The 104195-nt window shown below is 62.5% G+C and carries 83 protein-coding genes, 1 tRNA gene, 1 other RNA gene and 1 pseudogene (1 of these 86 only partly in view); 38 read left to right on the top strand and 48 right to left on the bottom strand.

Annotated features, from left to right (window positions below):
* From CW354_RS13105 to CW354_RS13075, 5 genes and pseudogenes are all read right to left on the bottom strand, one after another.
* Window positions 1-274, bottom strand: a pseudogene (locus CW354_RS13105) (phosphogluconate dehydratase); the annotation flags it as partial.
* 22 nt (window positions 275-296) lie between these two features.
* Window positions 297-998: a 6-phosphogluconolactonase gene (gene pgl / locus CW354_RS13100; RefSeq protein ID WP_104828002.1), complete on the bottom strand. Its 702-nt coding sequence runs from the start codon at window positions 996-998 to the stop codon at window positions 297-299.
* A gap of 1 nt (window position 999) precedes the next feature.
* Complete coding sequence (gene zwf, locus CW354_RS13095; protein ID WP_104830547.1) at window positions 1000-2478, bottom strand: glucose-6-phosphate dehydrogenase; 1479 nt, start codon at window positions 2476-2478, stop codon at window positions 1000-1002.
* Between the two features lie 1379 nt (window positions 2479-3857).
* Window positions 3858-3935 (bottom strand) — tRNA-Asp (locus CW354_RS13080).
* Between the two features lie 235 nt (window positions 3936-4170).
* Window positions 4171-4863, bottom strand: coding sequence for a VPLPA-CTERM sorting domain-containing protein (locus tag CW354_RS13075; protein WP_104830544.1), 693 nt, complete (start codon window positions 4861-4863; stop codon window positions 4171-4173).
* A gap of 121 nt (window positions 4864-4984) precedes the next feature.
* Here CW354_RS13075 and CW354_RS13070 point away from each other — a divergent pair, with 121 nt between their 5' ends.
* From CW354_RS13070 to CW354_RS13045, 6 genes are all read left to right on the top strand, one after another.
* The gene (locus CW354_RS13070; protein ID WP_104830543.1) at window positions 4985-5740 is read left to right on the top strand and encodes an alpha/beta hydrolase; all 756 of its coding nucleotides are present in this window, start codon (window positions 4985-4987) and stop codon (window positions 5738-5740) included.
* A 152-nt stretch (window positions 5741-5892) separates the two neighbouring features.
* Window positions 5893-6279 (top strand): BlaI/MecI/CopY family transcriptional regulator, encoded by a 387-nt coding sequence (locus CW354_RS13065; RefSeq protein ID WP_133162308.1) that lies wholly within the window; start codon window positions 5893-5895, stop codon window positions 6277-6279.
* Complete coding sequence (locus tag CW354_RS13060; RefSeq protein ID WP_104830541.1) at window positions 6276-8585, top strand: M23/M56 family metallopeptidase; 2310 nt, start codon at window positions 6276-6278, stop codon at window positions 8583-8585. The genes CW354_RS13065 and CW354_RS13060 overlap by 4 nt, the downstream gene beginning before the upstream one ends.
* Before the next feature lie 202 nt (window positions 8586-8787).
* The gene (locus CW354_RS13055; protein ID WP_104830540.1) at window positions 8788-11886 is read left to right on the top strand and encodes an efflux RND transporter permease subunit; all 3099 of its coding nucleotides are present in this window, start codon (window positions 8788-8790) and stop codon (window positions 11884-11886) included.
* Between the two features lie 13 nt (window positions 11887-11899).
* Window positions 11900-13021: an efflux RND transporter periplasmic adaptor subunit gene (locus tag CW354_RS13050; protein WP_104830539.1), complete on the top strand. Its 1122-nt coding sequence runs from the start codon at window positions 11900-11902 to the stop codon at window positions 13019-13021.
* 360 nt (window positions 13022-13381) lie between these two features.
* Window positions 13382-14008 (top strand): peroxiredoxin, encoded by a 627-nt coding sequence (locus CW354_RS13045; RefSeq protein ID WP_104830538.1) that lies wholly within the window; start codon window positions 13382-13384, stop codon window positions 14006-14008.
* Window positions 14009-14069: 61 nt separating this feature from the next.
* On the opposite strand, the gene CW354_RS13040 is transcribed toward CW354_RS13045, so the two are convergent.
* The 5 genes from CW354_RS13040 to CW354_RS13020 form a co-directional block, all read right to left on the bottom strand.
* Window positions 14070-14360 carry an HPr family phosphocarrier protein gene (locus tag CW354_RS13040; RefSeq protein WP_207764792.1) on the bottom strand — a complete coding sequence of 97 codons (291 nt, stop codon included), beginning with the start codon at window positions 14358-14360 and terminating at the stop codon, window positions 14070-14072.
* Between the two features lie 2 nt (window positions 14361-14362).
* Entirely contained in the window at window positions 14363-14773 is a 411-nt protein-coding gene (locus tag CW354_RS13035) for a PTS sugar transporter subunit IIA (RefSeq protein ID WP_104830537.1), read from the bottom strand.
* 75 nt (window positions 14774-14848) lie between these two features.
* Window positions 14849-16570 (bottom strand): ATP-binding protein, encoded by a 1722-nt coding sequence (locus CW354_RS13030; protein ID WP_104830536.1) that lies wholly within the window; start codon window positions 16568-16570, stop codon window positions 14849-14851.
* Between the two features lie 3 nt (window positions 16571-16573).
* Window positions 16574-17272: a response regulator transcription factor gene (locus tag CW354_RS13025; protein WP_104830535.1), complete on the bottom strand. Its 699-nt coding sequence runs from the start codon at window positions 17270-17272 to the stop codon at window positions 16574-16576.
* Window positions 17273-17375: 103 nt separating this feature from the next.
* Entirely contained in the window at window positions 17376-17732 is a 357-nt protein-coding gene (locus tag CW354_RS13020; RefSeq protein ID WP_104830534.1) for a 4a-hydroxytetrahydrobiopterin dehydratase, read from the bottom strand.
* A 128-nt stretch (window positions 17733-17860) separates the two neighbouring features.
* Here CW354_RS13020 and CW354_RS13015 point away from each other — a divergent pair, with 128 nt between their 5' ends.
* A complete protein-coding gene (locus tag CW354_RS13015) occupies window positions 17861-20095 on the top strand; it encodes a TonB-dependent receptor family protein (RefSeq protein WP_104830533.1) in 2235 nt (744 codons plus the stop codon).
* Here CW354_RS13015 and CW354_RS13010 read toward each other — a convergent pair.
* Window positions 20084-22210: a penicillin acylase family protein gene (locus CW354_RS13010; protein ID WP_165793695.1), complete on the bottom strand. Its 2127-nt coding sequence runs from the start codon at window positions 22208-22210 to the stop codon at window positions 20084-20086. The two genes, CW354_RS13015 and CW354_RS13010, sit on opposite strands and share 12 nt — an antisense overlap.
* Before the next feature lie 463 nt (window positions 22211-22673).
* On the bottom strand, window positions 22674-24221 hold the full coding sequence (locus CW354_RS13005) for a sodium-dependent transporter (RefSeq protein ID WP_104830531.1): 1548 nt from the start codon (window positions 24219-24221) through the stop codon (window positions 22674-22676).
* Between the two features lie 159 nt (window positions 24222-24380).
* On the opposite strand from CW354_RS13005, the gene CW354_RS13000 reads away from it, so the two are divergent.
* Complete coding sequence (locus CW354_RS13000; RefSeq protein ID WP_104830530.1) at window positions 24381-24749, top strand: Hpt domain-containing protein; 369 nt, start codon at window positions 24381-24383, stop codon at window positions 24747-24749.
* 52 nt (window positions 24750-24801) lie between these two features.
* On the opposite strand, the gene rodA is transcribed toward CW354_RS13000, so the two are convergent.
* The 8 genes from rodA to miaA all read right to left on the bottom strand — a co-directional run bounded on the left by rodA (window position 24802) and on the right by miaA (window position 33062).
* Window positions 24802-25917: a rod shape-determining protein RodA gene (gene rodA / locus CW354_RS12995; RefSeq protein ID WP_207764791.1), complete on the bottom strand. Its 1116-nt coding sequence runs from the start codon at window positions 25915-25917 to the stop codon at window positions 24802-24804.
* Window positions 25918-25957: 40 nt separating this feature from the next.
* Window positions 25958-27901 carry a penicillin-binding protein 2 gene (gene mrdA / locus CW354_RS12990; protein WP_104830528.1) on the bottom strand — a complete coding sequence of 648 codons (1944 nt, stop codon included), beginning with the start codon at window positions 27899-27901 and terminating at the stop codon, window positions 25958-25960.
* A 3-nt stretch (window positions 27902-27904) separates the two neighbouring features.
* Window positions 27905-28417, bottom strand: coding sequence for a rod shape-determining protein MreD (locus tag CW354_RS12985; protein WP_104830527.1), 513 nt, complete (start codon window positions 28415-28417; stop codon window positions 27905-27907).
* Window positions 28418-28420: 3 nt separating this feature from the next.
* Window positions 28421-29356, bottom strand: coding sequence for a rod shape-determining protein MreC (gene mreC / locus CW354_RS12980; protein ID WP_104830526.1), 936 nt, complete (start codon window positions 29354-29356; stop codon window positions 28421-28423).
* A 69-nt stretch (window positions 29357-29425) separates the two neighbouring features.
* Window positions 29426-30466, bottom strand: coding sequence for a rod shape-determining protein (locus tag CW354_RS12975; RefSeq protein WP_104830525.1), 1041 nt, complete (start codon window positions 30464-30466; stop codon window positions 29426-29428).
* 160 nt (window positions 30467-30626) lie between these two features.
* Window positions 30627-31394 carry a TVP38/TMEM64 family protein gene (locus CW354_RS12970; RefSeq protein ID WP_104830524.1) on the bottom strand — a complete coding sequence of 256 codons (768 nt, stop codon included), beginning with the start codon at window positions 31392-31394 and terminating at the stop codon, window positions 30627-30629.
* A gap of 214 nt (window positions 31395-31608) precedes the next feature.
* Window positions 31609-32073: a YybH family protein gene (locus CW354_RS12965; RefSeq protein ID WP_133162307.1), complete on the bottom strand. Its 465-nt coding sequence runs from the start codon at window positions 32071-32073 to the stop codon at window positions 31609-31611.
* 53 nt (window positions 32074-32126) lie between these two features.
* Window positions 32127-33062, bottom strand: a complete 936-nt coding sequence (miaA, locus tag CW354_RS12960) for a tRNA (adenosine(37)-N6)-dimethylallyltransferase MiaA (protein WP_104830522.1) — start codon at window positions 33060-33062, stop codon at window positions 32127-32129.
* Between the two features lie 18 nt (window positions 33063-33080).
* Between miaA and serB the strand changes: the two genes are divergently transcribed.
* Window positions 33081-33959: a phosphoserine phosphatase SerB gene (gene serB / locus CW354_RS12955; protein ID WP_104830521.1), complete on the top strand. Its 879-nt coding sequence runs from the start codon at window positions 33081-33083 to the stop codon at window positions 33957-33959.
* Between the two features lie 4 nt (window positions 33960-33963).
* Here the strand turns inward: serB and CW354_RS12950 are convergent, their stop codons facing one another.
* The 3 genes from CW354_RS12950 to hflK all read right to left on the bottom strand — a co-directional run bounded on the left by CW354_RS12950 (window position 33964) and on the right by hflK (window position 37531).
* Window positions 33964-35361: a Do family serine endopeptidase gene (locus CW354_RS12950; protein ID WP_104830520.1), complete on the bottom strand. Its 1398-nt coding sequence runs from the start codon at window positions 35359-35361 to the stop codon at window positions 33964-33966.
* A gap of 119 nt (window positions 35362-35480) precedes the next feature.
* Window positions 35481-36356 carry a protease modulator HflC gene (hflC, locus tag CW354_RS12945; RefSeq protein WP_104830519.1) on the bottom strand — a complete coding sequence of 292 codons (876 nt, stop codon included), beginning with the start codon at window positions 36354-36356 and terminating at the stop codon, window positions 35481-35483.
* On the bottom strand, window positions 36356-37531 hold the full coding sequence (gene hflK, locus CW354_RS12940) for an FtsH protease activity modulator HflK (protein WP_104830518.1): 1176 nt from the start codon (window positions 37529-37531) through the stop codon (window positions 36356-36358). The genes hflC and hflK overlap by 1 nt, the downstream gene beginning before the upstream one ends.
* Window positions 37532-37683: 152 nt before the next feature.
* Here hflK and CW354_RS12935 point away from each other — a divergent pair, with 152 nt between their 5' ends.
* The gene (locus tag CW354_RS12935; RefSeq protein ID WP_207764790.1) at window positions 37684-38823 is read left to right on the top strand and encodes an Mrp/NBP35 family ATP-binding protein; all 1140 of its coding nucleotides are present in this window, start codon (window positions 37684-37686) and stop codon (window positions 38821-38823) included.
* On the opposite strand, the gene CW354_RS12930 is transcribed toward CW354_RS12935, so the two are convergent.
* From CW354_RS12930 to CW354_RS12910, 5 genes are all read right to left on the bottom strand, one after another.
* Window positions 38820-40046, bottom strand: a complete 1227-nt coding sequence (locus CW354_RS12930; RefSeq protein WP_104830517.1) for a YybH family protein — start codon at window positions 40044-40046, stop codon at window positions 38820-38822. The genes CW354_RS12935 and CW354_RS12930 overlap by 4 nt on opposite strands.
* A gap of 152 nt (window positions 40047-40198) precedes the next feature.
* Window positions 40199-40732 (bottom strand): dihydrofolate reductase, encoded by a 534-nt coding sequence (locus CW354_RS12925; RefSeq protein ID WP_165793694.1) that lies wholly within the window; start codon window positions 40730-40732, stop codon window positions 40199-40201.
* Window positions 40729-41214 (bottom strand): GNAT family N-acetyltransferase, encoded by a 486-nt coding sequence (locus CW354_RS12920; RefSeq protein WP_104830516.1) that lies wholly within the window; start codon window positions 41212-41214, stop codon window positions 40729-40731. The genes CW354_RS12925 and CW354_RS12920 overlap by 4 nt, the downstream gene beginning before the upstream one ends.
* Window positions 41211-42005 carry a thymidylate synthase gene (locus CW354_RS12915; RefSeq protein ID WP_104830515.1) on the bottom strand — a complete coding sequence of 265 codons (795 nt, stop codon included), beginning with the start codon at window positions 42003-42005 and terminating at the stop codon, window positions 41211-41213. Before CW354_RS12915 ends, CW354_RS12920 begins: the two co-directional genes overlap by 4 nt.
* A 154-nt stretch (window positions 42006-42159) precedes the next feature.
* Window positions 42160-42417, bottom strand: a complete 258-nt coding sequence (locus CW354_RS12910; protein ID WP_104830514.1) for a helix-turn-helix domain-containing protein — start codon at window positions 42415-42417, stop codon at window positions 42160-42162.
* Window positions 42418-42522: 105 nt separating this feature from the next.
* Between CW354_RS12910 and ssrA the strand changes: the two genes are divergently transcribed.
* The 5 genes from ssrA (at window position 42523) to CW354_RS12885 (ending at window position 45659) form a co-directional block, all read left to right on the top strand.
* Window positions 42523-42887: a transfer-messenger RNA gene (gene ssrA / locus CW354_RS12905) on the top strand.
* A gap of 118 nt (window positions 42888-43005) precedes the next feature.
* Entirely contained in the window at window positions 43006-43515 is a 510-nt protein-coding gene (locus CW354_RS12900) for a ClpXP protease specificity-enhancing factor SspB (protein ID WP_207764789.1), read from the top strand.
* Window positions 43516-43620: 105 nt separating this feature from the next.
* Window positions 43621-45012, top strand: a complete 1392-nt coding sequence (fumC, locus tag CW354_RS12895) for a class II fumarate hydratase (protein ID WP_104830512.1) — start codon at window positions 43621-43623, stop codon at window positions 45010-45012.
* Between the two features lie 132 nt (window positions 45013-45144).
* On the top strand, window positions 45145-45363 hold the full coding sequence (locus CW354_RS12890) for a hypothetical protein (RefSeq protein ID WP_104830511.1): 219 nt from the start codon (window positions 45145-45147) through the stop codon (window positions 45361-45363).
* A gap of 77 nt (window positions 45364-45440) precedes the next feature.
* Window positions 45441-45659: a ribbon-helix-helix domain-containing protein gene (locus tag CW354_RS12885; protein WP_104830510.1), complete on the top strand. Its 219-nt coding sequence runs from the start codon at window positions 45441-45443 to the stop codon at window positions 45657-45659.
* A 398-nt stretch (window positions 45660-46057) separates the two neighbouring features.
* Here the strand turns inward: CW354_RS12885 and glnE are convergent, their stop codons facing one another.
* Entirely contained in the window at window positions 46058-48877 is a 2820-nt protein-coding gene (gene glnE / locus CW354_RS12880; protein WP_104830509.1) for a GlnE family protein, read from the bottom strand.
* A gap of 137 nt (window positions 48878-49014) precedes the next feature.
* On the opposite strand from glnE, the gene CW354_RS12875 reads away from it, so the two are divergent.
* Window positions 49015-50649 (top strand): chloride channel protein, encoded by a 1635-nt coding sequence (locus CW354_RS12875; RefSeq protein ID WP_104830508.1) that lies wholly within the window; start codon window positions 49015-49017, stop codon window positions 50647-50649.
* Between the two features lie 5 nt (window positions 50650-50654).
* On the opposite strand, the gene CW354_RS12870 is transcribed toward CW354_RS12875, so the two are convergent.
* Window positions 50655-51374, bottom strand: a complete 720-nt coding sequence (locus CW354_RS12870) for a squalene/phytoene synthase family protein (RefSeq protein ID WP_133162306.1) — start codon at window positions 51372-51374, stop codon at window positions 50655-50657.
* Between the two features lie 154 nt (window positions 51375-51528).
* On the opposite strand from CW354_RS12870, the gene CW354_RS12865 reads away from it, so the two are divergent.
* Window positions 51529-52128, top strand: a complete 600-nt coding sequence (locus CW354_RS12865; RefSeq protein WP_104830506.1) for a superoxide dismutase — start codon at window positions 51529-51531, stop codon at window positions 52126-52128.
* An 82-nt stretch (window positions 52129-52210) separates the two neighbouring features.
* On the opposite strand, the gene secF is transcribed toward CW354_RS12865, so the two are convergent.
* From secF to yajC, 3 genes are read right to left on the bottom strand one after another with little or no spacing between them, the layout of a single operon-like run.
* Window positions 52211-53176, bottom strand: a complete 966-nt coding sequence (gene secF, locus CW354_RS12860) for a protein translocase subunit SecF (RefSeq protein WP_104830505.1) — start codon at window positions 53174-53176, stop codon at window positions 52211-52213.
* A gap of 11 nt (window positions 53177-53187) precedes the next feature.
* Window positions 53188-54822: a protein translocase subunit SecD gene (gene secD, locus CW354_RS12855; RefSeq protein WP_104830504.1), complete on the bottom strand. Its 1635-nt coding sequence runs from the start codon at window positions 54820-54822 to the stop codon at window positions 53188-53190.
* 39 nt (window positions 54823-54861) lie between these two features.
* Window positions 54862-55218, bottom strand: a complete 357-nt coding sequence (gene yajC / locus CW354_RS12850; protein WP_104830503.1) for a preprotein translocase subunit YajC — start codon at window positions 55216-55218, stop codon at window positions 54862-54864.
* Window positions 55219-55677: 459 nt separating this feature from the next.
* Between yajC and CW354_RS12845 the strand changes: the two genes are divergently transcribed.
* The 4 genes from CW354_RS12845 to CW354_RS12830 all read left to right on the top strand — a co-directional run bounded on the left by CW354_RS12845 (window position 55678) and on the right by CW354_RS12830 (window position 59137).
* Window positions 55678-56289: a TetR/AcrR family transcriptional regulator gene (locus CW354_RS12845; RefSeq protein WP_104830502.1), complete on the top strand. Its 612-nt coding sequence runs from the start codon at window positions 55678-55680 to the stop codon at window positions 56287-56289.
* Window positions 56290-56299: 10 nt separating this feature from the next.
* On the top strand, window positions 56300-57076 hold the full coding sequence (locus CW354_RS12840) for a lysophospholipid acyltransferase family protein (RefSeq protein ID WP_104830501.1): 777 nt from the start codon (window positions 56300-56302) through the stop codon (window positions 57074-57076).
* The gene (locus tag CW354_RS12835; RefSeq protein WP_133162305.1) at window positions 57073-58437 is read left to right on the top strand and encodes an MFS transporter; all 1365 of its coding nucleotides are present in this window, start codon (window positions 57073-57075) and stop codon (window positions 58435-58437) included. The genes CW354_RS12840 and CW354_RS12835 overlap by 4 nt, the downstream gene beginning before the upstream one ends.
* Window positions 58438-58624: 187 nt before the next feature.
* On the top strand, window positions 58625-59137 hold the full coding sequence (locus CW354_RS12830; protein WP_104830499.1) for a hypothetical protein: 513 nt from the start codon (window positions 58625-58627) through the stop codon (window positions 59135-59137).
* A 448-nt stretch (window positions 59138-59585) separates the two neighbouring features.
* Here CW354_RS12830 and CW354_RS12825 read toward each other — a convergent pair whose 3' ends face one another.
* Window positions 59586-60899: a UDP-glucose dehydrogenase family protein gene (locus CW354_RS12825; protein WP_104830498.1), complete on the bottom strand. Its 1314-nt coding sequence runs from the start codon at window positions 60897-60899 to the stop codon at window positions 59586-59588.
* Between the two features lie 91 nt (window positions 60900-60990).
* Window positions 60991-62466, bottom strand: coding sequence for an undecaprenyl-phosphate glucose phosphotransferase (locus tag CW354_RS12820; RefSeq protein WP_104830497.1), 1476 nt, complete (start codon window positions 62464-62466; stop codon window positions 60991-60993).
* Between the two features lie 144 nt (window positions 62467-62610).
* On the opposite strand from CW354_RS12820, the gene CW354_RS12815 reads away from it, so the two are divergent.
* Both CW354_RS12815 and cysQ read left to right on the top strand, forming a co-directional pair.
* Complete coding sequence (locus CW354_RS12815) at window positions 62611-62835, top strand: hypothetical protein (protein ID WP_104830496.1); 225 nt, start codon at window positions 62611-62613, stop codon at window positions 62833-62835.
* A gap of 207 nt (window positions 62836-63042) precedes the next feature.
* The gene (gene cysQ / locus CW354_RS12810; protein ID WP_104830495.1) at window positions 63043-63840 is read left to right on the top strand and encodes a 3'(2'),5'-bisphosphate nucleotidase CysQ; all 798 of its coding nucleotides are present in this window, start codon (window positions 63043-63045) and stop codon (window positions 63838-63840) included.
* Here the strand turns inward: cysQ and CW354_RS12805 are convergent.
* Window positions 63837-65474: a hypothetical protein gene (locus tag CW354_RS12805; RefSeq protein WP_104830494.1), complete on the bottom strand. Its 1638-nt coding sequence runs from the start codon at window positions 65472-65474 to the stop codon at window positions 63837-63839. The genes cysQ and CW354_RS12805 overlap by 4 nt on opposite strands.
* A 351-nt stretch (window positions 65475-65825) precedes the next feature.
* Between CW354_RS12805 and CW354_RS12800 the strand changes: the two genes are divergently transcribed.
* Both CW354_RS12800 and queG read left to right on the top strand, forming a co-directional pair.
* A complete protein-coding gene (locus tag CW354_RS12800) occupies window positions 65826-66509 on the top strand; it encodes a glutathione S-transferase family protein (RefSeq protein WP_104830493.1) in 684 nt (227 codons plus the stop codon).
* The gene (gene queG, locus CW354_RS12795; RefSeq protein ID WP_104830492.1) at window positions 66509-67633 is read left to right on the top strand and encodes a tRNA epoxyqueuosine(34) reductase QueG; all 1125 of its coding nucleotides are present in this window, start codon (window positions 66509-66511) and stop codon (window positions 67631-67633) included. The genes CW354_RS12800 and queG overlap by 1 nt, the downstream gene beginning before the upstream one ends.
* Here the strand turns inward: queG and CW354_RS12790 are convergent.
* From CW354_RS12790 to CW354_RS12770, 5 genes are all read right to left on the bottom strand, one after another.
* Window positions 67630-70695 (bottom strand): Ig-like domain-containing protein, encoded by a 3066-nt coding sequence (locus CW354_RS12790; RefSeq protein ID WP_104830491.1) that lies wholly within the window; start codon window positions 70693-70695, stop codon window positions 67630-67632. The genes queG and CW354_RS12790 overlap by 4 nt on opposite strands.
* A 287-nt stretch (window positions 70696-70982) precedes the next feature.
* On the bottom strand, window positions 70983-72179 hold the full coding sequence (locus CW354_RS12785; protein WP_104830490.1) for a glycosyltransferase family 2 protein: 1197 nt from the start codon (window positions 72177-72179) through the stop codon (window positions 70983-70985).
* Window positions 72176-74356 carry an AAA family ATPase gene (locus CW354_RS12780; protein WP_104830489.1) on the bottom strand — a complete coding sequence of 727 codons (2181 nt, stop codon included), beginning with the start codon at window positions 74354-74356 and terminating at the stop codon, window positions 72176-72178. The genes CW354_RS12785 and CW354_RS12780 overlap by 4 nt, the downstream gene beginning before the upstream one ends.
* A gap of 68 nt (window positions 74357-74424) precedes the next feature.
* Entirely contained in the window at window positions 74425-76848 is a 2424-nt protein-coding gene (locus CW354_RS12775) for a tetratricopeptide repeat protein (RefSeq protein ID WP_165793693.1), read from the bottom strand.
* Between the two features lie 70 nt (window positions 76849-76918).
* On the bottom strand, window positions 76919-78139 hold the full coding sequence (locus tag CW354_RS12770; protein WP_165793692.1) for a WecB/TagA/CpsF family glycosyltransferase: 1221 nt from the start codon (window positions 78137-78139) through the stop codon (window positions 76919-76921).
* Window positions 78140-78624: 485 nt separating this feature from the next.
* On the opposite strand from CW354_RS12770, the gene xrtD reads away from it, so the two are divergent.
* The 6 genes from xrtD (at window position 78625) to CW354_RS12740 (ending at window position 89056) form a co-directional block, all read left to right on the top strand.
* Window positions 78625-80253, top strand: a complete 1629-nt coding sequence (xrtD, locus tag CW354_RS12765) for a VPLPA-CTERM-specific exosortase XrtD (protein WP_104830486.1) — start codon at window positions 78625-78627, stop codon at window positions 80251-80253.
* Between the two features lie 297 nt (window positions 80254-80550).
* Window positions 80551-82191, top strand: a complete 1641-nt coding sequence (locus CW354_RS12760) for a hypothetical protein (RefSeq protein ID WP_104830485.1) — start codon at window positions 80551-80553, stop codon at window positions 82189-82191.
* A 35-nt stretch (window positions 82192-82226) separates the two neighbouring features.
* Window positions 82227-83123 (top strand): CpsD/CapB family tyrosine-protein kinase, encoded by an 897-nt coding sequence (locus tag CW354_RS12755; protein ID WP_104830484.1) that lies wholly within the window; start codon window positions 82227-82229, stop codon window positions 83121-83123.
* 209 nt (window positions 83124-83332) lie between these two features.
* Window positions 83333-84409 (top strand): efflux RND transporter periplasmic adaptor subunit, encoded by a 1077-nt coding sequence (locus CW354_RS12750; protein WP_133162304.1) that lies wholly within the window; start codon window positions 83333-83335, stop codon window positions 84407-84409.
* On the top strand, window positions 84406-87690 hold the full coding sequence (locus CW354_RS12745; RefSeq protein WP_104830482.1) for an efflux RND transporter permease subunit: 3285 nt from the start codon (window positions 84406-84408) through the stop codon (window positions 87688-87690). Before CW354_RS12750 ends, CW354_RS12745 begins: the two co-directional genes overlap by 4 nt.
* 220 nt (window positions 87691-87910) lie before the next feature.
* Window positions 87911-89056: a glycine cleavage T C-terminal barrel domain-containing protein gene (locus tag CW354_RS12740; protein WP_104830481.1), complete on the top strand. Its 1146-nt coding sequence runs from the start codon at window positions 87911-87913 to the stop codon at window positions 89054-89056.
* A gap of 12 nt (window positions 89057-89068) precedes the next feature.
* Here the strand turns inward: CW354_RS12740 and CW354_RS12735 are convergent, their stop codons facing one another.
* Entirely contained in the window at window positions 89069-90076 is a 1008-nt protein-coding gene (locus CW354_RS12735) for a LysM peptidoglycan-binding domain-containing protein (RefSeq protein WP_104830480.1), read from the bottom strand.
* A gap of 102 nt (window positions 90077-90178) precedes the next feature.
* On the opposite strand from CW354_RS12735, the gene CW354_RS12730 reads away from it, so the two are divergent.
* Window positions 90179-90733, top strand: coding sequence for an LOG family protein (locus CW354_RS12730; protein WP_104830479.1), 555 nt, complete (start codon window positions 90179-90181; stop codon window positions 90731-90733).
* A gap of 206 nt (window positions 90734-90939) precedes the next feature.
* Here the strand turns inward: CW354_RS12730 and gltX are convergent, their stop codons facing one another.
* The gene (gene gltX / locus CW354_RS12725; protein ID WP_104830478.1) at window positions 90940-92268 is read right to left on the bottom strand and encodes a glutamate--tRNA ligase; all 1329 of its coding nucleotides are present in this window, start codon (window positions 92266-92268) and stop codon (window positions 90940-90942) included.
* Window positions 92269-92420: 152 nt separating this feature from the next.
* Here gltX and CW354_RS12720 point away from each other — a divergent pair, with 152 nt between their 5' ends.
* Entirely contained in the window at window positions 92421-93113 is a 693-nt protein-coding gene (locus CW354_RS12720) for a VPLPA-CTERM sorting domain-containing protein (protein WP_133162303.1), read from the top strand.
* A gap of 52 nt (window positions 93114-93165) precedes the next feature.
* Here CW354_RS12720 and CW354_RS12715 read toward each other — a convergent pair whose 3' ends face one another.
* Window positions 93166-94017 (bottom strand): alpha/beta fold hydrolase, encoded by an 852-nt coding sequence (locus CW354_RS12715; protein WP_165793691.1) that lies wholly within the window; start codon window positions 94015-94017, stop codon window positions 93166-93168.
* 238 nt (window positions 94018-94255) lie between these two features.
* Between CW354_RS12715 and CW354_RS12710 the strand changes: the two genes are divergently transcribed.
* Window positions 94256-96643 (top strand): TonB-dependent receptor plug domain-containing protein, encoded by a 2388-nt coding sequence (locus CW354_RS12710; protein WP_104830475.1) that lies wholly within the window; start codon window positions 94256-94258, stop codon window positions 96641-96643.
* 13 nt (window positions 96644-96656) lie between these two features.
* A complete protein-coding gene (locus tag CW354_RS12705) occupies window positions 96657-97913 on the top strand; it encodes an aminotransferase class V-fold PLP-dependent enzyme (protein ID WP_104830474.1) in 1257 nt (418 codons plus the stop codon).
* 317 nt (window positions 97914-98230) lie between these two features.
* Here the strand turns inward: CW354_RS12705 and CW354_RS12700 are convergent, their stop codons facing one another.
* Genes CW354_RS12700 through CW354_RS12690 form a run of 3 tightly spaced genes read right to left on the bottom strand, consistent with a single transcriptional unit; the run spans window position 98231 to window position 101708 of the window.
* Window positions 98231-99901 carry an NAD+ synthase gene (locus CW354_RS12700; RefSeq protein WP_243396400.1) on the bottom strand — a complete coding sequence of 557 codons (1671 nt, stop codon included), beginning with the start codon at window positions 99899-99901 and terminating at the stop codon, window positions 98231-98233.
* Between the two features lie 44 nt (window positions 99902-99945).
* Window positions 99946-100320: a metallopeptidase family protein gene (locus CW354_RS12695; RefSeq protein WP_104830473.1), complete on the bottom strand. Its 375-nt coding sequence runs from the start codon at window positions 100318-100320 to the stop codon at window positions 99946-99948.
* Window positions 100317-101708, bottom strand: coding sequence for a serine hydrolase domain-containing protein (locus CW354_RS12690; RefSeq protein WP_133162301.1), 1392 nt, complete (start codon window positions 101706-101708; stop codon window positions 100317-100319). The genes CW354_RS12695 and CW354_RS12690 overlap by 4 nt, the downstream gene beginning before the upstream one ends.
* Window positions 101709-101834: 126 nt before the next feature.
* Here CW354_RS12690 and CW354_RS12685 point away from each other — a divergent pair, with 126 nt between their 5' ends.
* Together CW354_RS12685 and CW354_RS12680 are read left to right on the top strand one after the other, a co-directional pair.
* Window positions 101835-102539, top strand: a complete 705-nt coding sequence (locus CW354_RS12685) for a CoA transferase subunit A (protein ID WP_104830471.1) — start codon at window positions 101835-101837, stop codon at window positions 102537-102539.
* The gene (locus tag CW354_RS12680) at window positions 102539-103177 is read left to right on the top strand and encodes a 3-oxoacid CoA-transferase subunit B (RefSeq protein WP_104830470.1); all 639 of its coding nucleotides are present in this window, start codon (window positions 102539-102541) and stop codon (window positions 103175-103177) included. Before CW354_RS12685 ends, CW354_RS12680 begins: the two co-directional genes overlap by 1 nt.
* Before the next feature lie 7 nt (window positions 103178-103184).
* On the opposite strand, the gene CW354_RS12675 is transcribed toward CW354_RS12680, so the two are convergent.
* A complete protein-coding gene (locus CW354_RS12675; RefSeq protein WP_104830469.1) occupies window positions 103185-103892 on the bottom strand; it encodes a winged helix-turn-helix transcriptional regulator in 708 nt (235 codons plus the stop codon).
* A gap of 201 nt (window positions 103893-104093) precedes the next feature.
* Here CW354_RS12675 and CW354_RS12670 point away from each other — a divergent pair, with 201 nt between their 5' ends.
* On the top strand, window positions 104094-104195 hold the 5' end (the start) of the coding sequence (locus CW354_RS12670) for a hypothetical protein (RefSeq protein WP_104830468.1). Its footprint extends 180 nt past the window's final position; the window shows 102 of its 282 coding nt (coding positions 1-102); its start codon is at window positions 104094-104096; the stop codon falls past the right edge of the window.

Raw genomic sequence — 104195 nt, 5'->3', positions numbered from 1 at the left:
CGGGATAGGCCCCGAGCGGCTGATGCGCGGAAAGCATGTCGTTATAAGCGGTGACGATGGCGATGTTCGGCCCGCCGCCTTTCGCAAGCGCGCGTTTTTCATCGGCCCCGCAGGCCGCGGCGGCGTGCGCAAGGTTTCCACACGATACGTGCGAGCGATGCGGGCCTTCCGAGGCGGCCGCGCGCATCTGTTTCAGATACGCCTCGCGCGTCTTCCGGCTTTTCTCGCGCACGCGGTCCGTCACCCGCGCCAGAACGTCATTCAGTTTCGCCACAGAAACTCCTTCGCCAAGCCCTTCACGGGGCCCAGCATACAGACAAATCGGGCCGCATGCGGATAATCGCGCGAACAGGCATGTCTTCGACCGGCCCGGCTTTTAACGCCTGCTCGAATACGCTTCGCTTTTCCACGCCCGTCATCAATAAACAGATATAATGCGCTTCGCTAACCGCGCCGAGTGTCAGCGTCATGCGATCGAGATGCTCTCCGGTCACGGCGCTTTTTTGCGCTTTCACCGCCGCAAGGCGCACGCCGCCGGCGTCAAGCGCACGACCGAGGCCCTGCGCATGAGGAAACCACGACGCCGTATGCCCGTCCGGCCCCATGCCGAGCACGACCACATCGAAAGATCCTTTCACTGTTTCATAGCGGGCTTCCGCCGCGGCCAAGCCTTCCGCCGGGGTCGGCGCATCGGACCACATCCCCACAAAGCGAACATCCGCGGCCCTGTTTTGTTGCAGCTTGGCGCACACGAAACTTTCATTCGAGCCCTCTTCGCCCGGCGCGACCCAGCGTTCATCCACCAAGGCCGCCGTCACGTTCGCCCAATCGAGATCGCGTTTCGACAAAGCCTCGTAAAGGCCCGCCGGCGTCGACCCGCCGGAAAGCGCCATCGCCGCCCCGCCCCGCTCTTCGAGCGCCCGGCGCAAGCGGTCTGCAACATCACCGGCAAGTTGCTCCGCCATGTCATCGCGCGAGGCAAAGTCGATCCGTTTCACCTCAGACGCCCTCGAACCATTCGCGCCCGTCCCGGTCGAGCATCATCGCCGCCTGAGCCGGGCCTTCCGTTCCGGCAGCGTATGCGTAAGCCGGCGTGCCGTCGGCCTCCCACGCCTCAAGAATGCCGTCGACCCAGCGCCACGCCGCCTCGACTTCGTCGCGCCGCATGAAAAGCGCGAGATCGCCGCGCACCACCGCCATCAAGAGCCGCTCATAAGCGTCCGGATAGCGCGCCTTGAATGCGTCGGCGTAAGAAAGGTTCAACGGCACATAGCGAAGACGCATGCCGCCCGGCCCGGGATCCTTGGTCACCAGCAACAACCGCACGCCCTCATCGGGCTGCAACCGGATGACCATGCGCGTCGGCGGCAAGGGCCCGCCGTCATTGATGAGCGCGTGGGCGACTTCCTTGAACTGAATGATAATCTCCGAACGCCGGTCTTTCATGCGTTTGCCGGTGCGCAGGTAAATCGGCATGCCCTTCCAGCGCCAGTTGTCGATATTGGCTTTGATGGCGACGAAGGTTTCGGTCGTGCTTTCAGCGCCCAACTCTTCGGCGTAACCCGGCGCCACTTCGCTGTCCGCGGCGCCCTTGCCGTACTGGCCGCGCACCGTTGTCTGGCGCGCATTGTCTTTCGTGATCGGCCGCAGCGCGCGCAACACCTTGATCTTTTCATCGCGCAGCGTGTCCGGCGAAAGGTCGAGCGGCGGCTCCATGGCGACGAGACATAAAAGCTGCAACAGATGGTTCTGCACCATGTCGCGCAGAGCCCCGGCCTTGTCGTAATAGCTGGCCCGCCCGCCCGCGCCGATGGATTCAGCCACCGTGATCTCGATATGATCGATGGCGTTGGCGTTCCACACCGGCTCGAAGAGCGAGTTCATGAAACGCAGCACGATCAGGTTCTGCACCGTCTCCTTGCCCAGATAATGATCGATGCGGAAAATCGACTCTTCCTCGAAGACCGCGCCCACCGCCTCGTTGATGGCGTGCGCGCTTTGAAGATCCGTGCCGATGGGCTTTTCAAGAACGATGCGCGCGCCGGGCGACTTCAATCCCGCCGCATCGATATTGGCGCTGACGGCGCCGTAAAGGCCGGGCGCGAGCGCGAGATAAAACACCCGCTGCTTGTCTTCTCCGCCGGAGAGCAGGTCTTTCAGCCGGGCCCAGCCCTCGCCGCCCTCTTTGACCGCGTCAAGCTCCGCATAATAAAGCTGGCTTGCGAAAGCCGCCCATTCGCTGTCGTCGATGATCTCATCGGGATGGAATTTGCGGAAACTTTCGATCGCCAGCTTGCGGAACGCGTCATCATCCATGGCCGTGCGCGATACGCCGACGATTTTCGATTCCGCCGGAATCTGGTTGTCGCGCCAGCGGTGAAACAACGCCGGAATGAGCTTGCGCAAAGACAGATCGCCCGCCGCCCCGAACACAACAAGATCGAAAGCGGTCACCGGAATGAAGTGCGAACGCTCCAAGGCAATATCAGTTTTCTCTTTCACTTACTTAGGACCCAAATCTGTAGATTTCTAAACTGGCTCAGTTCTTCGAAAAGCTGCTTCTATTGCGTATAAAAGTCAAACAGGCTTTTACCTTCTGGCATATGACTGCAGGCGCCGGCGAAACCGTTTAAGGGAAAGGCCTCCGGAACACTATAGTAATGACCGGATCAATCCATATCCGACATGGCCCGGCCAGCCCGCATCAACCATCACAGGCATGAGCCGGCGATCTATTCGAAGTATTGTCGAGTTCAGCGCAAGAACAACGCTGCTGTCGTTAGCGAATATAACGAAAATATCAGAGAATCTTAAACTTCGAATGAAGCGCCGGCGCCCCTTAGCCGCGGTCCCAGAGACAATCGCCTCAACTTGGGCGCATGACCTGTGCAGACCGCGACCAATGTCGGCGATAGCCCGCACCCTTGCGACAGTCGGAATCAAAACCAGCCTGAAAAGCTGCTGCGTAGATATTTTTAGTTCCGGCTTGAATTGGGCTCCATGCCGGACATTCGTTTCCCCACGCATTCGCAATGGCGCTATGAAGCCTTTGCGCCCGGCGATAATTGAGTTCGCTTTCAAACAGACCCGTGACCGCCGCCGCTGAATGTTCGCCTATGCTCGCGCCGTTGCTCTTGTTGGAATGGCCGGTGGCTTACTGATTTGTTCAATTCAATTAATATGAGTAATGATATTGTTTTCCGATAGGTTTTTATTCATCACTCACAAGACTATAGAGCCCTCATCATGAACGCGCGGCGGATAACCGATCCATGGACATCACCGGACGTCACGCGATGGCCCACCTTGAAGGGCAGCGCCCCGCTTCCGGTTAGCCTGGCCTACTTACGCCACGCATTTGTTGCAGACATCGCTAGCCTAAACGCCCGAGAAGCGCGTTGCCGTCTTCAGGCTGCGCGGCGCGCCGCCGGCGGGCCCGGGCGTTTGGATGCGGGGCCTGTCAAAGCGCGCAAACAAAGAAGACCAACAGGACGCGCAAGACATCCGCAAAGATCGCCTTGCAAATCCGCCGTGAAACTGAAAGCCGGAAATCCTCCAGCCGGGTGACGCAATATCGTGCGGCGCTTCATCTTTGTCGATCATCACGAATTTGACGGCTCAGTCATAAGCAGACAGGACGCCCAACCAGCGAACAGCGATTTCCGCCGCCACACTCGATAGCAGCCGGTTCTTTGAGACTGCCGACACCGCCGCTGACCGTGACTCCGCCCCGCCAGATGGCCGACAAGCGAACAACAGGAAGAGCCTTTCTCACGGACAAGGTTGGAGCAAGCCGCGGAAATGAGCCTGAATTTAACGGAATAGGAAAAGCGGTCGGAGCCAAGTAATTGATTTACTGGCGCGAGTGACGGGACTTGAACCCGCGACCTCCGGCGTGACAGGCCGGCGCTCTAACCAAACTGAGCTACACCCGCAAAGCTTGCCCGCAAGACATGCGCCGACGGTCAAGACGGGGCGGTTTAAGTCAGCCGCACGGCCCCGTCAAGCCGGAAATGCAAGTCTGCACGGGGGTTTCATCGCCGCCCCTTAAGCGGCGGAGAGGCTCGCCGGAATTTCCACAGAAACGGCGCCGGCGGGGCCCATAAAAAAGCGCGAGAGCCCTGACCGGCCCTCGCGCCCTTTGATCGCATGAAGTGAAGCGCCGGCGCTTTAAGCGCGGGCGGATTTGCGCTTTTTGCGGCCGAAGAAACCGACGCCCGCAAGCCCCGACAGGAAGATCGGCAGCGCCGCCGGCAGCGGCACTTCCGAGACGCCCTCGTCGCCCGTCACCTGCACCGCATAGCCGGTCGCGCCGCCATGATCTTCGCGCAGGACCTGAAGGAAGTGAGAGCCCGCCGTCAGATTGCCGATATTCAAGATCAGCTCACCCAGAGACGCGCCGCCGGGATGCAGCTCGCCGCCGAGATAAACGCCGTCGAGCCAGACGAAGATGCCGTTGTCGACGCCGAAATTGGCGACGACATTGCTGAGGCCGGTCGCGCCCGCGTCGATTTCATAGATGATCGCAGTTTCGGTTTCGACCGCCCAGGTCGAGGGAATCGCTTCCGGCGCCGCGCCCCAAGTCCCGCCTGGAGAGGACGGCGTCGAGAGCCACGCGCCGAGGGCGGCGGCCGCCGCGCTCAGATCCGGCTCCGGCGCGGGATCGATGTTCGGATCGTCAGACGTGCCGGCGTCCGGGAAAAGCGCCGACGTGCCGTTAAGGCTGCCGCCGATGCCGTCATTGTAATAACCTGCAGTCGAATTATCGATCAGCGTGATCGCCGCCGACGCCTGTGACATCGCTGCGATCGAAAAAAGACCTGCCGTCGCCAGAGCGGCGGTTGCCTTCGTCAAGTTGCGCATAAGAACAAGTCCCCCTTAATTTAAACGCGCCTCCGCCTTGGAGGCCGCCGCAGATCGGCGTGCATTAACCATACGCCAAATGCTGCAGCGCGTCGAGCCGATTTAAAGGAAGATCCCCATCATGAGCGCGCCCGCCCCCGCTTCCCATTTCGACGGCCCTCACGGTCGTCTCGCTTTTCGCCGCCGGTCCGGCGCGTCAGCCGGCGAACCCGGCATTGTCTGGCTCGGCGGCTTTCGCTCCGACATGCTCGGGACCAAGGCCGAGTTCCTCTACCAGTGGGCGGCGGATCGGGGCCGTCCATTCCTGCGCTTTGATTATTCCGGCCATGGCGAATCCGACGGCGCCTTCGAGGACGGATCGATCGGCGCGTGGTTCGAGGACGCCCTGGCGGCCTTCGATAATCTGACCGAAGGCCCGCAAATTCTCGTCGGCTCCTCCATGGGCGGCTGGATCGCCGCGCTGTTGGCGCTGAAGCGGCCGGAGCGCGTCGCCGCCATCGTCTTCATCGCCCCGGCCCCGGATTTCACCGAAAGGCTGATGTGGCCGTCTTTCACCGAGGAGCAGCGCCGGACGATCATGGAGGAAGGGCGCCTCGAGCAGCCTTCCGATTATTCCGACGAGCCGGAAGTGATCACGGCGAAGCTGATCGAGGACGGGCGCAAACATCTCCTCATGACCGGCTCTGTGCCCATTCGCGTTCCCGTGCGCATCCTGCAGGGCATGCGCGACGACGCCGTGCCTTACGCCCACGCCCTCGCCTTCGCCGAGATGCTGGAGAGCGCTGATGTGGAGATCTTGATGACGCCCCATGGCGACCACCGGCTCTCGACCGAGGCCGATCTCGAGCGCCTCGCCGCCGTGCTTTCTTCTCTTTAGCCTTCTCCATTCGCCGCAGCCCGGTTTCGGTTCGTCGCAGAATCCCGCCGCAAGCCTTGAAACGCCTTGCGACAAGTGTCGCAAAGAGGTAGGATGGCCACAAATGTCGCAGGGGGCGTCTGCGCGTCCCCGCATCAGTGCTGGACGCCGTCATGACCGACCTTAAAGGGACCGACCCGACCAAACCGGAACTCGCCATCCTGAAACTCCTGTGGCGCTCGAAAGAGATGAACGCGCGGGAAATCCACCGCGATATCGAACAGGATTTCGGCTGGTCCTACTCCACCGTGCGCACGGTTCTCGAACGCATGGCGGACAAGGGGCTGATTTCCAAAACCCCGGCGGACGGCGTCAACATTTACGAACCCCAGGTCGGCAAGGTCGCGCTTTTGTCGCGCATGATCGCCGATTTTTCCAAACGCGTTCTCGAACTCGACACGACGCCCGCAGCGGCGTTTTTCGCCGATTCGAAACTCCTCAGCGAAGACGAAATCGAAGAACTCGAAGACGTCCTCAGAAAAACGGAGAAGGAACAATGAGCGCCTTGATCGAACCGTTTTTCTACTGCCTTCTGGCGTCGATAGTTTGGGCACCGATCATTTTCATCGCCGCCGCGCAAATCGCAGGCCCGGCGAAAAGCCCCGCCGGCGCCCGGCCCCTGGCCGGGCTTGTCTGGCCGGCGGCGCTCGTCCTCGCAGCCCTGCCCGTTCTCATCGCGCCGGTCGCCGCCGCGTTCGGCTTCTCCTTACGCGCGCCCGCGCCCCTGCCCCCGATGGCGGAGATCGCCACGCCCGCTACTATGATCCAGCCGGCGCTTGATGAAACCGTTATTTATACGAGACCCGCGGCGCCGTCCCTCGCGGATATCCTGCGCCTTGCAGCGGTCATTTATTTCTACAGCTTTGTGATGTTTTTCATCCTGGCGGCGGTGCGCCATGTCTGGTTCGCCTATCGCCTCAACTACGCCCTGCCGGCGGACGAACCGAAGCTTGTCGATGCGCTCGAAGGCTGGCGCAAGCGCATCGGCGTCAAACGCGCCCCGCGTTACGTGTTCTCTCATATCGTTTCAAGCGTTTGCGTTTACGGCTATTTCCGCCCGGTCGTCGTCATGCCTTACAATCTTCTCGACCGGGTTTCGATCGAAGATGCGGCGCTCATGGGGGCGCATGAAATGGCGCATGTGAAGCGCGGCGACGTGGCCCTCTTTGCGCTTTGCTCGGTTGTGAAGGCGGTTTTCTGGTTTAACCCGTTCATGCACCGCATCTGCGCGCGCGCAACGCTCGCCGCGGAGCAAGGCGCCGATGCGCTGGTGCTGGCGCGCGGCGTCGACCGGCGCCAATACGCCCAATGTTTCGTGCAGGGCCTGCGTCTCGCCGCCGGCGCGCGCAATGGTTTCGCCGGCGAACTCATTCCGTCCTTCACGCCGTTCGACAAACGCTCGCGCCGCGAACGTCTCGACGCCATCCTGACGGGCGCGCCGGAAAAACCGCTTTTGAGCGCCGCCGGCAAACTCGGCCTCGCCGCCAGCGCCGCGGCCGCCGCAGGGCTCGCCTTCGCCCAGGCCGCCTTCGCGGTCTCGCCGCCCGAACCGCGCCAGGCGCTGACCGTTGCGCCGGTCGACGGCGAGATCACGGCGAAATTCGGCGTAAAGAGAAAACTTTTCGGGGAAGAGCTCCCCGCCCATAACGGCGTCGACGTCAAAGCCGCGCGCGGCGAACCGGTGCGCGCCGCCGGCGACGGCAAAGTGATCGACGCCACCGACCGCTATCACGGCAAGGACTCCTGGGGCAAAGTCGTCGTCATCGATCACGGCCACGGCCTCGTCACCCGCTATGCGCATCTCGATAGCTATGTGGTGCGCAAAGGCGAGCGCATCGACGCCGGAGACGTCATCGGCGCCGTGGGCTCCACCGGCAAGACAACCGGCCCGCATCTTCACTTTGAAGTCATCGCCGATGGCGAAATGGTGGACCCCATGCCGGTCCTCGCGCCGACTGCCGCGCCGCGCCCGCTGATGCCGTCCGCTCCGGAAGCGAACGCGCCCTCCGCGCCCGCAGCGCCGCTGAAACCGGAAGCGCAAACCAGGAGAACCCGCAGCGTCATGCTGTCGCCGGTCGGCGAATATCGACTCGAAATCGATGGCGAAAACGGCGCCGACATCGAGTTTGACGAGAAGAAAACCCGCAAGCTGGCCGACAAACTGGCGCGCCTTGAAGAGCGCATGTTTGAACAGTTCGGGAAGGTCGACGCCTTCAAGGATCTCGAAGGCATGACGTTCCGTTTCAATGATTTTGAGCTTGACGGTTTCGACGGCGCCGATGAACTGACTGACATGCTCAACGGCAAAACGCTGAACCTGAAAGACGTTGCCGATCTGGAAATCTCTTTTCCGGACATGACGCGCGCCTTCGCCGAAGCGCGTCTCAGCGAAGAGGAGATGGAAGACATTCGCCGCCAGCGCGAAGACGCCATAGCAAGCGCCGCCGACGCGATCGAGCTGGCGCGCGAGCGTCTGGCCGATACGCGCGAAGCGCGCCGTGACGCTGCGCAGGAAAGGCGCGAGGCCGCGCGCGACCGCGCCGAAGCCAGAAAAGAAATGGAGCGCGACTTGCGCGAGGCCCGCCGTGAACATGAAGCTGACATGAAAGCCTTCAAGCGCGAAGTCGCACGCGCGCGCGCTGAGGCGGAGCGCGAAATAGAACGCGCTTATAGCGAAGAAGAAATGCTCGCCCGGCGCGAAGACGCGATCCGCGACGTCAAGGCCGATCTTGAGCGTGAACTCGCGGAAATCGAACAGCGCCGCAAGGAAATCAAGAAGGCTGCGAAAGACGCCGCCAAGCGTTAACGGCCCTTAAAGAATCCGCCGCCTGAAACCCTATCGCTTCACCGCATCTCTCAGGCGCTTTGTCGATAAGCGGATGCGCCGGCCTTTAAAAAAGGCGAGATTATCAGGAAAAACCGCAGGCCTTTGTAAAGGCTGCGCAGCTCGTCCGCGCGATCATCCGACGCCGACAGACAGGACGATGCTTTCCGGAGGAGCTTGCACAATGGGTCTGACCCGGCTTTGCCTGAAAAACCCCGCTGCGGCTGCGGTCGTGCTCGCCCTCATTACACTGCTCGGCGCGCTCTCGATTTCGCAATTGCCGGTGCAGCTTTTCCCGGCGATCGAACGCCCGCAAATCGGGATATGGACCGGCTGGCGCGCCGCCTCGCCGCGCGAAGTCGAAAGCGAAATCACCGAACCTATCGAACGCGAATTGCGCGGCATGCCCGGCGTCACCGTCATGCAATCCTGGTCGAACCAGGGCGGCGCGTGGATCTCGCTCGAATTCGCCCTCGGCACAGACATGGACAAAGCGTTCTCCGAAGTGAACGCGCGCATGCAGCAGGTGCGCGGCCTGCCCGCCGATGCGGACCGTCCGCGCATCAATAACGGCGGCGGCGGGGACGCCGGCGAAACCCTTATTTACCTGTTCCTGCAACGCCTGCCCGGCGCCGACAATCCCGATATGAAGCTGGGCGATTTCGCCGAACAGCGCATCCTGCCCGAACTTGAAGCCGTGCCCGGCGTCGCCAGCGTCGACATTCAGGCCAATGACGGCGAGCGCATTCTGAAAATAGAATTCGATCCCTTTCTCGCCGCACAACTTGGCGTATCGCTCGACGAAATCGCGCAGAACGTCAATCGCTCCACCGACGTCACCGGCGGCTCGGTCGATATCGGGCGGCGCAACTACACCATGCGGTTTGAGGGCCGTTTCACCGCGGATCAGCTCAGCGAAACCATCCTCGCCTGGCGCGACGGCGCCCCGGTGCGGCTTGGCGATATCGCCGACATCTCCGTCGCCGTGGACCGGCGCAACGAAGAAATCGTCTATCAGAACGGCAACCCGGCGATCGGCATGCGCGTCATGCGCCAGCCCGGCGCCAACACGCTGGAAGCGATCGACGCGCTAACGGCTGTCGTTGACGATTTGAACGCCGGCCTGCTTGCGGAAATGGGCTACTCGATCCAGAAAAGCTTCGACCCGTCGGTCTTTATCAAACGCGCCATTTCGCTTTTGACCGGCAACCTTCTCCTTGGCGTCATGCTTGCGGTCGCCGCCTTGTGGCTGTTCCTGCGCCGCGCCGCGGCCACGCTGGTCATCGCCGCGGCGATCCCGATCTGCCTGATGGCGACGCTTGTGGTGCTCAATCTCTTCGGGCGCTCCATCAATGTGATTTCGCTGGCCGGCCTCGCCTTCGCCACGGGCATGGTGCTGGACGCCGCCATCGTCGTGCTCGAAAATTTCGTGCGCCTGCGCGAGGAAGGCCGCTCACCTTACGAAGCCGCCGAAGCGGCGGTCGGCCAGGTCTTCGGCGCGCTCTTCGCCTCGACGGTGACCACCGTGGCGATCTTTATTCCGATCATGTTCTTCGAGGATGTCGAGGGCCAGCTTTTCGCCGACCTCGCGCTCACCATCGCCATCGCCGTCTCGTTCAGCCTCATTGTCGCCGTGACGCTGTTGCCCACCGGCGCGCGGTTTTTCGTGAAAGGCAAAGCCGCCAAAGAGACGGCGAAGGGAGACCGTCCGCTCTTCGCGCAGCGTCTCGCCGACGCCATCATCCGCCTCACCGCCACCAATAAGCGCCGCCTCGCCATTATCGGATCGCTGACGGCGCTGCCGGTTCTCATCGTTTATCTTCTTTTCCCGCAACTGAATTACCTGCCGCCAGTGAAACGCGACGCCGTCGACGCTTTCATCAGCTTTCCGTCCGGCGCCAGCCCGGACATGGTCCGCACCGAATTCGCCGACGTCGTTGTCGAAAGAATGCAGCCCTATATGGACGGCGAGAAGGAGCCGGCGCTGCGCAATTACTATCTTTTCGCCGGCAATAATGGCGGCAATATCGGCGTCAGGATTCTCGACCAGTCCCGCATCGGCGAGATGGTCGACATTGTGAACAACGAAATTCTGGCGGGCTTTCCGGACACCCGCGCCTTCGGCGCCCAGGGCGATCTTTTCGGCAATTTCGGCGGCCAGGGCTCGATCAACCTGCAGCTCCAGGCGGCGGATTACGCTGCGCTGACGGAAGCGGTGCCCGACGCCATGGGCGTCATTCAGTCGGCCCTGCCGGGCGCGCAGGTCTGGCCCAATCCCGACCCGCAAGTTGTGACGCCGGAATTGCGCCTTGTCCCGAATGACCGGCGCATCGCCGAAGTCGGTCTCACCCGCGACGCCGTCGCCCGCGCCGTGCGTTCGCTCGGCGACGGCCAATGGCTCGGCGAGTTTTTCCACGAAGACGGACGCATCGACGTCATCTTGCAGGCGAAAGACTGGTCGGAGCCCGAATATCTCGACTCGACACCCATTGCGACGCCCTCGGGCGTCGTGGTGCCGCTCGGCGAGCTCGTCACCGTCACGCGCAGCGTCGGCCCGCAGCAGATCCGCCGGCTCGATGCGCGGCGCACGATTTCGCTGGGCATCACGCCGCCGGAAGGCATGGCGCTCGGCCCCGCCGTCGATGCGCTGAAAAAGAATGCGCAAAAGCAGCTCTACGAAATCCTGCCGCCGGGCTCTTCCATCAAATGGGGCGGCGATGCGGATTCGCTGGCGCGGGCGGTCAACAATCTCGGCGCCAACTTTTTCCTCGCCATCTTCATTCTCTTTCTCATCATGGCGGCGCTCTTCAAGTCGGTGAAAGACGCAGGGCTCGTCATCGTCACCCTGCCCATGGCGGCGGTCGGCGGCGTTCTCGCCATCCGCGCCCTCGATCTCGTCAAGACGACGCCGCTCGACCTTCTCGGCATGATCGGCTTCATCATCCTGCTCGGCCTCGTGGTGAACAACGCCATCCTCCTGATGGCGCAGACCCGCGCCTCGGAAAGAGACGGCCGGTCCCGCACGGAAGCGGTGCGCGAAGCGCTGACCCTGCGCATCCGGCCGATCTTCATGTCAACCTCGACGACGCTGATGGGCATGCTGCCGCTGGTGCTCGCGCCCGGCGCCGGCAGCCTCATCTATCGCGGCCTCGCCACCGTCATTGTCGGCGGCATGGCGGTCTCCACCCTTTTCACCCTCGTCCTCTTGCCGGCGCTGATGCAGCTCGGCGCGGAACGCGCGGCCCCCGAAACGCGCGGCCTCGCCCTGCAACCAGCGGAATAAAGGAGCTTTATTCATGAACCGGAAATTGATTTTCGCAGGCGGCGCCGGACTGGCGCTGATCGCAGCGGCAAGCGGCGCCTATCTTTACGGCGGCCATGTGGGCGCTGGCGGCGAGGACGAAAGCGCCGCCGCGGCAGCCCAGCAAGGCCCGCCGCCGGCCCCGGTCGTCGTCGCCAAAGCGGAAACGAGAAACCTCGCGCCGCGCGCCGAAACGCCGGGCGCCGTCGTCTCGACGCGCGACAGCCGCGTCGCCGCCGCGACATCCGGCAAGATCGAGTGGGTCGCCGAGGTCGGCGCTGAAGTCGAAGAAGGCGACGTCATCGCCCGGCTCGAACAGGCGGATGCAAAATTCACGCGCGACGACACGGCGGCGCAGGTGCGGCGTCTGCGCGCCCGCGCCGATTATCTCGACAGTTTCTACCAGCGTTTCGTCGGCCTCGAAGAAGCGGGCGAATCCGAAGCCTCCATGGATGAAATGCGGTCGAACCGGGACGAGGCGATCCAGGCGCTGCGTCAGGCTGAAGTCGCGCTTGAGCGCGCCGAGATCAATCTCAAGCGCACCGAAGTAAAAGCGCCTTTCGCCGGCCGCGTGGTCTCTCAGGAAGCGCAGGCCGGCGAATACGCCAATCCGGGCACGGAGCTTATCCGCCTTGTGGACACGCATCACCTGGAAGTGACGGCGCGCGCGCCAGCAGGCCTCACCCGCAATATCCAGCCGGGCGACAGGATAAGAGTCGCCAACGGCGCCGAAACGCTCGACGCGACCTTGCGCGCCGTCGTGCCCGTCGGGGACGAGCGCTCGCGCATGCTCGAAATCCGCCTCGAACTGCCCGAAACCAACTGGTATATCGGCTCAGCCGTGCGCGTGAACCTGCCGTCGGACGCGGCGCGACGGGTGACGGCGGCGCCGCGCGACGCGCTGGTGTTAAGGGCCGACCGGATCAGCGTTTACGTCGTCGGCGAAGACAAGATCGCGCGGCGCGTCGATGTCGAGCTTGGCGCGGCGGAAGGCGGCTATATCGAAGTGATCGGCGATATCGCGCCCGGAGACGACGTCGTCATTCGCGGCGGAGAGCGCCTGCGCGACGGCCAACCGGTCGTGCTGTCCAGCACAACGGCAAGCCCCTCTGCGTGAGCTGGCGGCGCTCGCGCGCCTGCGACAGATTAGTCGCGCACACAAAACGGGAACGGGACGGCGTATTTCCGTGCGCGCAGATCGCGCCGGCGGGAAAGCCGCCGCACGCTGCGCAGATGCTCTGCGCTGCATTTTAAACCGTTTATCCATGATGCGGCCATGAATTGCGGCGAAGGCTGCAGCGCCTCCCTCGCGCAACTCCGGGCTCAGGCGGCCTATCGAATATTCCAATATTCGTAATTAAGAATATTAACTTGAATTCTCCGTCTCGCACGACGATAACTAAAACAGACTAAACAGCATTTATGCGTTGAAATCAGCTCCGCCTTAAAGGCGGTTGCCATAAGAAAGGAAAAGACAATGGCGCTCAGAATTGGCGACACAGCTCCGGATTTTAAAATTGAAACGACCCAAGGCGAAATTAGCCTGCATGATTGGGCGGGCGATTCATGGGTGTTCTTTTTCAGTCACCCGGCCGACTTCACGCCGGTCTGCACGACGGAAATGGGCCGCACGTCGCAGCTTGCTGATGAGTTCGCCAAACGCAACGTGAAGCCTCTTGGGCTGTCAACGGACACTGTCGAAGAACACAACAAGTGGATCCTCGACGTCAACGACACGCAGAAGACCAATCTACAATTTCCGATCGTCGCCGATCCGGACCTCAAAATCGCAAAGCTCTATGAGATGATCCATCCGTCGGAAAGCGACACGCAGGCGGTCCGCTCCGTCTACATCATCGACCCGAACAAAAAGATCCGGCTAATGATAACCTATCCCATGAGCGTCGGCCGCAATTTCGACGAGATCCTGCGGGTGATCGACGCGCTTCAAACCAGCGACGCCAACAAGATCGCGACGCCGGCGGACTGGACGCCCGGAGACAAGGTGATTATCCCGCCCTCCATCAGCAACGAAGACGCGAAAGGCATGTTCCCGCAAGGCTGGGACGAACTGCGCCCTTACCTGCGCCTGACCAAGGTCTAACGCTTCAGAAAACGCAAGGGCTGCTGCGGCGGCCCTTGCAATTCGCGCAACCGATTTTCCGTCAGTCCTTTTCGCCGAAGCGGTCCTGCACCATCTTGACGATGGCGTCGACGGCTTCCTCAGCCTGCGGACCGGTCGCTGAAATTTCGAGCTTGGCGCCTTTGCTGGCGAGCAGCATCAACAGATCGAGCTGCGAGTCCGCAAGCGCGACGCGCTCATTGTTGCGCACCGTGACTTCCGCGTCGTAGGATTTGGCGAGCGCCGACAGGTAGCGCGACGGGCGGATGTGAAGGCCGAGCTTGTTGCAGACCTCGACGGTCGCGGTCACCGGCTCTTCCTTGTCTTCAGACACGTTTAATCCGCCGCCTCGCCCGAAAGCACCCAGGACGCAACATTGATGTATTTGCGCCCCGCCTCATGCGCGGCCTTCACGGCTTCGGCGAGATCGTCCTCGCCGCGGGCGGACGCCAGCTTGATCAGCATCGGCAGATTGACGCCCGCGACCACCTCGGCGTTCGCTTTTTCCATGACGGAAATCGCGAGGTTCGACGGCGTGCCGCCGAACATGTCCGTGAGGATGATCACGCCTTCGCCAGTGTCGACGGCCTTCGCCGCCTCGAGAATATCCTGCCGGCGCTTTTCCATATCGTCGTCGGGACCGATGGAGACGGCTTTCACCTGCTCCTGCGGTCCGACGACATGTTCAGCGGCGGAAAGGAACTCTTCCGCAAGGCGCCCATGGGTGACGACAACAAGACCGATCATTCTTTTCGCATCCAACTCCTTATGCGCGCCAGTATGGTGCTGGTTTGTTCAACGATGTCTAGGAAAAAACGACGTTTACCGGCCCGGAAGCTCTACAATAAAGCGCGCGCCCTTGCGCTCGCCTTCCGGGCAGTCAGGATCGACCAGGCGGTTTTCGGCGTAAATCCGACCGCCGTGGGAGTTAACAATTTGCCGGGAAATCGCAAGGCCGAGCCCGGAATTATTGCCGAAGGCCGACCCTTGAGGCCGCTTGGTGTAAAAACGGTTGAAAATCGAATCGAGATTGTCCGGCGGGATGCCCGGCCCGTCATCCTCGACGATAATGCGGGCGAGCCCGTTGCGCGCCGTCGCCGGCTCGAGCCGCACGCGCACTTCGCCGCCCTCCGGGCTGAAAGAACGCGCATTATCGATGAGATTGCGGATCACCTGGCTCAGCGCCGTGGGATTGCCGAGCATATAGGCGGGCTGCATGGGCTCGTCGAAAACGACGCGCACGTCGCCATCCTTGGCCGTGTCTGCATAAGTGGCGACGATATCCTTGATCAGCTTGCCGAGATCGATCGCCTCGCGGCTCTCGCGCGCCAGCTCCGCGTCGAGACGCGAGGCGTTTGAAATGTCGGTGATCAGCCGGTCCATGCGCGCCACGTCTTTCTGGATGACGGCGAGCAGTTTCGCCTGCTGCTCCGGCGTCTTGGCGATCTTCAGGGTCTCGGCGGCGCTGCGGATCGAAGTCAGCGGGTTTTTCAATTCGTGGGAGACATCGGCGGCGAAACTTTCAATGGCGTCGATGCGCGCATAGATCGCCTGAGTCATGGATTTCAGGGACCCGGAAAGCTCGCCGATTTCGTCCTTGCGGTTGGTGAAATCGGGAATGCGCGCGCGCCCCGCCGCGGCGATGCCTTCGCGCACCTTGTCGGACGCAATCGCCAGTTGACGAATCGGCTGCGCGATCATGGTCGTCAGGAGAAGCGACGACAGGATCGCCGCCGCCACCGCCCACCCGAAAAACGGAAGGATAGAAAGACGCGCCTCTTCCACAAGCGTGTCGATGCCGCCGCTTTCCGCGGTCACGATGCCGTAGATCGCCTGCACGCGGCGGATCGGCACCGAGACGGAGGCGACAAGCTCGCCCTCCTCGTCTAGGCGCACGGAGGCGGCGCCGCGTTCGGCGGCGAAAGGCGAAGAAGCGAGCGCGGCGTTCAACTCGTCCTCGAGGGACCGGCGCGCCGCTTCGGCGCGATAATCGCGGGAGAAAAACCGCGACAGCCGGCGCCAGATTCCCTCTTCCTCCAGCACTTCCATCAAAGCGCCGCCCTCGTCGAGAGGCGGCAGGCTCTGAGCGACGATTTCGTCCTCGCGCAAGACGACGTCTTCGATGAGCAGCGCATTGGCGTTGGAAACCGGCGGGTCCTGAAAGGTCTGCGGGGCGTTGAAGATCCGCACCCGGCCTTCGAAACTGTCCCAGACGCGGTTGAAAACCTCGCGCACGTCGCGCTGACTTAGAGAGAGCGCGCAAACGGCTTCGCCTTCCTGGCTTTGGATGTCGGCGGCCTCCACCGGCTGGCAAGTGGTTTCGTCGATCGCCACCTGCGCGAGAACATCGGCGATGATCTGCGCCTGGGCGCGCACCCCTTCGAGTTTCGCCTGGATGAGGCCGTCGCGATACTGCGTCAGCGCGAAGGAGCCGAGAAGGAGAATGACAAGGCCGATAAGATTGGCGAGGACAATGGTCAGCGTCAGCCGCGACACCGCCATCGGCGCGCGTCTTCGCCGCGCGATCCCGCCCTCTTCACTCATGCTTTATGAGGCGTCCTTATATTTGTAGCCGACGCCGTATAATGTTTCGATGGAATCGAACTCCTTGTCGACCTGACGGAATTTCTTCCGCACCCGTTTGATGTGGCTGTCGATGGTGCGGTCGTCCACATAGACCTGATCGTCATAGGCCGCATCCATCAGCGCGTCGCGGCTTTTGACGAAACCGGGCCGCTGCGCCAGCGCTTCAAGGATAAGGAATTCCGTCACCGTCAAAACGACCGGCTGGCCTTTCCAGGTGCAGGCGTGGCGCATGGGATCGAGCGTCAGCTCGCCCCGGCGCATGATTTTCTTTTCTTCCTCTTCCGTCGGCGTTTCGCCCGCCTGGTTGCGGCGCAGAACCGCCTTCACCCGTTCGAGCAGGAGGCGCTGGGAAAAAGGCTTCTTGACGTAATCGTCCGCGCCCATGGTGAGGCCTAAAACCTCGTCGATCTCCTCGTCCTTCGAGGTCAGGAAGATCAGCGGCAGGCTGGAGTTCTGGCGGATGCGGCGCAGAAGCTCCATGCCGTCCATGGTCGGCATCTTGATGTCGGAGACCACCATGTCCGGCGGCGTGGCGTTGATAAACTCGAGCGCCGCCGCGCCGTCTTCGAACGTTTTCACCTTATGGCCTTCCGCCTCGAGCGCGATGGACACCGAGGTCAGGATGTTTTCGTCATCATCGACGAGCGCGATAGTCGCCATCTTTCTTCAATCCCCTTGTGAATTCAGCACCTTACTAGATACGCCCGCAGGCGTATAGAAGGCGCGGGCAAGGCGTTTTTGTGTCCGGCGGCGGTTTTTCGGCCTAATCCTGGCCCGCCGCGGCGTCGATGAAGCCCGCCAGCGCCACATCCCGCTCGGAAAGCCCGCCGGCGTCATGGGTCGTCAGCGTGATCTCGACCCGATTATAGACATTGAACCATTCGGGGTGATGATCGGCCTTTTCCGCGGCCAGCGCCACCCGGCACATAAAGCCCCACGCCTCGTTGAAATCGTCAAAGGCGAAGCTCTTTTTCACTGCATCCCGGTCCTCGACCGGGGCCCAGCCGGGACGGTCCTTCAGGAACGCCGCCCGCGCCTCAGGGCTCAGTTTTTCGACCATTCGGGGCCTCCGTTTGCTGGCGTCCCTGCAGGATTTAGGGACGGCAGGGCTCTTTGTCATGCCTTGTTCGCCCCGGGCAAGTCATGGCTGCCTGGAGCGCAATTGACAATCATTATCAGGAAAGCTAGCCGGAGTGATAATCACTCGCAATTGCTGCACCCCTTTCACCTCGTGAGTCCCAGAGAGCCATGTCCAAAAATAGCCTGCGCTGCGTCATCGCCCCCCTCGCCGCCGTCACCGCCCTCGCCTCCTCGGCGGGCGCTGAGGACGCGCCGCTTGTTCAGGTGGCGGCCATCGACGAAATCACCGTGTTCGGCGCCGCCGGCGGGCTCGACGAAGTGCCGGGGGCGATCACCTATCTCGATGCGGAAGAGCTGGCGAAACAGTCCTACACCGACATCCTGCGCACCCTGCGCCGCTCGCCGGGCGTCAATATTCAGGAAGAGGACGGCTACGGCCTCAGGCCCAATATCGGTCTGCGCGGTTCGGGCTCCGACCGGTCGGCGCGCATCATGGTGATGGAGGACGGCGTTCCTATCGCCCCGGCTCCTTACGCAGCGCCTTCCGCCTATTATTTCCCCTATACGGGCCGCATCAACGCTATCGAAATCACCAAGGGCACGGGCGCCGTCAAATACGGACCGCGCACGACCGGCGGCGCGATCAATCTTTATTCAACGCCGATCCCGGATGAATTCGCCGCAGAGGCGCAACTCTATTTCGGCTCCGATGACGGCCGGCGTCTTCACGCATGGACGGGCGGGCGCGGCGATCTCGGCCCATTCGAAGCCGGCTTTCTTGTCGAAACCTTCCAATATGAAACCGATGGCTTTAAGCGCCTCGACGCCGGCGGGGACACCGGCTTCGACATTTCCGATTATGTCGTGAAAGCGGGCCTCTATACAAAAGACGGCGCCGCTGTGCCGCAAAGCCTCGAGTTCAAATATCAGCGTTCGGATGAAACCTCGAACGAGACCTATCTCGGCCTCACGCGCGCTGACTTTTCGGCCAATCCGCGCCGGCGCTATAACGGCTCGCAGAAAGACCAGTTCAACAGCGATCACGAAACCTTCCAACTCAGCTATTATGCAGAGTTCACGCCCGGCCTGACGCTTGACATCATCGCCTACCGGACCGAATTCGCCCGCGACTGGTTCAAGCTGGAGCGGGTCCTCGGCGTGTCCACCTCCGCCATTCTCGCCGACCCCGTCCTTTATGCGGCGGAATTTGAAAACATCCTCGCCCGGCCGGGCTTCACCGGCCCAGACGGCGCCCTCGAAATCCGCCACAATGCACGCGATTATTACGCCAATGGCGTGCAGGGCATTCTCACCTACAAAGCCGCCACCGGCGAGCTCAACCACACATTAGAGGCAAGCCTCAGATGGCACGAAGACGAAGTGGACCGGTTCCAGAATTTCGAATTTTTCCGGGCCGAGAACGCAGAACTTCTGCGCACCAGCGTCGGCGCGCCAGGCTCTGACTCAAACCGGGTGGAAACCGGCGAAGCGCTGGCGGTTTTTCTGCAGGACAATATCGACTGGGGACGCCTGCATGCGACGATCGGCGTTCGCATCGAAGACATCGACCTGACGCGTCTCGATTACGGGCGCTTGGATCCCGAACGGACAGGCGTTGACCTTTCAATTCGCGAAAATTCACTGACAGCTGTGACGCCCGCTTTCGGGATTGTCTATGACGTCACGGACGCGCTTTCGGTCCTCGGCGGCGTCTATCGCGGTTTCGCCCCGCCCTCGCCCGGCAATTCCACATCCAGCGAGGAGAAATCCACCAACTGGGAAGCGGGGCTGCGCTGGGCGCAAAACGGCGTGAGCTTCGAAGCCATCGGCTTCTTCAACGATTATGAAAACCTGCTTGGCACCTGCACCGCCTCCACCGGCGGCGGCTGCGCCATCGGCGATCAATTCGACGGTGGCGACGTGGATGTATACGGGCTTGAACTTACAGTAGGCGCCGACGCGGCGGCCTGGACCGGCGCGCCCTTCGCACTGCCGCTTTCCGCCATTTACACCTACACCCATGGCGAGTTTCAGACCGCGTTTTCGTCAGGTTACGAACCATGGAGCGATGTCAGCGTCGGAGACGAATTGCCTTATCTCGCCGATCATCAATTGTTTCTGACCGCCGGCGTCGAAGGCGACCGCTGGGGCGGCGAACTCGCCATGCTTTATCAGTCGGAACGCAGGACCGTCGCCGGACAGGGCCCCATCGCTGATGGCGAAAAACTCGACGCGCATACGGTCTTTGACCTGTCGGCCTATGTCAGGGTGTTCGACGGCGTCAGCCTGCGCGGCAAGATCGAAAATCTGTTCGACGAAGACTATATCGCCGCACACCAGCCTGCGGGCCTGCGCCCCGGCTTGCCGCGCACCTTCTGGATCGGTCTCGCCCTATCGCTTTAAAGCCGGGTCCAGCGTTTCGCGCATGACGGCCGCAGCTTCAACCTCTTCTTCGGTGAAATGAACCGACCGGAGATCGCCGTCGGCGAAGATCTCCCATTGCGAGCGCACGCCCTCCGGGCGGGCGGCGAAATTGCCGTAAGGCAGGATCGCCCGGGCGGACGGCGTCTCGCCGAACTCGATCGCCGCCACATAGGTGGTGCCGCCGATGAGTTCGAATTCGCCGTCCTCGCCGGGCGCGATCCAGCCGACGCGGAAGGCCCCCATATCGCCGGGCGCGACGCCGACCGGAATATCGACGCCGTCTCGCCGCACCCGCGCCAGCGCGCTCCAGGGAATATCGAGCGCGCCATACGTCTCTTCCATCATGGTCGCCGCCTTTTTGAGCGCCGCGACGGCCGCCTCTTTGTCTGCGATCCCGGCGGCCCAGGTCTCAGGATGATCGAAGGACCAGGGCGCGGCGTAAAAGCCGGGGCCGGGTTTGGCTTCCTGGAGCCAGAAGAAAAACAGGGCCGCGCCTTTGCTCTTCGGATCGACATGACGGTCCCAGGCTTCGAGGGTGGCGGCGGCCCGGTCCATCAGGGTCGAGCCGTCTTCGCGCGCGGCGGCGATGAGATCGGGCAGCACGCTGTCGGGCAGCGTCAGCCGCGTTGTCTGGCTGTAGTCGATCAACTCCTCATAGGTGATGCTGTCGTCGCCCATGAGCATTTCCAGGCCGTTTTGCGGCCGGCTCCTCATTAAGGGCTGAACGAAATCGGCAGGGTAATCGGAAGGGTCGAGAACCGGCGGCAAGGTGCTTGTCCAGGGCGGCTCGTTGGAGTTCTGCAAAAAGCCCGAGGGCGGATTGAAGTATTGCGGCAGTTTTTCAAACTGCACATAGCCTTGCCAGCGCAGATCAGGGTCGGCGCCGTCAAGCCGGCCGCTCCAGAGTTTCGCATCGCCCTTCTTGCGCTTCGGCGCAAGCGCATTGAAGAGGTAATAGATGTTGCCTGCATCGTCCGCATAGATCGTATTGAACATCGGCATTTGCTGTTGCGCCATGGCGGCGCGGAACTCATCAAGCGTCGAGGCTTCCGCCATCGCCCAATATTGACCGCCAAGGTCGAGATGCGCCGGCTCAAAGCCCGCAATGCGCATCACATAGGCCTTGTCGTCCGTAATCCGGAACACGGGGCCGGCGCTGGTGCGGCGCGTGACGATATCGCGCGTCTCCATCGCGCCCTCCGGTCCCCGCACTTTCAGCGAGACCTTTTCCTCGTCAAAGGGTTTGACGCCGTCCATATCGCGATAGCCGCCGTCGACCACATCGAACACGTAAGCATCGGCGCCGTCATAGGTGTTCACCGTATGGGTCCAGCCGAGATGTTCGTTGAAGGCGATGGCGAGAAACGGATTGGCGATCAACGCGACGCCGTAAGCATCGGTCTCGGGCGTTTTGACGTGCATTTCAAAAAACAAGAACAGATCGCTCCAGGGAAGATGCGGATTGGCGAGCAGCATGGCGTCGCCATTTGCAGAGCGCGAAGGCGCGACCGCCCAGGCGTTCGAGCCGGGCGTTTCTTCCTTGTCGCTCCCCTCGTCATCGTCTTTGCGCGGCGGCGCCAGCGCGCCGAAGTCGCCCCGGGTGACGAAGGTGATGTGAATGGCGCGCAACATATGGCCGAGGACGTCGGTCGGCTTCACCGGCAAAACCCGCTTCGCCTCTTCACTGATCGCATCGCCATGTTCTGCGGCGTAATCGTTCACGCCTTTCGCGAAAGCGTTGAGACGCGCTTTTGCTTCGGGCGTTTGCGCCTCGTAAGCGGCGTCGAGCATTTGCGGGCCGCCCAGCGTCCACATCAGCGCGTCGCTTTCGAAATATTGCTCGCCCCAATATTCCGCCGCGCGGCCGCGCCCCTGACCCAAAAGCGTCAGGACGAGATCCGGGCGTCCGCGCATCTGCGCCCAGCCGATGCCGTAAGACGCCGCCTCCACGCTGCCGGCGTCGATATGGGGCACGCCCCATTCGTCCCATGCAATTGCGAGCGAAGACTCGGCGGCCTCGTTCGCAGCCTGATCGGACCGTCCGCAGGCTGCGAGCGCGCAAGCAACGGCGACGATAAAAATTCGTTTGAACATGAGGCCTCCCAAGCGGCGTATTACCAGCGCGCCGATGGGGCGCTTCTTTTTCGTTTTAAAGCGTAAGCCGGTCAAAGGAAAAGGGCCGCTTGCAGTCAAGCGGCCCTTCATCCCTTTCGGGATCGCGATTTCGTCAGCCAACAGGCCTCGAGATCTCGATAAATCCGGCGGTCAAACGGCGTTCGAAGGCTGCTCCGAGACGCGCTCTTTCCACAAAGACCTCACTGGCTTCCTGAAATCACTCGACATCGGACCACCTCCTTTCGTTTGTTGAACCTAACCTGAAGCATGAAGCGCATCGCCGCAAATTGCAAGGGCCGAAAGGTTAACATTCCGGCTCCGGGAAGCGGCGCGCAAAGGGGCGGCCACGCCGCCTTTTCGCCATAAAATCCGTATAAGGACTACCCCCGCCCGAAAAAGCGCGGCCGTTTTTAGCGGCGGCCGCGCCTTCGCTCCACCGCGCTTATTGCGCCGCGTTCACCAGCATCGGGGCGACATAAGGCGCCCAGACCGTCGAATAGGCGATCACGAGAAAAATCCCGACCGGGCAAACCCAGCGAATGAGAAAGCGCCAGCGCTTAAACCAGACTTCGGACTGAAAGCCGATGGCCTCGCGCGCCGTCGAGGTTGAAACGATCCAGCCGGCGAAGACCGCCGTGATGAATCCGGCGATGGGAAGAATGAGGTCTGTCGTGGCGCTCAGGAAATCGAGAAGCACCATGCCTTTGAACAGCTTCATCTCGCCAAGCGGCTGCCATGTGTTCCAGAAGGTCGACTGGTCTTCGCCGTTAAGGCCCGTTTTCGGCACCTGGCTCAGCGCGTTGAGAACGCCGATGGCGAAAGCGGCGAGCCCCAGCCCGCCTGCGGAAAGAATCCGGTTATCGGCTTTCGATTGCTCATCCACCCATTTCGTCGAGGTCTCCAGAAGCGCGATCGAAGACGTGATCGCCGCAAAGAACGCCAGCAGGAAGAAAGCGAGTCCGAAAAGCCCGCCCACCGGCATGCCGTGAAAAGCCAGCGGCAGCGTCTGGAACATCAGCGTCGGACCGCCGCCCGGCGCCAGCCCCATGGCGAAGACGATCGGAAAGATGGCGAGCCCGGCGACGATGCCGACGCCCGTATCGGCGATGGCGACGAGACGCGCCGACCGCGGCAGCTTCTGATCCTCGCGCATGTAAGCGCCATAGGTGATCATCAGCGCGGAGCCGAGCCCGATGGAAAAGAACGCCTGGCCAAGCGCCGCCGAAATCACCGAGCCGTCCTGCAGGCCGTGCAGAAGGCCGCGGCGGACGGCGCCGTCGGCGAGCTCGGTGTCGTAAAGACGCACGCCGAGGAGGAAGTTCAACCCCTGACTGCTGTCGCCGGTCGCGAGGGCATAAATCAGGAGCACGATCAGCAGGACGAAAAAGGCCGGCATCAGATAGGTGACCGCCGTTTCGATGCCGCCTTTGATGCCGCGCATGACGATGAACACGGTGAGCGTCATAAACAGGGCGTGATAAATAATCATCCGAACGGGATCGTTGAGGAGCTCGCCCAGCTTGGCGCTCACCTGCTCGGCCGTGAGGCTTTCAAAAGCCGGCGCGATAATCCCTGCCAGCCCGTGCGCGCCGATGGAGGTGACGAGCCCGCCCCCGATCATCACCACATAGGCGAGAACCCAGCCGGCGATGACCGAATAAAAGGTTAAGATGATGAAGGCCCCGAGCATCCCAGTCCAGGACTGCAGCGCCCACAGCGGCGAGCGGCCCTCGGCTTTGGCGATCTTGACGACGCTGCCCACCACGGACATGCCGCCCCGCCGGCCGATAAAGAGTTCGGCCACCAGCACCGGCAGGCCGATCAGCGCGACGCAGATAATGTAAAAGACGACGAATGCGCCCCCGCCATTCTCCCCGGCGACATAAGGAAAGCGCCAGAGATTGCCGAGGCCGACGGAAGAGCCGATGGCCGCCATGATAAAGGCGGCCCGGGAGGACCAATGGGCGCCTTCGCCCGCAGTGCCTTGCATAGGATTACCCCTCAAAAACTTGATCGCCAAACTGGCGCATTCCGCGATTTTAGACAAATTTTTACGTTTGTTAGCAAATATTGCTCAAGCCTACCGCCGTAGAACGCTAGGAAAAACGGGGCGCAGCGCACTGCTGGGCCTTATTCGGGGACCGGGACATTGACTGAACCGCAGACAGTTGAGTCAGGGCATCTTCAGGTGGATCAGGTTAACAGCCTGGTGTCCGCCGCCGGCGTCGACGGCGCGCGGGCGATTCTCGACGCCTTCCAGCGCTCCACAAACGATCTTCTCGCCTCTTTGACGGAAGGCGTGCGGGGCGGCGCCCTCGACGACGCCAGCCGCGACGCCCATGCGGTGAAGGGCTCGGCGGCGAATGTGGGGGCGCAAACCCTGTCCGAAACCGCCGCGTTGATCGAAAAAGCCTGCAAGGCCGGCGACGCCGCCGCTGCGGCGGGCATGCTGGCCGAGGCGCAATCGATGTTCGATCTTTTCTGCGTGCATTTCGAAGCGCATCTCGAGCAGTTCTAAGCCCGCTCCAGGGCCCAGCCCGAAAATTCAGCCCCAAAATTCAGTCCGACCATCAGCCGAGCGAATCGCCGGACCGGTACATGTCCTGATCGCGATGGACATGGGCGCTCATCACAAAGCCGAAGCCGGCCATAATGGTCAACATGACTGTCCCGCCATAGGACACCAGCGGCAAGGGCACGCCCACCACCGGCGCAAGCCCCATCACCATGCCGGTGTTGATGAGGACATAGAGCGTGAAGGTCGCGACGACGCCGATCGTCGTCAGCCGCGCGAAATGCAGCTTTGTGGACATGGCGATGGAAAGCCCGGTGAAGATGATCGCCAGATAGACGAGCAGGAGCCCGATGGCGCCGACAAAACCGAACTCCTCCCCGAAGATGGTGAAGATGAAATCGGTCTGCATCTCCGGCAGGAATTTCAGCTGGCTCTGGGTGCCTTCCATGAAGCCCTTGCCGTCAAGCCCGCCGGAGCCGAGCGCGATTTTCGACTGCAGCAGGTGATAGCCCTGCCCCAGGGGATCGCGCTCGGGATCGAGGAAGGTCAAGATCCGGTTCACCTGATATTCTTTGAGGATGTCGAAGCGATAGGCGCCGTAGGCGGCGGCGACGCCGCCGAGAACGCCCGCAAGGCCGATCCGCCAGGAAAGACCCGCAACGAAAATGATGATCGCGCCGGTCGCCCCCAACAAAAGCGCGGTGCCGAGATCGGGCTGGATGAAAATCAGGCCCACCGGCGCGCCGACCATCAGCACCGGCGGAATGAGATAAAGAATGTGCGAAACCTGCTCCGCCCTGAGGCCGTGATAGTAGCGCGCAAGCCCCAGCACCAATCCGATCTTCATGGCTTCGGAGGGCTGGAACTGCAGACCGCCGAATTCGATCCAGCGCCGCGCGCCCATATTCACTTCGCCGATGAACGGCGTCAGCGCCAGCGCGATCAGCGCGGCGAAATAAATCGGATAGGCGAGCGCCATCCAATAGCGGATCGGCACCATGGCGATGCCGACCATCAGGCCGAGCGCCGCCACGTACCGCATGCCGTGCTTTAACGCCCAGGGCTCCCAATTGCCTTCCGCAACGGAATAGAGCGTGACGACGCCGGCGCCGGCGATCATCGTCAAGAGGATGATCAACGGCCAGTGAAGCCTCGAGAGTTTGTCTCTCACGCCGCGGCGCCGTCCGGGAAGAATGATCGAGGACATCGGATCAGCTCTCCCTCGGGCTCGGCGCGCGCGCCAGGGTGCGCGGATCGAGCGGCGTGCGCGAAGCGGGATCTTTCTCCGCCACGGCCTTCATGATGTCGCGCGCTTTCGGCCCCGCGGCGCGCGATCCGCCGATCCCGTGTTCGACGACGACAGAGCAGGCGTAACGCGGATTTTCATAAGGCATGTAAGACACAAACAAGGCGTGGTCGCGCCGCGCCCAGGGCAGGTCTTCTGGCTTGTCGAGACCGCGGGCGCGGTCTTCCGCCGTAATCTGATACACCTGACTGGTGCCCGTCTTGCCAGCCATCTGCCAGTCCGGATCTTCGATGCGCGAACGCGCCGCCGTTCCCCATTCATTGGTGACGGCGTTCATGCCGGCGTGCACGACGGAGAGATAATCGTGATCGACATCGATCGGCGCCGCCTCCGGCGCGGGCAGGACGAGATCGCCCACCGCGCGCACAAGCCGCGGGCGCACGGCGCGGCCCGTGGCGACACGCGCCGCCATCACCGCAAGCTGCAGGGGCGTCGATGTCACATAGCCCTGGCCGATGATGCAGGACAGCGTTTCGCCCTGAAACCAGGGCTGCTGCGCCGGATTGCCGGCGAAATATTGCTTTTTCCAGTCGCGGTCGGGAATGACTCCGCGTTGCTGGCCGGAAATGCCGAGTTCGTAAGTCTGGCCGAGGCCGAAATCGCGCGCCGTTTCCGCAAGAAGGTCGATGTCCAGCGTTTTGGCGATTTCGTAAAAATAGACGTCGCATGAATGCTTGATCGCGCCCTTCATGTCGAGCGTGCCGTGGCCGCCGCGTTTCCAGCAATGGAAATAGCGGTTGCCGTACCACACGCGGCCCGGGCAATAGGCGGTCTCGCTCGGTTTCATCCCGGCCCGTTGCGCCGCAATGGCCGAGATCACCTTGAATGTCGAGCCCGGCGGATAAACGCCGGAAAGCGGCTTGTTCAAAAGCGGTTTGTACGGACTTTCATTGAGCTCCTTCCAGAGCTGCGGATCGATGCCGACATTGAAATCGTTCGGATTGAAGGCCGGCGTCGAAGCGAGCACCAGAATGTCGCCGGTGACGACGTCGATAACGACCGCCGCGGCGCTTTGCGGTTCGTCCGGCATGCGCTCGCCCGGCACGGACAGAACCTTCATGGCGTGCGCCTGCAAGTCCGAATCGATGGTCAGCGCCAGCGTCTTGCCCTGAACCGGCGGCACCGCGCTGTCGACCATTTCCTCGATCACGCGGCCATGAGCGTTGATCTTGACGTTCATCGCGCCGGCGGCGCCGCGCAGTTCTTTTTCGTAAGTGCGTTCAAGCCCTTCCCGGCCGACCTTGAAGCCGGGCTGGCGCAGGAGGATGCGCTCGTCGTCGCTTTCCTGCGCGGCGAGGTCGCGCTCGGTCACGGCGCCCACATAGCCGATGACGAAAGCCGCTTCGGCGCCATGCGGATAATCGCGGGTCTCGCCCACATCGGGCAGAACGCCGGCGAGATGCGGCAATTCGAAATTGATCTTTGAAAAATCTTCCCAGGACAAATTGTCGGCGATCTGCACCGGCGTGAAGGCGCCGCGCCGGCGAATCTCGCGCATGATGCGCGCGCGCTTGTCTTCGCTGACGGGCGTGATCTTTGAAATTTTGTCGAGCGCCGCATCAACGTCGCGCGCCTGTTCGGGCACGAGAAGAATGCGGAAATTCTTGCGGTTGGACGCCAGCGGTTCGCCGAAGCGGTCGACGATCTCGCCCCTCAAGGGCGTCAGAATGCGTTTGTTGAACTGGTTGTTCTGCGCAAGGTCGCGATATTTCTGATGCTCCGCGATCTGCAGCTGATAAAGCCGCGCGCCAATGCCCGCGAAAAACAGGCTGACGCCGCCGCCGAGAAGCACCGTCCTGCGGCTGACGATTTCCTGGCGTTCGGGATCGTGAGCGTTGACGCTGACCATCCTCTACGCCTCCACCAGAACGCGGCGGTGCAGCTCGCCGAAAGCGATGCCGAAAAGCGGGTAAATAAGGACCGTCGCCGCAAACTGCAGCAGGAGGTGACGCACGGGCAACAAAACGCCGGACATGAGGCTCATTACAAGCCACAGGATAAGCCCCGCGCCGGCGGAAGCCAATGCAAAACCGAGCCAGACGACCTTCTGCTCGCGCCCGAGGAAATAGGCGCGCTGCGACATCACGATATACTGCGTGACAAGGTAAACGGCGGGCCACAGGCCTAAAGGACCGCCGGTTAACAGGTCCTGTAAAAGACCGATCATGAAAACGCTCAAAGGCGGCAGATAGTCCGGTCCGTAAACCGACCAGAAAAAGACGATCACGAGCGGCAGGATCGGCGTCGGCGCGACGCCTTCAAACAGACGAATGGGCGCGGCGAGAACGAGAACGCCGAGAACGCCGAGCAGGGTCGGCGCGGCTGCTTTAAAGAGCCGGAACAAGGTCTCCGCGCGATACCCCATGGCCTAGCCCTCCGCCGGGGTCTGGCGCCCGTCTTCCTGCGCGGCCTCGGAGGTTTCGTCAGTCTCCGCGGTCGCGCCGTCCGCCGTCACATGATCGATCGCCGGGAACGCATAGTTTATGACGCGCACCATGCGGGTGCGCGCGTAATTGGCGTAAAGGTCGACCGTAATCCCGCCGCGGGTTTCGCCCTTAACCGTGCCCACGGGGAGCCCCCGCGGCAGCGCGCCGCCCGCGCCCGAGGTCAGGACGCGCTGATCGGGTTCCGCCTCCACATCGTCTGCGCTCGCGGTGAAGCTGATCACCGGGTTGGAGCGGGTGTTGCCGACGAGAATGCCTTCGACATCGGCGCCTTCGATATAGACCGGAATGCGGCTTTGAATGTCGGTGAGAAGAAGCACGCGCGACGCGTTGCCGCCCGCCTCGACGATGCGGCCCACAAGGCCGGCGTCGTTCACCACCGCCTGGCCGACCTCGACATTATTGGCGCGGCCGGCGTTGACGATCATCGAGCGCGCGAACGCGTCGTTCGCTTCGCCGATGACGAAAGCGCTGATCGGCTGGGCTTCCGGCGGCGCGGCGTAATTTTGCAGCGCTTCATAGGTGGCGACGGTCTCGCGCAGTTCGAGCGCTTCGTTCATCCACTGGCGCAGTTCGGCGTTTTCTTCGCGCAGCGCCTTGTTCTGCTCCATCACGTTGAAATAGTCGCCGACCGAGCCCATGACGCCGTTGACGTAAGCGACAGGCCCCGCGATCAGCGACAGGACCGGCGACGCCGCGTCCATGACGCCTTCGCGCGCCTTTTTGAAAACCGACGCCTGCGCCGAATAAAGGCTGGAGAGCAAGAGCAGAACGGAGACGAGAATGAGCAAGACAAGGGTGAACCGGGAATGCGCCCTGCGTCCCAGCCCTTCCCGTCTGTCCTGACCCAGATAATCCATGCTTTGCGAACGGTACCGTATTCTACTTTGACGACGCCTTCGTTCGCTCAATCCAAGACGCCAGCGCCTTTAGATCGCGGACGAAAGAACGCCGCGCATTGCTTTCGTGTTTTCCAGCGCCGCGCCCGTGCCGAGCGCCACGCAGGAAAGCGGGTCGTCGGCGACGGAAACCGGCAGGCCGGTCTCATCGCGCAACACCTGATCGAGATTCTTGAGGAGCGCGCCGCCTCCCGTCAACATGATTCCGGTGTCGACGATATCGGCGGCGAGTTCCGGCGGCGTCGCTTCGAGGGCGACTTTCACCGCCTCGATGATCGAGCTTACCGGCTCCGCCAGGGCTTCTGCAACTTGCGCTTCGCCGATTCTGACCTCTTTCGGGACGCCGTGCATCAGATCGCGGCCTTTGATTTGAATTGTCGTGCCCGAGCCTTCGGTCGGGATCATGGCCGAGCCAACCTCTTTCTTGATCCGCTCCGCCGAGGCTTCGCCGATCAGGAGGTTGTACATGCGGCGGATATAGCCGACGACCGCGTCGTCCATCTTGTCGCCGCCGACGCGCACCGAGCGCGAATAGACAATGCCGCCGAGCGACAGGACCGCGACTTCCGTGGTGCCGCCGCCGATATCGACCACCATGGAGCCGGTGGGTTCGGTCACCGGAAGCCCGGCGCCGATCGCGGCGGCCATGGGCTCTTCGATGAGTTCGACCTTGCGGGCGCCGGCGCTGAGCGCCGATTCCTGAATGGCGCGGCGTTCGACAGCCGTGGCGCCGGAGGGCACGCAAACCACGATGCGCGGGCTCGCGAAAGAGCGGCGGTTGTGAACTTTCTTGATGAAATGCTTGATCATCGCCTCGGCGACTTCGAAATCGGCGATGACGCCGTCGCGCATGGGCCGGATCGCCTCGATTTCGCCGGGCGTCCTGCCCAGCATTTCCTTGGCTTCGTTGCCGACGGCGCGCACGATTTTCCGTCCGCCGCGCGATTCAATGGCGACGACCGACGGCTCGTTGAGGACGATCCCCCGGCCTTTGACGTAAACAAGCGTGTTGGCCGTGCCGAGGTCGATGGCCATATCCGCGGAAAGCATGCCGAACAGTGTGGATAGCATTGGGCTGGTCCTATGCGTGGGTGCTGAATGTCACCGACGGTCTTATCCTTAATGCGTTCCTAAATCGTCAACAAAGCCCCGATTTCCGCCTTTTTTGCGGGGCCCTGCAGCATGCGCGGATTCACGCATTAACAGGATTCTCAAGGAGGCGACGGCTTTCTTAATAAACATTTTCACGTCTCCGGAGGCGGCGATAGAGCCAGCGCATGAGCAGAAGAAAGCCCAGCCAGCCGACGATCACCAGGGCGATAAGGCCGAGATTGCGCGGATCGCGGCTTGTGAAGAATGCGAGCACGCTGTCCATTTCCGTCTGAAGCGCATTCGGATCGGGAAAGAGCGCGGACAGGACGGCGATAAAGGCGATTTTCGGGACGATGCCGATCCCCGTCCCGGTCCAGAATTTCCACATGGGGATATGGGCCGCGCCCGCCGCGGCGTTGACCACGATGAAGGGCGCGGACGGCACCACGCGCACAAGGCCCGAGGCGAGAATGCCGTGGCGGCCGATGAAATCCATGGTGCGCTGCACCCTTTCCGCCCCGAAGCGGCGCACCCAACGCCCGCCCAGAAAATGCCCCAGGCCGAAAGTCAGACTGGCGCTCGCCATAGTCGCGATCCAGGAATAAATCGCCCCGTTTCTCGGCCCGAAAACGATCACCGTCGCGGTGATGAGACCAATCTGGGGAAAACCCGTCAGGGCGAGAAACATGAAGATCGACACCACGCCGACCACCGCCCAGCGCGATTCCGCCGCCTCCATGACCAGTTGGCGCAGCTGGCCGTCTTCGTTGAGATCGAGCCATTGCTGGCCGAACACCAGCATCAGCACCACAAAGACGAGGAGGATCACGGAAACCGCCAGCGAGGTCATCGCCTTGGCGTCCATGGAGGTTAAAAAGCGCCCTAAACGGCGCAGGAACTCGACCATACCCTCGCGGTCCCGCTTACGCTGACCCGGCTGTCGCGCTTGTCCGCTGCGATCGCCGTCCGGCGCGCCCGGCTCTTCCGGCCCGGCGCTCAATTGTCCCCGAATAGACCGCCGTCCACCCCCTGGCCGGTCCGATATGCTGCGTGATTTAATAACGTCCGGTCCCCCTAAATGCAATCAGGACGAGCGCCCCTGACCGGCGGCGCGCCACGCCTCAGGGCTTTTTCTCCGCCTCCGGCGCAGGGTTTGTGTTGCCGATATCCGCTACGAATTTCCAGTCGCCGTCCGCTGTCTTGCGCCAGACGGAGACATATTTGCCGTGCTGCTCGACCGGACCGGCATCGCCCTCGGCCGTGTAGACGAAGCGCCCCCAGGTAAAGCCGAAATCGCCGCTCCCGGACGCCATGCCTTCAACCGGCGCCCAGCTTAAATGCGCGCCATCCGGCCATGCTGAAAATCGTTCGATGAGGGCGTCGCGACCGGCATAGGGCTGGACGCCTTCGGGAAACATCCGCACGTCTTCGGCGGCGTAAGCCGCGAACGCCGCCGGGACGCCTTCCGCCTTGGCCATGTCGGCGAAAGCGCGGTCGGCCGCCATCATGTCCTCGACAGGCCCCGCCAGCGCCGGACTGGCGGCGCAGAGCGCGATAAACGCAAAGCCGAAAGCAAATCTTTTCATCGGTTCGATCTCCCATTTCGCATGCAAGCGCGCCCACAGGAGACATCATGGGCCTATCCGGCCCCGGCCGCCAGCCGTTTCCGGATTGCGGCGACAGCGGCCTCGGCGGTTTCGGCGCGCGGCCAGTAAGACGCCTGATTGCGGAACCAGGTGAGCTGGCGCTTGGCGTAGCGCCGCGTGTTCTGCTGCAACAGCGCCAGCGCCTCATCCCGATTGAGCTCGCCTTTCAGGAGCCCGGCGATCTCGGCGACGCCGAGCGCCTTCATCACCGGCAGGGCAGGATCGAGGCCGCGCCCGATCAGCGCGCGCGCCTCTTCGATGGCGCCCTCCTCCAGCATCGCCGCCGCCCGGGCGTCGCAACGCGCATAGAGAACGTCGCGCGGCGGCTCGATGACGATGCGCGCATCGACGCCCTCAATCAGCGGAACCGGCGCTTGCATCTGAAAATGAGAGATCGGCTTGCCCGTTGCGGCGAAAACCTCCCAGGCGCGTTTCAAACGCTGGGCGTCGCCTTCCGGCAGCCGCGCCATGGCCGGGTCCTGCGCGACGACTTCTTCCCGGAACGCCGCCGAACCCAGGTCTCGCCAGCGCGCCTCTGCTTTCTCGCGGATTTCCGGCGGCGCTTCCGGGATGGGCGACAGGCCCTCTTCAAGGGCGCGGAAATAAAGCCCGGTGCCGCCGGCGACGATCGCCGTTCCGCCCTCCTGGCTGATTTCGTCAATCGCCGCAGCGGCGAGCCGCGCCCAGCGCCCGGCGGAACAGCGCTCGGCGCCGTCGAGCACGCCATAGAGCCGGTGCGCCGCCGCGCGCTCGTCCTCAGCGCCGGGCCGCGCCGTCAAAATCCGCAAATCGCGATAAACCTGCATGGCGTCGGCGTTGACGATGGTTGCGCCCGGGGTCCCGCCCAGCGCTTCGGCGAGCGCCAGCGCCGCCGACGACTTGCCCGAGGCGGTCGGCCCTGCAATAAGGACGGTCCTCGCCCGTTTCATGGAGTCGTCCGTACCCGTATGACTTTTGTCATTTCCGTTATCGCCAATCCGGCAAACCCGACCATTACCCCGCCGCTTCTCGACCGCCTGGCCGAAACGGTCAAGGGCGGCGCGCCCGTGACGCTGTCGGAAGGCGCCGCTTACGACATATACGTTCCGGACCTGCCCGAAAATACGGGCGACATCTTCGCCATCGGCCGCGAGGAAAGGGTCGACGTCAATATCGTGCCCGAGCGCAGCCGGCGCAAGAAGCTCCTGATCGCCGACATGGATTCCACGATCATCCAGCAGGAATGCATCGATGAGATCGCGGAATACGCCGGCAAACGCGACGAGATTTCGGCCATCACCGAAAAGGCGATGCGCGGCGAGCTGGATTTCGAAGGCGCGCTCCGGGAGCGCGTCGCCATGCTGAAAGGCCTTTCCGAAAGCGTTCTTCAGGAGACGTTCGACAAGCGCATCACGCTGACGCCGGGCGCGGAAACCCTCGTCAAAACCATGAACGAGGCGGGCGCGGCGACGGCGCTTGTCTCCGGCGGCTTCACCTTTTTCACGTCCCGCGTCGCGGTCGCCGCCGGGTTCCGGCACAATCAGGCCAATGAGCTCCTGGTGAAGGACGGCGAACTCTCGGGCGAGGTGCGCGAACCCATTCTCGGACGCGCCGCAAAAGAGGAAGCGCTGGTGCGCCTGGCGGAAGAAAACGAGATCGATCTCGCCGAAACCATGGCGGTCGGCGACGGCGCCAACGATCTTTCCATGCTGGACCGGTCAGGGCTCGGCGTCGCCTTTCACGCCAAGCCGGCCGTGGCCAAGGCCGCCCGGGCGCGCATCCATTACGGCGACCTCACGGCCCTTTTATACCTGCAAGGGCTGAAGGACGAAGAGTTCGTACGCTGACGAATTACGGCCTTAAAGATTCGTAGAACAGAAGATCGCCGCGCTGGACGTAGATCTGCACCGGCCCGCTGTTGAGATTTTTAAGCTTGCCGAGCTTGTCCACCGCCGCGGAAGGCCGCGTCACGCGCTCCCAGCCGATTTCGAGAATGACGTCGCCCGGCTGCAAAACGATCGCCGCGTCGCTTTCCGGATCGACAGCCGTCACCACGACACCCTGAATAGTCGCCGGCAGACCGTAGGCCTGACGGATTTCCTCGGTCGGCTCCTGCAGCGTCAGCCCCGAGCCCTTGGCCGCATTCGCCGGCAGAACGCCGCCGGCATTCGCCGCCGCCAGCATGCGCGTTTCGCGCCGGTCGATGCGCACCTGAACGGTCATGCGCCGTCCGTCGCGCAGGATTTCCATAGGCACGGTGGCGCCGATGGGCGTGTCGGCGACCTCGCGCGTGAGATCGCGCACGCTCGCTATGTCGCGGCGATTGAATTGGAGGATCACGTCATTGGGCTCAAGCCCGGCGTCGGCGGCGGGACTGTTCGGACGCACCACGGTGACGACCGCGCCTTTGGGCGCGCGCAAATCGAGCGTCGCCGCAAGCTCCGGCGTGACATCGTCAATTGAGACGCCGAGCCAGCCGCGCCGGGTTTCGCCATATTCCAGCAATTGCGTCACGACCGTCTCGGCGAGATCGGCGGGCACGGCGAAACCGACGCCCACGGAGCCGCCAGTCTGGGAATAAATCGCGGTGTTCACGCCGACGACCTTGCCCTGAAGGTCAAACAAAGGACCGCCGGAATTGCCGCGATTAATGGCGGCGTCGGTCTGAATGTAATCGTCATACTGGCCGGAATTGATGTCGCGGTTGCGCGCAGAGACGATGCCGACCGTCACCGTGCCGCCAAGACCGAAAGGATTGCCGATGGCGATCACCCAGTCGCCGACGCGCGCCGCATCGGAATCGCCGAAATTCACATAAGGAAACTTGCCGCCGCCTTCGATCTGCAAAACCGCAAGATCGGTTTCGCGGTCCCGGCCTTTCAAACTCGCGGACAACTCGCGCCCGTCATGCAGCGTCACGGTGATTTCGTCGGCGTTGTCGATGACGTGGTTGTTGGTGACCACGATCCCCGAGGCGTCGATGATGAAGCCGGAGCCGAGGGACACGGCGGGCCGGTCGAATTTGCGTTGCAGCGGCGCCAGCTCGCCGCTCGCCTTGCCGGCGCGCGAACGCTGGGCGGATGAAATGTTCACCACCGCAGGCGTCAGATTCTCTGCAAGATCGGCGAAGCTTTCCGGCGCGCCGCGCGCCGCCGCCGCTTCGATCCCGGACGCGGCAAGCGCGCCCGCTGCGGTCAACCCCGCCAAAAGCCCCCGAAACGCACTCTTGAACGTACCCTTGCGCGCCATAACCGCCTCTATTTTCCCCGAGACAAAACCCTTATCGCAAACAGGTTAACGCAAAGCCGCCCGCCCGCAAACGGTTAGGCGAAACGGCGCGCCTGGGCTCGCCTGCAGGGGCCGGCGCCTTACTGGCGCTGGCCCTGCAAGTTATTGAAGTACCGGAAGAATTCGCTGTTCGGCGAAAGCAGGATTGTGGTTTCGCCGTTCTGCAGCGCCTCTTCATAAGCAAGAAGAGACCGGTAAAAGGCGAAAAATTCGGGATCCTTGCCGTAAGCGGCGGCGAAAATGGCGTTCCGCTCCGCATCGGCCTCGCCGCGAATGGTCTGCGCCTGTTCTTCGGCCTTGGCCTTGATTTCGATCACCTGACGGTCCGCCTGGGCGCGGATCTGGTTCGCCCGCTCGTTGCCTTCGGAGCGATATTGCTGGGCGAGCTGACGGCGCTCGGCGATCATCCGCTGGAACACCGCTTCGGAGTTGGTTTGCGGCAGATCGGCCCTGCGGATTTTGACGTCGATGATTTCAACGCCGAGAGGACGGGCCGAGGTCGTCAACTCTTCCTGAATCTGCGCCATCAATTCGCTGCGCCGTTCGGAAACGATTTCATCCACCGTGACCGAGCCGAGCTCCGCGCGGATCGCATCCTCGAGAATCGAGCCGAGACGGCGTTCGCCGCGCTCTTCATTGCTGACGCGTTGATAAAAGAGCAACGGGTCGGTGATTTTGTAGCGCGCAAAAGCGTCGACGATAAGACGCTCCTGGTTGCGGGCGATAATTTCCGTCGGCTCCTGATCGAGATTGCGGTTGCGCTGGTCAATGAACCGCACATTCTCGATGAAGGGGGCTTTAAACCGCAGCCCCGCCTCCGTGTACTGATTTTTCGGTTCGCCGAAGCGGAACACCAGCGCCGAACGCGTTTCCGGCACGATGAACGCCGAATTGAAAAGAACGAAAAGCAGGATGGCGGCGGCGACGCCAATGAGGGAAAGTGGTAGCTTGCTCATTAGTTGCTCCCTCCTTGTTGTTGCTGGCGGCGCACCTGATCAAGGGGCAGATAGGGCACGACGCCGGAACCGGCGCCCTCCTCCACGATGATCTTGTCCATGTCGCCCAAGACGCGCTCGACGGTTTCCAGATACATGCGCTGGCGCGTGACTTCGGGCGCCTGCGCATATTCGGCATATATCTCGTTGAAACGCGCGGCCTGACCGCGGGCGTCCGCGGTGCGTTCGGCCGCATAGGCGCCCGCTTCCTCCAAGATGCGCTGCGCCTGGCCGCGCGCTTCCGGCACGACCTGGTTGGTGTATTGGCGCGCCTGCTGGATCACCGTCGCCTGGTTCTGTTCGGCCGCCTGCACGTCGCGGAACGCTTCGTTGACCTCATCGGTCGGCGGCTCGGCAAGCGTGAGGTTGACGCGGCTGATCTCGATCCCCGCCTCATAGGCGTCGAGCGCGGTCTGCATGAGCTCCCCGCTCTCCTGCGCAACTTCGGCGCGGCCGTCGGTCTGAACATAATCGAGCGTGTTGCGGCCGACGACTTCGCGCATGGCGGCCTCGCTGATCATGCGGACAAGAATTTCGGGATTGTCGATGTTGAAAAGATATTTTGCGACGCCGGGCAACTCGTCGCCCTCTTCGGCCACGCGCCCGGATTTGATTTTCCATTGCACGACGAAGGCGACGTCGACAATGTTTTTGTCTCCGGTGAGCATCAGACCTTCCGGCATGGCCCCGCCGCGCCGCGCCGGCGTCGCCGGAATCGACATTTCATTCTGGGTTTCGACCGGCGCCTTGCGCACATTCTGGATCGGCGTGGGCAGATGCCAATGCAGCCCCGGCCCGGTGACGTTCTGAAATTTTCCGAAGGTCGTCACGACCGCGAGCTCTTTGGTGTCGACCTGATAAAAGCCGCTGATCATCCAGAGCGCGACAAGCGCGCCGGCAATCAGCCCGCCGGTGGCGCGGGTGAACTGAAAGCCCCCGCCGCCGCGACCGCCGCCGCCGCCGCGGGGAAAGGCGCGTTTCAGGCGCTGGCGCGACGCCTGAAGCAGGTCTTCAAGGTCGGGGGGCTCGCCGCCGCCGCGTCCGCCGCCATTGTTGGGGCCGCCATTGCCTCGGGGCGGCTGGCCCCAGGGGCCGCGGCCGCCGCCGCGATTGCCGGAATTGTCTTGCCAGGGCATTGAAGCCTCTCTCTCGTGAAAATTTTACGCCGCGCGCATTTGTCTGACGCATGCGCCGGTGGAAGAACCTTGCTGGGCCCGTATATATGTTACCGAATCCGCCGGGCGCAACGCGCCTGCGACGCTTTTTTGAAGGATTTCAAAGGCCAAAAGTGACCGACACCCTGATCATGCGCGTCCGAGCGGCGCTTTCCGCCATCAAGGACCCGGCGAGCGGGCGCAATATCGTCGCTTCCGGCGCTGTGCGCGGGCTTTCCGCCGACGAGGACGGCGTCGTGCGCTTCACCCTGGAAGTCCCGGATGGGGACAGGGAGAAGGCGGAAGGCATGCTCGAGGCGGCGAAAAAGGCGGCCGGCGCGGTTTCCGGCGTCGCGCGGGTGAGCGCCGTCGCCACGGCTCACAGCGCAGCCGGGACCGCCGGGGCTCCTTCCACCAGCCCAGCGGGCGGGCGCCATTCCCCGCAGAACACGCAGAGCGCCCATGAGAACCCCTTTGGCCTCAAAAAGGACAAGCCCCGGATCGAGGCCGCAGGCGAAGCGCTCGACGGCGTCAAATCCGTGGTCGTCATCGCTTCGGGCAAAGGCGGGGTCGGCAAATCGACCATCGCCGCCAATCTCGCCGTGGCGCTGGCGAAACAGGGGCTCAAGGTCGGGCTCCTCGACGCCGACATTTACGGGCCGTCCGTGCCCACTCTCTTCGGGATCACTGAAAAGCCGGCGATGCGCGACAACAAGATCGTGCCGCACGAGGCTTATGGCGTGAAGCTGATGTCGATCGGCTTTCTCATCGACCCGGAACAGGCGGTCGCCTGGCGCGGACCCATGGTGATGGGCGCGGTGCGCCAGCTGATCAGCGACGTCGACTGGGGCGATCTCGACATCCTCCTCATCGACACGCCGCCGGGCACCGGCGACACGCATATTTCGCTGATCCAGACCAAGCGCCTGTCGGGCGCGGTGATCGTCTCGACGCCGCAGGAAATGGCGCTCGCCGACATGCGCCGGGGCGTGCACCTGTTCCGCCAGACCGAAACGCCGGTGATCGGCGTCATCGAGAACATGGCGTGGCTCGAAACCCCCGACGGAACGCGGCAATATCTCTTCGGCGAAAGCGGCGCGCGCAAGGCGGCCGAGGCGCTCGGCGCGCCATTCCTCGGCGCGGCGCCGCTTTATCCCGATTTGCGCGAAGCCTCGGACGAAGGCCTGCCGCTCGCTGCGGGAGACCATCCGTCTGCGGAGGTTTTCGGCGCGCTCGCTGAAAAAATCGCGGACGCCGCCCTGAAGAACGATTAGTTCGTCGCCGGATCGGCGCTTGTGTGATCGTGCACGATCCGCCAGGCGCCGCCGTCGCGGCGCATCACCAGCGAAAAGACGCCGCTTGAACTTGCGTCGCTGCCGGCGAGATTGAAACGCCCCGTCGCCACGGCGACGTCGTCGGTGACCATCTTCACATCGATATTATCGAAAGAAAGCCGGCCCAAACCTTCGCCGCCGCCATAGCGTTCGCGATAGCGCTTCAACGTCGCATCCCAGCCCTTGGTGATATTGACGCCGGAAACGAATTTCAGATTGTCGCTTTTCCAGTAGCCGTCCATGAAGCCGTTGAGGTCGCCCTCGTTCCAGGCGGCGGCCTGCGCCATGAGGCTCGCGCGAATGACCTCGCGCGGCGTGCGCAGTTGTTTGTCGGCGTTCGCCGTTTTCTCAGGCGCTTTTTTCTCCGGCTGGGCGGCGGGCGCCGGCTCCGCCGCTGCGGCTTTTTCCGGCGCGGGGTCTTCCGCCGCCGGCGCCGCTGCGGCGGTCTGAGTCACGGGCGTCGCCGCTTTCGGCTCTTCGGGGGCGGCGCCGGTGAGACGGCCCATGGAATCGGGCTGCGCCTCGCCCGGCGTCGTTTCTGCCTGGCTCGCCACAAGCTGGGCCGGTTCGCCGGACGTATTTTCAAGTCCCGGCTGGGCCAAGATCTGGTTCATTTCCTCTTCAAGCGCTTCGGCCTCTTCGCCTTCCTTTTCATTTATGGCGACGAGCGCCGGCTCTTTTTGCTCCGCCGTCATGGGCGCGGGCGACGGAGCCTGCGCCGTTTCGTCGGAGCCGGTTTGTGCTTCAGGAGCGGGCGCGGCAGGCGCCGGCTCGGCCGCACGCGCTGAAGCCGGCTGCACCGGGGTCGCCGGGCGCTTGCTCTCAACGACGTAGTCCGATGAAGGCGCAGCCGCCGTGTCCGCGCGCAGGGCCGGCGCCGGCCCCGAACAGGAGAAACCGGCCGAAGCCAGATTATCGACGAGCTCCTTGGCTTTTTGGGCGCAGAACGCGTCGGAATTGTCGGCGTGATAGGGAACCGAAACATTGTCGGGTCCGCGCGTATAGCGAACGTCGCAGCTTTCGCCGACCTCGCCGGGCGCGATCACTTCGATAATACGCGAATCGCCGCCGCGCGCGCAGGTCGTTTTATTTTCCGCGCCTTGCGCCGCGCCGGCCGCAAAAAACGCCGCGCTGAGCGCAATGATTGAAACCGCCCGTTTCATGATCCCCTCCTCCGTCCTCTCTTCTTGGAAGCGCCGTTTCAGGCGCCGGCGAAAGCTTAACGCAAAAAGCCGCGCCGGCAGGGGCCGTAAGCGCTTGAATGATTAATTTACGCCCCAATCCTTAAACGCCGGGTCGCCAAAATCCCTAAAAATCAGCGCTCTTTGGCCGGGATTCGGCCCTTGCGGTCGAGAATGAAAAATTCGCAAGCATGCTCGTTCCTGTCGTTTTTCGGGCATCCGCCCATGCGGGTCTCCGCCCATTCGCCCGAATCAAGCGCGGGGAACACGACATCGCCTTCGACCTCCGCATCGACGCGCGTCAGGTAAATGCGCTCGGTCTGGCGAAGCAGCTGGGAGAAGATATCCGCCCCGCCGATAATGCTGATCTCGTCAGCGGCGCCTTCGACCGCCGCAATCCGCGCAAGCCTGAGGGCGCCGTCGAGGCTGCGCGCGAGGAAGACGCCTTCCGCGAGGAAATCCGGCGAGCGCGTCACCACGATATTGTCGCGGCCCGGCAGCGCCTTGCCGATGGATTCAAAAGTCTTGCGGCCCATGATCATGGGCTTTCCCAGCGTCGCCGATTTGAACCATTTTAGATCGTCGGAAATCCGCCAGGGCAGCGCGTTGTCGGACCCGATGACGCCGTTGCGCGCCATGGCCACCACCATGGCGAGACGCGCGTTCATGACGCCGCCCCTGCAAGATCGCTGAGCGCGTCGCCCGTCAGGCGATAGACAGTCCATTCATCCATGGGCGCGGCGCCGAGGGATTTGTAAAACGCAATGGACGGCGCGTTCCAGTCGAGAACCGACCATTCAAGGCGCCCGCAATCGTTCTCGACGGCGATGCGCGCCAGTTCGGCGAGGAGCGCCTTGCCCGCCCCGGCGCCGCGGCGATCCTCTTTCACATAGAGGTCTTCGAGATAAATCCCGTGCTTACCGAGAAAGGTCGAGTAATTGAAAAAATACAGCGCGAAGCCGACCGGCGCGCCGTCCTCTTCGGCGATCAGCGCAAAGGCTTTCGGATTGTCGCAGAAGAGCGTGCGAGTCAGATGGTCCGGCGTCGCAACGGCCTCATGGGAAAGTTTTTCATAAGCCGCGAGCTCCCGGATAAAGCCGAGAATAAGCGCTTCGTCGCCTTTGACCGCGTTTCTGATGGAAATGCTCATACCGCCACCGGCGCCTTGATATGGGGCTGTGCCTCATAGTCTTCAAAAGCGATGTCTTCGAAGGCGAAGCCGAAAATGTCTTTGACATTTGGATTAAGAACCAGCTTCGGCAGCTTGCCGGGCTTTCTTGTCAGCTGCTCGCGCGCCTGGTCCTCATGGTTCGCATAAAGATGCGCGTCGCCGAGCGTATGGACGAACTCGCCGGGTTCGAGATTGCAAACTTGCGCGACCATCGCCGTCAGCAAAGCGTAAGAGGCGATGTTGAACGGCACGCCGAGAAAAACATCGCCGGAGCGCTGATAAAGCTGGCAGGAGAGCCGCCCGTCCGCGACGAAAAACTGGAACAGGCAGTGACAGGGCGCCAGCGCCATGCGCTCGAGATCGGCGGGATTCCAGGCGCTCACCACCAGCCGGCGCGAGGCCGGATTGGTTTTAATCTCATCGACGACCCAGCTGATCTGGTCGATGGCGCGCCCGTCCGGCGCCGCCCAGGAGCGCCATTGCCGTCCGTAGACGGGGCCGAGATCGCCCTTCTCATCCGCCCATTCATCCCAGATCGAAACGCCGTGTTCTTTCAAATAGGCGATATTGGTGTCGCCGGCGAGAAACCACAATAATTCGTACACGACGGATTTCACATGCAGCTTCTTGGTGGTGAGGAGCGGAAAGCCGTCGGCGAGATCGAAGCGCATCTGATGGCCGAAGACGGCGCGCGTGCCGACCCCGGTGCGGTCGAGGCGACTGTCGCCCGCCTCCAGAACGCGGGCCAGCAATTCCAGATATTGTTTCATGGCCGTTACCTTCCCGGACAGGATTAGGCGCGTTTCGGGCGATTCGCGCCAGCCGTTTCCGCGAAAGTTTTCCCCATGGCGCGCCAGGCGAGGCGGCGGTTTCGCCGCGCCTCCTCCAAGCGTGCGGGGGCTGAGCCTGCCGCCCCGGCGCCGCTTAGGCGGCCGGCTCGACCGCCTTTTCCTGCTTGTCGATCATGTGAATCTTGCGGTTGGGGCCGTTATAGTCTTCGACCCCTTGGGCGATGGCGTAGCAGGCGAGCCGCACCGAGCGCGGGATCTTCACCTTCTCGCCGTCGCGCTCGCCCTTTTCGTAATACTGGATCATCCGGCGCTTCAGGCCGAGCAGGTTCGCTGCATCCTTTTGGGACAGACCCAGCGTTTTGCGCCACTTCTTGAAATCGCCTGATTCCATCGCCTTCGCCCCGAAGCTCGAGCCCCCGCTCGCTCCTAGCGCACATAATGCATGGATATTACAGAATCTTGACATTTCAGCGCTTTTTCGCGGCTTAAAGCCCGCGCTCTTTAAATTTTCACCCGTCGCGCCTATATTCGAAGGGCCCGCGCAAGCGGGCTATGGCGATAAATGACCCGTGCAATAACCGTATCGGACCCGGGGGCGGTACCCGGCGGCTCCACCAAAACCCCTCTCTCGCGGGAGGCTTTGACGGGGCCGAAATAGGATCGACGAGCGTCTAAAGACGGTGTTTTCGCCCGGTTTGCCTCCGTTATTTGGCTAAAACTGAATAGTTGCCAACGACAACTACTCGGAAGAACTCGCTCTCGCTGCATAACGCGGCTGAGCAGTTCGCTTGACTGAAGTCCTGACGCCCTTCCAAGCGTCAGGCGGGGCCCCCCGGCGCCTGGCAACAGAAGCCGGGGACTTTATTTTTTCCATTCCGCAGCAAAGACGATGCGCCTGACGAAAGCCGGCCTTCTGGCCTCTTGGGCGCAAGCCCGCTACAACTGCGCCAGAAATGGAGACCAGAAGGGCGGACCCCAAGTGAGTGAAGACGTCGAACTCGATTACAACGAGCTCTTTCAGGAGGCCCAGAAAAAGGCCTACCGCTTTCTCATGCGCGACGTTTTAGAGATCGTTGCAGAGCTCGGCGACGCCCCGGGCGAGCATCATTTCTTCATCGAATTCGCCACCGGCGCGCCGGGGGTGGTGATCCCTGACCATCTCAAGGAACAATATCCCGAGCGCATGACCATTGTCCTGCAGCATCAGTTCGAGGGCCTCACCGTCGACGACGACAAGCTGGGCGTGACGCTGTGGTTCAAGGGCAAGGAGGCGCGGCTTGAAGTGCCCTTCAACGCCGTCACCCAGTTCGCCGATCCGAGCGCCCAGTTCGGCGTCAGTTTCGATGCGGCCGCGCCGGTGGAAGAAACGGAAGGCTCAGAACCCGAAGCCGCCGCCGAAGCCGCTGAGGGCGAAGAGGACGGCGCGCCCGAAGAGCACAAGGGCGAAGGCGCGGATATCGTCAGTCTCGATTCCTTCCGGAAGAAATAAGCGCCAGGCGGCCGGCGCCGCGCTTGCCTTGGGGGCGGTCGCGGTTTTAAACCCGGCCCCGAACGATCTTCCCTTCCTTCCGCTCCCGCCGAAAGACCTTGCCCCATGTCCAAGACCCGCACCGAATCCGACAGCTTCGGAAAGCTCAAAGTCCCCGCCGACAAATATTACGGCGCGCAATCGGCGCGCTCGCTGATTAACTTTCCCATCGGCGAAGAGACCATGCCGGCGCCGCTCATCCGCGCCCTCGGCGTCGTCAAGCTTTCCGCCGCGCGCACCAACATGAAGCTGAAATCGATCCCGGCGAAAACCGGCAAGGCGATCGAGAAAGCCGCCCTGGAAGTCGCCGAAGGCAAGCTCAACGACCATTTTCCGCTGTCGGTCTGGCAGACGGGCTCGGGCACCCAGTCGAACATGAATGCGAACGAAGTGATCGCCAACCGCGCCATCGAAATTCTCGGCGGCGAAATCGGCTCGAAAGACCCCGTGCATCCGAACGACCATGTCAATATGAGCCAGTCGTCCAACGACACCTTTCCGACCGCGATGCACATCGCAGCGGCCGAAGAGATCAATCACACGCTGATCCCCGCGCTCGAACATCTGCAAGGCGCCCTCGCCGCGAAACAGAAAGCCTTCGCCAAGATCATCAAGATCGGCCGCACGCACTTACAGGACGCGACGCCGGTGACGCTCGGCCAGGAATTTTCCGGTTATGCGGCCATGGTGAAAAACGGGATCAAGCGCGCCAAGGGCGTGTTGCCGTCGCTCTATGCGCTGGCGCAGGGCGGCACGGCGGTGGGCACCGGCGTCAATTCGAAAAAGGAATTCGCCAAGACCTTCGCCGGAGAAGTCGCGTCCTATACGAAGCTTCCTTTCGTCACCGCGCCCAACAAGTTCGAAGCGCTGGCCACACACGACGCCATGGTGGAAGCCCACGGCGCCTTGAACGAAATCGCGGTGAGCCTCTTCAAGATCGCCAACGACATCCGGCTTCTGGGCTCCGGCCCGCGCTCGGGGCTTGGCGAAATCGCCCTGCCGGAGAACGAGCCCGGCTCCTCGATCATGCCGGGCAAGGTGAACCCGACCCAGTGCGAGGCCATGACCATGGTCTGCGCGCAGGTGATGGGCAACAACACGACGGTGAGCTTCGCCGGCAGCCAGGGCCATTTCGAGCTCAATGTGTTCAAGCCCGTCATCGCCTATGACACGCTGCAATCGATCCGTCTGCTCGCCGACGCGTCCGTCTCCTTCACCAACAAATGCGTCGCCGGCATCGAGGCGAATGAAGAGCGCATCAAGTCGCTGATGCAGCAGTCCTTAATGCTGGTGACGGCGCTCGCCCCGGAAATCGGCTATGACAACGCCACCAAGATCGCCAAGACGGCGCACAAAAACGGGACAACCTTAAGGGAAGAAGCGGTCAATCTCGGCTTTGTTACGCCTGAGGATTACGACCGCATTGTCCGGCCGGAAAACATGATCGGCCCGAAATAAGGCGCGATTCCAGCGGGTTGCCCGTCGCCCCGCAGCGCCCAGGCGTACCGGCCCGGCTGGACCGGTTCTTGCCTTAAGCCCCGGAGAGGCTTTTTCTCGCCTGACGCATTTTGGGACAAGGACGCTAATCTCATGGCCGACAAACCTTCCGACAGCCAGCTCCGGCTTCTGCTCGCGCAGTTCCTGTTCGCGCATAATGTGGACATCGAAACGCTTTACAATGCGCTCGGCGCGGATCTTTCCGCCGCCGACCCCGAAGCGGTCTCCCATATGGCGGGCATCATTGACGGCGTGACCCTCGCCACGGCGAAGATCCGCGCCCACGGCATCGACAACTGGGCCAAGAGCTAGGCCGCACTTTCTTTTCACTTGCAGTTTGAGCCCAAACCGGTTTCCTCACTTCGTTGAGGGAGCCGGTTTTTTTAGCCATGCGCAAGCGATCGATCACGCTGAAAGGCCACCGCACCAGCATCGCGCTCGAAGCCGAATTCTGGGACGCACTCGACGCCTTCGCCGAAGCGGACAAGCGCACCCTGCCCGCTCTGATCAATTCCATCGACAGGGACCGCCTCAAACGGTCGCCGCCGCCGGGGCTCGCCTCGGCGATCCGGGTGTATGTCTTGAAGCGCCTTCAGGCGGGAGAGTAAGCGCCTTTATTGCGGCCTTTAGTGGGAAAATCCGCATGCCGGGCAGGCGGGCGCCGTTCATGATAACACGGAAATAAAAGGCGTGGATAAGTCCGCACGGGTTTTCCGGCGGGGGTAATATGCACTCGATTGTCATCCCGGGCGCGCTGCAGCATGCCAATGCTGCTGCGCAGACCTGGGACCCATTGGCGTTTGCAAAGCGCCGTGTCGTGGGTCCCGCATCTGCGCAGCAATATTTCATATTGCAGCGCGTGCGGGATGACAGCGAGAATGGTGCGAGAAAGCCCGTGGAACAATTTACGCAAATGGCGCCAAACTCGGCTGAAAGCCTTGAAAGACGCCGTTTAAAGAAAAAAGAAAATCCGCTTTATGCAAAATGTTTCACGGGCGGCGCGGCGCTAACTCGCCGCGTGGGACGCGACATTGAGCGAGGGGCGGCCGAGCACGATCTGCGCATAGCTGCGCGTCACTTCGTCCGCATAACCGCGCATCATCGGACGCACCTGGTCGAATTTGTGGACGCCCGCGGCGCGCGCGATGAGCGAGCCGAAGCGGCGGCGCACCGGCGCGCGCAAGGGATCGCTCCAGCCGGAAAGCGCGCGCACAAGCTGCAAGCGCGCCCAGAACGCCCGCGCATTGGCGAGCGCCTGCGCCGTTTCTTCGGGCAGGAGACCGGAGCGGGCCATGGCTTCAAGGGCTTCGCCCGGCGCCTTTTCCTGCACGAAGGGATGGGCCGAGGCGTGCTTGTAGATCAGCGTCGAAACGACCAGCTCAACATCGGCGCGCCCGCCCTCGAGACGGTCGATGTCCCAATCGGACGAGGCTTTTTCGCGGCGCATGCGCTGGGCGCGGGCGCGGTCGAGATCGCGGAAGAGAATGTCGGCGCGGCGCGCGCCGGCGACAGCCCCGCGCAGCGCTTCACGCGCGCATTCAGCCGCCGCGTCTTCGCCTGCAACCACCCGGCCGCGGGCGAGCATGATCTGTTCGTGAGCCACGGCCTCGGACTGCACATAGGTCTTGAAGGCCGCGACTTCAGGCGCGATCGGTCCGCCAACGCCGCCGGGACGGTGGGTCGCGTCAGGCGTAATTGCAAAGACGCCTTCGCCGAGCTCGCCCAACGCTTCGAGATAGCGGTGAACGAAAGCCTCGCCCGCATCGCCGGTTTGCGCGCTGGAAATGAAGCCGACATGCGTGGCGGCGCCGGGCAGATGCGGGCCGTCGGATTCAAAGACATGCATGGCGATCTTGCCGGCGGCGGTTTTTTCCGCGCCGGGCGCCGTCTGGCGCACGATGTCGAAGACATTTTTCAGGGTGCGGACATGAATGTCCTCAAACGCCTCCACGGCGGCGTCGAAGCCGCTGGCGCCCGTGGCCGCGCTATAGGCGATGCGCGCCATCAGATCGCGGCGCCATTCGGAAAGGTCGGCGAGCGCCGTTTTGCCTTTCGCCGGCGGCGGCGTGAAACGGCTCAGCCATTCCTTGCCGCTTTGCGGCGTTTCGGCGCCGGGCGCCTCGAAGAAAAATTCCGCCGCGTCCGCCGACTGAACGAGCGGCGCCACCGCTGCGCCGAAGGACCCGAAAGCGTCCACCAGCCCGTCGCGCTGCGGCGCGTCTTCGCCGACAAGCGCAAAAACGTCATGGCCCTCGCCGGCGACGGTGAGAAGCTCATCGAACAGGCGCACAGCATCATTGGGGTGCTGCGTCTCGCCAAAAGCGGTGAGCAGCCCCGGCGCGCAGGCCGAAAAGCGTTTTTCGCCGGCGCGGCCTTCGGCCCGCTCAGCCCAATTGTCGACGGCGGCGGAAAGGCTCGCGCCATTCAAGAAACCGAGGTCTTCGAGCTTATCGGCGTCGCCTTCGTCGGTCTCGGCGGCGCCCCGGTAAAGCGCGATTTCCGCCTGCGGGCCGGATGCGAAGCGGCGCAGCGTATTCGCGGCGTCGGTGCGCGCGCCCTGTATCGCCGCGTCGAGATCCTTGTAGTCGCAATAGCCGCAAAGCAGCGCCAGCGCGCGCTGTTCGTCCTCGCGCTCAACGCCGGAGACCGCCGCGCCTTTCATCATCTGCAGGCGCGAAACGGCGATATGAGCGAGCTCGTTTCCAGAAACCAGACGGCGCGCCACATCTTTCGCGAGCGTGCGGGAGCTGGCCGCCGTTTCGAAAATCTCCCGCGCCGACGACGTGCGAAACACCGGACGCAGCCCGCCGATCGCGAGACGGCACAGACCGGCGACGCGGCGGAAAGGCCCGCGCGGATCATTGTCGGTCTCTTCGACGAAATTCCGCAGCGCTTCAACGGCGATGGGATTGTCCGTCCACACCATTTGTTCGATGTCTTCGAGAAAGGCGCCGCCCGCCGTGCGGTCGCCCGCGACGATGCGGGCCGACCCAAGCCACATCTTCAACGCATCCGCCTGCGGCCCGCCCGCCGTCGCCTTGACGCGCGCGACGCTGTCGGCGTAGCCGGCGCCGCCGACGCCGGAGCCAAGCGGCGTTTTCAGCGCATAAAGCAGATATTCCCCGGGCTTGCCTTCGAAGGCTTCGCGGATTTCGGCGCCGATGCGCACGAAAATCCGGTCGGCCCCGCGCGCCGTCGGGCCGCCAAAAGCCTTTTCGTCATAGAGGATGATCATGTCGAGCGGCCCGTAGGGCGATAGGTCTTCATGAGCGAAGTCGCTGCCGGCGACGACGAAAACGCCTTTCAGGAAATTGTCGGAATCCTCGACCGTCAGTTCGCCGCGTTTCACCGCCGCGCGCACCAGCCAGCGCAGGCCCGTCTCGACCATGCGCTCGGCGAAATCGACCCGCGCCGCGGTCGCATCCGCAACGCTCCACTGACCGCTCATCTCGGCGATGGCGATCGCCACATCGACACGGTTCTTCAAAGGGGCGAGCGCGGCGTGCAGGGCGTCCGGCCCGCCAACGCCGCGATCGAGCGCTGTCAGATCGCGCGCCGCCTCGGCGAGCACCGGCGAGGCGCCGTCGATCAGCGCGGTCGCCGCCGCATCGGGATGAGTCATGCAAAGTTCAGCGAGACGGCGGGTCGCGCCGAAGACCCGCAGCATCAAAAGCCGGCGGTCGGGCTGGTCCAGCGGCGCGCCGGGATCGCCGCCCATGGCCTCGGCCACCGCCCGGCGCCAGCGCTCAAGCGCCGCCGGCGCCCGTGCGGGATCGATTTTGTCGGCCGTGTTGCTGCATGCTGCTTGCGTCGTCGGCGCCGCCATAGCCTTCCCCGTGCCCAAAAGCTGATAGACTTCAGATCATGCCAAGGCAGGGTGAATGCGACGTTAAGCCATTCATGACATTTAGACTCCGCTGGAAATGCTGATATGAACGCTGTTCCTTAACCTTTCGGCCTGTCATGACGCGGAACGTCGCCCGCATCCTTATCGCCCTGCGCAAGCTGCGCCGCTGGCTGCAGAAGCTCGAAGTCCTGCGCGTGTGGATATGCGCGGTGCTGATCGGCGCCGCCGCCGCTTACGGGGTCATCGGCTTTCGTTACGCCATCGACGCCGTGGCGCAACTCTCCTTCGGCGAGACCGAAGCCAGCATGCTCAGCGGCGCTGTTTCCTTAAGCCATTGGCGGGCCTGGGCCGCGCCGGTGATCGGCGGACTTGCGGTGTCGGCAATCCTTTATCTCGCCGACCGGTTTCAGTGGCTCGCCGACGGGCGCGCGCAAGGGGTCGCCGAAGTGATCGAGGCCCGGGCGGTGGCCGGCGGGCATGTCTCCATGCGGACCGGACTCGCCGCCGCCGCCGTCTCCATCATCTCCCTCGGCGCGGGCGCCAGCGCCGGCCGCGAAGGCCCGGCCGTCCATCTCGGCGCGACCATCGCCTCGCGGATCAACCGCAGGCTCGGCTTCGACGCCAAACAAAGGCGCGCGCTGTTGGGCTGCGGCGCGGCGGCGGCGGTGTCGGCGAGCTTCAACGCGCCGATTGCAGGGGTTCTCTTCGCGCTTGAGGTCATTCTCGGCAATTATGCGCTCTCCGTCTTCGGACCGATCGCCGCGGCGAGCGTTTCCGCCGCCATCGTCACGCGCATTCACCTCGGCGATTTCCCGGCCTTTACGCCGCCGGATTACGGCGTCGCTGCGACAATCGACGTGCCGCTCGCCGCCCTCTTAGGCATTGTCTGCGGCCTTGTCGCTTCCGGGTTTCTTCTGTTTACGGAGAAATTGACCGTCGATCTGCGCGAGATCGCCCAGCGCCACAATATTTCCTATTTGCTGTTGCCCCCCATCGGCGGCGTCATTGTCGGTTTTATCGGGATCTTCTATCCGGAAGTCTTCGGCGTCGGCTATGAGGCGGTGACAAAGGCGCTCAACGGGGAATACGCGTTTCACCTTTTGATCTTGCTTGTTTTGATGAAAGGCGCGGCGACCGCCGTCACGCTATCCTGCCGCTTCGGCGGCGGGGTCTTTTCGCCCGGCCTCGTCATCGGCGCCTTCGCCGGCGCCGCTTTCGGCGCAGGCCTTACCGAGCTTTTTCCCGGCGTCACTGCAAACCCGGCCTATTACGCCATGGTCGGCATGGGCGCAGTGAGCGGCGCCATTCTCGGCGCGCCGATTTCTACGACGCTGATCGTTTTCGAACTCACCGGCGAATACGGCATCACCATTTCGCTGATGGTCGCCGTCGCCATCGCCACGCTGATCACGCAAGCGCTCTGCGGAAAATCCTTTTTCCACTGGCAGCTGTCGCGGCGCGGCTACGACCTTTCCGAAGGCCCGCAAGGCATCATTTTAAAAACCATCAGGGTGCGCGAAGTGATGGAGAAAATGCCGCCGGGCTCGCCTCTGCCATCCGAAGCCGAACGGCTCGAAACGCGCCAGTCGCTGGGCGAAGCCCTCGCCAAGCTGAACGAAGCCGAAGAACACGGCCTGCCTGTGGTCGACGCGGAAGACCGCGAACAAGTGGTCGGCTATCTCTCCCGCGTCAAAGCGCTCGCCGCCTATAACAGGGCGCTGATCGAAGACAATATCGAACACCACACCTGATCCCCTCAGTAATGCGCGAACGCCATCGCGGCGAACAAGCGCAACCGTTTGCGCGCCGGGAACGCCTTGCCGCCGCATACGAGATAAGACGGCGTCAGCGAAAGATGCAGCAAGGCGGGCGATGCTTCCGGCGGCGCGTCAGACAGCGCCGGAGCGGTGTCCTTATAGAGCGCCTTTGCGCGCGCATGGGCTTCGGCCGCAAGGTTGGGCGCGACGCCGCCGCCTTCCCGCGCCAGCGCAAAAGCCGTTCCGGCGCCGGCCGCGGCGCGGGCCAGCGCCGCATCGCCGCCCGCAAGCTTCGCCGCCAGCGCGTCGAAACCGCCTTCCGCAGCCTTCAGCCAGCTTTCGAGCGATGCAAGCGATGAAAATCCCTCGCCGTAAAGGGGGCGGGCCGCCGCGTCGAGTATCGCCTCTATATCCGGAGCATAAACCGGCGCCGCCAAGCCCGATTCGGCGAGCGCCTCGACCACGGGATGGGCCCGGGGGGTTTTGCCGTCCCTGATCTCGTCCAGCGCCTCGCGCCACCATTGCAGCCTGATTTCGCCGAGCGGCGGCTCGCTGACCGCCGAAGGGATGCGGCGCAATTCGATCTGGAAAGCGCACAGCGTCATGAGCGCCGGACGCAAGGGCGGTGCGGCATATTGTGACGCAAGCCAGCGATCCTCGTCGCCGCCCCGAACCAGATCGGAACAATAGGCGTCGGATTGTGTTCGTGAAGCGGTCATAGAGGCGCGTGATAACAGAAACGCCGGGAGTAAAGAAAGCTGGCGGTGCGCGTTCAAGGACCGTTGAAAATACAATCTTGAAAAGTTTATCCGCAAGGCTTGCCGTGCTTCAATCGGCGCTTATTTTGGACCCGAGGCAAGAAGAGGCGTATTAATGGCTATCGAACTACCGGACCTACCCTACAGCATGAGCGCGCTGTCGCCGCATATCTCGAAAAAGACGCTCGAATTCCATCATGACAAGCATCACGCAGCTTATGTCGACAAGACGAACGCCGCGATTAAAGGAACGGCGCTTGACGATGCTTCAATTGAAGAAATTGTCAAAGCGGCTGCGGAGAAAGGCGATCAGGGCCTCTTCAACAACGCCGCGCAGACCTGGAATCACACTTTCTACTGGAACTCCATGGCGCCGAAAGGCGGCGGCAAACCGAAAGGCGACATCGCCGCGGCGATCGACGACGCTTTTGGCGGCTATGACGGCTTTAAGGACGCTTTCTCCGACGCCGGCGCCACGCAATTCGGCTCCGGCTGGGCCTGGCTCGTCGCGAAAGACGGCAAGCTCGAAGTCAGAAAAACCCTGAACGCCGAAACGCCGCTGACTGAAGCGGGCGTCACGCCGCTCCTCACCATGGATGTGTGGGAGCACGCCTATTATCTCGATTATCAAAACAAGCGCCCCGATTACATCGCGACGTTCCTCGACAAGCTCGTCAACTGGGATTTCGCGAACGAGAATCTGTCCAAGGCTTAAAAGCCTGAGCATGCCCAAATGAAAAAGCCGCCGGTTTTTCCGGCGGCTTTTTCATTTCTATCATCCGAGAAGAACGCTCCGGCTAAGCTCCGGCCGGAACGGCTTTCGACCAGTCGCGTTTCACATCCGTCGCCAACAGGAAGGGCGAGGCGACGAAGATCGATGAATAGGTGCCGATGACGACGCCCCAGATCATGGCGAGCGTAAAGCCGCGCAAAACTTCGCCGCCGAAAACCGCAAGCGCGGCAAGCGCAAGCATGGTGGTGCCGGACGTCATGATCGTGCGGCTCAGCGTGTCGTTGATCGAAAGGTCGATAAGCTCCGACAGGGGCTTTTGCTTGAACTTGCGCAAATTCTCTCGCACGCGGTCGTAAACGACGACGGTGTCGTTCATGGAGTAGCCCACAATGGTCAGGATCGCGGCGATAATGGCGAGATTGAACTCAAGCCGCGTCACGGCGAACATGCCGAGCGTGATGATCACGTCATGAACAAGCGCGATGATCGCGCCCATGGAAAACTGCCACTCAAAACGCAGCCAGATATAGATCAGCATCATGCCGATGGCGAGCGCGATGGCGAGCGCGCCTTTCTGAATGAGTTCGCCGGAGACGGTCGGCCCGACGACTTCCCGCTTGCGGAACTCGATGTCGTCGCCGAGCAAGGCCTGAAGCGCGTCCGAAGCCGTCGCCAGCGCTTGCTGCTGCGCCCGTTCGGCGGCGCCGTCGCCGTCGGCGCCGTCAACCTGCTGTTGCGCAATCCGCACGAGCACGGCCTTGTCCGTGCCGGCGAAATCCTGGATCTCCTGAACGTCGATGCTGCCGAGACCGAGATCGTTCATGGCTGTGCGCACTTCGCCGATATCGATCGGCTCCTCATCGGCGACCTCGATGGTGACGCCGCCGCGGAAGTCGACGCCAAAATTAAAGCCCAGTGTAAAAACAGCGCCCAGCGACGCAACGACCAGGAGCGCCGAAAAGGCCAGCGCCGCATAACGCATGCGCGTGAAACCGATATGAGTCTGGTCCGGGATTAATTTAAGCAGCATCGCTTCGACCTTTAGAGTTTCAGTTCTTTCGGCCGCTTCGCCAAAAGATAAGCGCCGGCGAAAAGCCGCGTCAGCACGTAAGCGGTGAAAACGGAGGTGACGACGCCCACGGCCAGCGTGATCGCAAAGCCGCGCACCGGTCCGGCGCCAAGCTGGAACATGATCAGCGCGGCGAGGAAAGTGGTGATGTTGGCGTCGATGATGGCCGAGCGCGCCTTGTCATAGCCGACCTCCGCCGCCTTGATCGGCGGTTTGCCGGCGAGCATTTCTTCGCGAATGCGCTCAAAGATGAGGACGTTGGCGTCGACCGCCATGCCGATGGTCAGGACGATGCCGGCGATGCCCGGCAGAGTGAGGGTCGAGCCCATTAGCGACAACAGGCCGGCGATCAAAATGACATTGGCGATCAGCGCCATATCGGCGTAGACGCCGAAACGGCCATAGCTCAAAATCATATAAATGATCACCGCGGCGAACCCGATGATCAGCGCCTTGGCGCCGGCCTCGACCGAATCCTGGCCGAGCTGGGCGCCGACGGAGCGCTGTTCGATGGTTTCAAGTTCGGCCGGCAGCGCGCCGGAGCGGATCAAGAGCGCAGTCTGCGCTGCTTCCTGCGCCGTAAAATCGCCGGTGATGCGGCCCGACCCGTTGGGGATCGGCGTCTGGATCGTCGGCGCCGAAATGATTTCATTGTCGAGCACGATGGCGAACACCGCGCCGACATTGTTGGTGGTGTAATCGCGGAAACGCCGCGCCCCGCGATTGTCAAACTGGAAATTGATCTGAAAAGCGCCGCCATCACTATTCGGGCTGGCGGAAGCCGTGTTCACCATGTCGCCGGTAATTTCAGGATCTTCGACCAGCACCAGCCCCGGCCCGCCAGTTCCTGCAAGATCGGCGAAAGGCACAAGGATCCGGCCCGGCGGCAGAAGACCCGCCGCCGCGTCGGCGAGGCTCACCGTCTGATCGACGCGGTGAAAGGTCAGCTGGCCGGTGCGGTTGATCAGTCTTTTCAAGGCTTCGGGGTCGTTATCGCCGGGCACCTGAACGACGATACGGTCGACGCCCTGGGGCGCAATCAGAACTTCCTTATTGCCGGCGGGATCGATCCGGCGGCGGACGACCTCAATGGAGTCGCGCACCGCCTCGTCTGAATAAAAGCGTTGCGCCTCCGGCGTCATCTCAACCTCGATGCGCCCCCCGTCCGCCGTCACGGTGTAGCTGCGCATCCCGAGCCCCAGCGCGCCGCCAACCCCGCCGCGGGTCAAGTCGCGCACGCGCTTTTCCGCTTCTTCCGCTTCTGCAGGATCGGCGATCAACAGTGAAATCACGCCGGCCTCGTCGTCATAGGAAAGGCTTTCAATCGAAATCCGGTCGCGGTTCGCCGTGCGGTTTGGACGCATCTCCCGGCGAATGTCGCCCATGGTCGCACGCATCCGGTCGTCAATCACCTTTTTCGTGTCGACGCTGAGGAGAAGGTGCGAGCCGCCCTGAAGATCAAGGCCGAGATTGATCGTTCCTTTCGGCATGAAACCCGGCAAGGCGTTGCGCGTTTCTTCGGAAAGCAGGTTCGGCGCCGCAAACAGCGCGCCGAGCAATACCAGCAACGCGACGCCGGCGGTTTGAAATTTCGAAAACTGAAGCATGGGGTGAGCCCGGCTGCTGCGCGCGGAGCGCGCCTGTTTTTATTTTTTGTCTTTTTTGTCTTCGTCGTTGGCTGGCGGCTGCGGCTTGGTGCGCACGTCAGTGAGAGTCGACTTGACGACTTTCACGGTCACATTGTCAGCGAGCTCGACCATGACCTCCTCGCCTTCAAGCACTTTCGTCACTTTGCCGACAATGCCGCCGGCGGTGACGACCACATCGCCGCGGCGGACATTGGAAACCATTTCCTGATGCTTTTTGCGCGCATTCATTTGCGGCCGGATCAGCAGGAAATAGAAGATGAGAAACATCGCCACGATCGGAAAAAGCGATGTGAAAATGCTTTGCGGGCCACCAGCCGTTTCGGCGGCCTGCGCGTAAGCGGGCGAAATAAACATCGGCAGAAAACTCCCTCGGGAAGCGAAGGCCGGAATGCGAGGAAGATGAGCTGCTTAGCCCGCCCCGCCCGGCGGCAAGTCCGCGGGATATATAGCGATCCACAGTGCGGTTGCAATGCGCCGGGCGAGAAGGCTTCAGGCGGCGATGCCTTTGCGCCACGCCTGACCGCCGGCTCACAGGGGCGCGGGGACTCGTTCCGCCGCTCAAAGGGCGGGCGGAGGCACAAGGGCGCGTCCACACAACCTCCGCCGCACCGGGCTTTATCTCTTTCCCGCCTCTTGAGCCGCCTTTCCCCTTTTCGGGACCGATCCCGTCCAGCCCAAACCGACCGTCCAAATGTGAGTAAGCGCTCACTTGACTAACCTTCCATTCCAGCTTATACGTGAGTGAACGCTCACACCCAGCACGCGCCAGGCCGCCGGGCCCGGCCTGCGGGCTGAAAGACGGAGACGGCGACAATGCTGACGGAAAAGACGGAACAAAGCGGCGTCACCGCCGCCCCGGGAACCACCAAGGCGCGGATCGAACGGGCGGCGCTGAGCCTGTTTTGCGCGCGCGGCGTGGACGCCGTGACGACGCGGGAGATCGCCGCGGCGAGCGGCGTTTCCGAAGGGGCGCTCTACCGCCACTACCCGAGCAAGGATGCGCTGAGCCAGGCCATGTTCTTTGCAATCCACAAGCGCCTTGCCGAGGAGGTCGAAGCCGCCGCCGCGGAGGCCGCGAAGATCGAAGACAAGGCCCGCGCCATTGTCGCCGCCTATGTCCGCATCGCCGACGAAGACTGGACGCTGTTTTCCTATCACCTGCTGACGACGCACCGCTTTCTTCCCTATGCGGACAAGTCTGAAAGTCCGAAAAGCGGCAACCCCGTCGCCATCGTCGAAGGCGTCATTATGGACGCCGTAAAACACGGCGAACTGCCGCAAGGCGACGCCGCCCTGAAGACCGCCGCGGCCCTCGGCGTCGTCCTGCAAACGGCGCTTCATAAAATCTACGGCCGGGTGAAAGGCGCGCTTGGCGCGCATGAAGAGGCCCTCGCCCGCGCCGTTATCGCCGTTTTGAAATCCTGAGAGGTTTGTCATGATTTCCTTGTTACGCTCTTTCCTGTTTCAGGCCGCCTACTGGCTGACCTCGATCTTCTTCGCGCTCGGCGCGATTCCGCTCTTGCTGATCCCCAACCGCAAGCCGCTGATGTTCTGGACCCTCGGCTATACGCGGACCATGTGTTTGTGGATGCGCGTAATCGCCGGCATTCGCATTCGCGTCGCCGGCAAGGAAAAACTGCCCGACGGGCCCTGCATCATCGCCGCCAAACACCAGAGCTGGGGCGACGGCTTTTTGATGTTCTCCCAGTTTTTCGATCTCGCTTTCGTCACCGGCGACCATCTCGAGAATTTTCCGCTGGTCGGCGGCATCCTCAAGAAGATGGGCGCGATCGTGGTGGACAATTGCGGCGGCGCTTATGCGAGAGCGCGCCTCGTCGATAACGATCTTGAAAGGGCGCGGACGCAAAATCGCCGCATCCTGATCTACCCGGAAGGCCATCTCGCGCCGGTGGGGCGTCAATATCGCTATAAAAAAGGCGTCTATCATATGTATGAAGCCTATGGCTGCGCCGTGGCGCCGGTCGCCACCAATCTCGGCCTTCGCTGGCCGCAACAAAGCTGGCGCCTGCGCCCCGGCGAAGCGGTGATCGAATTTCTTGACCCGATCGAGCCGGGCCTGAACAAGGAGACTTTCATGGCCCGGCTTGAAACCGCTGTCGAAGCGCGCTCCATTGCGCTGCTGGGCGAGGAGACGCCCGAAGGCGTCGAAATCGGCGCCCTCCTCCCCGATCCGCGGAGCCAGGCCAGTTGAGCGCCCCTGACACAACAAAACCGTCGAAAACGCCGCTGTTTTTCCGGCGGCGCTTCCTGCCCATGTGGACGGCGCTCTCCTTCGGCGCTTTCGCAGACAACACCCTGCGTCAGGCGCTCCTCATCGGCATCCCCGCGGGCGTCATTTCCGTGCCGTTTTTCCCCGACCCGGACGACGCCATCCCGCTCATCGGCGCGCTTTTGCCGGCGGCGATCCTCATTTTTTCCTCTGTATCCGGACAATTGGCGGACAAATACGAAACCTCGCTGATGTTCCGGCGCACGAAAACCACCGAACTCGTGCTCATGCTGACGGCGGGGGCGGCCTTCGCTTTCGGCTGGGGCGGGCTCGCCATCGCCATGCTGTTCGCCATGGGCGCGCAATCGGCCTTTTTCTCGCCGGTGCGCGTCGCGGCCATGCCGAAATATCTCGCCATGGACGAGCTGGTGCGCGGCAACGGGTTTTGCAATGCGGGCGTCTTCACATTCATTCTCCTCGGCTATGTTTTCGGCGGAACGCTGATCGCCGCGCCGGGCGGCGGCGCCCTTGTCGGCGCGACTCTCGTGCTTGCCTCCTTGACCGGCCTTGCCGCCGCATGGTTCGCGCCTTACGCCGCCGCCAATGCGCCGGATCTGAAACTGAGTTTCAACGGCTTTAAACAAACCGCGCTCATGTTCCGCCATGCCTTTGAAGCCCGCGGCGTTGCGCCGCCGCTTCTCGGCGCCGCCTGTTTCTATTTTCTCTCCACGGCCATCACCGTCGTCATTCCGCTTTACGGGCGGGACGCGCTTCATGCGACGCCGCTGGTCTGGGCGGCGCTTAACGGCTTTTTCGCGATTGGCGCGGGAACCGGCGCGGTAACGGCGGCGAGCTTTGCGAAAGCGCGCTCCGGGCTCGGCGCATCCGCCTTCGCCATCACCGCAGCAGGCGTTTCCTGCATCGCAATCTATATCGTGACGCCGTTCGCTGCGGGAACGCCGGCGGCGCCCATGACGTTGCAGGGACTTTTTTCCTCCGCAGGCGGCGGCGTGCTGGTCGGCGTGCTCATTCTCACCTCCGGTCTCGCCGGCGTTTACATCGCCCCCCTGCAGGCGGCGATGCAGCGCCGGGCGCCGCGCGAGACGCGCGCGCGCATCATGGCCGCCGCCGCCTTCACCTACGCCGCCTTCGCCATCCCTGGCTCTTTGTCGGTGCTCGCCATCACCCGCACCAACGCCGATCCGAGCCTCGCCTTCATCGCTGCGGGGATCACCATGCTCGCCATCGGCGCCGTCATGCTCTATCGCCGGAAAACCCTCCCCGAAGGGCTTTATGACGAAATGCTCGGCGCGCCGGCAGGCGCCGCGGCGCACAGGCCGTAACACAGCCGCGCCGCCGCTTTCCCCGTCCGGGGCCCCGTGATATTCATCTTCTCTTAACCTTCCCGCCGGACCGGACGTTTTTTCGGGCCGCCGCCGGGAACTGAACGGCGGAAGCGCCTGTTTTCCGGAGCCTTTGGCGCATCCGGTTAACGGGACGGCAAGGACGGGACGGTATTTTCCACAGCCTATGGAACTGACCTTCGCCATTATTGCGATCTGCCTCGTCTTCGGATTCATCGCCGCGCTCGCCTCATTCCGGCCCGGCCTCATCCCGGAGATCGGCTCGAGCCTCAGGCAGACGGAAACGGTGAAGAAGTTCTCGCCGAAAAACACCCTGTTCATTATCGGCCCCGGCGCCAATCACCCCGCCTGCAAGATGCAGCGCAGGCTTTTGAAGCCCGCCATCGCGGCGCTGATCCGCGAGGAGGTCTCGGTGATGGAGGTCTATGGCGAGGCGACGCCGCGCCAGAACGGAGAGCCCATGGACTGGCTCGATCCGGCGCTGTTGCGCCATGCGCTGAACGCCGAAGGCGGATTTTTCGTCATCTATGTGGACGAGGAGGGCAAGACGCTGTTCCGCAGCGAGGCGCCCGTGGTGACCTCGGACATTCTCCGCCGCGCGCGCCTCGACATCGACGCGCCGTCGCGCAGCGGCGCGTCGCGCAAAAACGCCATTCTGAAAAAACTCCGCGCCGCCTGAAGCTTCCCTTCCCGGCGCTGCATTTTGCCCGCGCGCCGTGGAACAATTTGCGTAAACCGGATTCCCTTTTTCTTTTAAACGGCGTCTTTCCTGGCTTTCAGCCGAATTTGGCGCCATTTGCGTAAATTGTTCCACGGGGATGCATCCTGTATTTTGCGATCCGCCCTTCTTCGACTCCCCACGCTTGAAGCGTGGGGTCCAGAGGCCGCCAGCAAGCTCCGGCGTAAAAGATGGACGCCACGCTTGAAGCGTGACGAGTCGCAAGAAGAGAATTTGACCTTCTATCGCCGGTTCTGCGAACACGGCTTCGGGCCTTCACGGGGCCACATGCATAATACCCCCGCGGGAAAACCCGTGGATACTTATCCACGCCTTTTACTTCCGTGCTATCATGAACGGCGCCCGCCTGCTCCGGATGCGCAGAACTGCGCGCGCGAGGCGGAGAAGGCTAGGATTTCCTCGGCCGGCCGATGGAGTAATAATCGATCCCGGCTTCCGCCATTTCATCGGGACGATAGATGTTCCTGAGATCGACCATGACCGGCGCCTTCATCAGCGACTTCACCCGTTCAAGATCGAGCGCCCGGAATTCGTCCCATTCGGTGACGATGACGACGACGTCGGCGCCGTCGAGCGTCTTGTAAGGCCCGTCCACATATTCGACGTCTTTTAACAGCCCTTCCGCCTCGCGCATGCCGACGGGATCGAAGGCGCGGACATGCGCGCCCGCCGCCTGCAGCGCCGGCACGATGTCGAGCGAAGGCGCGTCGCGCATATCGTCCGTATTCGGTTTAAATGTCAGACCGAGAACGGCCGCCGTCTTGCCTTCCAGCGCGCCGCCGCAAGCCTCGATGACGCGGGCCGCCATCTTCTTCTTTCGGGCGTCGTTAATCTCGACCACCGCCTCGACGATCTTGGTCGGCGAGTGATGGACCTGCGCCGTGCGCACCAGCGCGAGCGTGTCTTTGGGAAAGCACGAGCCGCCATAGCCCGGCCCCGCATGCAGGAACTTCGGACCGATCCGCCCGTCCAGCCCGATGCCGCGGGCCACTTCCTGAACATTGGCGCCGACTTTTTCGCAAAGATCGGCCATCTCGTTGATGAAAGTGATCTTGGTGGCGAGAAAGGCGTTGGAGGCGTATTTGATAAGCTCCGACGTCGCCCGGTTGGTGAAGACGATCGGCGTTTCGTTGAGATAAAGCGGCCGGTAAAGCTCGCGCATGATTTTTTGCGCGCGCTCGTCCTCGGCGCCGACAATGACGCGGTCGGGACGCTTGAAATCCTCGATCGCCGCCCCTTCGCGCAAGAACTCCGGATTGGAGACGACGGAGAAATCGGCGTCCGGGCGCGCCCTGCGGATGATCTCCTCAACCTCCGTCCCGGTCCCCACCGGCACGGTCGATTTGGTGACGACGACCGTATAGCCGTCCATCACTTCGGCGATTTCCTCAGCCGCCTTATGGACATAGGAAAGATCGGCGAAGCCGTCGCCGCGGCGCGACGGCGTGCCGACCGCGATGAAAACGGCGTCGGCTTTCGGCGTCGACGCGGCGGGATCGAGACTGAAGGAAAGGCGCCCGGCCTTCACATTTTCCGCAACCAGCGCCTCTAGGCCCGGTTCGTAAATCGGGATCTCGCCCTTTTCGAGCTTTTCGATTTTCGAGCGGTCCTTGTCGACGCAAACGACCTCATGGCCGAAATCCGCGAAACAGGCGCCGGAAACAAGCCCGACATAACCGGTGCCGATCATGGTGACGCGCATGGCCGAAATCCTACTGGTAAAATCTCGCGCCTTAAACGGCCCTTCGGCGATAAAGCGCACCGCAAAGACGCATTGCTCTTGGCCCCGCGTCTTAAACGGCGTTTTGCGGAAAAACCACTGCTTTGACGGTCAAAAACAGGATTTTTATATCAAACCAGGGTGACCAGTTATCGACATAGGCGAGGTCGTAGCGCACCCGGTCCTCCATCTGCTCGTTTTCGGAGGTCTCGCCGCGATAGCCGTTCACCTGAGCCCAGCCGGTGATGCCGGGCTTCACCTTGTGGCGGCCGGAATAGTTCTCGATGGCGCGCGCATATTGGTGGTTGTGGGCGAGCGCATGGGGGCGCGGGCCCACAAGCGACATCTCGCCCTTGATGACGTTGAACAGCTGCGGCAGCTCGTCGAGGCTGTAACGCCGCAGGAAACCGCCGAGCGGCGTGATGCGCGCGTCGCCGGCCTTGGCCTGCGTGATCACGTCGCCGTCCTCGGCGACGGTCATGGTGCGGAACTTATACACCTTGAAGACGGCGTTGTTGAAACCGTGGCGCTTTTGCGCAAACAGGATCGGCCCTTTGCCCTGCAGCTTGATGGCGACGGCGATTGCGAGCATCACCGGGGACAAGGCGATCAGCGCAAGCGAGCCCAGGAGGTAATCTTCGAGCGTCTTGATGACGCTGCCCCAGCCTTCGAGCGGGCGCCGGTAAAGCGACAAGACCCGGACGCCGCCGACGCGGGAGATGGCGCCCCCGAGATGGTCGAGCCAGTGAATGTTCGGACAAATGGCGATGGAGACCGGCAGGATCGACAGGCGGCGCACCAGCATCTGCATTTCTTCGGTTGACGCGCGCGGCGTCGCGATGACGACATCGTCGATTTCGCCATGGCGCGCGGCGTGCACGAGATCGTTGAGATCGCCTTTGATGGCGACCCCTTCGCCGACGCCGTCGCCGGCGTCGGCGAGACCGGCGGCGTAAATGCCGTCGACAATGAGCCCCGCAGGCGAGGCTTTTGCATGTTCGGTGAATTTCACCCCGAGCGCCGTCGCGCCGACCACCGCCACGCGGCGCGCAAAGACGCCGCCGTCGCGGCTCATCTTGCGCACGAAGGCGTTCGCCGACAGGCGCACGGCGATCACCGACGACACCGCCGTCACCGACCAGGCGCCGAGCCAGGCGCGCGAGAAATTCTCCGAAATTTTCAGGGCGAATCCGAAAGCCAGAAGTCCGAGCAGGACGAGCGCCCAGCGCGAAACGATGGCGCGGGCCGGATGCTCGGCGCCGGCGGCCTGATCGAAATCGTAATAGCCGTCGCGGCGCATCAGCGCCGTCAGCCCCGTCGCGCCCATTATGCCGGCGGCGGCGTAGTACTGAATGTCGAATTCCGAGCCCAGGTAAAAGACATGATAGACATAGGCGACGAGCACCGCCGTCAGGATGACGACGATAAAATCGACGAACTGCACAATGTCGCCGAACAGCGCGCGCGCCATCGGACCGCGATGGCGAACCCCGTCGCCGGAAAAATTGTCGGCATTGTCAGCGCCGCTGCTGAGGCCCTGCTCCCCCATTCCAGTCTTCGCTCCCAGTCCTCTCAGGCCAGTCCCCAAGGGGCCCTCCTCCGGCTACAGACGGCGCGGAATGAAGCGGCCCGATGTTTGAATGTCAATTAAACAAGAATAGGACTAATTTACGTCAAAAAGGTTACCTGTGCCATGTCGAAACAGTTTGCGTCTTTCTACGTGAGCTGGCGGGACGCCAAGGTGCGCCCGATCGGCCTTTTCGCCGATGAGCGCGATTATGGCCGGGCCGCCGCCGCCGCGCTTCAAACGCGCCTAAACCAGCTCGCCGACGAAGGCTGGATCATCCAGGACGTCCTCGCCGCGCCGGGCCTGACCCCGCGCCAGACCGCCGCCTTCACCATTGTCGCCTTCCGCTGACCCTCCATAGGACGCATATCCGCCTCTAACGCCTCCGGCATAGCGGAAGTTCCCTTCCCTCCCGACAGGGCGGCGCCCGCGTCTGCATTAACAAAGCGAAAGAAACTTCCAGCGCCCATCCGCTCATTCCGGCGATTTGCATTTTCGGCGCAGACCGTGGCAAATCGCCGTTTTGCTTTCCCCCGCCCTTGCCGCCATGGAGCCCTAATGAGCGATCACCATTTTACAGACGAAGCGCTGACCGAAACGCTTTGCGCCCTCGCCCTCAAGGCCGGCGCCGCAGCGATGGAGGTCTACGCCCGCGATTTCGAAACGCAGACCAAGGCGGACGCCTCCCCCGTCACAGAAGCCGACGAGCTTGGCGAAAAAATCATTCTCGACGGGCTTGCGGCGTTCGCGCCGGAGATCCCGGTGCTGGCGGAGGAAAGCGCCTCGGCGGGCAAGATTCCCGACCCGCTGGGCGATGTGTTTTTCCTCGTCGATCCCCTCGACGGCACCAAGGAATTCGTCAAAAAAACCGGCGAGTTTACGGTCAACATCGCGCTTATCGAACACGGCCGGCCGGTTTTCGGCGTCGTCTACGCCCCGGCGGCGAACCGGCTTTATTTCGGCGGACGGGACGGCGCCTGGAAAGGCGAAGTGACCGATTATGTCATCAGCGCACGCGACATCATCCGTGTCCGGACGGCGCCTGAGGAAGGGCTCGTCGCCGTCGCCAGCCGCTCGCACCGCTCGCCTGAGACCGACGCCTATCTTGAAACGCTGAAGGTCAGCGACTTCACCGCCGCCGGCTCGTCGCTGAAATTCTGTCTTGTGGCGGAAGGCGCGGCGGACGTCTATCCGCGTTTCGGGCGCACCATGGAATGGGACACCGGCGCGGGCCAGGCCGTGCTCGAGGCGGCGGGCGGGCGCGTGCTCACCCATCCCGAAGGCGAGCCGCTGACTTACGGCAAGAAGGCGCGCGGCTTCGACAATCCGCATTTCATCGCCTGGGGCGCGCGCTAACGGTAATCGGTCGCTGTCGACGGAAACAGGCCCGCCGGGGCCGGCGCGTCGCGGCGCACCCAGATTTCCCAGAGCGCCGTGCGTTCGACCATCTTGAACTGCGTATAGAGCATCGCTTCGGCGCGGCCTTTGGCTTCCGTGGTTTTCGGATCCATCTCAAGACGCGGCACGAAGACGACGCTCGCCTCATTTGCGGCGGCGGGGCCGTCCGCCCGGCAGTCGCGTTCTTCCGCCAGCACGCAGGCCGTGTCGGCGCCGGTGAGGAAAGCCACATCGAGGCCTTCCGCCGCAATGACGCGCGCGCGCGCCGCCGCCTCGAGCAGCATCGCCGACTGGTCCACCGGCGTCAGGGCGAAAAACGCCCGCGCTTCGGGCGTCGAGAAGCGCCCTTCCTCCACCCATTTCGCAATGGTCGGCCCCCCCGGCTGGACCAGCGCAAGCTCGCTGCGGATGTTTTCCGGCGCCTCTTTCGCGGCCCGGTGCTGCAGGGAGAATTGCCCCGCCGCATGAACGGCGACGGCGCCGGTCCAGAACAGGGTGAGCGCTGCGGCGGTGAGCGCCGTCGCCACGCTCGCCCGGTCATGCTCGCGAAACAGCCCATCGTAAAACGGCGAGGAAACGGAAAAACACGCAAGCGCCGCGGCGAATGCAAAGACCGGCAGCGCGCTGGCGCCGGCGAGTTTCGCGGCGATCAGCCCGGCGACCATCAGCGCCGCAGACGCCGCCCAGTTTTTCCAATGGGCGCCGCCGCCGAAGACGGCGCTTGAAAGAATGACGATCAGCGCGCCATAGGCGGCGCCGCCAAGCCCCACGGCGCTTTCTCCGCCCTTGAACAGCGCATGCAACTCGAGCGCGCCCGGCGCGGCGCCCGCGCGGGCGAGATTAACGCCCGGCGCCATGACTTCCATGAGCCCGGCGGCGAACGCAAAGCCGATGAGCGCGCCGGCGTAGCGCCAGAGGCCTGCGCGGCCGGTGAGAAACGGACACGCCGACAGGAGAATGAATCCGATGAGCGCAAAAGCCGGATGAAGCAGCCACAGGGCGGCGAGCATGAGCCCGGCAAGCGCGCCTTCAAATCGCGCGCGCCCCGGACTGTCGTCGGCGGACGCCGTCAGGAAGCAAAGACCGCAGACAATAAACAGGGCGAGACCGAACTCCGGCGCGCCGGAAAAAGGCGCGGCTATGAAACCGGCGAGCGCAGCTGTTGCGAGTGTCACGAAAACCGCCGGAAAGCGCGTGATGGCGATAAAAGCAAAGGCATAGGCAACGAGCGCTGCGCCAATGGCTTTCGCAACGAGATGCACGCGGCCCGGCGCGTCCACAAAAATATCCGCCGCCATCAACAGCAAAAGATGAAACGGCGCGTCCTGCGCGGCGAGATCGGCTTCGCCCGCCATGACCGCCCGCGCCTCGGCGATGGGGCCGATCATGTCCACGGTCGGCGACAGGCTAAGCAGCGCCGGCGACAACAGGGCCGCCGCCACAAACAGGGACGCCGCGCCGACGGACCACAGAAAAACCCAGCCCGGCTGGCGCCATGAAAAAAGGCGCATGGCCATGGACCGCGCTCTCGGCGCTCCCGCGCGCCATGCAAATTCAGGCTCGATCGTCTCCCCGGCGGCGGTTGTATTCATTTGAGACACCTTTGCTGCCCTCCCGCTGGGCGCGGCCTGCAGGAGACCGGACGCCGGGAAGGACATTGCAAGCGGCCTGCCGATCGCTCGCCTTAAACGGGAATTTCGGAAAAAGAAGGCCCGATTCCGGCTTTGCCCCGCCGGCGGCGCTGCTATGGTCCGGGAGCTGGCTCGAATGGCGGCAAAACCGGCGGAACCAAATGGACAGACGCCCGGAAGCCGCGATAGTCATGCCTCGCCGATCCCGCTTCTTAACGAATGAGCGCCGGAAGCGTATCGGTTTGCTGAAAGGAACGTCTGATGTTCGGCTCCCGCAGCCCTTTGCAACTCAGCCGGGTTAGGCGCTGACGAATGCGCACCCTCTTTCACATGCCCCTCGATCCGGCCTCGCGGGCGATCCGTTTCGCCATGGCGGAAAAAGGACTGCCGGCGCAGCTCGTGGAAAAGCGGCCCTGGGCGGATGAGGACGGAACGCTCGCCGCGGCGAACCCGGCGGGCGCGGTGCCGGTGCTGATCGACGAGCCGCCCACGGGGGGCGAAATCGCCGTCTCGCCCGCAAGCGCCATCATCGAATATCTGGAAGAAGCTTATGAGAGCGGGCCGCTGCTGCCGGCGACGTCGGCGGGGCGGGCGGAGGCGCGCCGGCTTAGCGCCTGGTTTCTCGACAAGTTCGAAGCGGAAGTCAGCGTCTTCACCCTGCGCGAGCGGGTGGACAAAAGGCTGATGCGCCGCGGCCAGCCCGATTACGAACTCCTGAAAGCCGGCGCCGACGCCCTCGCCTGGCATCTCGACTACGCGGCCTGGCTGCTCGACCAGCGTCACTGGCTCGCCGGCGAAAAGATGACCATCGCCGACATCGCCGCCGCCGCGCAATTGTCGGCGCTCGACTATATCGACTTCGTGCCCTGGGAGAAATTTCCGCCGGTGAAGGACTGGTATGCGCGGCTGAAGTCGCGCCCGGCCATGCGCCCGATCCTGCGCGACCGCATCGACGGCCTGCCGCCGCCGGCTCATTACGACAATCCGGATTTTTAATGACAAAGACGGCGGACGATATCGCCGCCCGCATTCGCGCGCTGGCGGGCGAATGCGGGTTTGACGCTGTCGGCTTTACGCCGGCGGCGCTGCCGGACAGTTTTCGCGAAAGGCTGATGCGTTTTCTGGCGCTCGGACGCCATGGCGAGATGGGCTGGCTCGAAGCGCGGGCCGGCGAACGCGCGCATCCGCAGTCTCTCTGGAAAGACGCGAAGTCCGTGATCATGCTCGGCATGAATTACGGGCCGGACCACGACCCGATGGCGGCGCTCGAACAAAAATCCAGCGGCGTTCTTTCCGTTTACGCCCATAACCGCGATTATCACGACCTCGTCAAAAAACGCCTGAAGCGCGCCGCCCGCGCGCTCGCCGAAGAAACCGGCGCGGAGGTCAAGGTCTTTGTCGATACGGCGCCGGTGATGGAAAAACCGCTTGCCGCGCGCGCCGGGATCGGCTGGCAGGGAAAGCACACCAATCTCGTTTCCCGCGAGTTCGGATCATGGCTGTTTCTCGGCGCGATTTTCACGACGCTGGAGCTCGCCCCCGACGAGGCCGAACGCGATCATTGCGGCACCTGCCGCAACTGCCTCGACATCTGTCCGACAAACGCGTTCCCCGCGCCCTATCAGCTCGATGCGACGCGCTGCATTTCTTATCTCACGATCGAGCATCAAGGCCCGATCCCGCGCGAGTTGAGGAAGGCCATGGGCAACCGCATCTATGGCTGCGACGATTGCCTCGCTGTTTGTCCGTGGAACAAATTCGCGCAAAGGGCCCGCGAAAGCGCGTTTCACGCGAGGGAAGATTTAAGCCGGCCCTTGTTGAGCGAGCTCGCCGGCCTCGACGACGCGGCGTTCCGGACGAAATTCTCCGGCTCGCCGGTGAAACGCACGGGCCGCAACCGCTTTGTGCGCAATGTGCTGATCGCGATCGGCAATTCCGGCGATGAACGCCTCTCCGATTGCGCGGAGACGCTCATTGAGGATGAAAGTCCGCTGGTGCGCGGTGCTGCGGTCTGGGCGCTCGCGCAATTACGCCCCGGTGATATTGAAGACTTGCGCGCGCGTTATCACGCGCAGGAAGACGACGCGGAAGTCAGGGCCGAATGGGAAGCCGCCGGTTAGACTTCGATGGTGACGTGGCCCTTGTCGAACTGGCCATTATTGTCTTCAACCCAGTACCAGAATTCGTCCGTGCCTGAAAAATTCGGATCCGGCGCATAGGTCACCGTGTTGTCGTCGTTCAAAAACACCTGACCATGGGTCGGCTGAACGATGCCGTCGACTCTTGTCGTGTCGCCGTCGGGATCGAAGTCGTTCGCCAGGACGTCGATGATAACGCTTTCTTCAACGCCGGGCGCAGTGGCGGAATCGTCGACAGCCACAGGCGCGTTGCTGTTGCGGTCGAGAACGCCATGATACTCCGGGGCCACGTCAAACACATTGGGACCTTTCTCCCATGTGACGAAATGCGAGATTTTGTCGGCCTCGCCGGTGACGCGGTCAACGAAATACTGCTCGATTTGCGTGACGATCCGGCCATCGGAAAGCGTCCAGTAGCCTTCGGCGGCCACCGCGCCCCGAACCGCCAGAAGATTGATATATTCCGGATCCCAAGTGGGAGAGATCGGCCCTTCGCCGAGACTGTCCGTTTTCGTTCCGCTCAGAACAAAAGAGTCTGCGCCCGGGTCCGGCACGCCCCAGATGCCGTCATAATCCGGATCGATGAGAAGGTCGCCCGTGCGCAAATCACTGCTGGACAGCAGCCTGTCGTGCGCCGGGTCGAAAGTCGGCATGTCCTCGCCATTGTTCTTTAAATCAAGATCAACGAAGACATAGTCCCAGTTATTGTCAAATGTCGGATCCAGCCCCGTGGTGTTCTTGTTGTAATAGATGCCTTCTTGGAAGCCGTCCACGGTCGCGCCGTTCACCACGGTGCTGAACACCGAATTCGCGTATTCAATGCCCCTAAAACCGAGCACGCCGCCGCCCGCGCCCGTCGAGCCGACGACATCGATATTTTCCAGCGTATAGTGCGCCGTATATTGCAGCTCGACGCCGGTCTCGACTTCCCAACCGGTGAAATCCTTAATGATTGACCGGTCGTCGTGATACTGCTTGGAGTTCGATTTGACGACCTGCAGGCCGAGATTGACGGCGATCGCCTCGTTCCCCTCGAACTGCGAAATCGACGGCAGCGCAATGTCTACTTTATCCCAATAGTGCATCGTCTCCGGAAAATCCGCATTCACACTGTCGATGGGAATCGTCTGGCCGGCGCCGCGGGTCATGTAGACAAAGCCCTGGCCGCCGGGCGAGCCCGCCGCGACATTGTCGAGCGCGTCCACGAGGCGGCCCTGAAACCAGAAATTTACGCCGGAGCGGCCAAGGTCGAACGCCACAACATCCTCAAACCATTTCGGCGCCGCCGCCGTGCCGACCGTCCTGATGGATATGTTGTGGACCCAACGGCCGATCTCATTGCCGGTTTCAGCGACAAACCCGGCGCCCCAGGTATCGTAGGCCGCATTGTCGGCGAGAATCGCATTTGAGTCATGGTGCACGTAGCCCCAGCCCGGCGAGCCCCAGACGGAGTTGCCGACAAGCATTGCAGGGTTTTCGGGATCGTCGACGCCCAGATGGTGCAAATGCAGCGAATAGCGGGCCTTGACGTTGGAATCGCTTTCGACCGTGTCGAGATCTTCGACATCGAATGCCCGGTGCGATTTGTCTGTCCGGCCAAGGTCCAGAAACTCCGCATAGCGAACGTCGATATCATCCGACATCATCAGCATGACATGGCCCCGCTGATAGACCGGAAGATCATCTGCGTTTTCGGTTTGAACGCGCACATTGCGCGTGTAATTCGCCACATAGGCCTTGAGGTCGGAACGCGCGCCTTCATGATCGAATTCGAGCGGACGGTCGAAATTCACCACATTGCCGCTGATGCTGGTGATAATCAGCTCTTCGTCTTCTGTCTCGTTAATCATCGCCTCGTTAGGATCCTGCCCGATTGTCTCGGTCAGATGCGTGCCGGTCAGCACCAGCTTGTCGCCGACCCGCCATCCTTCCGGAACGCTTTCCAGGGTGAGCGACGTGTCGCCGGCCATCGGATCCGCCGCCACTTTAAGAAACGTATCCTTGTACGCGCCGTGGATTTCGACATCGCCGTTGGTGATCACGCCGCGTGAGACAAGCGTGGGATCCCATTCGACATCGATCGGCCCGTTATCCGCGATTTGAATGATCGTCTGAACATTCGGGCTCACCGGATTGTCCTGCGTGCCGATCGTCAAGCGTCCGACTTGGCTCACGACCAGCGTGTCCACCTCCATAAAGGTGTCCTCATCAGTCGCAAAATCCAGCGCGCCATCGACGCGAACCGTAAACAGCGAAACCGGGCTTTCGCCGTCATAGAGCACTTCAATACCCTCGGGGATGAGGACCTTCGCCCCTTCGCCGGGAATTTCGCCGTCCGCCCAGGTGTTGGGATCGAACCATGAGCCGTTGTTGACGGCGACATGAGTCGCCTCGCTGATCGGCACCAGCTCCATGACGGCCATGTGCATGCCATGCGCGGCGTGATCCATGCCGTCTTGATCCATGGCGCCGACATGAAGCTCGACGCCTGCCTGGCTGAGATTGCCGTTGCTGTCGCGCACTTCGTAGAAGAAATTCGCGACGCCTTCATAGCCGGAGTCCGGCGTAAACCGGACAAGCCCGTCAATCAGATGGACTTCGCCATGGCTCGCGCCAAAGACGCGAACGATCTCCAGCGTCGCGTCTTGAGGTTTCTGGTCATTGGCGAACAAGTCGTCAGGCGAGATGAGAATGTCGCTGTTCAAATCGGAATGATACCCTGCGTCGTTCACGGCCTGAACCGTCGCCGGCGGGGCAGTCGGCGCAGTCGGCGCCGTCGGGGCGTCCTGGGCGTCCGGAGCGGGCGGCGGCGCCCCTTCCTGATCGGCAAGCGCGCCGCCTTCATCGCCAAGCGTCAGGCAGCCTTCCGTCGCCAGCAAGGGCGCCAGGAGCGCGGCCTGGGAGAGCCGCTGCTTTACGCCGGATTTGCCGCGGGAGCGACCGCGCTTTTTCGCGCCGGGCAGCAGCCCCTTGTTGGCGGCTTCCACAAGATCCGTGAAATCACCTGCGAAACGGGAATTCCGGGCGTATGCATCGAAACTCATAACGGTCCCATATAAAAACTGACGCAACCAGAAGGAAAACGTAGCGGAGGGCCCGCAAAAGATTCATTGACGGTTTTGTTAGAATTAAATCCGACTTGGCTAATTTACTGGCCTATGGCGGATGTTACGCAGAGTTAATCGCTAACGGGCGGAACTCGATATTTCGTTTCTCAAATGACGAAAACGCGCCGAATTCGTAAACAAACGTTTCTTTCCGGTTAATCCCGCCCGCTTAACCCCGCCAGGGACGACCGGCCCGAAGACGCATAATGTGCGCAAGAGTCCGTTTATCCGTTTTCACCGCCCGAATCACCGCGCGTCGGCGTCCATGACTTCGCACTTTTGCGCCCATGCGATCCGAATACGGATGCTTTTGACGCAAGAAGCGCAAAAAGCCCGCCCAATGATTCGGGCGGCAACGCGTCGCGTCCGTAACGCCGCCAGCCGGCGACGACCGCCGCCGCCGCGATGACAAGCGCGCAAAGCGCGAGTGCGAAAAGCATCCATGCGCCAACAAACAATCCCGCCAGAAAACCAAACAACACAAGCATCGTCAGCGCAGCCGCAAACACCGTCAGCGGCGGCACCATCAGATCGACGGCGGCGCCGATCTGGGAAGGCCGGCCTTTAAAGACGCCTTCGAGCAACGCCGCCAGCCCCGCGCGCGCCGAATAGCGCATGGACCCGATGGACCAGCGCGCAGCCTGCCGCGTCAGCGCCGCATCGTCTGTCGGAAACTCGCTGACGACAAGCGCGTCCGCAACCAGCATCGGCGGCGCGCCTTTGCGAATCAGCGCCATGGTCAGCGCCAGGTCTTCAACGATTTCACCGGAAGCAAGTTGAAGATCGGCGAGCGCCGGCCATGGCGCGGCGAACCCGGCGCCGGTGAAACGCGTGACGTTGAACAGACGCTGCAGTCCGCGCATGCGGGCGTTGTTCATGAAGGCCCAGGCGAATTCCGACGCCTGAAGACGCGGGCCCGCGCCGGCCGGCGCCGTCATCAGATAAAGCGCCTGCGCCGGCCGGCCGGAGGCCTGCGCCGCCGCCGCCACGCGCTGCAGCGCCCCCGGCGCGAACTGACAGTCAGCATCGCTGAAAACGACGATCGCCGGCGGCGCGCGCCGCAAATGATCGAGCGCGAATTGCAACGCATAGCCCTTGCCGCGCCGCGACGGATCGTTGCGTTCGATGACGTCGACTCCGGCGGCGCGCGCAATATCGGCGGTCTGGTCGGCGCAATTGTCGGCGACCACGAGAATGCGGTCGCCCTCGCGCACGCAGCCGCGCACATTCTCCAGCACCGGCGCAATGGTTCCGGCTTCGTTGTGGGCGGGAATGACCACGACAAAGGGCGGCGCCGGCGCATCCGCGCGCTCTTCATCGCGCGCGCTCAAGGCCGCGGCGATTTCAAGCGCAAGAAAAATCGAAAACGCCAGCCCCGCCAGGACAAGCGGCGTCAGCAAGAGATAGACAAGCAGGGTCATCGCGCCGGACGATCGCCGCCGAACCAGAAACGCAAAACGCCGAGCGCTTCGGGAATCCGGCCGAGCACGGCGCCGAAGGCGCCGCCCCAGGAAGAAAGCCTGAACGGCCCGCGCACAAGAAGACTCGCGAGAATTTTCAGTCCGTATATGCCGGCGCCGGCGGCGAGCACGCCGGCGGCCACCAGCGGGGCCTGCATCATCGGCGCAAGCTTCGAGGCCACCAGCGCGCCAAGACCGGCGGAAGCGAGAATGAAAAGCGGAAAGACAAGGCCCCAGATAATCGCGTTCAGGGTCTGGCCGACGCCGTGCCGCTCCGGCGGGCCGCCATGCAGCGACATGGCGTAGGCGTTGTCGAAGCCGCGCAAGACCGAACGGCCCCACCAGCCGCGCCGGCGGCGCTGCGCATTGATGGCCATGTCCGCCTCAAGCCGCCAGATATGGGAGCCGCGGCGGCGCTGACGGATGCAAAGATCGTCGACCTCGCAAGACAACAGATCGCCGCGAAAACCGCCGGCGGCCTCAAACGCATCGGCGCGCACAAAAGCGCCGCCGCCGGCGACAGAGACGATTTCGCCCGCCGCATCGCGCAGGCGCTGTTCAGCGAGCGTCGGAAAAGAGAACAATTCGCCCTTGCTGTTGCGCATGCGCCCGTCAATGACGGCGACCTCGGGCCGGCGCTGCATGAAATTTTCCGCCGCGCTCAGCCAATCCGGATCGAGCGCCGCGCCGGCTTCGATAAACTGCACATAAGAAAGATCCGGCGCGATCTTTTTCAATTGTCTGTAGCCGGCGTTTTTCGCCCGTCCGCCGGTCTGCAGCCCCTTGCCCGGTTCGACGATTTCGGCGCCCGCTTTCCTGGCTTGCGCGATCGCTTCGTTCATCGCCGTCATGGGGACAAACACCACCGGCCGCCCGTCCCCTACGGAGCGAATGGAGGCTTCGGGCGACACGCGCGGATCGGCGCCGACGATCACGACGCCGGTGACGGGCGGCTCTTGCAGGGCCGGTTCAGGCGCAATTTCGTAAGCTTCTTCCTGGCGGGGAGCCGGCTCACGTTCCGGCGCTCCATAAGCGTCCGCTTCGTGCGCCGGCTCATAGGCGGGCGCGGACGGCGCATGCGCGTCAGGCGGGGAAAGATCGCTGCCCGCCGGCATCAACCGCGCCCGCACATCGGCGCGCACGCCGGCGCGCTGCTCCGCCGCCGCGCCGGGAGAAACACGGTTGCCTTCGTCCGGGCCGGGAGCATACGCAGGCCCCGCCGCCTCGTAAGCCGCGCGATTTTGCTCGCCGACAAAAGCGTCCGGCCCTTCTCCGTCATCCTCATCCGAAGAGATCGGCCCCACGCCCGGCTCATTGGCGGCGATGCCGAAGACGCCGTAAGCTTTTTTATCGCGCACGACGCTGCGGATCGTCTCCACGCCGACGACGAGGTCCTCTGCGGAAAATGCATAAACGAGCGCCGTGTCGGCGATAATGTTGATGACGCGCGGAACGCCGCGCGATTGCTCCGCAATCAGGTCAATAGCGCGCTCGGTGAAAACCCGGCGGCGGCAGCCGGCGATCGACAACCGCGTTTCGATATAAGAGTGGACTTCTTCGCGGCTCAGCGGCGTTAAGTGAAAATCCGAGCCGATGCGCTGCGCCAGCTGCAACAGCTCAGGCCGGTTGAGAACGTCTTTCAATTCCGGCTGGCCGACCAGGATCAACTGTAAAAGCTGGTCCTTGCCGGCGTTGATGTTGGAAAGGAGTCTCAACTCCTCCAGCATGTCCATCGACAGGTTCTGCGCCTCGTCGATGATCAGGACGACGCGTTTGCCCTTGGCGTATTCGCCGATGAAAAAGCTCTGGAGCTGGGAGAAGAGCGCCACGTGATTGTCGTCGCTGAAGGGCTGCCCGAACCCCATCAGCACCCAGCTCAAAAGGTCGCCCCGCCCTTCCTGAATATTGGAGAGCAGCGTCACCGTATGGGTGTCGGACAGCTGATCGAGCAGCCGGTGGATCAGCGTGGTCTTGCCGCAGCCGACCTCGCCGGTGATGACGGAAATCCCGGCATAGTTCAGAACGCCGTATTCCAGCATCGCATAGGCGAGCCTGTGGGTCCGCCCCCAATACAGGAAGGACGGATCCGGCTGTATGGAAAACGGTTTTTCCGCTAGGCCGAAAAACTGCTCGTACATTCGTTCAACGCATCCAATCGGCGCCAGCGGCGCTGCATCGTAAACGGACGACTACGCGTCTCGCGCCGCTACAGGCGGTCTAGCAGCGTCCGCACTTCGTTGACAAATGCGAAATCCTCTCCGCTGACGGAAAGCGCTTTTTCCAGCGTGGCTTTCGCAGCGGCTTCATCGCCCGAAGCGGCCTGGGCGGCGCCCAGATGATAAAGGATCTCGCCATTGTTCTCAGCGCCCGCCGCCGCTTCTTTAAGATATTGAAGCGCCTTGTCATATTCGCCGGCGCGGTAATAAGCCCAGCCGACGGTGTCGCGAAAATACGGATTGCCGAGATTTTCGATCACTTTGGCGACTTCCAGCGCGCGGGCGACGCTTTTCTCGTCCTGACGCAGATCGCTCGACAGGCTGACGAAATTGTTCGCGATAATCCGGTCGTTCGGACGGACCTTGATCAGCTCCGAATAAAGGTCGAGCGCCTCCTCGCGCCTGCCTTGCGACAGCAGAACATCCGCCTTGTAAACCTTGAGCGCGTCGTTGTCGGGCGCCGCGGCAAGACCGCGTTCGATCAGCGCCGCCGCCTTGTCCTGCTGGCCGCGGCTGAGATAGGTCCGGTACAGAATTTCATAGGCCTGCGCGCGGTCGGGACTGGCTTGGGTCGCTTTCACCAGAGTCGATTCGGCGTCTTCCATCTGGCCTTTCTCGCTATAAACGCGCGCAAGAAGAATGAGCGCCGGGTAGTTGTCCGGCTCATTCTCAAGCATCCGCTCGAGCATGGCTTCGGCTTCGTCCGTGCGGTCCTGGCGAATATAGGCGTTGACGAGCGCCGCCAGGGGCTGCGTATCGAGCGGCCTTTGGGCCTGGCGCTCATTCAGCGTTTCAATGACGCTGTCATAATCTTCGAGCCCCACATAGGCGGCGGCCTTGACATTGGACCCGAGCGCGCTGTCGCCGCCAGCGCGTTCGATCATTTCGCCCACTTCCTCGGCGCCGCGCCAGTCCTGACGCGCAAGCCGGATCGAGGCGAGCAGCTTCATGTTTTCGACATCATCCTCATGCGCGGCGAGCGAATCCAGAAGCACCTCCTCGGCGCGGTCCGCATCCTTCTGGCGCAGAAGGAATTTGGCGAAATGGTTCGCCACATTCGGGTCGCGATTGCTGTTTTCAAAAGACTTGGCGAGTTCGGCCCGGGCGAAGCTGGCGTTGCCCTGCGCTTCGAAAGCGGCGGACATCAGGACATTCGCCTGATACGTATCGGGGCTGTTGTCGAGAACCGTGCGCAAATCCACGATCGCCTGATCGTACTCTTCCGCTTCGATCTCGAACGCGGCCCTGCGCAACAGCGCCTGGGTGTTGCGGTCGTCAGCAGCGAGAATTTCATCCGTAAGCGCGTGCGCGGCCTCCTTGTCGCCGGAGTTCATAAGCGTCCCGGCAAGCTTGTTTTTGGCGCGAAGCGAAATGTCGATATCGTCGCTGCCGGCAAGCTCGTCTAAGAGGTCATTCGCTTTTTCAGGCGTGTCTTCGCCCAGATAGTAATCAACGAGCGCGAATTTGAGATCCACATTGTCCGGGTCCGCCTCAACATAGCTTTTCAGTTTCGCTTCGGCGGCGGCGTTCCCCTCACCCGCCTTGATCACGCGAACGACATCCATCTTCACAGCGAGATTGCCGGGCTCTTTCTCGACCACGGCTTCAAGTTGTTTGCGCGCCGCCTCATATTCTCCAAGGCGGATCAATTCGCCCGCGTAAACACGGCGATACGCCGTTTGTTCCGGGAAGAGCTCGATCATGCGGGCATAGGCCTCGCGCACGTCATCTGTGCGGTCGAGGCTCTGGAGAACATAGATGCGCAGGAGCTGCAGCATCGCCAGCTGGGGATCGATGTCGAGCGCCTTGTCGAGTTCGGCGAGCGCCTCTTCCTTTTCATTCTTCGTCATATGATCGGTGACGATCACCGTCACCGCTTCAGGATTGGCGGGATCCCGCCCCAGCACTTGGCGGGCGAGTTCGACCGCGCTGGCGTTGTCGCCGATTTTCAACAGGACGCCCGCTTTCAACGCCATGGCGTCGAGATTGTCGGGCTCGAGCTCCAGGGCTTTCTCGGCTTCCTCAAGCGCCGCCGTTTCGTCGCTGCCGAGAAGATAAATCTTGCCGATCTTCACACGCGCATCGACCTGGTTCGGATCGAGACGCAAGACGCGCTGCAGATAGCTGAACATGCCTTGAAAATCCTGCCGCTGCTCGGCGATCTCTGCGAGACCGAGCAGCGCCGGGACGTTTTCCTCGTCGATTTTCAGCACATTTTGATACTGGATATAGGCCTTGGTCAGCTCGCCGTTTTCGAAAAATTCGGCGGCTTCGTTGGAATAGCGCTCGACCTTCTGCTCCGGCGACGCGCAGGCCGCCGACATCGCCAGGAGAGACACGGCGGCCAGCCGCGAAACGCGCCAAGGACGCGCGTTTTTCACTGCGCGCATGAAATGTTTTGCTGATGCCGTCATGTTCTCCACCCTTTTCTTCAAGAACCGTTGATGTGCCACTAATGGGCTCCCGTTACAATGAAATCCTGTTTCAAACCGCCGCCTTGCGGGCCGTCGCGGCGTCCGCGCCGGAGACGTCCGCGGCCTGCGCGGGCGCATAGCGCATGCGGTTGGCGGCGAGGAGCGCCGCCACATTCCGGTTTGCGCCGGAAATGCGGATTTGGGCGCCGGCGCGTCCGAGATGCTTTTCCAGCATCAAAAGCTGGCCGAGAAAGGCGCGATCGACCCGGCCGGCGCCGCTGAAATCGAGCCGCACGGACTTGCCGCGCGCGGCCGCGGCGCGGAACGCCTCGCGCACGGGAGCGAGATTTCGATGGCCCAGATCGCCGGAGAGCCGGATGATCGTTTCCGCCGGCGCGGCTTCGAGATCAGCGCCGGCTTCGCCAGCCGCGTCCAGCCGCCTGCGGCCGAGCTGCGGGGCCAGCCCGGTCAGGACGAGACGGGCGAGACCGAGACCGTCTTTATAGTACCGCTTCCAAAGGGAAGGCTCTTCCTTGATCCGCCAGGCCCATTCGAGACCGGCCCTGGCGACCCATTGCGGCGCGCGGGCGACGCCGCCGGCAGTGAAATCGACAACGGCGCCGAGATGAGACATCACCGGCGCGGTCAGCCGGCCCTGATTACGGTCGATCCAGGCCTGGCCTTTGGCGGCGCCGAGCGCGACCACGATGAAATCCGCCTCCGCCGCATTGATTTCGTCGATCACGGCGTCCGAACTCATGGCGTCAACATCGCCGAACCCGGGATTGAGCCAGCCGACGGCCTCAAGACCGCCGCGTTCGCGGTTGAGGGCCTCGGCCGCCGCTTCGGCCGCGCCGTCGCGCCCGCCGAAGAAAAAGACTTTAAGACGCCGGCCTGCAAAACCCGGGCGGCGGCGCAGCGCTTCGAAAAGATCGGAACCGGCGACGCGCGACGGCACGGGCACGCCGAGGAGCTTCGCCATCATCACCAGCGGAGCGCCGTCGACGAGGGAAAGATCGGCGTTCAGGATTTCGCGCCGGGCGGCCGGATCGGCGGCGGCGCGGACCAGAAAATTCACATTCGGCGTCACGAAAGAGAGCTTGCGGCCGGTGCGCGCCGCATCGTCAATCTCGGCCATGGCGCGGGTGATGTCGGCGGCGTCGACGGCCAGCCCCATGAGGCACCACACGTCCCGGTCGAAATCGTCCCGGCGCAGCGGCGCAACCGCCCCTGCGTCCCGCAGCGTGTCACGCTGGGGCTCCTGAGGGGCGAGAGGGTCGGTCATGCTCATTAAAATGCCGCTTTCCATCGTTAACCAGTTAAGGGCGTCTCAGTTCGGAACCGGGAAGGCGGTAAACCACGCTGAACCGCTTTCCCATAGGCTCCTCTCAGCAAAGCGCAGGCCAGATTCACGTCTTGCGTGTTCTTAAGGCTTTATTTACCCCACGAGCTCCCGAAAAGCCTAACCCCGGCGGACGAACCGAGCTCCATGCGGGCAGCCGTCCCCGCGCCGCGCTGCAGCAAGCGCCGCGCCCGGCGCCCGGCGGAAATTTTCGCACGAAAATCGGTTAAGGTTAAAGCCCCGGCCCATTCCTAACAGACCCACGCCAATTTTATCCTTTGAGGCCTTTACTTCCCCGCCGCCAGCCGCAAATGATCTGCGGCGCCGTTTTTGCTCATACGCTGCAAACCGGCTAATCCGCGCATGGGAGAACGCGGAAGGCGCGCCTCAAACAAACACCGCCTTTTCAAATCAGCAGGAAACATCCGTCCGATATGTCAGACAGCAATACCGGCGCAGGCCCCTCCAACACAGGCTTCACCGTACGCCCGATCCATGTCCTCGCCGTGGTCGGGGCCGTCACCGTCTTCGCCTTTTGGGGCGGCATCGAAAACCTGTTCAAACGCTGGGGCGAACAGCAGGAGCTGAGCCACGGCTATTTCCTGCCGCTGATTTCGGCCTGGATGATCTGGGCGCGGCGCGACGCGCTGCGCGGCAGCCTCGGCAAGCCCGCGCTCCTCGGCCTCGCCGGCGTCGCCATCTCCGCAATCGTGCTTGTCCTGTCAGAGTTGACCGTTACCTCGCTGATGATCTTTCAGCACCTTGCAATGATCCTTCTGTTTTCCTCGCTGGCGCTCGGGCTTGGGGGATGGCGCATTTTCTGGCTGACGCTTTTGCCCATCGGCTTCATGCTGTTCATGGTGCCGCCGCCTTACTGGGTGATCACCGTCCTGTCGCAGCAATTCCAGCTCTGGTCGTCGCAGCTCGGCGTCGCGATGATCGATTTTCTCGGCATTCCCGTTTTCCTTTCCGGCAACATTATCGATCTCGGCGATTACAAGCTGCAGGTGGCGGAAGCCTGTTCGGGCCTTCGCTATCTGTTTCCGTTTTTGAGCCTCGGCTTCCTCGCCGCCTATCTGTTCCAGGCGCCGTTATGGCAGCGGGCGATCGTGTTCCTGTCGACAATCCCCATCACCATCTTGATGAACAGTTTCCGGATCGCAGTGACGGGCGTTCTCGTCCAGCGCTTCGGAACCGAACATGCGGAAGGCTTCATTCACATGTTTGAAGGCTGGGTGGTTTTCATCCTGTGCCTCGCGCTTCTGTTCGGGATTATCGCCATTCTGGCGCGGATTTCCGGCAAAAAACCATTCACCGAGTTGCTTGGCCTGCCCGACATCGAGGCCCGGCCGGCTGCTGACAAATGGACAAAAGACCGCTTCATGCTGCATGCGGGGATTTCCATCGCGCTCATCGCGGCGGCGGGCGCCTATGTTCATTTCGGCATTTCCAACATCCTGCGCATTCCCGACCGGACCGATCTCGCCGGCCTGCCTTACGAACTCGAAGGCTGGCGGAGCGACGTGCAGCATGTCGACAGCGCCACCGTCGACGTCCTCGGCGCGGACGATTACATCATCACCAATCTCACCAGCCCCGAAGACGAACGGTTCAACCTTTATATCGCCTATCTGGACATGCAGCGGCACGGGCATAGCTGGCATTCGCCGCGGCAGTGCATCCCCGGCGGGGGCTGGCAGATCGTCGATCACCAAGTCGAGGAGGCCACGCTCTCCGACGGCTCGACTTTCCACTACAACCGCATCGTCATTGAAAACCGCGGCGCGCGCCAGCTTCTCTATTACTGGTACGACCAGCGCAGCCGCCGGATCGCCAACGAATTCGTCATGAAGACCCTTCTGATCTTCGACGCCGTGCGCTTGCGCCGCACCGACGGGGCGATGATCCGCATCATGACGCCGGTCTCCCAGGGCGAGGCGCTCGAGAATGCAGACGTGCGTCTTCAGGGTTTCATGAACACGCTGGACCCGCTGCTCGATCCTTACATTCCGCCCGAAGATGCGCCGACGACGCGGTCCTTCGATCCGAACGAGTACGAATAGGCCGCCAAACCGGGCGCAGCCTTCGCCGCCCCGAGGGGGGGGGGAAACGGGCGCCCGCCGACGGCGAAAATCAATCGCCCGGGCGCCTTATTTTCGGGGCTATCCTGCTCTAAACTCTTGGCCTGCGCCGGAAATCCCGGATTCGCACCTTTTTTGGACGCCCCTTGCGAAAACGGCGCAGGTCTTGCAACTGGAGGGGGTCGGCGCCATCGGGCGTAACGGAACTCGAAAGACGGCCGCGGCCAAGGCGGACGCCGTCCCGGAAAGATACGGCGTCGGAAACGGATATTGAGACCTATGGGTGACGAATTTTCAATCGAAGACGCGCTGATCATCCTGCAGCGGCGCTTTCTGTCTTTCCTCTTGCCGGTTCTGGTCCTCGCGCCTTTGGGGATCATCGCCGTCATGCTGCTGCCGGCGAAATACACCGCGCAAGGCACGATCCTCGTGGAGTCTCAACAAATCCCCACCGACCTGGTCCGCTCGACGGTCAACGCCTATGCGCAGGAGCGGATTTCGACGATCCGCCAGCGGGTCATGACCCGCAACCGCCTGCTTGAGGTTGCGGACGAATACGATCTTTTTCCGCGCTCGCTCGGCCTGTCGGAAAGCGAGCGCGCGGCCCTGATGCGCGAAAGGCTGAAAGTCAACGTGATCACCGCCGCGGGCCGGAACAACCGCGACGGCACTATCGCCTTTACGGTCTCCTATACGGACACCAGCGCGCGCAACGCATATCTGGTCGCCAACAAGTTCATGACGCTGTTCCTCAATGAGGATGTGCGCTCGCGCACCGCCGGCGCCTCCAACACCACGGAATTTTTTGAAAGAGAAGCCAATCGGCTGCGCAACGCAGTCGCTGACATGGAAACCCGGGTCGCCGAGTACAAACAGAAGAACAGCGACGCGCTGCCGGAACATCTGAACATGCATCTCAGCATGCTCGAACGCGCGCGCAGCGACCTCAACGCCGCCAAGACGTCGATTTCCCAGCTCGAGGAAGAGCGCCGTTTTCTGGAAACGCAGCTGATCAGCGGCGCCAGCGGCGACAACAGCGTGACGGCGGAGCTCGCACGTCTCGAGTCGGAGCTGGCGCGCCTTAGAGCCACCTATCGCGACAACTACCCGGAAGTCGTGGCGAAACGCGAAGAGATTGCCTCGATCAAGGCGCGCATGGCGCCGAGCGCCGAGATCCAGCGGCTGCGCGACGGGCTCGCCGCCGCCGAAGACAAACTGACCGCAGCTGAAAATGCGAACCCGGCCGATCCGGAAGCGGTCGCCGCCGCGGAAACAGAGGTCGAGGCCGCGCGCAACGCGCTGAGCGACCGCATTTCAAAAGAAACCCGCAAAGGCGCCTCTGACATTTCCGGCGTTCAGATCGAAGGCCGCATCGCCGTCATCGACAACCGCATCAGAATGTTGAACAAACAGATCGACGAGTTGCTGAAGCAGATCGCCGATCTCGAACAGCGCGTCTCGCGCACGCCGGAAGTCGAACGCGGCATAGCCAATCTCAACCGCGATTACGATAATCTGTTCTCGGAATACCAGGAAGTGCTGGCGAAACAGCAGGATGCTCAGCTCGCGGAAAATCTTGAGGAAAACCGACAGGCGGAGAAATTCTCCATCCTCGAACCGGCGCTGCAGCCGGACAAGCCCTCAAGTCCCGATCGCGGAAAGCTGACTGTCCTCGCGCTCTTCGCCGCGCTCGCCGCCGGCGGCGGCGCGGCGCTCGGCATGGAGCTGTTGCAGGCGAAACTGCGCGGACGCACGCACCTGGCCGGCATAATCGAAGCGCAGCCGATCGCCGTCATTCCCTATATTCACAGCGAGGCGGACAACAAGAACACGCTCTGGCGGCGGTTTATCGGCGGCGCCGCCGGCAAGCTGTTCCGCCGGACGAAGCTGGCGCCGCAGGAGCCGGAGCCGGCGCTATGAAGACTTTGAAAATGGAATTGGGTTAAGGCGTCCTCATGGATCGTATTCGCAACGCGGTCACCCGCGCCCGTCAGAAAAGAGAAGGCCATCGCGCCGAAGCGCCCGCCGTCGACGCGCCTGTCGCCGCGGCGCAGCCGGCGGCCGCCCAGCAGGCCGCCGCTAAACAGACCGCCGCCAAACAGGCCGGCGCCGCCGTGCAGGCGGCGCGCGCGGCCAGGGGGCCCTCGCCTCATGGCGACGATCTCGGCCTCGCCAGGGTCGAATGCGACTTTGAGCATTTCGCCCGCAACCGCATCATCGCCAACGAACAGGATCCCGTCCTGAACGCCTATCGCGTTCTGCGCACCCGCGTCTTGCAGAAGATGGACGCGGAAGGCTGGAAGACTATGGCGGTCGTGTCGCCGGGGGCTGGCGCCGGCAAGACCGTGACGGCGATCAATCTGGCGATCGCGCTCAGCAGCAAGGCCGGGTCGCGCGCCACGCTGATCGATCTCGATTTCTACCGGCCGAGCATCGCCCGCTATCTCGGCATCAGGAATTTCCCTTCAGTGCTCGATTTCTTCGAGGGCAAGTGCGGATTCCGCGACGTCGCCGTCCGGCCCGGCCTTTCCGACATCGTGCTGGCGGCCAATGAACGCGTGACCCGCCGGGGCGCCGAACATCTGACCTCGGCCCGGGCGGACGAGATGATCGAGACGGCCGTCAATGATTTCGGTTCGCGCACGGTGATCTTCGACATGTCGCCGCTTCTTGGCTGCGACGACACCCTCGCCTTCCTGCCGAAGGTCGATTGCGTTCTCCTGGTCGCGGCCAGCGGCGACACGCGGGTTCATGAGCTGAAAGAAGCCAACCGCATTCTCGCCAAATCCAACATTATCGGCACGGTCCTGAACAAGTCCCCGTCCGCCTTCATGCCGAACCAGTATTATTAAAAGCTGCGGGCGGTCTTTCTTCGTCCGCCCGCCCCCGACCGCTCCGGCCCACGCCGCATGTTGCTCAAAAGCTGCAAACCGCAGCGATCTTCAGCTATATCGCTTGAAGCGCTGCGGTATACTTCCCAGTATAGGCGCGCGTGAAGACTTTCTTCACGGATAAGCTTTTTAACCTCCTGTTATCCCTCTTTTACGCAAGAGCCGGCGCCATGAATGTCCCTCAATCCGTCAAGCTTGCCGGCGTCTTCGTCGTCCTGATCGTCCTTTATTTTCTGGTCAAAGGCCTTTTCGGCGGCGCTCCCGCCTCTTCCGAAGACGCCGGGGCCGCCGCGCCGGACGACTTCACCGTTATTTATCAGACCGTGACGCCGCAGGACTGGCGCGACGAGGTGATCGTGCGCGGGCGCACCGAAGCCGACCGCAAGGTGATCGTGCGCGCCGAAACCAGCGGCGCTGTCGCTGAAACGCCGGCCGAACTCGGCGCGCTCGTCTCCAAAGGCGACATTCTTTGCCGCCTCAATGTGGACGCCCGCCAGGCCCAGCTCGCCGAGGCGCGCGCCTCCCTCGCCAAAGCGAAACTCGACTACGACGCAGCGGTGAAGCTGAACGAAGACGGCTTCCGGTCCGAGACCGCCGTTGCACAGGCAAGAGCAATGCGCGACCAGGCGGCGGCGCAGCTCGAGCGCGCGCGGAACGAACTACAAAAGACCGACATCAAGGCGCCGTTCGACGGGGTTTTCGACAAACGTCATGTGGAGCTCGGCGATTTCATGAATGTGGGCGATCCGTGCGCCACCGTCATTCAGCGTTCGCCCTTTCTCGTCGTCGGCGCCGTGTCCGAACGCGACGTCGCAAAAATCAAGAAAGGCGACCGCGGCCGCGCCCGCCTCGCCACCGGCGAAACCATTGACGGCGTCGTGCGCTTCGTGGCGACGAGCGCCGAGCCGGCGACCCGCACATTCGACGTGGAGCTTGAAGTCCCGAACGAGGACGGGCTCTTGCGCGACGGCGTCACCGCGGAATTCACGGTTTTCGCCGAGGAGCGCAGCGCCCATCGCGTGCCGCGCGCGGCGCTCGTTCTCAATGACGGCGGCGATATCGGCTTGAGAACCCTCGATGAGGAGAATATCGTCGGCTTCGAGCCGGTGCGGCTGATCGGCGAAACGCCGTCCGGCGTCTGGGTCGCCGGTCTTTCCGGCGACGCGCGGGTCATCACCGGCGGCCAGCTTTACGTGAATGAAGGCCAGAAAGTCGCCGCCGTCGAAGCAGACGAGGCTGATTCATGACCTCGATCATCGACGCCGCTTTTGCGCGCACCCGCGTCGTCATGACGGCGCTGGTCGTCATGGTGTTCTTCGGTCTCGTCGCCTATCAGACCATTCCGCGCGAGGGCGATCCCGACGTGCCCGTGCCGTTCGTGGGCGTCACCATTCCCCTGCCCGGCGTTTCGCCCGAAGACGGCGAGCGCCTGTTGTTGCGGCCGACCGAACTCGAACTGCAAAACGTCGAAGGCCTGAAACAGATGGACGCCTTCGCCTATGACAGCGCGGCGCAGTTCATCCTGGAGTTTCAGCCGACCGTCGACATCGATCAGGCTGTGCTTGACGTGCGCGAGGCCGTCGACCGCGCCAAGTCCGAATTCCCGAGCGACGCTGAAGAACCGATCATTCAGGAATTCAACGCCCAGACCCAGTTCCCAATCCTGACCACCGTGATTTACGGCGACGCGCCCGAACGCGCGCTGTTGCAGATCGCCCAGCGTCTCGAAGACAAGCTCGAGAGCATTTCCGGCGTTCTTGAAGCGCGACTCACCGGCGCGCGCGACGAACTTCTCGAAGTCATCGTCGACCCGGAGGTGCTCGAATCCTACGGCCTGACCGAACTCGAAGTCCTGAACGCCGTCACCTCGAACAACCAGCTCGTCACCGCCGGTTCGGTCGATGTCGGCGACGGGCGGTTCACGGTGAAAGCGCCGGGCCTCGTGCGCAACGCCCGGGATCTCGCCGACACGCCCGTGCGCGTCAGCGGCGAAAACGTCCTCACCATCGGCGACGTCGCCTCCGTGCGCCGCACCTTCAAGGACCGCGAGGGCTACGCCATCTTCAACGGCGATCTCGCCATCGGCGTCGAAATTTCCAAGCGCTCGGGCTTCAATATCGTCGAGACCATCGAGGAGGCGCGGCGCGTCATCGAGGAAGACGCGAAAACCTGGCCCGCGACCATCCATTACGAATTCATCAGCGACCAGTCGACTTTCGTCAAAGACAGCCTCGAAGGCCTCACCGCCTCGGTGATGACGGCGATCCTCCTGGTGATGATCGTCGTCGTCGCCGCGCTCGGCCTCCGGTCGGCGCTGATGGTCGGCATCGCCATCCCGTCGACCTTCCTCATGGGGTTCCTGCTCCTCGCGGTCTCCGGCTACACGCTCAACATGATGGTGATGTTCGGCCTCATCCTGGCGGTCGGCATGCTGGTCGACGGCGCCATCGTCATCGTCGAATACGCCGACCGGCGCATGGCCGAGGGGGCGCCGCGGCGCGAAGCCTATCTCGAAGCCTCGAAACGCATGTTCTGGCCGGTCATCACCTCGACGGCGACGACGCTGGCCGCCTTCGTGCCGTTCCTGTTCTGGAAGGACACGGTGGGCCAGTTCATGAAATTTCTGCCGCTCACCCTGATCTTCATCCTCCTCTCCTCGCTCCTGGTGGCGCTCATCTTCCTGCCGGTGATCGGCACGCTGTTCGCCATTCCCGACTGGGCGAAAAAGAAATTCAAGATCAAGGGCAAAACCGAAAAGCCGGAAAAGAAATACGAGGTCGATGAAATCGACCCGACGACCCTCGACGGCCCTATCGCAACTTACGCCAAAGTGCTGAAACAACTCGTGCGGCGCCCTTTGATGGTCGCCGCCGCGGCCGTGGGCGTGGTGGTCGTGTGCATCTCGTCCTTCATCGCCGCCGCTCCGGAAGTCGAATTTTTCATCCGCAATGACGACGACCAGATCAATGTCCTCGTTCTGGCGCGGGGCAATCTCTCGGCGGAGCAGAAAATCGACATTGTCGAGGATGTCGCCGCCCGCGTCGAAGATCACCCGGCGATCAAGCACATCTATATTCAGACCGGGCCGGAGCTCGCCCGCGGCAATGACACGCCGGTGGAGACCATCGGCCAGGTCGGCGTCACGCTGGTGGACTACACCCAACGCGAGCACTCCTACACCGTGCTCGACGAGTTGCGCGAGCGCGTGCGGGGCGTGCCCGGCGTTCATGTAGAGGTGCGCCAGCGCGCGCCCGGCCCCGATGTGGGCAAGGACGCGCAGGTGGAGATTTCCTCGCCCGACTTCGAGGCCATGGTCGCCGCTGCAAAGAAGACGCGGGACTTTGTCGACAACGCCGTCATCGAGATCGACGGCCAGGACGTGCCGGCTTACATGGACCAGGAAGACACGCTGCCGCTGCCCGGCATCGAATGGGAGGTCGAAATCGACCGCGCCCGCGCCGGACGTTACGGCCTTTCGGTGCAGCAGGCGGGCGCCGTTCTGCAATTCGTTACCGACGGCCTTCTCGTCGACAAATACCGCCCCCAGGACGCCGACGACGAAGTCGACATTCGCGTGCGCTATCCGGAAGAGAACCGCAATCTATTCGCCCTCGACCAGGTGCGCGTGCAGACGCCGCAAGGCTCCGTGCCGCTGTCGAATTTCGTCACGGTCGCGCCGAAGCCCCAAGTCGACCGGATCACGCGGCGCGACGGCGCGCGCATTATCGAGGTCAAGGCGAACGGCAACACCAATGTCGAAGGCCATGCGGTGAGCCAGGACCGCGCCATCGATCTCTTGAAAGACTGGCTCGAGACCGGCGCCCTCGGACCGGACGTCACCTGGGTGATGCGCGGCGCCGACGAGGAAACCGCCGCCGCGGCGAGTTTTTTCCAGAACGCCATGCTCGCCGCGCTGTTCATGATCGCAATGATCCTGCTCCTCGAATTCAACAGTTTCTATCACGCCGCGCTGACCTTGAGCGCGGTCATCCTGTCGGTTTTCGGCGTGCTTTTATCCATCGCGATCACCGGCCAGTATATCTCCGTCATCATGACAGGCACCGGCATCGTGGCGCTCGCCGGGATCGTGGTGAACAACAACATCGTCCTGATCGACACGTATCAATATTTGAGGCGCAAAGGGCTTGGCGTCGAAGACGCCGTCGTCAGGACGGCGGCGCAGCGCATTCGCCCGGTGCTCCTGACCACCGCCACGACCATTCTCGGGCTGTTGCCCATGGTGTTCGAGATCAGCGTCGATTTCGGCGCAGGCACGATCACCCACGGCTCAACCACCTCCGACTGGTGGGTGCTGCTCTCCTCGGCCGTGGTCTACGGCCTCGCCTTTTCGACCGTGCTGACGCTGATCCTGACGCCGGTGATGCTCGCGGCGCCGACCGTATTGCGCAACCGCCTGCCGGGCGCAATCGGCTGGATGAACCGCAAGCTTCCTTTCAAAAAACGCGGCGCGGCAGAACCCGATGAACAGCGCCAGATAGAAAGCGATGTTCCGCGCGCGGCGGAATAAGCCGGCCCGGGAACTTATAGCCGGTCATTCCGTTTGCAGACTGAAAGCGGGCATTCTCCTGCGATATCCTGAAGGTCTCGAAAGGACCGGCGCGGCGCGCATCACATTCAGATTATAATGATCTCTATATTCGGAAATAATCGCCGTTTGGGCTTGATCCACAGCGCGCCTTGTTGCCTTGTCGCCGCCGACCAGCAGACCTGACCCTGAGGGAGCCAATATGACTTCAAACTCAAGCTCGGTGGGATTTGGCGCGCAAATCCGTCAATCGCCCTATTTCGATGCGACGCTGCGGTGGGGCGCCAAGGGGTTCTCCGTTTATAATCACATGTACATACCCCGCAGTTTCGGCGATCCGGTTGAGAATTTCTGGAATCTCGTCGAACGCGCCATTCTCTGCGACGTCGCGGCCGAACGTCAGGTCGAGATCACCGGCCCCGACGCGGCGGCCTTCGTCCAGTTGCTGACGCCGCGCAATCTTTCCAAATGCAAGGTCGGTCAGTGCAAATATGTTCTGCTGACCAGTCAGGAAGGCGGGATCATCAACGATCCCGTGCTGCTCCGCCTCGGCGAAAATCATTTCTGGCTTTCTCTCGCGGACAGCGACGGGTTGCTCTGGGCCAAAGGCGTCGCGGCCTATGCGGGAATGAATGTGGACATCCGCGAGCCTGACGTCTCCCCGCTGCAATTGCAGGGGCCGCGCTCTCTCGACATCATGAAGGCCCTGTTCGGCGACGACATCGAGACGCTCAAATATTACTGGCTGATCGAGACGGAGCTCGACGGCATTCCTCTCGTCGTGTCGCGCACCGGCTGGTCGAGCGAACGCGGTTACGAGATCTATCTCAGGGATCACCGCATGGGCGACCGGCTTTGGGAGATAATCATGGCCGCCGGAGAACCTTTCGGCCTCAAGCCCGGCCACACCTCGACGATCCGGCGGATCGAAGGCGCCATGCTGTCCTATCACGCCGACATGGACATCGACGCCAATCCCTTCGAGCTCGGCCTCGACCGCCTCGTCGATCTGGAAATGGAGGCGCCCTTCATCGGCAAGGACGCCTTGAAAGCGATCAAGGCCAGGGGCGTTTCGAGACTTTTCGTCGGGTTTGAAATCGACGGCCCGCCGCTGGCCGGACCCAATGACAAACACTGGCCTTTAACGGCGAAGGACGAAACGGTCGGCCATATCACCTCGGCCGTCTATTCGCCCCGTCTGGAAAAGAACATCGCCTTGGGGCTGGTCGACATCAGCCACAGCACGAAAGGCGCTGAATTGACGACGGCGTGCGAAGCGGGCGAGCGTAAAGCGACCGTCGTCGAAAAACCGTTTTACGACCCCAAGAAAAAACTTGCGAGCGCTTAACCGCGAGGCGGCCTAGTTCGCCTCTTCTTCCTCCGCAGGCGCGTCTTGCGTTTCCTCCTCCTCGGCGCCCGGCACGTCGAAAATCTGGCCGGGATAGATCAGGTCCGGATTGCGGATCTGCGCCGCATTCGCCGCGTAGATGATCGTATATTGCGCGCCCTCGCCATAGGCGCTGCGCGCAATGCGCCACAGGCTGTTGCCGGGCTGGACGACGACCCTGCCATCGCGAATATCGATTTGATCGGGGCGTTCGCGCTGGAACGGCAGCTCGATCGCATATTCCGGCCGGCCGTCCTGATCGAGCTGGATCACCAGCAACTGATAGACCCCGGGCTCGATCTGCACTTCGGGAGCGAGCGTCCAGCGCCCGTCCTCGTCTGCGGGCGTGCGGCCGATCAGCTGGCGGTTGATGTAAAGTTCGACGACGCGATTGGGCGTGGCGCGGCCGGAAAAGATCACCGCGCCGGTGTCGTCATAGTCGATGACGTCTAGCGACAGGGGCCCGAGCCCTTCCGGGCGTTCGCTCGGCTCCTGCAGGACTTCCGTCGCCCCGCCCGGCGTCGTTCTGAGGACCAGCGGGAGGTCGCCTTCGCGTTCCGGCACATAAATGACGATCGTCTCTTCGGAACGGACGATGACGCCGTCTTCGGTTTCCATGGAGAGGCTGAGCTCCACGGGCCCCGCGTCGAGCGGCGTGTCCGTCGCCACCGCCCAGGTTCCATCAGGCTCGGCGGGGAGTTTCGCAAGCTCTTCATCATTGGCGTAGATGGTGACTTCCGAGCCGGGCTTGGCGCGGCCGGCGATGACGGCGTAGCCCGAGCGGTCGACCCGCACGATGTCGAAACTCGGGAGCGCCGCTTCGGCGGGCTCTTCTTCGGCGGGCTCTTGCGCATCGGGTTCGGCCGGCGCGGCGGTTTCCTGCGTCGGGCTTTCTTCTTCGATGATCTTAAATCGTTCGGCGGCCTTCCAGCCGATAAAACCGAGGACAATCAGTAACAGGATTATGATGACGATGCGCACGAGAACAGGCTCCTTAACGCTTCTTAGGATGTCTCGAATACACTTTACCCATATGGAAATCCGCGTACAATGCCACCCCAACAACAAGAAACGTGTAAGGCCATGAAATCATTATGTGTTTACTGCGGCTCGCGGCCCGGAAACGATCCCGCCTTTAAAGAAGCCGCCATATCGGTAGGACAGGAAGCAGCCCGACGCGGCTGCCGTATCGTCTATGGGGGCGGAAAACTCGGCCTCATGGGCGCGACCGCCGGCGCAGCGCGCGATTCAGGCGGCAAGGTTTTCGGCGTCATCCCCGATTTTCTCGTAGAACTCGAAGGCGTGCTCGAAGGCGTCGATCATAAGATCGTCGACAACATGCATGAGCGCAAAATGCTGATGTATGAGGAGTCGGACGCTTTTCTCACCCTGCCCGGCGGCATCGGCACGCTGGAAGAACTTGTCGAGGTTCTGTCCTGGGCGCGGCTCGGCCTTCACAAGAAGCCGATCATCGTCCTCGACATCAACGGCTTCTGGTCGCCGCTGCGCGAGCTGATCAAGCACTTCGTGGAAAAAGAGCTCGCCGACAAGCTGCTGGTCGACGATCTGATCTTCGTCGACAATGTCGAAGCGGTGTTCGACACGGCGGAAAAACGCATGCTGCGCGCCCGCGCGTAAGTCTTTACAGAGCCTGAGGCCAAACCCGCATCATCATCTCTTCATCCTGAGGAGCCCAATCGTCTTCGTCCTTCGAGACGCGCGCATTGCATGCGCGCCCTCAGGATGAAGACGATTGGGCGTCTCGAAGCTTGTCCTCGGGCCGGCCTTTGGCCGGACCCGGGGGGGGGGGGGGGGACGATGATGCGGGTTTGGCGTTAGGCTCTTCAGGCGCGCTCGCCGTTCAGGCGGGCGCGGGCTTTCTCCGATCCGATCAGCGGAAACAGCGCGGCCATTTCCGGCCCGCGCTGGCGGCCCGTGAGGGCAAGGCGCAAGGGCATGAAAAGGGCCTTGCCTTTGGCGCCGGTTTTTTCCTTCACGGCGTTGGTGAACGCCGTCCAGCTGTCCGTATCCAGTTGATCGGGCACCAGCGCCGCGGCGGCTTTGGCGAAGTCCTGATCCTCAATCACCGGATCGACCGCGCCGTCGACCACTTCGATCCACGCGGCGGCGTCTTTCAGGCGCGTGATATTCCCTTTCACCGCTTCCCAAAGCGCTTCGGAAACGCCGATTTTTTCGAGCCGGTCCGCGACTTTATCGTAAGGCGTCTCGTGCAGGATCTTGGCGTTCAATGCCTCGAGCTCGGCCATGTCGAAGCGCGCCGGCGCGCGGCCGACGCGGTCGAAGTCGAAGCTTTCCGCGAGCGCCTGAAGATCGGGCTGCGGCAGCACCGGATCGGCGGTGCCGAGTTTCGCAAGCAGGCTGGTGATCGCCGCGGGTTCGAGACCGTCCTCGCGCATCGCCTCGATCGAGAGCGAGCCGAGCCGTTTCGACAGGCCCTCGCCGTCTGCGCCGACCAGCAGCGAGTGATGGGCGAATTGCGGCGGCTCGCCGCCCAGCGCTTTCATCAGCTCGATCTGCACGCCCGTATTGGTGACGTGATCCTCGCCGCGCATCACATGGGTGATCTTGGAATCGATATCGTCGACGCAGCTCGGCAGCGTATAAAGATACATGCCGTCTTCGCGGATCAGCACCGGATCGGAAACGCTCGCCGTGTCCACCGTGGTCTCGCCGCGGATGAGGTCGTCCCATTTGACAACGCCCTGGGAGAGCTTGAAGCGCCAGTGCGGCTTCCGGCCTTCCGCTTCATACGCGGCGATCTGATCGTCCGTCAGGGCCAGCGCCGCGCGGTCGTAAACCGGCGGCAGGCCGCGGGCGCGCTGGATCTTGCGCTTGCGGTCGAGCTCTTCGGCGCTCTCGTAACAGGGATAAAGGAGCTCCGCCGCCTTCAGCTTCTCCACCGCCGCGTCATAGCGGTCGAAACGCGCGGACTGGCTGAAGGTCTCGTCATAATCGAGCCCCAGCCAGGCGAGATCGGCGCGGATGCCGTCCTCGAAGGCCTTGGTCGAGCGCTCGAGATCGGTGTCGTCGATCCGGAGGACGAAAATCCCGCCGGATTTGCGGGCGAAAAGCCAGTTCCAGAGGGCGGCGCGCACATTGCCCACATGGATTTTTCCGGTGGGGGACGGCGCAAAGCGGACTTTGACGGTCATGGGTGTTCCAGCTGTCGAAAAGCGACGCCTTAACCCTTCCCCGAACGCCGGTCAAACGGGCTGCCGGAGGCCCCCGCGGCGTTGAGGCGGCTGGCCTCCTTCTTGAAACGGAGAGGGCGAAACACCCAATGCCGCTGCAAGGAGTTAATAAAGTGTTGCGCCTTAAAACAGTTTTCGCCGGTCTGGCCGGCCTCGCCGCCGCCATCGCCCTGCCCGCCGCCGCCAATGCGGCGACCGTCTCGATCCGGGACAATCCGGACAATGGCGGCTCGGTCTTCGCCACCGGGCTCGGCCGCTCCATCTCAATCCAGCATGACGGGTCGAACCGCAATGTTCAGGCGGGGGCCTTCTCCCTGCAGCATGACGAAAATGGCGGCTGGACCGATTTCGTCACTTTCTGCCTTCAGCTTTCGGAATATCTCTCCCTGCCGAAAGATCACGAGCGCGTCGCGGGCGGCGACTATTTCGGCTCTTCGGACGACCTCGAAGCCCTGGGCGTCCTCTATGGCGATCTCATGACCGCCGATTTCGCCCTCAAAAATGCGAACACCGCCGCCGCCGCCCAGGCCATCGTCTGGGAAATCGTCGAAGACGGCGCGACCTCCTTCGATCTCGCCGCCGGCGACTTCAAACTTTTCACCTCTGACGTGCTTTCCGAAGCGCAAAGCCTTTGGGCGCTGATCATCTCCGGCGATTATCTCGCCAGTGCGGTCGACGTCTTCCATGCGCGCGGCACCCAGGACCTTCTCACCTCGGCCGTGCCGATCCCGGGCGCCCTGCCGCTGCTTCTTTCCGGCATTGCCGGTCTCGGCTTTGCAAGCCGCAAACAGCGCAGCCGCGTCTGAACAAAGTCATCGTGGGGGATGAGAAGGCCGGGTTCGCCCGGCCTTTTCTTTTTTATCCGGCGTGTGTTTGAAGAAACCCGTCGAGTTCTTCGAAAAAGCGCGGCTCCGAAGCGCGAGTCGCATGAATGCGGTGGGAGGCGCCCTCGACCAGGACAATCCGGGCGCCGGGATTCGCCGCAACGAAGCGCTTTTCATGTCCGGCCAGAATCGCTGCGCCTAACGCGGGATCGGCACGCAACAAAAAGGTCGGAACTTTAAGCGGCTTACTCGGGTCGAAACTTTCAAACTGCGCTGTCGAGCGCGCAGCCTCCCAACAGGCCGGGTCCTGACGCATATAACCGGACGCTGCGCTCAAGAGATGCCGCGGGCTTGTATGGTCGCTGCGCGGTCCGCCCAACGCCGTCGGCATCGTCCTAGTCCATTCAAGATAGCGGTCGAAAGCGGCGCCGGTCAGTTTTGCCTCCTCCAAGAAGGCATGGATCGCCGCGAAGGCTTTCGCAGGGCCGGAATTTTCGAAATCATCCCGATCGTCCATAAAATAGGGCGGGTCTTCTAAAAAGAGCGCCTTCAAAAACCGGTGCGGTTCATGCCCAAGATAAGCAGCGGCGACGGCGCCCAGCGAATGACCGGCAACGATCGTTGGTCTACGGATAAAATCGAGCATCGCCGCAGCGTCCGAAGCGTAATCCTCCACAAAATAAGAGCCCGCGCGGTCCGAATGGCCGTGCCCGCGAAAATCGAGCGTCCAGACATGAAAGCGGTCTTCATAACGGCGCGCCGCCTCCTCCCAGGTGTCGCGCGAGCCGGCGATGCCGTGAAGAAAGAGGATGTCCGGCGCGCCTTCCGGCCCGTAAACAGAGGCGGTGAGATCAAGGCCGTCGTTTTTAACAGTGATGTCGGTCATGGGCTTCCATCTTAAAAGCATTCTATTTTTAAAAGCGGACCGGATAGCGGTCAAACCGGGAGCGCAATAAGCGCGCTTTGATTTCTCTTGAGAATAAAACCATGGCGCGCCGAAATGGCGTTTGAAAAGGCTTTTCCCGCCCCGCGGCAATGGTCAAAAAACCCTCACAATTCTAAAACAAAACCGTCATCACAGTCTGATTAATGCCCCACATCAGTGTTCCTTTAAAAGGTGGGGTATGTTCAAGAAACTTTCTGTCATCGCGCTCGCGCTCATTGTCAGCGCGGCGGCGCAAGCTTATGCGCAAGCTGAAACACAAAGCGGCGATACGATTATCGTCACCGGCACGCGCGCAGAAGGGCGCACGGCGTTCGACAGTCTCGCGCCGGTCGACGTGATTTCCGACGACGCGCTCGATCTCACCGCGTCCGATGAAATCATGGACTCGCTCGCCCAACTGGCGCCGTCCTTCAATGTGCAGCGCCTGCCCATGAATGACGGCCTCATCTTCGTGCGGCCCGCCCGTTTGCGCAATCTTTCGCCGGACCACACGCTAGTTCTGGTCAACGGCAAGCGCCGCCACCGCTCGGCTCTTCTCGGCTCGAACGGCGCACAGGCGCCGGACCTGGCGCAGATCCCGTCTTTCGCGGTGAAACGCATCGAAGTCCTGCGCGACGGCGCCTCGGCGCAATACGGCTCGGACGCCATCGCCGGCGTCATCAACATCATTCTCGACGACGAACCGGGCCTCAGCGCCTTCGGCCAGTACGGGCAATATTACGAGAATGACGGCGACCAGTACCGTGCAGGCGTCCAAGGCGGTCTCGCCGGCGATTACGGATTTTTGAACGCCACCTTCGAGTTTTCCGACTCCGCGCGCACCTCGCGCACGCGCCAGCGCCAGGACGCCATCGATCTTCAGGCGGCCAATCCCGATCTCGACGTGCCGAACCCGGTGCAGAACTGGGGCCAGCCCGAACGCACCTCTTACCGCTTCGCCGTCAACAGCGCCTTCGACGCAGGCGTGACCGAGCTTTACGCCTTCGGGACTTACGGCTGGGGCACGGGCGTATCGGACTTCAACTGGCGCAACCCGACGACCACGAGCGCCTTCAACCCGAGCGCAGCGTTCCCTGGTTTCGATCTCAATGACATCTATCCGACCGGCTTCACGCCGCAATTCGGCCAGGACGACGAAGACTATTCCATCGCCGGGGGCTTGCGCGGCAATGGCGACGGCCCGTTCAGCTATGATGTGAGCGCAGGCTACGGCCGCAACGAAATTGACTACTTCATCTACGACACCATTAACGCCTCGCTCGGCCCCGACAGCCCGACATCGTTCGATCCGGGCAATCTCGTTCAGCGCGAATTCAACGTGAATGTCGATTTCGGTTATGAATGGGATTCCGGTTTTTTCGCAGAACCCGTCAACATCGCCTGGGGCGGCGAACGCCGCGAAGAAACCTATGAAATCGTCGCCGGCGATCCGGCCTCCTACGCCATCGGAGCGGGCGCGGCGGACGGCCTTCCTTCCGGCTCCAACGGCTTCCCCGGCTACTCCGAAGCGCAGGCCGGCGAATTCGATCAGACAAGCTACGCCGGTTACATCGACGTCGAAATCCCGGTGACGGCGTTCTGGACGCTGGGTCTTGCCGGGCGTTACGAAGATTTCAGCGAATATGGCGACTCCCTCGACGGGAAAATCTCCACGCGTTTTGAAATCACGCCGTCTTTCGCGCTCAGGGCCACCGCCTCCACCGGCTTTCGCGCGCCGACCCCGGGCCAGCTCTTCTCAGAGCGCACCTCGCAAGGGCTCGATACGGTGACGCTCAACATCTTCACCGCCGGCCGCTTCAGCCCGCTCGGCCCCGTCGCCGAAGTCATCAATGCGCGTCCGGATGCAAATATCCGCTCGCTCGACGCTGAAGAGTCGGAAAACTATACGATCGGCCTCGCCTGGAGCGAGGGCGGCTTCACCGCGACGGTCGATCTTTACCAGATCAACATTTCCGACCGCTTCGGCACCTCGCAAACCTTCAACCCGACGCCGGAAGAACAGGCTGAATTCGTCGCCCTCGGCGTGCCCGGCGGCGAAGGCATCACGCGCGTCAATTTCTTCCAGAACGATTTCGACACCCGCACCCGCGGCGTCGATGTCGTCGCCTCTTACGCGATGCAGGCCGGTCCGGGCGATCTCACCCTCACCGGCGCTTACAACTACAACTCGACGAAAGTCACCGACGGCGATCTCGCCGCGAATGAGACGACCCGGGTGCGCTTCGAGGAAGTGCTGCCGAACCATACGGCGACGGCGTCTGCGTCTTATGCGCTGGGCGCGCTCGAGCTCTTCGCCCGCGCGCGTTATTACGGGGGATGGACGGACTATTCGTTCAACGCCGACGGCGACATCTTCCAGGCGTTTGGCGGCGAGACATTCCTCGATCTCGCGGCGACCTATCGGTTCACGGATCAGCTTTCGATCCGGGCGGGCGCGGAAAACGTCTTCGACAATTATCCGGACGAAGCGGAGTTCCAGGCCAATCGCGGCCTCATCTATTCGCGCAACGCGCCTTACGACACCGATGGCGGCTTCTATTATGTTCGGCTCGACGTGAAACTGTGATAGCTTCACAAGCATGAAAGCATCACGACGCACAGTATTGAAAGGCGCCGCCGCGCTGGCGGCGCCTTCTTTCATTTCGGCGGCGCGCGCGAATAAGGGCGCCGTTGAGGACGAAGCCTATTGGCGCGAGGTCGCAAAGGCCTATGACGTCAAGAAAGACATCGTCAATCTCGAAAACGGCAATTGGGGCGTCATGGCGCGCCCGGTGACTGAGCGCTATTTCGAAAACCTGAAAAAGGTCAATCACGATAATTCCTATTACGCCCGCCGCGCCTATGGCGACGACTATCGCGCCATTCACGCCGAGCTCGCTTCCTTTCTCGGCGCGGGCGAAGACGAAATCGCGCTGACGCGCGGCGCCACCGAAGCCTTGAAAGCGCTGATCACACGCTACAACCGCTTAAAACCCGGCGACGCGGTGATGTACGCCGATCTCGATTACGGCTCCATGCAGGCGATGATGGACTGGCGCGCCGCTCAAAGCGGCTGCGCGGTCGTCAAGGTCTCGATCCCCGAGCCGTCGACCCATGACGGGCTCGTCGCCTTCTACAAAAAAGCGCTTGCGGACAATCCGTCGGTGAAGCTTCTCCTTCTCACCCATATCAGTCACCGCACGGGGCTCGCGATCCCGGTGAAGAAGATCGTCGCCGAAGCGAGAAAGGCGGGAGTCGACTGCATCGTCGATGCGGCCCATTCATGGGGACAGATGAATTTCACGGCGGACGATCTCGGCGCCGATTTCGTCGGCTACAATCTCCATAAATGGATCGGCGCGCCCATCGGCGTCGGCCTCGCCTATATCAAAAAAGGCCGCCTTAACGCCATCGATCCCGATCCGGGCGCGGGCGACTGGGAGCAGACCCGCATATCGGGCCGCATTCATACCGGCACGTCGGATTTCGCCGCTGTCCTGACCCTGCCCGAGGCTTTGAAATTCGGCCTTGAGATCGGCCCGGCGCTGAAAGCCGAACGCCTCGCTTATCTGCGCAATCTCTGGGTCGAGGCGGCGCGCGGCCTGCCCGACCTTCAGATTTTAACGCCGGACGATCCGCGCCTTCATGCGGGCATCACCTCGTTCCGGCTTGAGGGCAAAACCTCCGTCGAAGACAATGTCGCGCTGGTCGAGCGCCTGCTCTCGGAGTTCAACATCTTCACCGTCCACCGCGACGGCGTCGCCGCCGGGACTTGCGTGCGCGTAACGCCGACGCTTTACAACACGCCTCAGGATTCGCTTGCGCTGGCGAAGGCGTTGAAGACGATGGCGAGTTAGTCTTCTACCTTGAGTATCCGATTGTGATGCCCAGTTGAAAGCTGTGTTAGATATTGCTCTTCGGAATATAGATCATTTTTGTAACCAGGCACGGGTTTATAAGGCTCCCAGCCTTGCCACTCATGGTAGATCGTCATGGCTTCTGACCAAGATGCTGCAAAGAATTCGAATTGCAATTCATCTTCAGGTGCGACTTTAGCTCGCAATTCATCATGTTCACGGCTCGCTATGTTGCAAGACCACTCCAATCTATCGGGGCTAGCCCAAACCTGATGCTTTAGTTTAGGCAAAGCACACCTTTAAGGTTACATAGACTCTCACCGGTCCCGCCACCCGTTCGTAATCGGATAGCGCCGGTCGCGGCCGAAATTGACGCTGGCGACTTTCGGGCCCGGCGGCGCCTGGCGGCGTTTATATTCCGCGACATAAAGAAGATGCTCGACGCGGCGCACATCCTTTTCGTCATAGCCCTTGGCGACGATGTCTTTCACCGCCATTTCCTTTTCGACCAGCATTTCCAGGATCGGATCGAGCACCTCGTATGCGGGGAGCGAGTCTTCGTCCTTCTGGTCTTCGCGTAATTCCGCCGAAGGGGGCTTGGTGATGATCCGCTCGGGGATCACCTCTCCTTTCGGACCTTTCAGGTCGGCCGCGTGATGGGCGTTGCGCCAGCGGCAGAGCGCGAACACCTCGAGCTTGTAGAGATCTTTCAGCGGATTGAAGCCGCCATTCATGTCGCCATAGAGCGTCGCATAGCCGACGGACATTTCCGACTTGTTGCCGGTGGTCAACACCATGTCGCCGAACTTGTTCGACAGCGCCATGAGGATGACGCCTCGGAGGCGCGACTGGATGTTTTCTTCCGTCACATCTTTCTGCAAATTGCCGAAGGTCGGCGCCAGCATCTTGTCGAAAGCCTCGACGCCCGGCTCGATGCCAATTGAGCGATAGGTCACGCCGAGCGCCTTGGCGCAGCTTTCCGCATCCTCAAGGCTTTCCTTGGACGTATAGCGCGAAGGCATCATCACGCAGTGAACGGCCTCCGCGCCCAGCGCATCCACCGCGATGGCGGCGGTGAGCGCGGAATCGACGCCGCCGGAAAGCCCGATGACGACGCCCTTGAAGCGGTTCTTGGTCACATAATCGCGCACGGCCATGGTCACCGCGCGATAGACCATCTCTTCGCCGCCGACCCAGTCCGCTTCCGGCCCTTCGACGCAGGCCCATCCGGCGGCGTCTTTTTTCCAGCGCGTAATCGCTGTCGTCTCTTCAAATTGCGGCGCGCGATATTGAACGACGCCCGCCGAGTCCATGACGAAGGCCGCGCCCTCGAACAAGACCTCGTCCTGGCCCGCGAGCTGATTGACGAAGATGAGCGGCTTGTCGGTCGCCGCGACCCGGGCGCGCGCGGCCATCGTGCGTTCTTCAAGCGCGGTTTTGCGAAAGGGCGAGCCGTGGGGGACGATGAACATCTCCGCGCCTTTCGCGGCGAGGGCTTCCGCGGCGCCGGGCAGCCACATGTCCTCGCAGATCATGAGGCCGAGCTTGACGCCCTTGAACTCGGTCGGTTCGGGATAATGCTCCGCCGGCGTGAAGACGCGCGGCTCATCGAAGACGCCGTAATTCGGGAGCCGCACCTTGAAGCGCTTCGCCGCGATCTTTCCGTCGCTGAGAAGAAAGGCGCCGTTGTAAAGCGCGTCGCCCTCTTTCCAGGGCGCGCCGACGATCATCGCCGGGCCGCCATCTGCGGTTTCCGCGGCGAGCCGTTCCACCGCGTGCATGCAGGCGCGCTGGAAGGAGGGTTTCAGAACAAGGTCCTCGGGCGGATAGCCGGCGACCACCAGTTCGCAATAGATGACGAGATCGGCGCCCTCCTCCGCCGCCTGGCCCCGCGCCGTCAGGATGCGGTCCACATTGCCGTCGATATCGCCCACCACGGGGGCGATCTGGGCGATGGCGATGGAAAGGCTCTCTGTCATATCCCGCATTTATGCTCTTTTTGAGCAAATGTGAAGCGCCGCACGATTGCGGCTCATTCCGCCGCCTCTTCAATAGCGTGCATATCCTCGTCCGACAGCCCGAAATGATGGCCGATTTCATGGACCAGCACATGGGTCACGAGCTCCTCAAGGCCGATCCCCTCCTCCGCGGCTTCCGCGAGGATCGCCCGGCGGTAAAGATGGACATGGCTCGGCGCCGCATCCTCAGCCTCGCCGAACGGCACGCCCTCGAACAGCCCGGAGAGCTCAAGCGGATCGGAGATGCCCATCTCGCGCAGGATTTCCGGCTCCGGCTCTTCGGCGACGTGGATCACCACATTGCCGCAAAGCGCGCGAAACGCCGCCGGCAGGCGCTGATAAGCGGCGCGGGCCAGCGCATCGAAACGCTCAAGATCGGGCGCCGTCACGACGCCTCAGGGCTGCCGACCGCGTAATAGATGTCTTTCAACAACGGCGCGACCGCCTCCATGGCCGACCGGCCGCGGGTGAGGCCGGTCCTCACCACCACCATGCGCTTGTCGGGGATGATGAAAACATATTGGCCCTCATGGCCGGAGAAGAAATACATCTCTTCGGGAACGCCCGGAAAAAAGCGCGGGCGGGTTTCGCCCGCTTTGTTGAGCCAGAATTGCGCCCCATACTGATGATCCGACGCCGCCGCCGGCGCGCTCACATACTCCGCCCAGCCTTCGGGTAATAAACGCTCGCCGTCCCAGACGCCGTTTTGCAGATAAAGCTGACCCAGCCGCGCCCAGTCGCGCGCCGTCGCATAGACGAAAGAAGAGCCGATAAAGGTCCCTGAGGCGTCAGGCTCGAGGATAACGCTCGATGCGCCGATGGGCTCGAGGATCGCCTCGCGCGCAAACTCATGAAGCTCCAAGCCTTCATCCGCCAGGACCTCGCGCAGCGTGCGCGCAATGAGATTGGCTGTGCCGCTCGAATAATACCAGACCTCGCCCGGCACATGGTCGACGGGCATGCGCGCGGCGAAACCGCCGGCGTCGCCTTTTTCGAACAACATGCGGCTCACATCGGAGCGGACCTTGTCATAGTCCTCATCGAAGGCGAGGCCCGACTGCATGCGCAGGAGATCGTTCCAGGTGATTTTCGATTTCTCCGCATCGCCTTCCCATTCGGGCACCGGCGCGGGATCGTCGACATCGAGGTAACCCCGCTTCACCGCCGCGCCGACCAGAGTCGCGGTGACGCTTTTCGCCATGGACCAGGACAGGAAACGCGTCGCCGCGTCAAAGCCGTCGGCGTAACGCTCATCCACGATCTTTCCGTCCACCGCGACAAGCACCGCGCGATGGTTCGCCTCGTTGTTTTCGAACGCTTGCGTCAGCGCGAAATCGAGCGCCCCATAATCGACGCGGGGGATCGCCTTGCCGGAAACCGGCGGCGCTTCCGGCCAGGGCTCAGCGGCGAACCCCGCCGGCGCGGGCGGCAAGGGCGCGACCCGGCCGGCGTTCGCAAGCGTGCAGCCATAGCCCTCGCGATAGATCGCCCGGGCGCGCCCCAGACCGAACGGCCCGCGGGCGCGGACGGTTTTCGCGTCGGCGTCATATTTGACCCTGATCTGTTTCATGACATCCGGCATGCCTTTAAATTCGCCGGTGAGGACGACGCCGGCGTCGCGCCCTGCGACAAAAACTTCCGAACAGGCGGTCTTGGCCTTGTAACCGGCGCCGATGCGGGCCAGCCGGTCCGCCTGCACCCCGGCGTAGACAAGCCCCAGGGCGGCGGCCGCGCCGACGCCCGTGAGAATTTTGTGTTGAATTTTCCATTCAGTCATGGGGCCGGAGCTTAGCCGACGCCGCTGCGACGGCATAGCGCCGAAAACATCCGTTTTCGGCGCCGCCTTCATGTGGACGCCCCCCGGCTTTTGCGCTACTGCGAGGCGCAAATTCGGAGGCCTTTCATGAAGAAAATTCGCAAGGATGCGGCCGAAGCCCTGGACGGGCTCTTGTTCGACGGCATGACGATCATGGCGGGCGGATTCGGCCTTTGCGGGATCCCTGAAAATCTCATTCTCGCCCTGCGCGATTCAGGCGTCAAAGATCTGACGATCATTTCGAACAACGCCGGGGTCGACGATTTCGGGCTCGGCCTCCTGCTCCACACCCGCCAGATCAAGAAAATGGTCTCGTCTTATGTGGGCGAGAACAAGGAGTTCGAACGGCAATATCTGTCGGGCGAGCTCGAACTTGAATTCAACCCGCAAGGCACCCTCGCCGAGCGCTGCCGCGCCGGGGGGGCGGGCATCCCCGCCTTCTACACCAAGACCGGCGTCGGCACGCTGATCGCCGAGGGCAAGGAGCACAAGGAGTTCAACGGCGAGACCTATATCATGGAAACCGGCCTCGTCGCCGATCTTTCCATCGTCAAGGCCTGGAAGGCTGACCCGGAAGGCAATCTCCTTTACCGCAAGACCGCCCGGAACTTTAACCCGATGATGGCGACCGCCGGAAAGGCCACCGTCGCCGAAGTCGAAGAGATCGTATCGCTGGGCGATTTAGATCCGGACTGCATCCACACGCCGGGCATTTTCGTGCAGCGCCTTATCAAGGGCGACCATGAAAAACGCGTGGAACAAAGAACCGTCCGTCAGCGGGAGAATGCATAGTGGCTTGGGATAGAAACCAGATGGCCGAACGCGCGGCCAAAGAGCTTGAAGACGGTTTTTACGTCAATCTCGGCATTGGCATTCCGACGCTCGTCGCGAACTATATCGGCGAAGACATCGACGTGACGCTGCAGTCGGAAAACGGCATGCTCGGCATGGGGCCGTTTCCTTATGAGGACGAAGTCGACCCCGACCTCATTAACGCCGGCAAGCAGACCATCACCGAATTGCGCCGCACGTCGTATTTCTCAAGCGCCGACTCGTTCGGCATGATCCGCGGCGGGCATATCGACCTCTCGGTTCTCGGCGCCATGGAAGTCTCGGAAAAAGGCGATCTCGCCAACTGGATGATCCCGGGCAAGATGGTCAAAGGCATGGGCGGCGCCATGGACCTCGTCGCCGGCGTCAAGCGCGTCGTCGTCGTCATGGATCACGCGTCGAAATCGGGCGCGCCGAAGCTCTTGCATGAATGCGCGCTGCCGCTCACCGGCAAGCAAGTCGTCGATATGGTCATCACCAATCTCGGCGTCTTCGAGATCGAACGCGGCAAAGGCATGAAGCTTATCGAGCTTGCGCCGGAGGTCACTGTCGATGAGGTGAAATCTCTCACCGAAGCGGATTTCGAAGTCGCAGTCTGACGTTTGCCTAGAAAGACGCGGCGAGCGGCGTGACCGTTTCCGCGTCTTCATGCGCTTCCTTGTGAACGATGCAGCGCAGGAGGTGGCCGAGCGCTTTCTGGTCGCCGCTCATTTTCATCCGCGATTTCACTTCGTCGAGCGTCAGCTCCATCCGGAAAGCCTGCATGATCGTGGCGACATCGGAAATGATCGTCGCCACGGCGGGGCCGTCAGCGCCCCGGCGCACGGTCATCTGCCCGTTCATGTTGTAGATCGTGTAAGGAAACTCATCGATGATAATGTGGGCGACATAGTTGTTGTCGGGCTCCGGGCAATAGGCGGCGAAAATCTCGATCGCCAGCGCCACGGAATCGGGCTGCAGATTGTCCGTATAAATACATTCCCGCGCCGGCGAGGATTCCGGCCGCTCCATGAAGTAAAGGATCGACCATTTCATCAGGGTGCGCACGGAAGGGCGCAGCGCCTCGCCGGTGTCGGTGAGCCGGTAGCGCCCGCGCGCATCGCCCGAGGAGACGGCGTCCACAAGCCCGGCCTCTTCGAGCTCCTTCAGCCGCTTCGACAGGAGGTTCGCCCCGATCCCGGGCAAGCCCGCCTGCAGATCGCCGAAACGCTGCGGCCCTAAAAACAGCTCCCTCAGGATGAGAAGCGTCCAGCGCTCGCCCAGCAAATCCAGCGCATGGGCCAGAATGCAGTCCTGATTGTATGTGCGCGCCATTCGGCGTCCTCCCAGCCTTTAAAGAGGCAGTTTTTCTAACCCTACTATAAGCGTCACGTAATTGCCGTGCATATAACAAAATCGTGCGCTAGGTATAGAATATACTTGCAACTTCATTTTTATATAGTAATATCCATCATGTTTTCAATCGGCGAATAAAAATATATGCGCTGCGCCGGGCGCCTGAAAAGGAGAAACCCTATGCGTAACAAAGTGATAGCCGGCCTCGTCCTCAGCGCAGCCGCCCTCGCCGCGGCCCCTGCGGGCGCCGCCAACTGGACCGAAAAAGTCGGCATCTGCGCC

It is taken from the genome of Hyphococcus luteus, from assembly GCF_002943565.1.
Taxonomy (GTDB): domain Bacteria; phylum Pseudomonadota; class Alphaproteobacteria; order Caulobacterales; family Parvularculaceae; genus Hyphococcus; species Hyphococcus luteus.
This window is presented reverse-complemented; position numbering and strand designations above follow the sequence as displayed.

Excerpts from the sequence above, each read along its gene's own strand:
- CW354_RS12785 (WP_104830490.1), bottom strand. The coding sequence starts at position 72,179 with ATGACCCTGCTTGTCTATCTCTTGCTGACGCCGCTTGTCCTGGCGGGG.
- glnE (WP_104830509.1), bottom strand. The coding sequence starts at position 48,877 with ATGGCGGCGCCGACGACGCAAGCAGCATGCAGCAACACGGCCGACAAA.
- CW354_RS12915 (WP_104830515.1), bottom strand. The coding sequence starts at position 42,005 with ATGAAACAATATCTGGAATTGCTGGCCCGCGTTCTGGAGGCGGGCGAC.
- cysQ (WP_104830495.1), top strand. The coding sequence starts at position 63,043 with ATGAGCGATCACCATTTTACAGACGAAGCGCTGACCGAAACGCTTTGC.
- CW354_RS12885 (WP_104830510.1), top strand. The coding sequence starts at position 45,441 with ATGCGCAAGCGATCGATCACGCTGAAAGGCCACCGCACCAGCATCGCG.
- CW354_RS12840 (WP_104830501.1), top strand. The coding sequence starts at position 56,300 with ATGATTTCCTTGTTACGCTCTTTCCTGTTTCAGGCCGCCTACTGGCTG.
- CW354_RS12920 (WP_104830516.1), bottom strand. The coding sequence starts at position 41,214 with ATGAGCATTTCCATCAGAAACGCGGTCAAAGGCGACGAAGCGCTTATT.
- CW354_RS12910 (WP_104830514.1), bottom strand. The coding sequence starts at position 42,417 with ATGGAATCAGGCGATTTCAAGAAGTGGCGCAAAACGCTGGGTCTGTCC.
- CW354_RS12700 (WP_243396400.1), bottom strand. The coding sequence starts at position 99,901 with ATGCGGGATATGACAGAGAGCCTTTCCATCGCCATCGCCCAGATCGCC.
- CW354_RS12975 (WP_104830525.1), bottom strand. The coding sequence starts at position 30,466 with ATGCTATCCACACTGTTCGGCATGCTTTCCGCGGATATGGCCATCGAC.
- CW354_RS12830 (WP_104830499.1), top strand. The coding sequence starts at position 58,625 with ATGGAACTGACCTTCGCCATTATTGCGATCTGCCTCGTCTTCGGATTC.
- CW354_RS12775 (WP_165793693.1), bottom strand. The coding sequence starts at position 76,848 with ATGACGGCATCAGCAAAACATTTCATGCGCGCAGTGAAAAACGCGCGT.
- hflK (WP_104830518.1), bottom strand. The coding sequence starts at position 37,531 with ATGCCCTGGCAAGACAATTCCGGCAATCGCGGCGGCGGCCGCGGCCCC.
- CW354_RS13055 (WP_104830540.1), top strand. The coding sequence starts at position 8,788 with ATGGGTCTGACCCGGCTTTGCCTGAAAAACCCCGCTGCGGCTGCGGTC.
- CW354_RS12770 (WP_165793692.1), bottom strand. The coding sequence starts at position 78,139 with ATGAGCATGACCGACCCTCTCGCCCCTCAGGAGCCCCAGCGTGACACG.
- CW354_RS12685 (WP_104830471.1), top strand. The coding sequence starts at position 101,835 with ATGAAGAAAATTCGCAAGGATGCGGCCGAAGCCCTGGACGGGCTCTTG.
- CW354_RS12985 (WP_104830527.1), bottom strand. The coding sequence starts at position 28,417 with ATGGGGTATCGCGCGGAGACCTTGTTCCGGCTCTTTAAAGCAGCCGCG.
- CW354_RS13010 (WP_165793695.1), bottom strand. The coding sequence starts at position 22,210 with ATGTTCAAACGAATTTTTATCGTCGCCGTTGCTTGCGCGCTCGCAGCC.
- yajC (WP_104830503.1), bottom strand. The coding sequence starts at position 55,218 with ATGTTTATTTCGCCCGCTTACGCGCAGGCCGCCGAAACGGCTGGTGGC.
- CW354_RS12690 (WP_133162301.1), bottom strand. The coding sequence starts at position 101,708 with ATGACTGAATGGAAAATTCAACACAAAATTCTCACGGGCGTCGGCGCG.
- CW354_RS12970 (WP_104830524.1), bottom strand. The coding sequence starts at position 31,394 with ATGGTCGAGTTCCTGCGCCGTTTAGGGCGCTTTTTAACCTCCATGGAC.
- queG (WP_104830492.1), top strand. The coding sequence starts at position 66,509 with ATGACAAAGACGGCGGACGATATCGCCGCCCGCATTCGCGCGCTGGCG.
- CW354_RS13005 (WP_104830531.1), bottom strand. The coding sequence starts at position 24,221 with ATGCAAGGCACTGCGGGCGAAGGCGCCCATTGGTCCTCCCGGGCCGCC.
- CW354_RS12815 (WP_104830496.1), top strand. The coding sequence starts at position 62,611 with ATGTCGAAACAGTTTGCGTCTTTCTACGTGAGCTGGCGGGACGCCAAG.
- CW354_RS12870 (WP_133162306.1), bottom strand. The coding sequence starts at position 51,374 with ATGACCGCTTCACGAACACAATCCGACGCCTATTGTTCCGATCTGGTT.
- CW354_RS13075 (WP_104830544.1), bottom strand. The coding sequence starts at position 4,863 with ATGCGCAACTTGACGAAGGCAACCGCCGCTCTGGCGACGGCAGGTCTT.
- CW354_RS13020 (WP_104830534.1), bottom strand. The coding sequence starts at position 17,732 with ATGACAAAGAGCCCTGCCGTCCCTAAATCCTGCAGGGACGCCAGCAAA.
- CW354_RS13025 (WP_104830535.1), bottom strand. The coding sequence starts at position 17,272 with ATGGCGACTATCGCGCTCGTCGATGATGACGAAAACATCCTGACCTCG.
- secD (WP_104830504.1), bottom strand. The coding sequence starts at position 54,822 with ATGCTTCAGTTTTCGAAATTTCAAACCGCCGGCGTCGCGTTGCTGGTA.
- CW354_RS13050 (WP_104830539.1), top strand. The coding sequence starts at position 11,900 with ATGAACCGGAAATTGATTTTCGCAGGCGGCGCCGGACTGGCGCTGATC.
- CW354_RS12750 (WP_133162304.1), top strand. The coding sequence starts at position 83,333 with ATGAATGTCCCTCAATCCGTCAAGCTTGCCGGCGTCTTCGTCGTCCTG.
- CW354_RS12755 (WP_104830484.1), top strand. The coding sequence starts at position 82,227 with ATGGATCGTATTCGCAACGCGGTCACCCGCGCCCGTCAGAAAAGAGAA.
- CW354_RS13030 (WP_104830536.1), bottom strand. The coding sequence starts at position 16,570 with ATGAGTGAAGAGGGCGGGATCGCGCGGCGAAGACGCGCGCCGATGGCG.
- CW354_RS12965 (WP_133162307.1), bottom strand. The coding sequence starts at position 32,073 with ATGAAAAGATTTGCTTTCGGCTTTGCGTTTATCGCGCTCTGCGCCGCC.
- CW354_RS13035 (WP_104830537.1), bottom strand. The coding sequence starts at position 14,773 with ATGATCGGTCTTGTTGTCGTCACCCATGGGCGCCTTGCGGAAGAGTTC.
- CW354_RS12745 (WP_104830482.1), top strand. The coding sequence starts at position 84,406 with ATGACCTCGATCATCGACGCCGCTTTTGCGCGCACCCGCGTCGTCATG.
- CW354_RS12760 (WP_104830485.1), top strand. The coding sequence starts at position 80,551 with ATGGGTGACGAATTTTCAATCGAAGACGCGCTGATCATCCTGCAGCGG.
- CW354_RS12845 (WP_104830502.1), top strand. The coding sequence starts at position 55,678 with ATGCTGACGGAAAAGACGGAACAAAGCGGCGTCACCGCCGCCCCGGGA.
- secF (WP_104830505.1), bottom strand. The coding sequence starts at position 53,176 with ATGCTGCTTAAATTAATCCCGGACCAGACTCATATCGGTTTCACGCGC.
- CW354_RS12875 (WP_104830508.1), top strand. The coding sequence starts at position 49,015 with ATGACGCGGAACGTCGCCCGCATCCTTATCGCCCTGCGCAAGCTGCGC.
- CW354_RS12950 (WP_104830520.1), bottom strand. The coding sequence starts at position 35,361 with ATGGCGCGCAAGGGTACGTTCAAGAGTGCGTTTCGGGGGCTTTTGGCG.
- CW354_RS13045 (WP_104830538.1), top strand. The coding sequence starts at position 13,382 with ATGGCGCTCAGAATTGGCGACACAGCTCCGGATTTTAAAATTGAAACG.
- CW354_RS12730 (WP_104830479.1), top strand. The coding sequence starts at position 90,179 with ATGAAATCATTATGTGTTTACTGCGGCTCGCGGCCCGGAAACGATCCC.
- CW354_RS12710 (WP_104830475.1), top strand. The coding sequence starts at position 94,256 with ATGTTCAAGAAACTTTCTGTCATCGCGCTCGCGCTCATTGTCAGCGCG.
- CW354_RS12715 (WP_165793691.1), bottom strand. The coding sequence starts at position 94,017 with ATGACCGACATCACTGTTAAAAACGACGGCCTTGATCTCACCGCCTCT.
- CW354_RS13070 (WP_104830543.1), top strand. The coding sequence starts at position 4,985 with ATGAGCGCGCCCGCCCCCGCTTCCCATTTCGACGGCCCTCACGGTCGT.
- CW354_RS12825 (WP_104830498.1), bottom strand. The coding sequence starts at position 60,899 with ATGCGCGTCACCATGATCGGCACCGGTTATGTCGGGCTTGTTTCCGGC.
- CW354_RS13015 (WP_104830533.1), top strand. The coding sequence starts at position 17,861 with ATGTCCAAAAATAGCCTGCGCTGCGTCATCGCCCCCCTCGCCGCCGTC.
- CW354_RS12805 (WP_104830494.1), bottom strand. The coding sequence starts at position 65,474 with ATGAATACAACCGCCGCCGGGGAGACGATCGAGCCTGAATTTGCATGG.
- CW354_RS12890 (WP_104830511.1), top strand. The coding sequence starts at position 45,145 with ATGGCCGACAAACCTTCCGACAGCCAGCTCCGGCTTCTGCTCGCGCAG.
- CW354_RS12705 (WP_104830474.1), top strand. The coding sequence starts at position 96,657 with ATGAAAGCATCACGACGCACAGTATTGAAAGGCGCCGCCGCGCTGGCG.
- mreC (WP_104830526.1), bottom strand. The coding sequence starts at position 29,356 with ATGGATTATCTGGGTCAGGACAGACGGGAAGGGCTGGGACGCAGGGCG.
- CW354_RS12865 (WP_104830506.1), top strand. The coding sequence starts at position 51,529 with ATGGCTATCGAACTACCGGACCTACCCTACAGCATGAGCGCGCTGTCG.
- CW354_RS12800 (WP_104830493.1), top strand. The coding sequence starts at position 65,826 with ATGCGCACCCTCTTTCACATGCCCCTCGATCCGGCCTCGCGGGCGATC.
- CW354_RS12790 (WP_104830491.1), bottom strand. The coding sequence starts at position 70,695 with ATGAGTTTCGATGCATACGCCCGGAATTCCCGTTTCGCAGGTGATTTC.
- hflC (WP_104830519.1), bottom strand. The coding sequence starts at position 36,356 with ATGAGCAAGCTACCACTTTCCCTCATTGGCGTCGCCGCCGCCATCCTG.
- xrtD (WP_104830486.1), top strand. The coding sequence starts at position 78,625 with ATGTCAGACAGCAATACCGGCGCAGGCCCCTCCAACACAGGCTTCACC.
- CW354_RS12780 (WP_104830489.1), bottom strand. The coding sequence starts at position 74,356 with ATGTACGAGCAGTTTTTCGGCCTAGCGGAAAAACCGTTTTCCATACAG.
- CW354_RS13060 (WP_104830541.1), top strand. The coding sequence starts at position 6,276 with ATGAGCGCCTTGATCGAACCGTTTTTCTACTGCCTTCTGGCGTCGATA.
- CW354_RS12930 (WP_104830517.1), bottom strand. The coding sequence starts at position 40,046 with ATGAAACGGGCGGTTTCAATCATTGCGCTCAGCGCGGCGTTTTTTGCG.
- fumC (WP_104830512.1), top strand. The coding sequence starts at position 43,621 with ATGTCCAAGACCCGCACCGAATCCGACAGCTTCGGAAAGCTCAAAGTC.
- miaA (WP_104830522.1), bottom strand. The coding sequence starts at position 33,062 with ATGAAACGGGCGAGGACCGTCCTTATTGCAGGGCCGACCGCCTCGGGC.
- CW354_RS12675 (WP_104830469.1), bottom strand. The coding sequence starts at position 103,892 with ATGGCGCGCACATACAATCAGGACTGCATTCTGGCCCATGCGCTGGAT.
- gltX (WP_104830478.1), bottom strand. The coding sequence starts at position 92,268 with ATGACCGTCAAAGTCCGCTTTGCGCCGTCCCCCACCGGAAAAATCCAT.
- CW354_RS12740 (WP_104830481.1), top strand. The coding sequence starts at position 87,911 with ATGACTTCAAACTCAAGCTCGGTGGGATTTGGCGCGCAAATCCGTCAA.
- serB (WP_104830521.1), top strand. The coding sequence starts at position 33,081 with ATGACTTTTGTCATTTCCGTTATCGCCAATCCGGCAAACCCGACCATT.
- mrdA (WP_104830528.1), bottom strand. The coding sequence starts at position 27,901 with ATGGTCAGCGTCAACGCTCACGATCCCGAACGCCAGGAAATCGTCAGC.
- CW354_RS12820 (WP_104830497.1), bottom strand. The coding sequence starts at position 62,466 with ATGGGGGAGCAGGGCCTCAGCAGCGGCGCTGACAATGCCGACAATTTT.
- CW354_RS13065 (WP_133162308.1), top strand. The coding sequence starts at position 5,893 with ATGACCGACCTTAAAGGGACCGACCCGACCAAACCGGAACTCGCCATC.
- CW354_RS12925 (WP_165793694.1), bottom strand. The coding sequence starts at position 40,732 with ATGAACGCGCGTCTCGCCATGGTGGTGGCCATGGCGCGCAACGGCGTC.